General features: G+C 73.1%; 105 protein-coding genes and 2 tRNA genes. 21 read left to right on the top strand and 86 right to left on the bottom strand.

What is annotated here, in order from left to right:
- Positions 1-83: 83 nt before the first annotated feature.
- Positions 84-947, bottom strand: a complete 864-nt coding sequence (gene aztB, locus ACSNOC_RS02160; protein ID WP_436745461.1) for a zinc ABC transporter permease AztB — start codon at positions 945-947, stop codon at positions 84-86.
- Positions 948-1032: 85 nt separating this feature from the next.
- Between aztB and aztA the strand changes: the two genes are divergently transcribed.
- From aztA to ACSNOC_RS02135, 5 genes are all read left to right on the top strand, one after another.
- Complete coding sequence (gene aztA / locus ACSNOC_RS02155) at positions 1033-1779, top strand: zinc ABC transporter ATP-binding protein AztA (RefSeq protein ID WP_436745460.1); 747 nt, start codon at positions 1033-1035, stop codon at positions 1777-1779.
- A 364-nt stretch (positions 1780-2143) separates the two neighbouring features.
- On the top strand, positions 2144-3835 hold the full coding sequence (locus ACSNOC_RS02150) for a PHA/PHB synthase family protein (protein WP_436745459.1): 1692 nt from the start codon (positions 2144-2146) through the stop codon (positions 3833-3835).
- A 222-nt stretch (positions 3836-4057) separates the two neighbouring features.
- Entirely contained in the window at positions 4058-4933 is an 876-nt protein-coding gene (locus tag ACSNOC_RS02145) for an alpha/beta fold hydrolase (RefSeq protein ID WP_436745458.1), read from the top strand.
- A gap of 41 nt (positions 4934-4974) precedes the next feature.
- Positions 4975-6507 carry a GMC oxidoreductase gene (locus tag ACSNOC_RS02140; RefSeq protein ID WP_436745457.1) on the top strand — a complete coding sequence of 511 codons (1533 nt, stop codon included), beginning with the start codon at positions 4975-4977 and terminating at the stop codon, positions 6505-6507.
- Between the two features lie 48 nt (positions 6508-6555).
- Positions 6556-6750, top strand: a complete 195-nt coding sequence (locus ACSNOC_RS02135; RefSeq protein ID WP_436745456.1) for a hypothetical protein — start codon at positions 6556-6558, stop codon at positions 6748-6750.
- 45 nt (positions 6751-6795) lie between these two features.
- Here ACSNOC_RS02135 and ACSNOC_RS02130 read toward each other — a convergent pair whose 3' ends face one another.
- Positions 6796-10506: an ABC transporter ATP-binding protein gene (locus ACSNOC_RS02130; RefSeq protein ID WP_436745455.1), complete on the bottom strand. Its 3711-nt coding sequence runs from the start codon at positions 10504-10506 to the stop codon at positions 6796-6798.
- A 353-nt stretch (positions 10507-10859) separates the two neighbouring features.
- Between ACSNOC_RS02130 and erm the strand changes: the two genes are divergently transcribed.
- A complete protein-coding gene (gene erm, locus ACSNOC_RS02125) occupies positions 10860-11621 on the top strand; it encodes an ErmE/ErmH/ErmO/ErmR family 23S rRNA (adenine(2058)-N(6))-methyltransferase (RefSeq protein ID WP_436745454.1) in 762 nt (253 codons plus the stop codon).
- A gap of 15 nt (positions 11622-11636) precedes the next feature.
- On the opposite strand, the gene ACSNOC_RS02120 is transcribed toward erm, so the two are convergent.
- Positions 11637-12077, bottom strand: coding sequence for a hypothetical protein (locus ACSNOC_RS02120; RefSeq protein WP_436745453.1), 441 nt, complete (start codon positions 12075-12077; stop codon positions 11637-11639).
- Positions 12078-12222: 145 nt separating this feature from the next.
- On the opposite strand from ACSNOC_RS02120, the gene ACSNOC_RS02115 reads away from it, so the two are divergent.
- Both ACSNOC_RS02115 and ACSNOC_RS02110 read left to right on the top strand, forming a co-directional pair.
- Positions 12223-12588, top strand: a complete 366-nt coding sequence (locus ACSNOC_RS02115) for a VOC family protein (protein WP_436745452.1) — start codon at positions 12223-12225, stop codon at positions 12586-12588.
- A gap of 123 nt (positions 12589-12711) precedes the next feature.
- Entirely contained in the window at positions 12712-13497 is a 786-nt protein-coding gene (locus ACSNOC_RS02110; RefSeq protein WP_436745466.1) for a phosphatase, read from the top strand.
- Between the two features lie 28 nt (positions 13498-13525).
- On the opposite strand, the gene tesB is transcribed toward ACSNOC_RS02110, so the two are convergent.
- The 3 genes from tesB to ACSNOC_RS02095 form a co-directional block, all read right to left on the bottom strand.
- A complete protein-coding gene (gene tesB / locus ACSNOC_RS02105; protein WP_436745451.1) occupies positions 13526-14416 on the bottom strand; it encodes an acyl-CoA thioesterase II in 891 nt (296 codons plus the stop codon).
- Positions 14417-14483: 67 nt separating this feature from the next.
- A tRNA-Met gene (locus ACSNOC_RS02100) sits at positions 14484-14557 on the bottom strand.
- 51 nt (positions 14558-14608) lie between these two features.
- Entirely contained in the window at positions 14609-15052 is a 444-nt protein-coding gene (locus ACSNOC_RS02095) for a Fur family transcriptional regulator (protein WP_436745450.1), read from the bottom strand.
- 163 nt (positions 15053-15215) lie between these two features.
- Between ACSNOC_RS02095 and ACSNOC_RS02090 the strand changes: the two genes are divergently transcribed.
- A complete protein-coding gene (locus ACSNOC_RS02090; protein WP_436745465.1) occupies positions 15216-16679 on the top strand; it encodes a catalase in 1464 nt (487 codons plus the stop codon).
- 102 nt (positions 16680-16781) lie between these two features.
- On the opposite strand, the gene ACSNOC_RS02085 is transcribed toward ACSNOC_RS02090, so the two are convergent.
- Together ACSNOC_RS02085 and hisN are read right to left on the bottom strand one after the other, a co-directional pair.
- Positions 16782-17168: a CBS domain-containing protein gene (locus ACSNOC_RS02085; protein WP_436745449.1), complete on the bottom strand. Its 387-nt coding sequence runs from the start codon at positions 17166-17168 to the stop codon at positions 16782-16784.
- Between the two features lie 232 nt (positions 17169-17400).
- Positions 17401-18195: a histidinol-phosphatase gene (gene hisN, locus ACSNOC_RS02080; protein WP_436745448.1), complete on the bottom strand. Its 795-nt coding sequence runs from the start codon at positions 18193-18195 to the stop codon at positions 17401-17403.
- A gap of 122 nt (positions 18196-18317) precedes the next feature.
- On the opposite strand from hisN, the gene ACSNOC_RS02075 reads away from it, so the two are divergent.
- Complete coding sequence (locus tag ACSNOC_RS02075; RefSeq protein ID WP_436745447.1) at positions 18318-18827, top strand: TetR/AcrR family transcriptional regulator; 510 nt, start codon at positions 18318-18320, stop codon at positions 18825-18827.
- 31 nt (positions 18828-18858) lie between these two features.
- Here the strand turns inward: ACSNOC_RS02075 and rsgA are convergent, their stop codons facing one another.
- From rsgA to ACSNOC_RS02055, 4 genes are read right to left on the bottom strand one after another with little or no spacing between them, the layout of a single operon-like run.
- A complete protein-coding gene (gene rsgA / locus ACSNOC_RS02070) occupies positions 18859-19863 on the bottom strand; it encodes a ribosome small subunit-dependent GTPase A (RefSeq protein WP_436745446.1) in 1005 nt (334 codons plus the stop codon).
- A gap of 12 nt (positions 19864-19875) precedes the next feature.
- On the bottom strand, positions 19876-21225 hold the full coding sequence (gene aroA, locus ACSNOC_RS02065; RefSeq protein WP_436745445.1) for a 3-phosphoshikimate 1-carboxyvinyltransferase: 1350 nt from the start codon (positions 21223-21225) through the stop codon (positions 19876-19878).
- Positions 21226-21266: 41 nt separating this feature from the next.
- Positions 21267-21980, bottom strand: coding sequence for a M50 family metallopeptidase (locus tag ACSNOC_RS02060; RefSeq protein ID WP_436745444.1), 714 nt, complete (start codon positions 21978-21980; stop codon positions 21267-21269).
- Positions 21981-22018: 38 nt separating this feature from the next.
- Complete coding sequence (locus ACSNOC_RS02055; RefSeq protein ID WP_436745443.1) at positions 22019-22978, bottom strand: peptidoglycan recognition protein family protein; 960 nt, start codon at positions 22976-22978, stop codon at positions 22019-22021.
- Positions 22979-23219: 241 nt separating this feature from the next.
- Between ACSNOC_RS02055 and ACSNOC_RS02050 the strand changes: the two genes are divergently transcribed.
- Positions 23220-23516, top strand: a complete 297-nt coding sequence (locus ACSNOC_RS02050; protein WP_436745442.1) for a hypothetical protein — start codon at positions 23220-23222, stop codon at positions 23514-23516.
- Between the two features lie 412 nt (positions 23517-23928).
- Here ACSNOC_RS02050 and ACSNOC_RS02045 read toward each other — a convergent pair whose 3' ends face one another.
- Positions 23929-24153 carry a hypothetical protein gene (locus ACSNOC_RS02045; RefSeq protein ID WP_436745441.1) on the bottom strand — a complete coding sequence of 75 codons (225 nt, stop codon included), beginning with the start codon at positions 24151-24153 and terminating at the stop codon, positions 23929-23931.
- A 181-nt stretch (positions 24154-24334) separates the two neighbouring features.
- Between ACSNOC_RS02045 and ACSNOC_RS02040 the strand changes: the two genes are divergently transcribed.
- Entirely contained in the window at positions 24335-24622 is a 288-nt protein-coding gene (locus tag ACSNOC_RS02040; protein ID WP_436745440.1) for a helix-turn-helix domain-containing protein, read from the top strand.
- A gap of 36 nt (positions 24623-24658) precedes the next feature.
- Here the strand turns inward: ACSNOC_RS02040 and ACSNOC_RS02035 are convergent, their stop codons facing one another.
- From ACSNOC_RS02035 to ACSNOC_RS02010, 6 genes are all read right to left on the bottom strand, one after another.
- Positions 24659-25717 (bottom strand): methyltransferase domain-containing protein, encoded by a 1059-nt coding sequence (locus ACSNOC_RS02035; RefSeq protein ID WP_436745439.1) that lies wholly within the window; start codon positions 25715-25717, stop codon positions 24659-24661.
- 68 nt (positions 25718-25785) lie between these two features.
- Entirely contained in the window at positions 25786-26628 is an 843-nt protein-coding gene (locus tag ACSNOC_RS02030; RefSeq protein WP_436745438.1) for a radical SAM/SPASM domain-containing protein, read from the bottom strand.
- A gap of 177 nt (positions 26629-26805) precedes the next feature.
- Positions 26806-27027: a hypothetical protein gene (locus ACSNOC_RS02025; RefSeq protein ID WP_436745437.1), complete on the bottom strand. Its 222-nt coding sequence runs from the start codon at positions 27025-27027 to the stop codon at positions 26806-26808.
- 151 nt (positions 27028-27178) lie between these two features.
- A complete protein-coding gene (locus ACSNOC_RS02020) occupies positions 27179-27463 on the bottom strand; it encodes a hypothetical protein (RefSeq protein ID WP_436745436.1) in 285 nt (94 codons plus the stop codon).
- Positions 27460-28014, bottom strand: coding sequence for a hypothetical protein (locus ACSNOC_RS02015; protein WP_436745435.1), 555 nt, complete (start codon positions 28012-28014; stop codon positions 27460-27462). The genes ACSNOC_RS02020 and ACSNOC_RS02015 overlap by 4 nt, the downstream gene beginning before the upstream one ends.
- 103 nt (positions 28015-28117) lie before the next feature.
- Entirely contained in the window at positions 28118-29320 is a 1203-nt protein-coding gene (locus tag ACSNOC_RS02010; protein ID WP_436745434.1) for a helix-turn-helix domain-containing protein, read from the bottom strand.
- Positions 29321-29705: 385 nt separating this feature from the next.
- Between ACSNOC_RS02010 and ACSNOC_RS02005 the strand changes: the two genes are divergently transcribed.
- A complete protein-coding gene (locus tag ACSNOC_RS02005; RefSeq protein WP_436745433.1) occupies positions 29706-30122 on the top strand; it encodes a hypothetical protein in 417 nt (138 codons plus the stop codon).
- 62 nt (positions 30123-30184) lie between these two features.
- On the opposite strand, the gene ACSNOC_RS02000 is transcribed toward ACSNOC_RS02005, so the two are convergent.
- From ACSNOC_RS02000 to ACSNOC_RS01770, 47 genes are all read right to left on the bottom strand, one after another.
- On the bottom strand, positions 30185-30574 hold the full coding sequence (locus ACSNOC_RS02000; RefSeq protein WP_436745432.1) for a hypothetical protein: 390 nt from the start codon (positions 30572-30574) through the stop codon (positions 30185-30187).
- Complete coding sequence (locus ACSNOC_RS01995; protein WP_436745431.1) at positions 30571-30843, bottom strand: hypothetical protein; 273 nt, start codon at positions 30841-30843, stop codon at positions 30571-30573. Before ACSNOC_RS01995 ends, ACSNOC_RS02000 begins: the two co-directional genes overlap by 4 nt.
- A gap of 3 nt (positions 30844-30846) precedes the next feature.
- A complete protein-coding gene (locus ACSNOC_RS01990; RefSeq protein WP_436745430.1) occupies positions 30847-31854 on the bottom strand; it encodes a LysM peptidoglycan-binding domain-containing protein in 1008 nt (335 codons plus the stop codon).
- Between the two features lie 78 nt (positions 31855-31932).
- Complete coding sequence (locus tag ACSNOC_RS01985; RefSeq protein ID WP_436745429.1) at positions 31933-32193, bottom strand: hypothetical protein; 261 nt, start codon at positions 32191-32193, stop codon at positions 31933-31935.
- A 14-nt stretch (positions 32194-32207) separates the two neighbouring features.
- Positions 32208-32711 (bottom strand): hypothetical protein, encoded by a 504-nt coding sequence (locus ACSNOC_RS01980; RefSeq protein WP_436745428.1) that lies wholly within the window; start codon positions 32709-32711, stop codon positions 32208-32210.
- Between the two features lie 16 nt (positions 32712-32727).
- Positions 32728-35556 (bottom strand): hypothetical protein, encoded by a 2829-nt coding sequence (locus ACSNOC_RS01975; RefSeq protein WP_436745427.1) that lies wholly within the window; start codon positions 35554-35556, stop codon positions 32728-32730.
- 1 nt (position 35557) lies between these two features.
- On the bottom strand, positions 35558-37744 hold the full coding sequence (locus ACSNOC_RS01970) for a phage tail tape measure protein (RefSeq protein ID WP_436745426.1): 2187 nt from the start codon (positions 37742-37744) through the stop codon (positions 35558-35560).
- Positions 37662-38003 carry a phage tail assembly protein T gene (locus ACSNOC_RS01965; RefSeq protein ID WP_436745464.1) on the bottom strand — a complete coding sequence of 114 codons (342 nt, stop codon included), beginning with the start codon at positions 38001-38003 and terminating at the stop codon, positions 37662-37664. The genes ACSNOC_RS01970 and ACSNOC_RS01965 overlap by 83 nt, the downstream gene beginning before the upstream one ends.
- 56 nt (positions 38004-38059) lie before the next feature.
- Complete coding sequence (locus ACSNOC_RS01960) at positions 38060-38461, bottom strand: hypothetical protein (RefSeq protein WP_436745425.1); 402 nt, start codon at positions 38459-38461, stop codon at positions 38060-38062.
- Positions 38462-38493: 32 nt separating this feature from the next.
- Positions 38494-38928: a phage tail tube protein gene (locus tag ACSNOC_RS01955; protein WP_436745424.1), complete on the bottom strand. Its 435-nt coding sequence runs from the start codon at positions 38926-38928 to the stop codon at positions 38494-38496.
- Positions 38929-38959: 31 nt separating this feature from the next.
- Complete coding sequence (locus ACSNOC_RS01950; RefSeq protein ID WP_436745423.1) at positions 38960-39382, bottom strand: DUF3168 domain-containing protein; 423 nt, start codon at positions 39380-39382, stop codon at positions 38960-38962.
- Positions 39379-39765, bottom strand: a complete 387-nt coding sequence (locus ACSNOC_RS01945; RefSeq protein WP_436745422.1) for an HK97-gp10 family putative phage morphogenesis protein — start codon at positions 39763-39765, stop codon at positions 39379-39381. The genes ACSNOC_RS01950 and ACSNOC_RS01945 overlap by 4 nt, the downstream gene beginning before the upstream one ends.
- A 3-nt stretch (positions 39766-39768) precedes the next feature.
- Positions 39769-39957, bottom strand: coding sequence for a hypothetical protein (locus tag ACSNOC_RS01940; RefSeq protein WP_436745421.1), 189 nt, complete (start codon positions 39955-39957; stop codon positions 39769-39771).
- Positions 39954-40289, bottom strand: coding sequence for a hypothetical protein (locus ACSNOC_RS01935; RefSeq protein WP_436745420.1), 336 nt, complete (start codon positions 40287-40289; stop codon positions 39954-39956). The genes ACSNOC_RS01940 and ACSNOC_RS01935 overlap by 4 nt, the downstream gene beginning before the upstream one ends.
- A complete protein-coding gene (locus ACSNOC_RS01930; RefSeq protein WP_436745419.1) occupies positions 40289-40633 on the bottom strand; it encodes a phage head closure protein in 345 nt (114 codons plus the stop codon). The genes ACSNOC_RS01935 and ACSNOC_RS01930 overlap by 1 nt, the downstream gene beginning before the upstream one ends.
- 12 nt (positions 40634-40645) lie before the next feature.
- A complete protein-coding gene (locus tag ACSNOC_RS01925) occupies positions 40646-41200 on the bottom strand; it encodes a hypothetical protein (RefSeq protein ID WP_436745418.1) in 555 nt (184 codons plus the stop codon).
- Between the two features lie 20 nt (positions 41201-41220).
- Complete coding sequence (locus ACSNOC_RS01920; RefSeq protein WP_436745417.1) at positions 41221-41487, bottom strand: hypothetical protein; 267 nt, start codon at positions 41485-41487, stop codon at positions 41221-41223.
- The gene (locus tag ACSNOC_RS01915; protein ID WP_436745416.1) at positions 41487-42716 is read right to left on the bottom strand and encodes a phage major capsid protein; all 1230 of its coding nucleotides are present in this window, start codon (positions 42714-42716) and stop codon (positions 41487-41489) included. The genes ACSNOC_RS01920 and ACSNOC_RS01915 overlap by 1 nt, the downstream gene beginning before the upstream one ends.
- A gap of 57 nt (positions 42717-42773) precedes the next feature.
- Complete coding sequence (locus tag ACSNOC_RS01910) at positions 42774-43511, bottom strand: HK97 family phage prohead protease (RefSeq protein ID WP_436745415.1); 738 nt, start codon at positions 43509-43511, stop codon at positions 42774-42776.
- Between the two features lie 12 nt (positions 43512-43523).
- Positions 43524-45911 carry a phage portal protein gene (locus tag ACSNOC_RS01905; RefSeq protein WP_436745414.1) on the bottom strand — a complete coding sequence of 796 codons (2388 nt, stop codon included), beginning with the start codon at positions 45909-45911 and terminating at the stop codon, positions 43524-43526.
- Between the two features lie 71 nt (positions 45912-45982).
- Positions 45983-46156, bottom strand: a complete 174-nt coding sequence (locus ACSNOC_RS01900; RefSeq protein ID WP_436745413.1) for a hypothetical protein — start codon at positions 46154-46156, stop codon at positions 45983-45985.
- A 25-nt stretch (positions 46157-46181) separates the two neighbouring features.
- On the bottom strand, positions 46182-47978 hold the full coding sequence (locus tag ACSNOC_RS01895) for a terminase large subunit (RefSeq protein ID WP_436745412.1): 1797 nt from the start codon (positions 47976-47978) through the stop codon (positions 46182-46184).
- Positions 47947-48405 (bottom strand): phage terminase small subunit P27 family, encoded by a 459-nt coding sequence (locus tag ACSNOC_RS01890; protein WP_436745463.1) that lies wholly within the window; start codon positions 48403-48405, stop codon positions 47947-47949. Before ACSNOC_RS01890 ends, ACSNOC_RS01895 begins: the two co-directional genes overlap by 32 nt.
- 182 nt (positions 48406-48587) lie before the next feature.
- On the bottom strand, positions 48588-49301 hold the full coding sequence (locus ACSNOC_RS01885) for an AAA family ATPase (RefSeq protein ID WP_436745411.1): 714 nt from the start codon (positions 49299-49301) through the stop codon (positions 48588-48590).
- A 19-nt stretch (positions 49302-49320) separates the two neighbouring features.
- Positions 49321-49737: a hypothetical protein gene (locus tag ACSNOC_RS01880; RefSeq protein WP_436745410.1), complete on the bottom strand. Its 417-nt coding sequence runs from the start codon at positions 49735-49737 to the stop codon at positions 49321-49323.
- Positions 49738-49914: 177 nt separating this feature from the next.
- Positions 49915-50298 carry a hypothetical protein gene (locus ACSNOC_RS01875; protein WP_436745409.1) on the bottom strand — a complete coding sequence of 128 codons (384 nt, stop codon included), beginning with the start codon at positions 50296-50298 and terminating at the stop codon, positions 49915-49917.
- A gap of 20 nt (positions 50299-50318) precedes the next feature.
- Positions 50319-51110: a hypothetical protein gene (locus tag ACSNOC_RS01870; protein ID WP_436745408.1), complete on the bottom strand. Its 792-nt coding sequence runs from the start codon at positions 51108-51110 to the stop codon at positions 50319-50321.
- 105 nt (positions 51111-51215) lie between these two features.
- Positions 51216-51659: a DUF6011 domain-containing protein gene (locus tag ACSNOC_RS01865; protein WP_436745407.1), complete on the bottom strand. Its 444-nt coding sequence runs from the start codon at positions 51657-51659 to the stop codon at positions 51216-51218.
- The gene (locus ACSNOC_RS01860; RefSeq protein ID WP_436745406.1) at positions 51656-52543 is read right to left on the bottom strand and encodes a hypothetical protein; all 888 of its coding nucleotides are present in this window, start codon (positions 52541-52543) and stop codon (positions 51656-51658) included. Before ACSNOC_RS01860 ends, ACSNOC_RS01865 begins: the two co-directional genes overlap by 4 nt.
- A gap of 85 nt (positions 52544-52628) precedes the next feature.
- Entirely contained in the window at positions 52629-53066 is a 438-nt protein-coding gene (locus tag ACSNOC_RS01855) for a hypothetical protein (RefSeq protein WP_436745405.1), read from the bottom strand.
- Position 53067: 1 nt separating this feature from the next.
- Positions 53068-53250, bottom strand: coding sequence for a hypothetical protein (locus ACSNOC_RS01850; RefSeq protein ID WP_436745404.1), 183 nt, complete (start codon positions 53248-53250; stop codon positions 53068-53070).
- Positions 53247-53564, bottom strand: coding sequence for an Acb2/Tad1 domain-containing protein (locus tag ACSNOC_RS01845; protein WP_436745403.1), 318 nt, complete (start codon positions 53562-53564; stop codon positions 53247-53249). The genes ACSNOC_RS01850 and ACSNOC_RS01845 overlap by 4 nt, the downstream gene beginning before the upstream one ends.
- The gene (locus ACSNOC_RS01840) at positions 53564-53806 is read right to left on the bottom strand and encodes a hypothetical protein (protein ID WP_436745402.1); all 243 of its coding nucleotides are present in this window, start codon (positions 53804-53806) and stop codon (positions 53564-53566) included. Before ACSNOC_RS01840 ends, ACSNOC_RS01845 begins: the two co-directional genes overlap by 1 nt.
- Positions 53803-54300: a WhiB family transcriptional regulator gene (locus ACSNOC_RS01835; protein WP_436745401.1), complete on the bottom strand. Its 498-nt coding sequence runs from the start codon at positions 54298-54300 to the stop codon at positions 53803-53805. The genes ACSNOC_RS01840 and ACSNOC_RS01835 overlap by 4 nt, the downstream gene beginning before the upstream one ends.
- Entirely contained in the window at positions 54297-54734 is a 438-nt protein-coding gene (locus ACSNOC_RS01830) for a helix-turn-helix domain-containing protein (protein ID WP_436745400.1), read from the bottom strand. Before ACSNOC_RS01830 ends, ACSNOC_RS01835 begins: the two co-directional genes overlap by 4 nt.
- A 5-nt stretch (positions 54735-54739) precedes the next feature.
- Entirely contained in the window at positions 54740-55447 is a 708-nt protein-coding gene (locus ACSNOC_RS01825) for a hypothetical protein (protein ID WP_436745399.1), read from the bottom strand.
- Positions 55444-55851 carry a hypothetical protein gene (locus tag ACSNOC_RS01820; RefSeq protein ID WP_436745398.1) on the bottom strand — a complete coding sequence of 136 codons (408 nt, stop codon included), beginning with the start codon at positions 55849-55851 and terminating at the stop codon, positions 55444-55446. Before ACSNOC_RS01820 ends, ACSNOC_RS01825 begins: the two co-directional genes overlap by 4 nt.
- A complete protein-coding gene (locus ACSNOC_RS01815; protein ID WP_436745397.1) occupies positions 55848-56282 on the bottom strand; it encodes a hypothetical protein in 435 nt (144 codons plus the stop codon). The genes ACSNOC_RS01820 and ACSNOC_RS01815 overlap by 4 nt, the downstream gene beginning before the upstream one ends.
- A 3-nt stretch (positions 56283-56285) precedes the next feature.
- Positions 56286-56429 (bottom strand): hypothetical protein, encoded by a 144-nt coding sequence (locus ACSNOC_RS01810; protein ID WP_436745396.1) that lies wholly within the window; start codon positions 56427-56429, stop codon positions 56286-56288.
- 79 nt (positions 56430-56508) lie between these two features.
- Complete coding sequence (locus tag ACSNOC_RS01805) at positions 56509-56892, bottom strand: hypothetical protein (RefSeq protein ID WP_436745395.1); 384 nt, start codon at positions 56890-56892, stop codon at positions 56509-56511.
- The gene (locus ACSNOC_RS01800; RefSeq protein ID WP_436745394.1) at positions 56889-57083 is read right to left on the bottom strand and encodes a hypothetical protein; all 195 of its coding nucleotides are present in this window, start codon (positions 57081-57083) and stop codon (positions 56889-56891) included. Before ACSNOC_RS01800 ends, ACSNOC_RS01805 begins: the two co-directional genes overlap by 4 nt.
- Positions 57080-57466 (bottom strand): hypothetical protein, encoded by a 387-nt coding sequence (locus ACSNOC_RS01795; RefSeq protein WP_436745393.1) that lies wholly within the window; start codon positions 57464-57466, stop codon positions 57080-57082. The genes ACSNOC_RS01800 and ACSNOC_RS01795 overlap by 4 nt, the downstream gene beginning before the upstream one ends.
- Positions 57466-57813: a hypothetical protein gene (locus ACSNOC_RS01790; RefSeq protein WP_436745392.1), complete on the bottom strand. Its 348-nt coding sequence runs from the start codon at positions 57811-57813 to the stop codon at positions 57466-57468. Before ACSNOC_RS01790 ends, ACSNOC_RS01795 begins: the two co-directional genes overlap by 1 nt.
- Positions 57810-58391, bottom strand: a complete 582-nt coding sequence (locus tag ACSNOC_RS01785; RefSeq protein WP_436745391.1) for a hypothetical protein — start codon at positions 58389-58391, stop codon at positions 57810-57812. The genes ACSNOC_RS01790 and ACSNOC_RS01785 overlap by 4 nt, the downstream gene beginning before the upstream one ends.
- Positions 58388-58738 (bottom strand): hypothetical protein, encoded by a 351-nt coding sequence (locus tag ACSNOC_RS01780; protein WP_436745390.1) that lies wholly within the window; start codon positions 58736-58738, stop codon positions 58388-58390. The genes ACSNOC_RS01785 and ACSNOC_RS01780 overlap by 4 nt, the downstream gene beginning before the upstream one ends.
- Before the next feature lie 73 nt (positions 58739-58811).
- Positions 58812-59180 (bottom strand): hypothetical protein, encoded by a 369-nt coding sequence (locus ACSNOC_RS01775; protein WP_436745389.1) that lies wholly within the window; start codon positions 59178-59180, stop codon positions 58812-58814.
- Positions 59177-59425 (bottom strand): helix-turn-helix domain-containing protein, encoded by a 249-nt coding sequence (locus tag ACSNOC_RS01770; RefSeq protein ID WP_436745388.1) that lies wholly within the window; start codon positions 59423-59425, stop codon positions 59177-59179. Before ACSNOC_RS01770 ends, ACSNOC_RS01775 begins: the two co-directional genes overlap by 4 nt.
- Positions 59426-59579: 154 nt before the next feature.
- Between ACSNOC_RS01770 and ACSNOC_RS01765 the strand changes: the two genes are divergently transcribed.
- Both ACSNOC_RS01765 and ACSNOC_RS01760 read left to right on the top strand, forming a co-directional pair.
- The gene (locus tag ACSNOC_RS01765) at positions 59580-60002 is read left to right on the top strand and encodes a hypothetical protein (protein WP_436745387.1); all 423 of its coding nucleotides are present in this window, start codon (positions 59580-59582) and stop codon (positions 60000-60002) included.
- 122 nt (positions 60003-60124) lie between these two features.
- Positions 60125-60886, top strand: a complete 762-nt coding sequence (locus tag ACSNOC_RS01760; protein ID WP_436745386.1) for a hypothetical protein — start codon at positions 60125-60127, stop codon at positions 60884-60886.
- A 19-nt stretch (positions 60887-60905) separates the two neighbouring features.
- On the opposite strand, the gene ACSNOC_RS01755 is transcribed toward ACSNOC_RS01760, so the two are convergent.
- The 4 genes from ACSNOC_RS01755 to ACSNOC_RS01740 form a co-directional block, all read right to left on the bottom strand.
- Positions 60906-62147: a tyrosine-type recombinase/integrase gene (locus ACSNOC_RS01755; RefSeq protein WP_436745385.1), complete on the bottom strand. Its 1242-nt coding sequence runs from the start codon at positions 62145-62147 to the stop codon at positions 60906-60908.
- A 108-nt stretch (positions 62148-62255) separates the two neighbouring features.
- Positions 62256-62331 (bottom strand) — tRNA-His (locus ACSNOC_RS01750).
- Between the two features lie 86 nt (positions 62332-62417).
- The gene (gene orn / locus ACSNOC_RS01745; protein ID WP_436745384.1) at positions 62418-63014 is read right to left on the bottom strand and encodes an oligoribonuclease; all 597 of its coding nucleotides are present in this window, start codon (positions 63012-63014) and stop codon (positions 62418-62420) included.
- A gap of 46 nt (positions 63015-63060) precedes the next feature.
- Positions 63061-64167, bottom strand: coding sequence for a GlxA family transcriptional regulator (locus ACSNOC_RS01740; RefSeq protein ID WP_436745383.1), 1107 nt, complete (start codon positions 64165-64167; stop codon positions 63061-63063).
- 745 nt (positions 64168-64912) lie between these two features.
- Here ACSNOC_RS01740 and ACSNOC_RS01735 point away from each other — a divergent pair.
- Positions 64913-65437 (top strand): universal stress protein, encoded by a 525-nt coding sequence (locus tag ACSNOC_RS01735; RefSeq protein WP_436745382.1) that lies wholly within the window; start codon positions 64913-64915, stop codon positions 65435-65437.
- Between the two features lie 269 nt (positions 65438-65706).
- On the opposite strand, the gene glmS is transcribed toward ACSNOC_RS01735, so the two are convergent.
- The 7 genes from glmS to ACSNOC_RS01700 all read right to left on the bottom strand — a co-directional run bounded on the left by glmS (position 65707) and on the right by ACSNOC_RS01700 (position 74112).
- Positions 65707-67527 carry a glutamine--fructose-6-phosphate transaminase (isomerizing) gene (glmS, locus tag ACSNOC_RS01730; protein ID WP_436745381.1) on the bottom strand — a complete coding sequence of 607 codons (1821 nt, stop codon included), beginning with the start codon at positions 67525-67527 and terminating at the stop codon, positions 65707-65709.
- 47 nt (positions 67528-67574) lie between these two features.
- Positions 67575-67850 (bottom strand): hypothetical protein, encoded by a 276-nt coding sequence (locus ACSNOC_RS01725; protein WP_436745380.1) that lies wholly within the window; start codon positions 67848-67850, stop codon positions 67575-67577.
- 77 nt (positions 67851-67927) lie between these two features.
- The gene (locus tag ACSNOC_RS01720; protein WP_436745379.1) at positions 67928-68323 is read right to left on the bottom strand and encodes a hypothetical protein; all 396 of its coding nucleotides are present in this window, start codon (positions 68321-68323) and stop codon (positions 67928-67930) included.
- Positions 68324-68389: 66 nt separating this feature from the next.
- Positions 68390-69541 (bottom strand): acyl-CoA dehydrogenase family protein, encoded by a 1152-nt coding sequence (locus ACSNOC_RS01715; protein ID WP_436745378.1) that lies wholly within the window; start codon positions 69539-69541, stop codon positions 68390-68392.
- A 1-nt stretch (position 69542) separates the two neighbouring features.
- Complete coding sequence (locus ACSNOC_RS01710) at positions 69543-70493, bottom strand: hydroxymethylglutaryl-CoA lyase (RefSeq protein WP_436745377.1); 951 nt, start codon at positions 70491-70493, stop codon at positions 69543-69545.
- Entirely contained in the window at positions 70493-72487 is a 1995-nt protein-coding gene (locus ACSNOC_RS01705) for an acetyl/propionyl/methylcrotonyl-CoA carboxylase subunit alpha (RefSeq protein ID WP_436745376.1), read from the bottom strand. Before ACSNOC_RS01705 ends, ACSNOC_RS01710 begins: the two co-directional genes overlap by 1 nt.
- An 11-nt stretch (positions 72488-72498) precedes the next feature.
- Positions 72499-74112, bottom strand: coding sequence for a carboxyl transferase domain-containing protein (locus ACSNOC_RS01700; protein WP_436745375.1), 1614 nt, complete (start codon positions 74110-74112; stop codon positions 72499-72501).
- A gap of 48 nt (positions 74113-74160) precedes the next feature.
- On the opposite strand from ACSNOC_RS01700, the gene ACSNOC_RS01695 reads away from it, so the two are divergent.
- Entirely contained in the window at positions 74161-74814 is a 654-nt protein-coding gene (locus ACSNOC_RS01695) for an SACE_7040 family transcriptional regulator (RefSeq protein WP_436745374.1), read from the top strand.
- Here ACSNOC_RS01695 and ACSNOC_RS01690 read toward each other — a convergent pair.
- Together ACSNOC_RS01690 and ACSNOC_RS01685 are read right to left on the bottom strand one after the other, a co-directional pair.
- Positions 74804-76438, bottom strand: coding sequence for a tetratricopeptide repeat protein (locus tag ACSNOC_RS01690; protein ID WP_436745373.1), 1635 nt, complete (start codon positions 76436-76438; stop codon positions 74804-74806). The two genes, ACSNOC_RS01695 and ACSNOC_RS01690, sit on opposite strands and share 11 nt — an antisense overlap.
- Positions 76439-76747: 309 nt before the next feature.
- Positions 76748-79699: a UPF0182 family membrane protein gene (locus ACSNOC_RS01685; protein WP_436745462.1), complete on the bottom strand. Its 2952-nt coding sequence runs from the start codon at positions 79697-79699 to the stop codon at positions 76748-76750.
- Between the two features lie 136 nt (positions 79700-79835).
- On the opposite strand from ACSNOC_RS01685, the gene ACSNOC_RS01680 reads away from it, so the two are divergent.
- A complete protein-coding gene (locus tag ACSNOC_RS01680; RefSeq protein WP_436745372.1) occupies positions 79836-80390 on the top strand; it encodes a PPA1309 family protein in 555 nt (184 codons plus the stop codon).
- Between the two features lie 16 nt (positions 80391-80406).
- On the opposite strand, the gene ACSNOC_RS01675 is transcribed toward ACSNOC_RS01680, so the two are convergent.
- The 4 genes from ACSNOC_RS01675 to ACSNOC_RS01660 all read right to left on the bottom strand — a co-directional run bounded on the left by ACSNOC_RS01675 (position 80407) and on the right by ACSNOC_RS01660 (position 83544).
- Entirely contained in the window at positions 80407-81498 is a 1092-nt protein-coding gene (locus ACSNOC_RS01675) for a YlbL family protein (RefSeq protein ID WP_436745371.1), read from the bottom strand.
- Positions 81499-81523: 25 nt separating this feature from the next.
- A complete protein-coding gene (locus tag ACSNOC_RS01670; RefSeq protein ID WP_436745370.1) occupies positions 81524-81697 on the bottom strand; it encodes a hypothetical protein in 174 nt (57 codons plus the stop codon).
- A gap of 234 nt (positions 81698-81931) precedes the next feature.
- Positions 81932-82369: a molybdenum cofactor biosynthesis protein MoaE gene (locus ACSNOC_RS01665; protein ID WP_436745369.1), complete on the bottom strand. Its 438-nt coding sequence runs from the start codon at positions 82367-82369 to the stop codon at positions 81932-81934.
- A 14-nt stretch (positions 82370-82383) separates the two neighbouring features.
- On the bottom strand, positions 82384-83544 hold the full coding sequence (locus ACSNOC_RS01660; RefSeq protein ID WP_436745368.1) for an NAD-dependent epimerase/dehydratase family protein: 1161 nt from the start codon (positions 83542-83544) through the stop codon (positions 82384-82386).
- Positions 83545-83678: 134 nt separating this feature from the next.
- Here ACSNOC_RS01660 and ACSNOC_RS01655 point away from each other — a divergent pair, with 134 nt between their 5' ends.
- Both ACSNOC_RS01655 and ACSNOC_RS01650 read left to right on the top strand, forming a co-directional pair.
- Positions 83679-85121, top strand: coding sequence for a zinc-dependent metalloprotease (locus ACSNOC_RS01655; protein WP_436745367.1), 1443 nt, complete (start codon positions 83679-83681; stop codon positions 85119-85121).
- Positions 85118-85642: an NUDIX hydrolase gene (locus ACSNOC_RS01650; RefSeq protein WP_436745366.1), complete on the top strand. Its 525-nt coding sequence runs from the start codon at positions 85118-85120 to the stop codon at positions 85640-85642. Before ACSNOC_RS01655 ends, ACSNOC_RS01650 begins: the two co-directional genes overlap by 4 nt.
- Positions 85643-85690: 48 nt before the next feature.
- Here ACSNOC_RS01650 and ACSNOC_RS01645 read toward each other — a convergent pair whose 3' ends face one another.
- Genes ACSNOC_RS01645 through ACSNOC_RS01635 form a run of 3 tightly spaced genes read right to left on the bottom strand, consistent with a single transcriptional unit; the run spans position 85691 to position 87749 of the window.
- The gene (locus ACSNOC_RS01645; RefSeq protein WP_436745365.1) at positions 85691-86449 is read right to left on the bottom strand and encodes an AIM24 family protein; all 759 of its coding nucleotides are present in this window, start codon (positions 86447-86449) and stop codon (positions 85691-85693) included.
- Between the two features lie 16 nt (positions 86450-86465).
- Entirely contained in the window at positions 86466-87152 is a 687-nt protein-coding gene (locus ACSNOC_RS01640; RefSeq protein WP_436745364.1) for an AIM24 family protein, read from the bottom strand.
- Between the two features lie 12 nt (positions 87153-87164).
- Complete coding sequence (locus tag ACSNOC_RS01635; RefSeq protein ID WP_436745363.1) at positions 87165-87749, bottom strand: AIM24 family protein; 585 nt, start codon at positions 87747-87749, stop codon at positions 87165-87167.
- On the opposite strand from ACSNOC_RS01635, the gene ACSNOC_RS01630 reads away from it, so the two are divergent.
- On the top strand, positions 87643-87962 hold a 320-nt coding region (locus ACSNOC_RS01630), incomplete at its 3' end, for an LEPR-XLL domain-containing protein (RefSeq protein ID WP_436745362.1). The two genes, ACSNOC_RS01635 and ACSNOC_RS01630, sit on opposite strands and share 107 nt — an antisense overlap.

Genomic DNA, 87962 nt, shown 5'->3' with positions numbered 1-87962 from the left:
GCCACCGCCCCCGCCGCCGCCCTGCTCGCCGGGTGCGGTGGCGGAGACGGCCGAGACGGCGGCGAGGGTTCTCTTTCCGGGTATCACGATGCGGGCCTTTCCACGGCGACGGACGAGGGTGCGGAGGGGAAGGGCCGGCGCAGCAGCCGAGACGCGGCGGCCGAGACGAAGAACAGCCCCACGGCCACGGCGGCGATCGTGGCGCCGGCCGCGGTGCGCGCGTGCCACGAGATCACCAGCCCGGCGACGGTCGCGGCACTGCCGCCCAGCGCGGCGCCCAGCATGATCAGCGGGATCCGCCGCGCCCACAGCGCGGCGGCGGCCGGCGGCGCGATGAGGAGGCCGAACACCAGCAGCGTGCCGACCACATGGAACGAGGCGACCATGGCGAGCGTGACCAGCGCGAGCAGCAGCGCCTGGGCGGCGGCGGGCCGCAGCCCGAGGGTGCGCGCCTTGCGCTCGTCGAAGGCGAGCGCGACGAACGCCCGGTGCCCGGCCGCCGCGAGGGCGGCGGCGAGGAGCAACGCGACGGCGAGGTACCGCAGATCACTCGCGCGCACGGCCAGCACGTCGCCGAACAGCAGGCCCGTCAGGTCGACGGCGAAGGACTGCGACCGCGAGACGATGATCACGCCGGCGGCGAGCATGCCGGCGAACACCAGGCCGATGACGGTGTCCTGGGACACCCGCGACGACCGGCTGAGCGCCGTCACCCCGGCCGCCATGGCACCGGCGCTGAGCGCGGCCCCCAGGAGCGGGCTGCCGCCGAGCAGCGAGGCGAGCGCGACGCCGGGCAGCATCCCGTGCGACATCGCGTCCCCGATGAACGCCATGCCGCGCAGGACGACCCAGGTCCCGGCCAGGGCGCACATCAGGGACACCAGCACCCCGCCCCACAGCGCGCGCTGGACGAACGACACCGCGAAGGGCTCGAACAACCACTCCATGGCCGGTCACACTACAATGAAAATGATTGTCGATTCAATGTAGAGCCAAACCCGGTCAATGCAGGGGAAGTTGGGACCAGACGACATGCCGCCACACAGCCGACCAGCGGAAAGCGCCGCGCCGCCCGCCGAGTTGACGTTCACCGGCCTGTGCGCGGGCTACGGCCGCCACCGGGTCCTGCACGGCCTCACCGGCCGCATCCCCCGGGCCCGCGTCACCGCCCTCGTCGGCCGGAACGGCTCGGGGAAATCGACCCTCCTGGGCGTGCTGGCCGGTACCGTCACCCCGGCCGCCGGCACCGTCACCCGCCGGGACACCGGCCGCCCCGCGTTCGTCGTCCAGCGCAGCGCCGCCTCCGACGCCCTGCCCCTCACCGTCCGGGAGACCGTCGCCATGGGCCGGTGGGCCGCACGCGGCCCCTGGCGCCGCCTGACCCGCGACGACCGGGCGATCGTCGACGCCTGTCTGGACCGGCTCGGCATCGGCCACCTGGCCGACCGGCGGCTCGGCACTCTCTCCGGCGGCCAGCGCCAGCGCGCGCTCGTCGCCCAGGGCCTGGCCCAGCGGTCGGACCTGCTACTCCTCGACGAACCGGCCGCCGGTCTCGACCTCGACGCCGGCCGCCGCATCACGGCCGCCCTCGACGACGCGCGGCACCGGGGCGTCACCGTCGTCCACGCCACCCACGACCTGGCCGAGGCCCTGCGCGCCGACCACTGCCTGCTGCTCGGCGCCGGCCGCCTCCTGGCGTCCGGCCCGCCGCACACCGTGCTCACCCGCGACGCCCTGGAACGGGCCTGGGACCTGCCGCGCCTCCCGCCGGCCCCCTGAGGAGCGGGCAACCGGAATGGAGAAACGTTTCGCGCGGCACATGGCCGCACGAGACCCTCCGCCCATTCCCGCCATCGCGGACAGCCCCCGAGTGTCCGAAATCAGCGTGGTCCCACGAGCCGGGAAGAGCCGTATAGTCGGAAAACCCCGCGGCGAAAGCGGTATCCCTTCCCGGCTTTCCCACGCGCCGGGGGAATCGTAGAAGATTCACCCACCGGAAAGGCGGGAGAGAAACGCGGGACCCACCCACCACCAACCCTCCTCCCCGGTGAAAGCTTTTCCCGGACACCGGCAGCCGGGAAACCGGCTTCACCAGGACCCGACTTTCCCGGCTTCACCGACTTCCCCGACGAAAGGGAGTGCCATGGTCACAGCGGCGGAATCGCCAGCCCCGGACCCCGGAGGGAGAAACCCCCGCGCCCGGCGGACGGAGCCGTCCCGTACCGCCCGCGCCCCCGAGCTGCCGGACGCCGCCCTGGAGTTACGCCTGGCGGCGACGTGGCTGGCGGACTCACTGGCCCCGGTGGCGCGCTGCCTCCCCCACCACTGGCGGAAGGCCGCGCGGGCGGCCCTCGGCCAACCGTGCGGCACCGCCCCGGACGGCGACCGCCGTTTCGGTGACGGCGCCTGGCAGACCCATCCCTACTTCCGCCTCCTCCGCCGCACCCACCAGACGGGCGACCGGTTCCTGCGCGAGCTGGTCGACGCCGCCGAACTGCCCAGGCGCCAGCACCGCCGGGCCCATCTCGCCGTGGATCTCCTCAGCGACGCGCTCGCGCCCGCCAACAGCCCGCTGGGCAACCCCGAGGTGCTCCGGAACGCCGTGCGCAGCCGCGGCGTCAGCCTGCTGAAGGGCGCCCGCAACGCCACCGAGGACCTGCTGCGCAACCACGGCCGCCCCCGCCAGGTGGAGCCGTCCCACTTCGTCCTGGGCCGGGACCTGGCCGCCACACCCGGCCGCGTGGTGCTACGCACCCCGTTGCTGGAGCTGATCCAGTACGCGCCGCAGACCCCCACGGTGCACGCCGTCCCGCTGCTGCTCAGCCCGCCCTGGATCAACAAGTACTACGCCCTGGACCTGGCGCCCGGCCGCAGCCTCCTCGAATGGGCCGTCCGCCACGGCCACACCGTCTTCACCATCAGCTACCGCAACATCGACAGCGGCTTCCACGACGTCAGCCTGGAGGACTACCTGCTCCGGGCACTGCTCACCGCGTGCGACGCCGTGCGCGACATCACCGGCGCCGAGCAGCTCAATCTCATCGGCGCCTGCAACGGGGGCACGCTCACGGTGATGCTGCTGGCCTGGCTGGCCGCGGGCGGCGAACGGCGCGTCCGCAGCGCCACCCTGCTCAACACCTCCATCGACTTCTCCGAGCCGGGCATGCTGGACGCCTTCTGCGACGACCGCACCCTCCGCCACGCCGAAAAGCTGATGGCCCGGCGCGGCTACCTCGACGGACACCAGCTGGCCATGCTCTTCGACCTCCTGCGCGGCAAGGACCTGTTCTGGCGCTACCTCACCCGCGGCTGGCTCATGGGCGAGAGTCCGCCCCCCTTCGACATCCTGACCTGGAACAACGACGTGATGAACGTCGCCGCCGCGACCCAGCGGGACTTCCTGCACGGGCTCTGCCTGGAGAACGGCCTGGTCAAGGGCACCCTGCACACCGGCGGCCGGCCGCTGCGCCTGGACCGGATCCGCGAGGACGTCTTCATGGTCGCCGCCCACAACGACCACCTCGTGCCCTGGGAGACCGCCTACCGCGGCGCCCGGCTCCTCGGCGGGGACGTCCGCTTCGTCCTCACCTCCGGGGGACACGTGGCCGGGCTCATCAACCCGCCGCGCCCGAAGGCGTCCTACTGGACCGCCGCCCCCCTCACCGCGGAGCCCGGGCAGTGGCTGGCCGGCGCCGAGCCGCGGCCCGGCTCCTGGTGGGAGCCATGGGCGGAATGGCTGGCCGAGCGCGCCGGCGCCCGGCAGGCCCCGCCCCCGCTGGGCAGCCCCGCCCATCCGGCCACCGACCCGGCACCGGGCACGTACGTGCGCGGCTGACCGCACCGGTACCGCTGCCGGACGGCGCGCGCCGCGCGCGGCGCCCGGAGGCCGTATCACCCTGCGCACGGCCGGAAGAATTTCCGGTGACGCGTTATTCCATGCGGTAGCCGCCGGGATTTCCGGGCCCTTTTTGAGCCTTTCCCGCACACCCGCTTCCCGCCGGACGTACCTGCCAGTAACGTGACGGGGACGGGGGCCCATCCATGAAGGAGCGAGCCCATGTCTCACGACGGAATGACCGAACGACGGATCATCGTCCAGGGAATTTCCACCCTGTACCTGGAAGCCGGCGAAGGCCCGGTGATCCTTTTGATACACGGCAATGCCACCGGCCCGCAGGACTGGCGGCGGATCATGCGCGAATTGTCCGCCACCCACCGGGTGGTGGCCCCGGCATTACCCGGTTATGGCGGCACCGGTCCGCTGGGGGACGTGCGGCCGAAGCGTCTGGTCTCGTTCCTCACCGCGTTCCTCGACGAGCTGGGCGTGGCCGAGGTCATCGCGGTGGGCCATTCGCTCGGCGGCCTGCTGGCCGGCGAGTTCGCGCTGACGCGCCCGGAGCGCGTGACGCGTCTGGTGCTGGCCGACTCCGCCGGGCTGGGGCGCGCGGTGAGTCCGGTCCTGATCGCCGAGTCACTGCTCCCGCCGCCCGTCGTCACGGCGCTGGTCACGGTGCTGACCCTGCCCGGCGGCGACGTGGCCAGGGTCGTCGGCCTCGCGGCGCAGCTCCGGCAGCCCTGGCGGGTGCCGCTCTCCGTCTGGGTGAGTCAGCTGCGGCTGTCCCACTCACCGAACTTCCTGCGCACCTCGCTGGAGACCGTCCGGGTCGGCGTCGGGCTTCTGGGGCAGCGCTTCGTCCTGACCGACCGGCTCGACGGCATCCGTGTCCCCACCCTGCTCATCTGGGGTCTCACGGACTCCGAATTCCCCGTGTGGCAGGGCTGGCTGGCGGCCCGGAGGCTGCCCTCCGGCCGCCTGGTGGTCATCCCGGGGGCCGGCCACGCCTCCCACCTGGAGTGCCACGAGGAGTTCGTCGACGCCCTCGGCCCCTTCGTCCGGGACCGGATCGCGGCGGGCCCGCCGCCCCCGGACTGATGCCCGGCCGGACCACCCACCACCCCCGCGAAGGAGGACCCATGTCGAACGACACCCCACACCGCCCGGTCCGCGAGGAAAGCCATCCGGTCGTGATCATCGGAGCCGGAGTGGGCGGCAGCATCACCGCCTTCCGGCTCGCCGAGGCCGGGGTGGACAACCTCGTGCTGGAACGGGGCCGCCGCTGGCCCATCACCCCCGACGGCGACACCTTCCCCACCGTGCCCTTACCGGACAAGCGCTTCGTCTGGCTGGACGACAAGCCCCCGACGCCCGTGTGCGACCAGGTGCCCTGGCTGGCGCGGACCAGCGAGGCGATCGCCGCGGCGGCGCTGCCGCGCTCCACCGGGCTGCTGGACGTGCTGCCGCACAAGAACCTCACCGTCGTGTGCGGGGCCGGAGTCGGCGGCGGCACCCTCGTCTACGGCGGGATCCTGCCCCAGCCGCGCCCCGGCCCGTTCCAGCAGGTCTTCCCCGCGGATGTCGACTACGCGGAGATGGACAGCGTCTACTACCCGCGGGCCCGCCGGCGCCTGGGCGCCACCGAGTTCCCCGACGACGTGCTCGCCCATCGCCGTTACCGCTCCAACCGCGTCTGGCGGTCCGCCGTCGAGAGCTCCGGGCTTCCGGTGGAACGGATCGACGCCACCTACGACTTCGACGTCATCCGGGCCGAACTCGACGGCCGCGCCAAGCCGTCGGCCACGGTCGGGCAGTACTTCTTCACCGGATGCGACAGCGGTGCCAAGCTCAGCGTGGACCGCACCTACCTGGCCCGCGCGGAGGCCACCGGGAAGACGGTGGTACGGCCGCTGCACAAGGTCACCGGCATCACCGAGGACCCCGACGGCCGTTACCGGGTCTCCGCCGAGCGGCTGGCCGTCGGCGGGGAAGTCCTGGAGCGGCTCGACGTGCTCTGCGCCCGGCTCGTCCTGGCGGCCGGCGGCGTCCACACGCCCCGGATGCTCGTCACCGCCCGCGACACCGGCGCGCTCCCCCGGCTGAACGAGCACGTGGGGGACCAATGGGGTACCAACGGCGACCAGTTGCCCATCCTCAAGACGATCGCGCTGCCCACCGGCACCCGTCAGGGCGGCCCTCCCGCCTTCCTCACCCGGAACGCCGGCGCCGACGCCCTGGTCACCCACGGAGGTCTGCCCTTCCCCATCGAGACCGGACTGCTGCTGTGCGCGGGCGTGGGCATGCCCGACCACTACGGGAGGTGGACGTACTCCACCGCCACGGAACACGCCCACCTGCGCTGGGCGACCGGCGGCGACGACAGCGCCCGGCGCGCCGTCGCCCGGCTGCTGCACGAGACCGCCCGGCACATCCCCTTCGGCGCCGTCACCCTCAACCCGCTGGCGCCGCACCCCCTGGTGCTGCACCCGCTCGGCGGCGCGGTCATCGGCAAGGCCACCGACGCCTACGGCCGCCTGCACGGCCACGACGGCCTGTACTGCCTGGACTCCGCCCTCATGCCGGGCTCCACCGCCGCCGCCAACCCGGTCCTGACCATCGCTGCCGTCGTGGAGCGCTGCCTGGACCACATCGTCGGCGACTTCACCTCCTGACGACGCCGACGACGCGTCCTTCGGGAACGTCGCGGAAGGGAAACGCCCATGTCCCTCGCTCAGCCGCCGACGCCCCGGGCCCCCGGGCGGGAGCCGCCCGCCGCGCCCATTCCCGCCGGGCCCCTGACCGCGTTGCTCCGCCGCCAGGAGGAGTTCGTCGACGCCCTCGGCATCCGGGCCGGGACCGTGCCCTCGGCCCGCGCCCTCCGGGAGCACGTGCGCGAGCCGCACGACCTCGGGTAGCGGCACCGGCGGCCGGGGCCGGGCCGGCCCCGCCCCGGCCGCCGTTCAGCCGCCCACCGCGGGCGTCGGCTCGCCCACGTAGGTGCGCCACAGCTCCGCGTAGCGCCCGTCCGCCGCCAGCAGTCCGGCGTGGGTGCCGTCCTCCACCACCCGGCCGTGGTCCAGCACCACCACCCGGTCCGCCCGCGCCGCCGTCGTCAGCCGGTGGGCGACGACCAGGGTGGTGCGGCTGCCCGCGAGCCGGTCGGTGGCCCGGTTCACCAGCGCCTCGGTCGCCAGGTCGAGCGCCGCCGTGGCCTCGTCCAGCAGCAGGACGTCCGGCTTCACCAGCTCGGCCCGCGCCAGCGCGATGAGCTGCCGCTGCCCCGCCGACAGGTTCCGCCCGCGCTCGCCGACCTGGTACCGGTATCCGCCCGGGAGCGCCGCGATCATCCGGTGCGCCCCGACCGCCCGCGCCGCGGCGGCGACCTCGGCGTCCGTCGCGTCCGGGCGGCCGTACGCGATCGCGTCCCGGACCGTGCCCCGGAACAGGTACGGCTCCTGCGGCACCACGCCCAGCCGCTGCCGGTACCCGGCCGGATCCAGCTCGCGCAGGTCCGTGCCGTCCACCCGCACCGCGCCCGCCGTCGGGTCGTAGAAGCGGGCGGCCAGCTTCACCAGCGTCGACTTGCCCGCGCCCGTCTCGCCGACGAACGCCACCGTCTGCCCGGCCGGAATCCGCAGCCGGACCCCCGACAGCGCCTCCTCGCCGTCCCCGTAGGAGAAGCTCACGTCGTCGAACTCCACCTCCCCGCGCAGCGACGTGACCGGCACCGGGTCCGCCGCCGTGGGCGTCGTCGTGGGCTCGCGCAGCAGCTCCTGGACGCGGCGCAGCGAGACCACCGCCTGCTGGTAGCCGTCGAAGACCTGCGAGAGCTGCTGCACCGGCGCGAAGAACAGCTCGATGTACAGCAGGTACGCCACCAGCGCGCCCGCCGTCAGCGTCCCGTCCCCCACCCGCCCGGCGCCCACGATCAGCACCCCGGCGGTGGCGAGGGTGGCCAGGAGCTGGACGAACGGGAAGTACACCGAGATCAGCCACTGCCCGTACACCCGCGCCTGCCGGTACCCGTCCGACCGGGCGGTGAAGCGCTCGTACCCGTCCCGCTCCCGCCGGAACGCCTGCACCATCCGCAGCCCGGCCACCGACTCCTGGAGGTCGGCGTTGACGCCGCTGACGCGCTCGCGCGCCAGCTCGTAGGCGCGGGTGCTGTGCCGCCGGAAGTAGACGGTGCCAATCACCAGCGGCACCAGCGTGGCCAGCACGACCAGCGCGAGCTGCCCGTCGATGGCGACGAGCACGCCCATGATCCCGAAGAACGTCAGCACCGCGACCAGCGCCTGCGTCAGCCCGGTCTGGAGGAACGTGGTCAGCGCGTCCACGTCCGTCGTCATCCGGGTCATCACCCGGCCGGTCAGCTCGCGTTCGTAGTAGGCCAGGCCCAGCCGCTGGAGGTGGGCGAAGATCTTCACGCGCAGCGCGTACAGGGCCCGTTCGCCCGTGCGGCCCACGGCCCGGATCGCGCCGAACTGCGCGACCCACTGCGCCAGCACCACGGCCAGCGCCAGCGCCGACGCCGCCCACACGGCGCCCAGCGCCTGCCGCTGCACGCCCTCGTCGATGCCGTGCCGGATCAGGACCGGGAGCAGCAGCGAGGCGACGGCGTCGGCCACCACGAGCAGCAGCGCGAACGCCAGCGGCCGGCCGAGGCCGCCGAGCAGCCGCCGCAGCCCGTAACTGTCCTCGGGTCGGGCGGCCCGTTCCTCGTCCACGTCCGGGGTGTCCTCGGCCGGCGGCAGCGCGGCGACCTGCACCAGCAGCTCGGGCGTGGCGCCGCCCTCCGCCGTCCCGTCCTCCGCCCCGGGACCCCACAGCGCGGCGTCCTCGGTGTCGTTGGTGTCATCGGCGTCCTCGGCGTTGGCGTCGCTGTCGCCGTCGCCCGCGAACACGCCCGCCGGGTCGCGCTCGACGCCGCCCAGCTCCCCCGGATCGGCCAGCAGCCGCCGGTACAGCTCGCAGCGCGCGACCAGCTCCTCGTGCGTGCCGGTGTCCACCAGCCGCCCGGCGTCCAGCACGGCGACGCGGTCCGCGAGCTGGAGCGTGGACTGCCGGTGGGCGATGAGCAGCGTGGTCCGCCCGGCCATCACCGACCGCAGCGCGCCGTGGATCTCGTGCTCGACGCGCGCGTCCACCGCCGAGGTGGCGTCGTCGAGGATCAGCAGGCGCGGGTCGGTGAGGATGGCGCGCGCCAGGGCGATGCGCTGCCGCTGCCCGCCGGAGAGGGTCAGGCCCTGCTCGCCGATCACCGTGTCGTAGCCGTCGGGCAGGTCGTTGATGAACGCGTCCGCCTGCGCCGCCCGCGCGGCGGCCCGGATCTGCTCCTCGGTCGCCTCGGGGTGCCCGTAGGCGAGGTTGGCGCGGATGGTGTCGGAGAAGAGGAAGCTGTCCTCGGGCACCAGCCCGATCGCGGCCCGCAGCGACGCGTACGTCAGCTCCCGCACGTCCTCGCCGCCCACCCGGATCGCGCCGCTGTCCGGGTCGTAGAAGCGCGGCAGCAGCAGCGAGACGGTGGACTTGCCGCTGCCCGACGTGCCGACGACGGCCAGGGTCTCGCCCGGCTCGATGCGCAGCGACAACTCCCGCAGCACCGGCCGTCCCTCGCCGTAGCCGAAGCTGACCCGGTCGAACTCGACGGTGGCCGGCGCGTCGGCGGGCAGCGCGTGCGCGTCCGGCGCCTCCCGTATCTCCGGCTCGGTGTCGATGAGTTCGAGCACGCGCTCCACGCCCGCGCGGGCCTGCTGGCTGACGGTGAGGATGACGGTGAGCATCCGCACCGGGCCGACGAGCTGCGCGAGATAGGTGGAGAACGCCACGAACGTGCCCAGCGTGATCTGGCCGCGCGTCGCCATCCAGCCGCCGAGCGCCAGCATCGCGACCTGCCCGAGGGAGGGCACGGCCTGGAGGGCCGGCGTGTAGCGGGCCGTCAGCCGCACGGTCCGCATGCGGGCGGCGAACAGCCGCCGCCCCGCCGCGCGCAGCTTGCCGGTCTCCTGCTCCTCCTGCCCGAAGCCCTTCACCACCCGCACGCCGGTGATCGCGCCGTCCACGACCCCGGCCACCGCGCCCGCCTCGTTCTGCGCGACCCAGGTGGCGGGGAAGAGCCGGGTGCGGCTGCGGCCGGCCACGAACCACAGGGCGGGCGCCACGGCCAGCGCGACCAGCGTGAGCGCGGGCGAGAGCACCACCATGACGACGAGGGAGACGGCGAAGAGCATCAGGTTGCCGATGGTCATCGGCATCATGAAGAGCAGGCCCTGGATGAGCTGGAGGTCGCTGGTCGCCCGCCCGACGACCTGCCCGGTGCTGAGCTGGTCCTGCCGCCGCCCGTCGAGCCGGGTGATGGTGCGGAACATCTCGGTCCGCAGGTCGTGCTGCACGTCGATGCCGAGCCGGCCGCCGTAGTAGCGGCGGATGAACGTCAGCGCGTACACGACGACGGCCGCGGCGACCAGCAGCCCGATCCACAGCCCGAGGCCGCGCTCCTCACCGACGACGACGTCGTCGATGACCACCTTGATGATCAGCGGCATCAGGGCCATCACGCCCATGCCCAGGAGCGAGGAACCGACCGAGAGGAGCAGGTTGCGGCGGTACCGCCAGCAGTAGGCGGTCAGCCGTCGTATCCATCCACCATCCCGCGCCGTCTGTCCCGCCACAGAACGCCTCCCGCTCCTCGCCGTGCCGCTGCCATCGCTTGCCAACGCACGAGCATGGTCATTTCATCCCACCGCAACACGATGAACAGGGCGGTGCCACCGGGAAAACCGTTTGCGGTCGCGGGGACCAGGGCCTACGGTCACGGCCATGGGAATCCAGGCTCTGATCGACGGTCTGCGCGCCGCCGCGCGGTCCGCCGGCTGGAGCCCGCTCCAGACCCGTCGCCCGCGCCACCGGCGCCCGGCCCTGGTCTGACGCCTCTCATCCCCCGGCCCAGGGCCGTCCGTGTGTCCCACCGACCCGGACAGGCCGCCGATCCCGTGGCCTGTCCTCGCACACGAGGACGACGCCCGTGGCTTCCCGCCGCAAGACTCTCTCCCAGAATTTCCTCCACCACACCGGCGTGCTGCGCCAGATCGTGCGCGCCGCCGCGCTCCGGCCGAGCGACCTGATCGTCGAACCCGGCGCGGGCGAGGGCACCCTCACCCGCGTCCTGGCCCGCGCCACGCGCGAGGTGATCGCCTACGAGCTGGACCCCGACCTGGCCGCCCGGCTCCCGGACCGCCTGAGGTCCGAGCGGAACGTGCGCGTGGTGCGCGGCGACTTCCTCGCCGCCCGCCCGCCGCACACGCCGTTCGCCGTCGTGGGGAACATCCCGTACTCCCGCACGACGGACATCGTCCGCTGGTGCCTGGACGCCCGCCCGCTCACGTCGGCGACGCTGGTCACCCAGCTGGAGTACGCGCGGCGGCGGACCGGCCGGTACGGCACCTGGCCGCTGCTGACGGTCAGGACGTGGCCCGAGTTCGACTGGCGCCTCGGCCCGCGCGTCGACCGCCGCCACTTCACGCCGGTGCCGCGGACGGACTCCGCGGTCCTGCGGATCACCCGCCGCGACGCGCCGCTGCTCCCGCGCCGCGACCTCCCGGCCTACCGGGCGCTGGTGACCGAGGGCTTCACCGGCCTCGGCGGCTCGCTGCGGGCCACCCTGACCCGCCACCACCGCGCGCACCGCGTCCGGGAGGCCCTGGCGGCGGCCCGTGTCCCGGCCGACGCCCCGGTCGGCCTGGTCACCCCGCGCCAGTGGATCGTGCTGTTCACCCGGCTGCGGTGACGGCCGACCCGCCGCTCAGGGCCGCCGCGGCGCGGTGTTGTCGACGCGGACGCCGCCGTTGACCACGACAGCGGCGACCGAGCCCCGGTCGGCGCGGAGGGTCACGTCGCCCCCGACGACCGGCCCGCCCGCCACCGGCTCCCGCAGCAGGTCGCGCAACCGGCCGGCGAGCGCGTCCCGCTCGCGCTCGTCGGCCGCGCTCTCCAGCAGCGCCTCGAACCGCGTCTCCCAGGCCACCTGCTCCCGCACCCGGACCAGGTCACCGCCGGACCCGTCCGCCAGCGCGGCGGCCGTCCGGTCCAGGCGCTCCAGTTCGGCGCGCTCCCGCTCCGCGTTCCCCCGCCCGAACCACCCGGCGACCTTCGCCCGGAACCCGGTCCACGCGTCCGTCCCGGCCGCCTGCACCACGGCCGCCCCGCCCGTCGCCGCCAGTGCCGTCAACGCCTCGGAGAGCATCGCCCACCCACTTCGCTCGTGTCGTCCGCCTGTCCGCCACCCGGGTACACGTCCGGCGCCCGCCCCGGGTTCCGATGAGTTCGCCCGCCCGGCCGGGTCAGCATCCGTGACACGGTCACCCACCGACATGAGAGGACGGACCGGCGTGTTCAAGAACACCAAGGCGTTCAGCGGATTCTCCGTGGACGACATCGCGGCGGCCAGGCGGTTCTACGGCGAGACCCTGGGGATCGACGTCTCCGGGGAGGACGGGATGCTCTTCCTGCACCTCGCCGGGGAGCGGGAGCACCTGATCTACCCCAAGCCGGACCACACCCCGCCCACCTGCACCCTGCTCAACTTCCCGGTCGACGACCTGGAGGCCGCCGTCGACCAGCTCACCGAGCGCGGCGTCGTGCTGGAGCGGTACGAGGGCGCCGACGAGAAGGGCATCCACCGGCCGGAGGGCGGCCCGCCCATCGCCTGGTTCCGCGACCCGGCGGGGAACTACCTGTCCGTCCTCCAGCAGTGAGGCACGGGCCCGCCCGGCGGCCCCCCGCCGCCGGGCGGGCCCGGCTCCGGGGCCGGAGATCACAGCTCGGGCACTTCCCCTCCGTAAAGCGGTCATCGGGGCGATACTGGCCGTATGCCGACGATCGCCGTGCCCTCCCGAACGGAACTGGTCGACCACCTCATACGGACCCGGATCGCGGGCGACGTGGCGACTCCACGCGAGAACAACCTCTCCCACTACCGGGAGCTGGCGAACGGCAACCGGTACTTCTGGCTCGGCCTCGAATTCGGCGACCGCTGGACCGACGAGCAGGACGTGCTGGCCGTGATGGCCGAGCGCTGCGGTGTCGACGAGGACCCCGGGCACCGGCACGGCCAGGACACCATCGACCCGGAGCTGACGGTGGACGGCCTGGAGCGGGCGGCGACGCTGCTGCGCAAGGCGGTCGTCGGCAAGCAGCGGGTGCTGGTGGCCACCGGTCACCCCGGCGGGCTCCTCGACGTGCACGCCCGCACCGCCGCCGCCCTGGAGGCCGCGGGCTGCGAGCTGGTCCAGGTGCCGATCGGGCTGACGGCCGACGAGGGCGTCGTGGCGCAGATGGCGAACGTGGCGATGTACGAGCGGGGCGCGACACTCTGGCACACGCACTCGCCGCAGCCCATGACCGAGATCCTCGACGCCCTGCCCCAGACCGGCGAGCCGATGCCCGACCTGGTGATCGCCGACCACGGCTGGGCGGGCCGCGCGGCCCAGTACGGCATCGACACCATCGGCTACGCCGACTGCAACGACCCGGCGCTCTTCCTCGCCGAGGCCGAGGGGACGCTGTCGGTGTGCGTGCCGCTGGACGACCACGTCACCAACCCGCGGTACTACGAGCCGCTGACCGCCTACCTGCTGGACGCCGCCGGGCTGGCCCAGGGCTGAGGCCCCGGGCCCGCCGCCACGGCGGGGCTCACGGACGCGGGCGCGGCACCCGCATCAAGCCCTCCTGGATCACCGACACCGCCAGCCGCCCGTCCCGCGTGAAGATCCGGCCGCGCGCCAGGCCACGGCCACCCTGGGACGTCGGCGAGTCCGTGTCGTACAGCAGCCACTCGTCCGCCCGGAACGGCCGGTGGAACCACATCGCGTGGTCCAGGCTCGCGCCCACGATGTCGCCGGTCATCCAGCCGCCGCGGCCGTGCGCGACCAGCACCGAGTCCAGCAGCGTCATGTCCGACACGTAGGTGCCCAGGCACAGGTGCGCCACCGGGTCGTCGCGGTCCCCGTCCAGCTTGCCGTTGGCCCGGAACCACACCTGCGACCGTGCCGCGCGCGGCTGCCCCGCCGTGGCGAACGGCGGCTCCGCGACGTACCGCAGGTCGATCGCCCGTCTGGCCTGGAGCAGCAGGTCCACCGCGCGCGGGTCGAAGAAGAGGTCCGCGTACCGCGGCAGCATCTCCTCGGCGGTCGGCAGCGTCTCCGGGTCCGGCGCGTCCGGCATCGGCTCCTGGTGCTCCAGGCCCTCCTCCGCCACCTGGAACGAGGCCGACAGGTGGAAGATCGGCTGCCCGTGCTGCACGGCCACCACCCGGCGGGTGGTGAACGAGCGGCCGTCGCGGATGCGGTCCACGGTGTAGACGATCGGGGAGCCCGGGTCGCCGGGGCGCAGGAAGTAGGAGTGCAGGGAGTGCGGCAGACGGTCCTCGGGCACGGTGCGGCACGCCGCCACGAGGGCCTGGGCGGCGACCTGGCCGCCGAAGACCCGGGGAATGACGGAGGCGTGGCTGTCGCCCCGGAAGATGTCTTCTTCGATCCGTTCCAGGTCCAGCAGGTCGAGCAGATACTGCAGAGTAGCGTCCATACCGGCAATTCTCCCGCACAAACGTGCGGAAGCCCGGATCCTGATCAGGATCCGGGCTTCCGGTCAGTAGCGGGGACAGGATTTGAACCTGCGACCTCTGGGTTATGAGCCCAGCGAGCTACCGAGCTGCTCCACCCCGCGTCGTGATGTCTTTACCTTAGCTCCATCCGGAGGCCGCGTGCAAATCGGTGGTCAGCCGTGCGGCGCGGAGGCCGCGTTCGCGGCGGCGACGCATCCGGGGCAGCGCCCGTAGTACGTGACGACCGCGCCGGAGACCGCGAAGCCGAACCGCTCCCCGGCGGGCAGCGCGGGCAGCGGGTCGGCGCTGGGGCGCACGTCCCGCATCGCGCCGCAGCCGGAGCAGACCAGGTGCTGGTGCGGACGGTGCGCGTTCGGGTCGTAGCGCTTGGCCCGGCCGTCCGTGGTGACCTCCAGGACCTCGCCGAGCGCGACCAGCTCGCCCAGCGTGCTGTAGACGGAGGCGCGGGAGATCTCGGGCAGCTTCCCGGCGGCCCGCCTGTGCACCTCGTCCGCGGTGAAGTGCACATGATCGCCGTCCAGCACCTCGGCGATGACGCGCCGCTGGGCGGTGAGACGCCAGCCGCGCTCCCGGAGTCGCCGCAGCAGGTCACTCATGACTTCCACCCTCACCCTCACGCGTGACATCCCTTGACCCGACCGTGTACGAATCGAGGGAGTGTCTTGACTTGGACATAGTCCAATATAGGATCCGGTGGAGACGACGGCCAAGGGCCCGAGCAGGACGATCGACCTGAACGTGAAAGGCGTGACCGGCACCATGACCGACCAGATCGCAGCGGGACCGCTCACCACGGAGGCCGGCGCCCCCGTCGCGGACAACCAGAACAGCCAGTCCGCGGGTGTCGGCGGCCCCGTGCTGATCCAGGACCAGCTCCTCGTCGAGAAGCTGGCCCACTTCAACCGCGAGCGGATCCCGGAGCGTATCGTCCACGCCCGCGGCGCCGGCGCGTACGGCACGTTCACCGTCACCGCCGATGTGACCCCGTGGACGCGGGCCGCGTTCCTGTCCCGGATCGGCAAGCAGACCGAGGTCTTCGTCCGCTTCTCGACCGTCGCCGGGAGCCTGGGGTCGGCCGACGCCGTGCGCGACCCGCGCGGCTTCGCGATCAAGTTCTACACCGAAGAGGGCAACTACGACCTGGTCGGCAACAACACGCCGGTCTTCTTCATCAAGGACGCGATCAAGTTCCCGGACTTCATCCACACCCAGAAGCGCGACCCGTACACAGGCTCGCAGGAGCCGGACAACGTCTGGGACTTCTGGGGCCTGTCGCCGGAGTCCACGCACCAGGTGACCTGGCTGTTCGGCGACCGCGGCATCCCCGCCTCCTACCGCCACATGAACGGGTACGGCTCGCACACCTTCCAGTGGAGCAACGAGGCGGGCGAGGCGTTCTGGGTCAAGTACCACTTCAAGACCGACCAGGGCATCAAGAACCTCACCACCGAGGAGGCCAACGTCCTGGCCGGCACCGACCCGGACAGCCACCAGCGGGACCTGCGCGTCTCCATCGAGAACGGCGACTTCCCGTCCTGGACCGTGCAGGTCCAGATCATGCCCGTCGCCGAGGCCGCGACCTACCGGTTCAACCCGTTCGACCTGACCAAGGTCTGGCCGCACGCGGACTACCCGCCGATCACCATCGGCACGCTGGAGCTGAACCGGAACCCGCGGAACGTGTTCGCCGAGGTCGAGCAGTCGATCTTCTCCCCGCACCACTTCGTGCCGGGCATCGGCCCCTCGCCCGACAAGATGCTCCAGGGCCGCCTGTTCGCCTACGGCGACGCCCACCGGTACCGCGTCGGCATCAACGCCGACCACCTCCCGGTGAACCGGCCGCACGCCACCCAGGCCCGCACCACCCACCGCGACGGCTTCGCCTACGACGGCCGGCACGGCGGCGCGAAGAACTACGAGCCGAACAGCTTCGGCGGCCCGGTCCAGACCGACCGCCCGCTGTGGGAGCCCGTCCCCGTCTCCGGGTACACCGGCGACCACGTGGCCCCCTCGCACGCCGAGGACGACGACTTCGTCCAGGCGGGGAATCTGTACCGGCTCATGGCGGACGACGAGAAGGACCGTCTGATCGAGAACCTCGCGGGATTCATCGCGAAGGTCTCCCGTGACGACATCGCCGAGCGGGCCGTGGAGAACTTCCGCAAGGCGGACGAGGACTACGGCAAGCGGCTCGCCTCCGCGGTCCAGGCCCTCCGCGGCTGACGACCGGGACGTCCCGACGTCCCGGCACCGCCGCTTGCCGTGATACCCCGGAGCGGCCGGACGCCCAGAGGCTCCGGCCGCTCCGGACTGTGTCCGGCCGGGTCAGGCCCTGCCGACCACCGGGGTCCAGCAGTTGATGATGTCGCGCACCGAGACGATGCCGATCGGTTCGTTGGCGTCGAGGACGATCAGGTGCCGGAAGCCGCCCTGCGCCATCGCGGACGCCGCCTCGGCGAGCGTCCACTGCGGCGCGGCGAAGACGACGTCGGTCGTGGTGTGGGCGCCCGCCCGTTCGCGGTCGGGATCCTGGCCCCGGCCGACCGAGGCCAGGATGTCCCGTTCGGTGATGATGCCCACGCCCGAGGTCTCGGGGTCGAGCACGACCGCGGCGCCGACCCGGCGGGCCGACATCAGGCGGGCCGCCTGACGGAGCGTGTGATGGGGACCGATGGTGAGGACGACGGTGCTCATCGCGTCGCGGACCAGCATGGGATGAGCCACCTCCTGCCATGAGAGGGGGTGAGGGTTGGGGTGCTGTGCGCAAGCGGGAAAAGCGGGCAGCCTCGCGAGGCAATTCACAAGGCCACAAGTGGGGGGGTTCTCATGCTCACACGCCGCCCTCGCCCCAACAAGGGTGCGTACCCCGGAAACCACGCCCCGGCCAGATCGGGCCCGGCCCTTCCCGCCGGACCAGCGCGCGGCGGGAAGGGCCGGACACGGCCTAGGCGCCCAGATATCCCAGCAGTTCCTCGTGCAGCAGCCCGTTCGACGCCGCCGCGTCCGCGCCGAGCGGCGCGTCCCGCCCGTCCAGCCCGGTGAACCGGCCGCCCGCCTCCCGCACCACGATCGCGTTCGCCGCCATGTCCCACAGCGACAGCTCCGGCTCGGCGCAGAGGTCCACGGCCCCCTCGGCGACCATCATGTAGGACCAGAAGTCGCCGTACGCCCGCGTCCGCCAGCACGCCCGGGTCAGTTCCATGAACCCGCCCAGCCGGTCGCGCTCCTCCCAGCCCGACAGCGACGAGTACGAGAACGACGCGTCCGCCAGCCGGGACACCCGCGACACCCGCAGCCGGGTCGCCGACGTCAGGCTCCGGCCCGTGTACGCCCCGCCGCCCAGCGCGGCCCACCAGCGCCGCTGGAGCGCCGGCGCCGACACCACCCCGACCACCGGCCGGTCGCCCTCCTCACCGCGCTCCATCAGCGCGATCAGCGTCGCCCACACCGGCACGCCGCGCACATAGTTCTTGGTGCCGTCGATCGGGTCCACGACCCAGCGGCGGGCGCCCTGCCCCTCGCTGCCGAACTCCTCGCCCAGCACCGCGTCCCGGGGCCGGGCGCGCGCCAGGACGCCCCGGATCAGCTCCTCGGCCGCCCGGTCCGCCTCGCTGACCGGCGTCATGTCCGGCTTCGTCTCGACCTTCAGATCAAGGGACTTGAACCGCTCCATCGTCGCGGCGTCGGCGGCGTCGGCCAGGACGTGCGCGAGGCGCAGATCATCGTGGTAATCGGACATGCCCCACAGTATGCGGCCATCGGGCGCCCGGCCCGGCGCCGGACGTCTTGACACCTCCCGCCCCTCCCGTCAATTCTGTCCCGGACCAGCCGGAGCCGCCTTCGGAAGGCGAGGAGGCGACGTTGCCCACCGCGCGTGAGTCCCTGTTGCGAGCCGCCCGCGACGCCCTCGAACGGCGTCCCTGGCCCCTGGTCAGGATGGTCGAGATCGCCGCCGCCGCCGGGGTGTCCCGGCAGACCCTCTACAACGAGTTCGGGGACAAGGCCGGCCTCGGCGCGGCCCTGGCGGAGCGTCAGCTCACCCTGTTCCTCGACGGGTTCCGCGCGTACTGCGCCGACACCGGCCGCACGCCCGACGAGATCCTCGCCGGGACGACCGACTGGATCCTCGGCGCCGCGCACGCCGACGTCCTGGTCCGCGGCTCCCTCGTCGGCTGCCCCGGCGCCGGGCTGCCGCGGCCCGTCCGGCGGCCCGGCGAGCTGGTCGCCGAGCTGTGCGACCGGGCGGTGCGCGCCCTGGCGCGCCGTACGCCACCGGCCGAGGCGGCCGGGCTCCCCGGCCGCTGCGAGACGGCGATCCGCCTCGCGGTCTCCCACCTCGTCGCCCCGGTCCCCGTGTCCCGGGACCGCTGAGCGGCGCGGCGGGGCCCGGCGCGGAGCGGGGTCAGTCGCCCTCGCGGCGCTCGCGGGTGGCCAGCAGGCGGCGCAGCGAGTACAGCCGCGCCGGCTCCGCGTGCCCCGCGGCGACCCAGGCGTCCAGCGCGCAGTCCTTCTCGTCGTGGCTGCACGCGCGCGGGCACTCCGCCGTGCCGGGCACCAGATCCGGGAAAGCGTGGATGACCCGCGACGGGTCCACGTGGTGCAGGCCGAACGACCGCACGCCCGGGGTGTCGATCACCCAGCCCGAGGTGCCCGGCAGCGGCAGCGCGAGCGCCGAGACGGTGGTGTGCCGGCCCCGGCCGGTCACCGCGTTGACCTCGCCGGTGGCCCGCTGCCGCTCCGGCACCAGCGCGTTGACCAGCGTCGTCTTGCCGACCCCGCTGTGCCCGACGAACGCGGTGATCCGGCCGGCCAGCAGCTCCCGCACCCGGCCCACGGCCTCCTCGTCGAACTCCTCGCGGCTGGTCACCACGTGCCGGACGCCGAGCGGCGCGTACGTCTCCAGCAGCGGCCCGGCCGGGGCCAGGTCCGCCTTGGTGAGGATCAGCAGCGGGTCGAGCCCCGCGTCGAAGGCCGCGACCAGGCAGCGGTCGATCAGCCGCGGCCTGGGCTCGGGGTCGGCCAGGGCGGTGACGATGGCGAGCTGGTCGGCGTTGGCGACGACCACCCGCTCGAACGGATCGTCGTCGTCCGCCGTGCGGCGCAGCGTGGACCGGCGCTGCTCCACCCGCACGATCCGCGCCAGGGTGTCCTTGGCGCCCGACAGGTCCCCGACGACGGCCACCCGGTCCCCGACCACGACGCCCTTGCGGCCCAGCTCGCGCGCCTTCATCGCGGTGACCGTGCGGTCCTCCACCAGGCAGGTGACCCGGCCCCGGTCCACGGTGAGGACGAAGCCCTCGGCGGCGTCCTCGTGGGCCGGGCGCCGGCTGGTGCGCGGCCGGGTGCCCCGGCGGCTGGGGCGGACCCGGACGTCGTCCTCGTCGGTGTGCTTGCCGTAGCGGCGCATGGCGGTCGCGCCCTAGTCGCTCTCTCCCGAGAGCATCCGGTGCCACAGATCCGGGAAGTCGGGCATCGTCTTGCCGGTGGTGGCGATATTCTCGATCTCGATGTCCTTCACCAGCAGGCCGAGGATCGCGCCCGCGGTGGCGAGCCGGTGGTCCTCGTAGGTGTGGAAGACGCCGCTGTGCAGCGGGCGCGGCCGGATGCGCAGGCCGTCGGAGGTCTCGGTGACGTCACCGCCGAGCGAGTTGATCTCCTTGGTGAGCGCGGCGAGCCGGTCCGTCTCGTGCAGGCGCAGGTGCGCGACGCCGCGCAGCACGGACTCCGACTCGGCCAGCGCCGCCACGGCCGCGATGCCCGGGGTCAGCTCCCCGACCTCGCTCAGGTCGGCGTCGATGCCCCGCACCCGCCCGGTGCCGCTGAACGTCAGGCCCCGGTCGTCCAGGGTGCACCGGCCGCCCATGTCGGTGAAGATCCGGCGCAGCGCGTCGCCGGGCTGCGTGGTCTGCCGGGGCCAGTCGGGGATGGTCACCGTGCCGCCGGTGACCAGGGCGGCGGCCAGGAACGGCTGCGCGTTGGACAGGTCGGGCTCGACCACCACGTCGCGGCCGAGCAGCGCGCCCGCGGTCACCCGCCACACGTTGGGCTCGCCGCCGGAGTCGGGCGAGTCCACCTGGGCGCCCGCCTTGCGCAGCATGTCCACGGTCATCCGGATGTGCGGCATGGACGGCAGGGTGCGGCCGGTGTGGCGGACCTCGATGCCCTGGTTGAACCGGGGCGCGGACAGCAGCAGGGCGCTGATGAACTGGGAGGACGTCGAGGCGTCGACCTCCACGTAGCCGCCGTCGAGGGACCCGGCGCCGTGCACGGTCAGCGGCAGCGCGCCGCGCCCGTCGTCCTCGACGCGGGCGCCGAGGGCGCGCAGCGCGTCGATGAGGCCGCCCAGCGGGCGCTCGTGGGAGCGGGGGTCGCCGTCGAAGCGGACCGGCCCCTCGGCCAGCGCGGCGAGCGGCGGCAGGAAGCGCATCACGGTGCCCGCGTTGCCCACGTCGATGGTGGCGGGCGCCTGCGGCGCGCCGGGGATCACCCGCCACGACTCGCCGCGGCCCTGGGGCAGTCCGGAGACCGCGGAGCTGGACGAGACGGTCTCCTCGATGCCGATGCCGAGCGAGCGCAGGGCGTCGGCCATCAGGAGGGTGTCCCGCGAGCGCAGCGGGCGGCGCAGCCAGCCGGGGTCGGCGGCGAGGGCGGCCAGGATCAGGGCGCGGTTGGTGACCGACTTGGATCCGGGCACCGTGACGGTCGCATCGACCGCGCCGGAGGCGAGCGGCGCGGGCCAGAGCGCGAGGGTTTCGCTGTGGTCGGTCATAAACACTCACTCTAGTGCGCGACGCACCGTGACGACCCGGCTCACAGGCCGAGCAGCCATCGGCCGCCGCCGATCAGGGAGGTCAGGGTGACGGCGTGGAAGAAGACGAGCCACATCAGGGCGGGTACGTGCGTGAGCCGGGCCAGTTGGTCGGCGTCGGAGTCCCGGGCCGCGCCGTGGCGGCGCTTGGCCTGGAGCTCGAACACCGGCCGGACCCCGCCCAGGAGCAGGAACCAGACCACGACGTAGGCGAACGCCGCCCGCACGTCCGGCCCGGTGAGCCAGGACACCAGCAGGAACGCGGCCCCGGTGAGGACCACGGTCAGCATGCCGTACGCGTTGCGGACCATCACGAGCAGCGCGAGCAGGAGGCCGGTCGCCCCCCACAGCAGGGCGGTGACGCGGCCCCCCGCGAGCAGGGCCGCGCCGCCGAGCCCGAGCAGCGAGGGCGCGGTGTACCCGGCGGCGGCGGTGAGGATCATGCCGAACCCCGCGGGCTTGCCACGGGAGACGGTGAGACCGGAGGTGTCGGAGTGCAGGCGTATGCCCTCCAGCCGCCGGCCGGTCAGCAGGGCCATCAGCCCGTGGCCGCCCTCGTGCGCGATCGTGATCGTGTTCCGGGACAGGCGCCAGACACCGAACGGCGCGACCGCCGCGAAGGCGAGGGCGGCGGTCACGAGGATCAGCCAGAGGTCGGGCTCGGACTGGGTGCCGGTGACCCGGCTCCACAGCTCGTCGATGTCAGCGATGTCCATAGCGGGCCGATTTTAGGGGTCCGCGGACAGGCGTGGGGTCACTTCCCCGATTGTGCGATCGCCTGCTCTATGCGGGCCACCAGGGCGTCGGCGTCCACGTCGTCGTTCCCGGCCGCCAGGGTGCCGGCCAGTTCGGCCACGGCGGCGCGCAGCGCGGTCACCTCCGAGACCAGCGCGGTGAGGTAGCCCCAGGCGTCCTTGGCGGCGCCCTCCGCCTTGAACTGCCAGGTGTGGTGCGGCGACGACGCGTCGTCCCACATCTGGCGGGCGTCCCTGCTGTCCAGCCGGGTGTCCTTGTACAGGGCCACCTGCCGGGCCGCCGCCTTCGCGATCTTCTCGATGTCCTCGTCGGACACGGCCATGTCGTCCTCCTCCGGATTCCAGTCGGCGGCGTGCCTGAGCCGTTCCGCGACGCGCTTGCGCACGTCGCCCATGGTGATGCCGGGGCCGCGCGGGTCGATCTTCCCCGGCTGCCACTCCGCGTGGCCGATGACCGAGGTGTCGCCGCCCTTGCCCCAGCCGTGCGCCCGGCACAGGGCGGCGGAGGCGCGGACCACGGCCTCGACCTGCTCGGCGGGCCAGGGGTCCTTGTTGTCACCGAGATTGACGCACTCGAACCCGTAGAAGTGGATGTTGCCGTCGGTGTCGGTCTCGTTGTCGGCGGGCAGGGACGTCTCGGCGATGACTGCGGCGAGCACGTCGCCGTCCCCGGACCCGGCGTGGTTGGCGCGGCCGTGGCCGACCAGGTGGACGGTGCCGTCCTTGGCGATCACACCGTGGCACAGCGGCCCCGGCAGGTCCGAGCGACCCGCGTAGCACAGCTCGACCGTGGCATCGGTCCCGGTGGTGACGGTGTGATGGATCATCACCCCGTGCACCGGCCCCCAAGCCCCCTTGTGGTTCCGGTTGTTCGTACGCCACGACTTGTACTCGACGACCTTGACACCCTCGTTCTTCAGGGCCTTCAACAGCGTGTCGGCGGAGAGTGGAGAAGCCATAGCAATGCCCCTTCGCTCCGGGACGGGGCGCCCCGGACGCTGTAATCAGATTGCCACGGGGAGTGGCACTGCGTGCCCGACGTGACACGAATAACCGGATTGTGATGGGGTCGTCCGGGCCGGTCAGCGCCGCGGCGCGCGAACCGGCGTGATCCACGGGTTGCGCCCGCGCCTGGTGGGCAGCAAGGGGACAGGGCCGGTGCCCGGCCCGCGACCGCCCTCGTTCCCCAGGAGGCTTCCCATGTCCGTCCTGATCATCGGCCGCAGCCGGCGCATCGTGGACAAGGCCACCGCCGCGCTGCGGCGCCACGGCTTCGAGGCGGCGGGCGTCACCGCCGACGCCGACGCGGCCCGCCTGCTGACGGCCGGCGGCGTCACGGCCCTCGTGATCGGCGGCGGCGTCGGCCCGGCGAGCCGCGACCACCTGACCGGCCTGGCCCGCACCGCGGACACGGCCGTCATCCACGGCCGCCTCGGCCTGGGCGGCGTCCGGCGGTATGTGCGCCGGCACGTGATCCCCGCACTGCGCCGGACATGACGAGGGCCCGGCCGCGCTTCCGCGGGCCGGGCCCTGACCGTCTGGGGTGAGTGACGGGACTCGAACCCGAACCGTTAACCACCTGTGACCTGCGACGATGCCACACAAGCGGACAAACTACCCATCTGCGTGACGCTCGATGACGCTCCCCGTAGCCATCGGGCGCTGGATGGGCCGCCCGTTTGGTCACGGCCAAACGCTGTCGGTGCCGCCTCCCGAGCCCCTGTAGGGGGTGAGTGCAAATGGTTCTTCCCGAGCAACAGACGGCCCCGGCCACCGATCGCGGTGGCCGGGGCCGTCCTTACCAGGCAGTGGGTTTGCGGTCTCCGCCCGGCGCTGCGCACGCTCAGGGCTCACGTCACCGGACACGCGCAGGGCTCAGCGGCGGTAGTTCGCCGACGCGGGGCCCGCGTCACCGGCCGGGCCGGACCGAGGGCATGCCGCGCAGGATGCCGATCTCGGTGCGCGGTCGCAGGATCAGGAGCATGCCGTCGAGGTGCAGGCGCGTGCCCTCGGGCACGTGGTCCATCCCCCGCACGGGGTAGTAGTCGCCGTCGATGCTGATGACGTCTCCGATCCTGATCGTCTCGCCGGTCACGGTGATCGACTCGGGACCTCGTTGTCTTCGCCCGCTCACCGCCACTCCTCTCTTTCGTCGTGCTGCTCGCACTGTGCTGCTGCGGGAGCGGCACAGTCACCCGCGTGGCCCCACGGAAGCCCCTCCGTGCTCAGCAAGAGCACGAGGCGGGGCCGAGGGGGCGGGAAACATACCACCGCGCGGTATGGCCTGATAGGGGCTTTCCCGGTGGCGTGTCAGGGTGCCGATCGCCCCCGTCCCCCCGCACCTCCTCGCACTCCGTGCGGACATCGGCCGACGCGTGCGCGCGGCCCGGGAGCGGGCGCGGCTCACGCAGCCCCAGCTCGGGGAGCGGATGGGCGTGGACTGGAAGTCCATCTCCAGATTGGAGAACGGGCTCGTGAGCCCGAGGGTGGATCGGTTGCTGGAGATCGCTCTGGTCCTGGGTGTGCCTCCGGCTTCGCTGATGCCTGGTGGGCCCCGGCTGCCGCCCGAGGGGACAGCAGCCGGGGCCCGCGATCCGCAGTAGGTCGCTCTCCTCCTTCACGGACCCCCATGGGGGCGCTCACAGCCGGATGTGCCACTTCCCTCGGGCGAGGACGGCGCGTCCGTCGGGCTTGATGAGCACGCGGGCGCCGCGAACGGGTAGTTCGCCGTTGCTGAGCCAGTAGGAGCGGATCGCGTCCAGCTCGTTCCACAGGCGGCGGGGACCACCCTGGTGCACGGCCGGCGGGTCGTCGCCGGTGGCGGTGGCGCGGGCCCAGGATCCGTCCGGGTGGGCCATGAGGGCGACGCGCTGCTCGCCGTCCTCCTGGTACTGGTGCTCGATTCCAGGGACGGTGAGGCCGAGCATTGAGGACAGGTCCCATGCGTTCGCGACGTCGACCACCGGGTACGGGCCGACCGTCACCTCGTCGCCTTCCTGATCGCGGGCCAGGGCGAGCAGTTCCCCGACGCCGGGCGGGTAGTCGCCGGGGCTGGGGCGGGCGTGCATGAAGCCCGCGCGGTCCCATTCCACGCGTCCTTCGGCGCCGCCGTCCGCCCTCTTCTCGGCGGTGACGATCAGGGATGTGCCGGAGATCGTGGTGACCAGTCGGCCGCCGGTGCGCAGCGCGGCCAGCCAGCTCACCGGGATGGGCCGGACCGCGACGGTGGCGACGATGCGGTCGTAGCTTCCGGGCAGCGCGCCGGTCGCGTCGCCACAGAAGATGCCGGGACGCAGCCCCATGCCGGCCAGGCGTTCGCGGGCGACGCCGACCAGGTACGGGTCGATGTCCACGCTCGTCACCCGCTTCTCCCCCAGGCGGTGGGTCGCGAGCGCGGTGCCGTACCCGGACCCGGTGCCCACGTCGAGCAGCTCGTCGCCGTGGTCGAGCTGGGCGTACCGGAGCATGCGCAGGGTGAGGCTCGGCAGGGTCGCCGAGGAGGTCGGCAGGCCGACCGGCCGGTCGCCGGGCGTGGCGTGGTCGGCATGCTGGCCGACGACGCTGGTGATCAGCGATCTGTCGGCGTAGGCCGTCGCGGCCCACCGGGCTTCGTCCTCGGCACCGTCGATGAGGGTCCAGCCGTCCGGGCCGCGTTCCCACCAGCGGGGCACGAGCTGATGGCGGGGCGTCTCGGCCAAGGGTCGGCGCCAGCGTGATCCGCCGCTGGTCAGTCTCACCGCGAGGGCGGCGGCGTGAGGATGCCAGGTCACGCGAGGGCTCCCAGAGGTGGGGCAGGTGCGAAGTCGTAGGCAGGGGCGCAGGCTTCGGTGTTCGCCGGATCGCAGTCGTTGCTGTCGTCCGGCGTGCAAGCCGCCTCGGCCACCGGCACCATAGCGGCCGTCGCGGCCCACCGGGTGCCGCCGATGATGTCACGCAGCCGCGTCTGCCGGACGTTCCCGCTGGGGAAGTCGCGGGACAGGATGCAGCCGTACACGTCGCCGTCGGGGCCGACGGCGGCGCGCTGGTGGAAGCAGCGCCCGCACAACTCCGAGAGGGACGCCGGGCTCCCGCCGGCGGCGCGGCCGACGCGTCGAGTCCGGTCGATGCGGATGTTCGTGATCCCGAGCCCGCGCAACTGGGTGACGGCTTCCGCCACGCGCTGCCCCGGAATGACCTCGACCACCCCGACGCGCAGCGGGATACCGCGCTGGACCGCGGCCTTGATGTTGGCGAGGGTGCTGGCATGGCTGCCCCGGCCGCGCGTGATCTGCTGGTGCTCGTCGGGGTCGTCCGAGTAGTAGCTGGTGGCCAGCCGGACGCCGGGGCGCTCCAGCCGCGCCCACAGCGACGGGCGGACATGCGTGAGATTGCTGTAGACCTCGGCCTGGAGACCGATACCGGCGGCGCGGTCCATCAGCGCGGGAAGGTGCGGCGACAGGGTCGGCTCGCCGCCGATGAACTGCACCTCCGGAATGCCGAGCGTGCGAACGTCATCGAGGACGTGCAGCCAGTCCAGGAGGCTCATCGTCCCGGCCGGGGCCTGCGGACTGGAGCCGGTACAGCAGTGAGTGCAGTTCAGGTTGCAGGTACCGGTGATCTCCAGCTCCACGGAGCTGATAGTGGCTAAGGGTGTCAGGTGCACGGGGGTCCTCGTCTCTCGTCTGCATGGGTGAGGAGGGGCCCCGGCCGTCTGACTCGTGACGGCCGGGGCCGGGCTCCAGCGGTTGGCAGCCACCACCGGAGCCGGGGAAGCGGCGCCCGGGCTCGCCTCCGCGCGCCGCTTCGTCTACTCGCCCTCGGAGGACTTCCTCGGGCGCTCGTGCCGGTGACGCCAGGCGATCTCGTCGTCTTGCAGGTTGTCCCAGTCCGGCCGCTGGGCGATGAACTGGGATCCCAGCACCTCGCCTGTGCGAGACGGGGACGAGTCGCCGTACTTGGCTTGGTCGCGGGCGAGGACGCTCCTCGCCTTGCGGACCGTCGGCGTCTCCGTCTTCTTCTTCCCGAACATGCGTTCCTTTCTTCGGGGTGGTCATTTCGTCTGTGGGTGCCCGCCCCGGCAGGGTGGGTGTGCCGGGGCGGGCGGGGACTGCGCCGGCCCGGGCCGAGGGCAGGGCACCCAGGGGCTGAGGAGGGTGCCCATGCCGGGCGGGCGCAGGGGATCAGGGCGCGGCCGGCCGGTTGCCGAGCGGCCGGACGCGCGGCGGGCCGCCCGGCGGCCAGTGCTGGCCACGCTCCCGGCGCGGGGGCACGCACCGTGGCGCGCACGCCGCCAGGTCGTGAACGGCGCCGTCCTGGTCCGTCACCGGGCCGAGGAGCCGGAGCCCGGACCAGTCCCAGGTCCAGGCGGGCAGCAGGTCCGCGCCGCACAGCGCACAGTTGTGGGCCTGGAGCTGCTGCTCGTCCAGCGTGGTCGGCGCGGGTATCTCGACCGTCGCGGCGCTCACCGGCCGTCCTCCGGTCGGTGGCAGCGGCAGCAGCAGGGTTCCTCGACCACCGTGGTCGTCGGCGGCGTCGCGGGCACCTCGCCCTTGGTGCACGCGTCATGGTCAGCCCACAGGCACTCCGGACTGGTGTACGTCGACAGGATCCTGGGGTCGGGCCGTCCGCCCGTCACGACGACGAGGTGCTCGTAGAGCGCCCTGTGGCACGTCAGCGGGTCCGGGCCCGGCCGGATGGCCCACCGAAGTGTCGCCGTGTCGAGCGGTTCGAGGGGCGGCACCAGGAGGGTGTGGCCGTGGCCGAGGACGGTGACGCCGGGGAGGTCCCAGCCTGCGGCCGTCCCGGCGTGCACCAGCCAGGTGACGCGGTCGTTCTCGGGGTCCTCGATGACGGCACCGGAGGCGGCACCGAGTGCGCCAATCACGCGGTATCCGTCGATGTAATTGATGGTGACGGCGTCCCAGTAGCGGCCACAGGGCCGGGGCCGGGCGAGGTAGCCGACGGGGACCCAGACCGGGACGGGCTGGGGTGGAAGCGCTGCTTGTACGGTCGTCATCACCGACACTCCTGCGGTAGACGCTGTGTGACGCGTCGATGACCGTAGGGCGTGCCGGGCGAGAGAGGGGGGACAGGTTGTCCCCCCTCTCCTCTCGTCCCCCTTACGCGGCTTCGGCGGCGATGCCGATGGCCTCCGCCAGGGCAGCGGCCTCTGGGCGCAGTGCCCGGGGGGCAGTCCGCCACAGCTCCGCCGCCACTGTCCGAGCTGACGGGGTGTAAGCGACGGTTTCCGCCCCGATCCCGTGGGCGAGCTGCATCACGTGCAGGGCGGCGGTGCGTTCCCCGCGCTGGATGTGGCCGCGCGCTACCTCGACCCACAGCCGGGCCCGCCGCTCCAAGGACGGCATCGTGTCCGGGGCGATGTCGTCGGCCAGCGAAAGCGCCTGGCTCGATGCCTTCAGATCGGTCGCCACACTGACCGCGTGGAACGCGACGTTCGCGCGGCTGAAGACGGTGGAGGCGTGGACATAGTGCGGCGGTAGGGACTTTGCCGCACGATCGCCGGTGTCCCAGTGCCGCCACGCGTCGCCCTCGCGACCTTCACGGGCGGCGGTGACGGCCGCGTTCAGGTGCAGCGCCCCGTAAATACCGCGCCAGTCCTCTGGCGCAGTCGTAAGGTGCGGCCGGAGCAACTCTGCCGCGTCCGTCACCGTCTCCAGCGCCTGCTCCGGGTAGGCCGTCTCGCGCAGGATGTTGCCGAGGTTCCACGCCGCCGCGGCGATGGAGGCGGGCGCGTCCGCATCCTGTGCGGCCATCAGCGCGCGGTCGGCCACGACCCACGCCAGCTCGGCAGGGGCGACGTAGGCCGTCGCCTGCCCGGTGAGCCGGTAGACGTCAGACAGAACGACGAGGGCGGACCGGCGCTCGGCACCGTCCAGCGCCTTGACGGCGGCCTCCGCGTCCCGGATCAGTCCAGGGAGCAATGAGCCCACTTCGGTGCGGTTGTGGCGGGAGCCGTGCCACAGGCGCCAGGTCTGGTCGACGCGGCCCCGCAGGACCGCGACATCGACCGGGCCGTCCGCCGGCCGGATCAGGTTGCGCCGCATCACGGCGTCCCAGATGTCGGGCAGTGTGGGGTGATGCAGGCGGCCGAGAGGGACGGGCGCGGCCTCTCCGCCGGTGATCAGGGAGAGGTCGGAGACCTGGAGCGCTGCGGCCAGGCGCAGGAGCTGGGTGTGGGAGCGCAGCTCCCGGTACCCCTTCTCGATCTTCTTCAGCCAGTCAGGGCCGTAGCCACACAGGCCCGCCAAAACCTTGCGTGTCATGCCCCGCGATTCGCGGAGCACCTGGATTCGTTCGCCCATCGAGAGGCCGTTTAGGTTGTCAGGAGTGTGTGGCATGCTGAACTCCGTTCCGACTGAACTAGGCACTCAGGACGGTACTCCCGGCCAACGGCTGGAGAACAGCGAACGGCCCCGCCGGAGTTACCGGCGGGGCCGTAGTGCTGACGGGCACGGGCACGCGGCGCCCCGTCTCCCGGCACGGGGAGGAGACGGAGGGCTTGGCCGGGATCCGGCCCGCGGGGGGCGTGAGGCCGCCGTGCCGGAGACCATACGCCCGACCCGTACCGAGAGCACCCGCCGTGCACAAAAAGGCGTCCCTTGCGACGTCGGCCAACGTGCGCGTTCCAAGGGCGCGGGCAGGGAGCAGGCCCCTTCCTGCCTTTCGAGTGGAGAGGACCGATGACCCATGACTGAGGACATCCTGTCGGCTGCAGCTCTGCGAGCCCCGGACGGGACTACCTGGTACCCGTACACCACCGGCCCGACGGCGGTGCTGCGGGCGGTGGTCCAGGACCCCGACACCGGCGAGTGGGACGAGCCCCGGACCGTCCGGGAGCGGACGGTGCCCGAGGAGGAGCTGGCCGACTACGAGGTGATCCCTCGGGAGCCGCTGCGCGATCCACGTATCACACGGCTCGCCGGGCTGGTCGGCCGCCTGCTGGCCGACTACGAGGAGGCGACCGGCCGCCCGGCCGCCGCCGCGGACGAGGTACGGGAAGCGCTCGCCGCTGTGGCAGCCATCCCCGACGAGGCGGTGCGGCGCCGGGTCGGCGCTGCCCGGCAGGCCGCCCACACCGCGTACTCCAGGCGCCGCCGCCGCTGACCGCACACGACGAAGGCCCCCGCACACCGCCCTCTTGGGCTGGTGTGCGGGGGCATGGTGGTTCACTCGGTGTCCGGGGAGACGTCCGACGCGATCTGCGCGGTCCGGGCGTCCACCCGCGCCGTGCGGGCGTCGACGCGGTTGACCGCGTCCCGCAAGCTGCTGCCCCCATTGGGGTGCAGCTCGTGCTCGATCGCGGCGGCCTGGCTCTCCACCCGCGCGACACGGTCGAGAAGCTGACACATCCGTTCCTCGATCCCGGCGATGCGCTCCAATACTCCGGGCCGCGCCGGTACCCCGGGGCGCTCGGGGCTGCCGCGCCAGTCATCCACCACCTCGTCCACGCGAGCGATGAGCCGGGCGAGCCCTCTCCCCGCTCGCCAGAGGAGGGTGGAGACCCCCGCAAGGCCGAGGACGGCTCCGGCCCAGACCCCGACCCGGTCTGGGGTCACCTGTCCTCCGCCGGGTAGTTGGGTTTACCGAGTCCGGCCGGGGGCGGCGGCTCCGGCGGGGCGGTGGACAGGCCGAGCCGGTCGAGGGCGGCCTGTACGTCCGGGAGCTGCATCACGCGCGTGACGCCGGCCGCGACCGCGAGGCCGCCGGCCACCCATGGCATGGTGTCCGGCACGCCGGACGCGGCGACGATGCCCGGGAGCATCACCGCGACGGAGACAGTCCACTGGATCGCCGAGCGGATCACGGTCTGGGTACTGGTCTGCATGGGTCAGTCCTTCACGGTGAAGCCGCGGCGCTGGCCGAGGCGGGTGAGCGAGGTCTTGCCGGGCACGCCGTCAGCGGCCGAGCCGGTGTAGCCCAGGCGGCGCTGCCACTGGGCGTAGGCCCGGATGGTGGCGGTGCCGAAGTGGCCGTCGGCGTAGGAGCGGGACAGCAGGCCCTCGGCGACCAGGGCGAGTTCCACGACCTGGGCGCCGCTGTACGACACGGGGGTGCCGCGCCGGTCCGGGTCGCTGCGGGCCGCCTCGCGGAGGCGGGAGAGGTCGACCACCGGCTCGGGCGGCGGGGTCGAGGGGGCGGTCTTGCCGCCGGCCGGGATCGCCAGGCGCTGCCCGGGGTGGATGACGTAGGGGGCGGGGATGCCGTTGGCGCGGGCAATGTCCTGCCAGATGACGCCCTTGTAGCGGGCGGCGATCGCGGAGAGAGTGTCGCCGTCCCGGACGGTGTACGTTCCGCCGGGCTTCTCGGTGCCACCGGCTGCCGCGGCGATGCTGGGGAACACCTCCTTCACGAACTGCTCGACCCGGGCCGCGCCGGGGCAGGCGGTGCCGGAGGTGGACCACTCGCGGTGCAGCCGGTGGTAGCCGAACCCCGCGTCGGAGGGCGTGCGGCAGATGCGCAGTGGCACGTTGTGGACCTGGTGGACCCACACGCCGAGCGCGACCAGTTCCTCGACCTGAGCGTCCGTCCACGGGTCGCTCGCCTTGGTGTTGCTGGCGGTCTCCACGCTGATGGCGCCCGTGCCGTCCGGCCGCCGGTTGGCGGAGGCGTTGGCGTCGGCCCGGGTCGTCGTGCTCAGGTACTGGGCCAGGTCGCCGCCGTAGCCGAGGCCGAAGTGGGATTCGAGCGACGTGGAGTTGGCCCAGTATTCGTACAGGCGCCGCGGCTCCCACGGCGCGACGATGCTGTGGACGATGAGCTGGGTGGGCTGGATATGCGGCTGACTGCCGCTCTCCGGCTTCAACTCGATGCGGGTGGCGCCCGGGTACCAGGGCATGGCGGCCTCCTTCGGGCAGCGATAAGCCCCCGGGCCAGGTGGCGCCGGGGGCGGTGGATGGTCGGGCTGGGTGGTCGGTCACTCTTCCTCGGCCGGTGGCCACGGCGTTCCCGAGATGGCGCCTTGGTAGGTCCGCGAGGCGTAGACCGCGCGGTTGGGGTAGGCGGCTTCGAGGTAGCCGCGCATCGCGTCGGCGGCGACGCGTGCGAGGGCGTCGCGCAGGTCGCCGCCGGCGGATCCGGTGCCGACGGGGAACACATAGGTCTGTTCGAGGTCGGGGTTGCCCTCGCTGAGCTGGAACGTGTACGCGACGCTGGTGGCGCCGTCGGGAGCGGCCATGAAGGGTGTCCTCTCTACACGGGGGTGACGCGCCGGTATTCCACGAAGGACAGGGCGCGGATGATGGTCGCGGTTGCGTTCGAATTCGCCTGGGCGTACATCAGGGTGCAGTTCCCGGCCGTCGCGCCGGTGACGACGCGGATGTCCTCCCAGTAGGAGGCGAAGGTGAGGCCACCGCCGGCGAGTTGTTCGGTGCCGGTGTCGCGGGCGCGCATCACGACCGTGCCGCTGGCCGCGTTCTGGCCGTCGGCCACGCCCAGGACGTGGCGGGTCATGGCGGCGCCGGTGGGTGCGGTCCAGGCGAAGCGCGCGCCGCCGGTCTGGCTGGAGTTGTAGGCGACGCGGACCCGGAAGTCGTACTGGGCGCTGGCGGCGACGGGCACGACGAGGCCGGTGGTGACGAGCGTGGTGGAGCTGGTGACGCCGGCGGTGTCGGCCGACAGCTCAACGCGGCGGCCGAGCGCGAGGGCCAGCTCCGCGTCGAGGATCGGGTCTCCGGGGCGGTAGGGCCAGGGCACGGGCGGCTCCTTCCTGCTACAGGCCGATGACGGGTGTGGGCGGGGCGAGCCGTACCTGTGCCCCGGCCGGGTGGGACTTGACGATGCCGTTGACGGACCGCTGCGCGACGGTGAACGTCTGCGGCGAACTGCTGCCGGTGATGCCGGAGATGGTCATCCGCTCGCCGCCGATCTCGATGTCCAGCGGGTAGTGCGTCGGGGTGGTGGTCCAGGTCAGGCCGCCCGCCGCGGTGTTGGTCGCCACGGACAGCGACATGTCGTCGGTGTCGATGCCCGTGGCGAGGGTGGACAGCGCGGTGTCGACCCGGTGGGGCGGGGTGTCGGCGGTGAGGATGTCCGGCCGGGTGGTGGCGACCGCCCACGGGCCTGCGGGCAGGCAGTTGGCGGTGATGGTCCACCGCACGGCGTCCAGCGTCTCGGTGTAGGAGGCGACTTCCAGCAGGTACGGGCCCGGCGGGCGGCCTTCCGGGGGGTTGAGGATCTGGATGACCGCGCCGACGTCCAGGCCGTCGAGGATCTCCTGACGCAGGGACGCCGCGCGGGGGTTGGCGAGGTTGATGGTGACCTGCGGCCACCTCGCGTCGTCCCATGCCCGCTGATGCAGCCGCCAGTACGCGCGGCCGTCGAGCTGCTCGTCACCGGCGAGGTTCAGCTCGATGTCCTCATCGATCAGGCCCATGCCGTCGGGGGGTTCGGCGGTGGACAGTCGGCCGGTGGTGCGCTCGGCCGGAGCGCTGGCGCTGCCGCCGGGGCGGCGGACCACGATGCTGTTGCGCACGCCGGCGTCGTCGTCGCGCGGCGTGAACGGCGGCCACACCTCCCCGGCGCTGTAGTCGAGGATGACGGCGGGGCGCGGGTTGTAGCGGCCACGGCGGCGGATGTAGTGCAGCGCTCCGAGACTGCCGCGCAGCTCGTACAGCAGGCCGCCGTCGGCGTCGGCCGCTTCGCGCAGCAGGTCCGGTGCCGTGATGGTGCGCTGCGGGCCGAGCGGTTCGGAGTCGCCGGCGATCCCGGGAGCGGTGACCTTCCACCGCAGCTCGGCCGCCAGGCGCCGCATCCGCGCCACCGTCTCCTCGCCGGAGTATCCGTCGTCGGCGCCGTCGTAGATCGTGACCCCGGGCGACGTGGTGCCGGTGCCGCCGACATCCCACACGGCCAGGTGCCCGATCGCGGCGCCCTGGAAGTCGGTGCCCCACACGCCGCGCACCTGGACGACGCGGCCGACGGTGCTGCCGGACCAGACGGTACCGGCGTAGTTGTAGGTGCCGGCGCCGACGTCCCGCCAGGCGGCCCGCACGAAGCACGACCCGCCGGACTGGTAGGAGAACAGGGCCAGCCTGTTCCAGCCGCCGGTGAACGACGCGATCGCGGCCGGGTCAGTGAACAGCGCGAACGCCACCACATTGTCATCGATGTCGAGGGCCTGGACTCGGATACCGGCCGTGGAGATGCGCACGCGCACGGCCGTGACGCCGCCGGACGCTCCGGCCAGGTACAACCTGAGCATGGTGCGCTCGGTGGCGGGCATCGTGTCGAGGCGGTAGACCATCTCCGCGTGCCAGCCGCCCGCCGCCGCACCGGGCACCGCCCCGACCAGATCCGTCGTCGCGCCGCCGTCGGCCAGCGTCGGCAGTGGCGCCGAGCTGGGCAGGGAGGAGTCGGCGGCGAACCGGACGTTGGTCAGGGTCAGTGGCTGGCCGCCGGGCAGGCCGGACGCCGCGCTGGTCGCGGCGCTGCCGTCCTCCATCGGCCAGTACGCCAGCGGGGCCGGGTCGGCGCTGGGGATGCGGCGCCGCAGTGTGCTTTCGAGGGGTTTCTGGCCGGTGGAGCGGCGGCGCAGCGGCCCGGCCGCCGTCACGTTCACCCACGCGTCGTTCCCGCTGGTGTCCCACTGGTCGGGCCACGTGACGACCTCGTCCAGAGCGCGGGGGTACCAGTCGGTGATGGTCGAGCCGCCGGCCAGCGTCCATGACCGGCCCACGCTGTCCGTCCAGGCCGTCGTCCCCGCAGGCAGCACGGTGGCGTCGAACTCGGCCACGACCGGCCCGCCGATGCCGTTGCGCAGCTCGGCCCCGTAGTAGCGGCCGTGCCCGGTCACAAACGCCAGGGAGGCCAGTGAGCCGACCTCCAGCGGCGCTGTCGTGCCGGCCTTGATGCTGGTGGTTCCGGCGCCGGTGACGGCCTGGCCCAGCGGCTCCCACGTGTCGTCCAGGGACGCGGCGTGGTAGAAGGCCACGACGTGGCCGCCCGCGCCGTTGTTGACGTCCAGGGTGGCCCTGAGCGCGAAACGCTCCTCCGGCCGGTAGGGCAGGGGCGCGGTGGCGGACACCTCGCGGAACCCGGCCAGGGTGCCGTCCGTGGACCAGGACAGGCTGGGCACACCGCGGTTGTCCAGCAGCAGCCGCCAGGAGCGCTGGTCCCCGCTGGTGACGTACCGTCCGGCCAGCTCGGTGACCGCATGCTGGTAGGCGGCGTCCAGAGCCGGGATGGAGTACAGGGCCAGCTCCAGCCGCACGTCCAGATCCGCCGTGACATCCATCGCGGTGGTGGCCGCGACGGTGGCCCGGCCGCCGGCCACGGTGGGCCGCATGAACCGGTCCGGGCCGCGCACCCACACCCCCATCGGGGTGTAGCGGCCGATCGACCCGAACAAGTCCGACTCGGGGTTCCTGACGCTGTACCTGCCGCCGCGGTTGTTGAGCGTGGCCGTGAGTTCTCCCGGGTCGACCTGCGCGGCCTCGTCCGGCCGGCCCCTCTTGATCACGGCCCCGCCGCTCTCGCGCAGGTCGGAGGTGATGTCCTCCCACCCGGTCGGCAGCAGGATCTGCGCCAGCAGCTCCGGCACGTCACACCTCCGCAAAAAGCAGCTCGGGGCCGCCGCGCCCGCGAGCGGCCCGGCGGATCAGTTCGGCAATCCCGCCGTCGCCCTCCACACGGAGCACGGCCTCCACGCGGTGTGCGCCGGCGTTCCGCACGGCGGGCTGCACGGAGCGGAGCATGCTGTCGAGCCGTGACAGCGGCAGCACGGCCTCCTGCTCGGGGCCCTCGCCGATCACGGCGAGCGTGGGGCCGGTGGTGATGCCGCCGTCCGCGAGGTAGGGCACGTTGGGGGTGGAGATGGTGCCGCCGCCGATGCTCCCCAACGGCCCGAGGTCCACGGACGGCAGCGTGAAGCTGAGGCCGTTCCAGCCGGAGATGATGCCGTTGATGCCGTTTCGGAACCCCTCCCGGATGGGGTCGGCGATGTCCGAGCCGAGGCCGGAGAACCAGTCGGCGATGTCGCCGGGGAGCGCTCTGAGCCGGTTGAACGAGTTCTTCACCCGGTCGATCCCTGCGTCGACCTTGTCTTCGATCCAGTCGACCCCGGCGCCGAACGTGCCCTTGATCGAGTCCCAGTGGGTGATGATCAAGCCCGGCAGGGACCAGTTGACGATCAGGTTGCGCAGGAAGTTGAACCCGGCCTGGAGCTTGCCCCAGATCCAGTCCCACGCGGCGCCCACAGCGTCCATCGCGCCGTGCCAGATGTCCTGGAAAACGGTGGTCTGGGTGGCGATCATGACGATCGCGGCGACCAGGGCGACGACGCCGAGGATGATCCACGTGATCGGGGAGGCCAACAGCGCGGAGTTCATCGCCCACTGGGCGATCGCGGCGATGCCGAGGCCGGCGGCCAGGGCGAGCACGACCGGGATGGCGACCTGCATGACGGCCTGGTTCTCGGCCATGAACGTGCTGACGGCGGTCAGCGCAGGCAGCAGCGCGGACCCGAGCGTCATTTGCAGCGAGCGCATCGCGGCGTCCATCTGCTGCGCCGGGGTCGCCTGCATGGTGGTGGCGACCTCTGCCGCCGCTCCTCCGAAGTCGCCCAGGGCCGCCGTCGCGCTGCTGGGGTCGATCGCCAGCAGTGTGCGCTGCATCGCCGCGCCTTCCTCACCGAAGAGGCCGGCCACGATCGCGTCCTGCTTGATGGGATCTTCCAGTGCCCGGATCGAGTCCAGGAGCTGGTCCAGCGCGGCGTTCGCGGCGGGTCCGCCGGAGGTCAGATCGGTGGCCATCTGCTGGGCGTTCAGCCCCAGCTCATCGAACGTGGCGGCGAGGTCGTCGCCCCCGGCGCTGACGTTGCCCACCAGCTCCTCGAACAGGCCCGTCACGGACTCGGCCGACTCGGCCCCGGCGTTGAGGCCCTGGACGATGACGCCGGTGGCCTGCGCCCCGGTGAACCCGAAGCTGGAGAGGTTGTCGGCGCCTCCGATGATGGTGTCCAGGAAGTCCCCGCCCGCGTCGGCTCCCCGGGAGAAGCCGGCGGCGATGATGTCCATCGCTGTCTGGGCGTCCGGAGCCATGCCGGTGCGCATGAGCTGTCCGGCGGCGCGCGTGGCCTGCCCGACGTCCTGCCCGAACGCGTCCGCGAGGCCCAGGGCCTGTTGGGTCAGGCTCTCCAGCTCCGCTGTCCCCGCGGAGTCCAGGTCGGCAAGGTTGGACGCGACACCGGCAACGGCCACGCCGACGTCATCGACGGATTCGCCAAAGCCCTGGGCGAAGACGGCGCCTGCCAGTGTGCCGACCTGCTCGGCCTGGGCGGGGGTGAGGCCGAGCTGCGCGTCCAGCCGTGCCGTGACGGTGCTGATGTCCATGGCGGACTGCATTCCGGCGAGGAAAGCGGCACCTGCCGCGGCGCCGACGGCGGCGGCCTGGATACTGCCCAGGCCCTGCTCGACGTTGTCGGCGGCCTGGGCCGCGCCATCGGCCGCCCCCTCCGCAAGGCCGTCGCCGAGGGCGTCGCCGGCAGCGTCCCCGGCGGCCGTGGCCTCGTCGGTGGCGTCCAGCAGGTTGGCCAGTTCGCCGTCGAGGTCGCCCGGGGTCAGGGCGGACGCGAGGGCGTTGAGGTAGTCGCCGCCGACATCGGCGCCGGCGCCTGCGGCGTCGACGTCGTTCAGGCCCTGTTCGACGTCATCGGTCAGTCCCGCGACGCCGCGCGTGAGGTCGTCCGCGTCCAGTCCGATCGCGACGAGCAGCTCGTCCAGTACCGCCATCGTCCGCCTCCGTTCCCTGGTCGCCGTCGCTGCCTCCCAGGGCGGCGTTGATGCTGCGGACTGCGGCGAGCATGTCCATGGGGTTCATGCGGCGGCGGACGGTGTCCCACTTTGGGATGAAGTCCTGGGGTCGCCGCAGGCGCCTGCGGCGACCGGCGCCGGAGTTGGCGATGACGGCGGCCAGGATCCCGTGCAGCAGGTCGCCACGCTCAGGACCGAGCGGGCCGGTGACCCGCTCATATGCCATCCACTCCGTCAGCTCCGCGCTGGAGATGCTGGCCAGCAGCTCGCGGCGGGTGCGGCCCAGCGCGAGCGCTAGCCGGAAGGTGAATCGGAGCTGTTCGTCGCTTCGGATTTTCCCGCGGCCTCGTCGGCGGCCTCCTTGCCGATGCCGGACAGCCTGCGGGCCTCGGCGAACAGCCGGTCAAGGACGGCGCCGGACTTCTCGTTGAGCGCGGTGATCTCCTTGTCGGTGAACATCCGCTCGCCGTTCTCGTCCACGATGCTGCGGGCCAGCAGTCCGGCGCGGGCGCCCTTGGTGATGCGGCGCTGCACCGACCCGTTGGGGCCGAGCTGGATCAAGGACGCCTCCCAGGCGTCGCGTTCCTGCCCGCTCAGGGCGGCCAGCCGCACCGTGCCGCCCCACTCGGGGACGGGGACGTCAAGGGTATCGCGGTCGTCGGCCGCGATGATCTGTGTCTTGTTCAGCAGCGCCACGGCGCTTCTCCGTTCTGGGATCGGGGTGCCGGTCAGGCGCCGGTCGCGGTGAGGACGGGCTTGCCGGAGACCTTCACGGTGACGTCGCGCTCCATCTTGTCGTCCGACGGGAAGGCGTCGGAGAGTGCGGTGATCAGGGCGGTGAACTCCCAGGTGTGCTCGTCGGCGGTGCCCGGGAGGATGACGATCTGGTAGTCTCGCAGGTCGTCCTCCTCGAAATCGGCGTCCAAAGCGGAGATCGACGTGTTGGCGGGGTCGTAGTTGATCGTCAAGGACACCTCCCCGCCGTCCTTCAGGCCCTTGATGAACTCGCGGTACTTGTCCGGGGAGTCGTGCGCGGTGACCTCGATCGCCTCGCGCTCGCGGTCCGGGCCGGAGATGTCGGTGACGTTGGCGATGGTCTGGAAGCTCCCCGTGCCGGTGGTGTCCCGGCGGAACTGGGTGCCGTGCGCGTCCTGGCCAGCCATGGCGTACTCCTTCCGCCCGGCCGCTGCCGGGTCAGATGTCTCGTTCGGTGGTGATGCGGAACCGGACCGGGACGTGGCGGATCATGCCACTGGGGTCCGGGTCGGTGAGGGTCTGAGAGAACTCGTAGCGGGTGGAGAGGTGGTGCCAGCCCGAGATGGTCAGCGGCTGGTGATCCAGCAGCTCCACCACGCGCCCGGCGATCGCCAGGGCCTGCGCGAACCCCCGGTACCTGCTCCACACGTGCAGGGTGTGGGTGGTCTGGCGCCCCCATGTGCTGTGGCTGTTGTCCGGTGCCTCGGTGGCCTCGCCGAGGTGGACGAACGGGTAGGGCCGGTCTTCGGGGACGTAGTCCAGCACTCCGCCTGGCGCCAGGTCGGCCAGGACCTGGTCGCCGGACAGCCGGGCGTAGAGCGCGCTCTGGACAGCGAGCAGTGGCGTCGTCGGGACCGTCATCGCAGAGCCTTCCTGACCTCGTCCCGCACCCGGACGACGAGCTGGGCGCGCTGCTCCTCCAGGGAGGGGCCGAGCGCGGGCTGAGCGGGCATCGAGGAGGTGCCGAACTCGGTGAACAACGCGTACAGGTCCTGGCGGTCGAACCAGCCGACCTCGGCGCGCAGCCCGTCGTAGCGGATGCCGACCGAGTCCCGCAGGTTCCCGGTGTCCACGCGGACCCGCTGCGCTGTGCCGTCCCTGGTCGCCTCGGCCGTGCCCTTCAACGCGTGCAGGAGCGCGGCCAGGACCTCCTCGGGCAGCTCCTCCAGGCGGCGCAGCAGGTCCTCCGCGCCGCGCACGCGGACGGTGATCCCGCCGCGGCGCCGCCCGCGCCGTCTGGCCACCGGTTACCTCTTCCGGTGCAGATCGCGGCGGAGGGCGGCCAGGTCGGTCGCGATGGACAGCAGCGCCCACCCGATAGCGGCCAGCGGGCCGCCCCCGCCGTCGTTCTCGCGCAGCAGCATGTACGCCCAGGAGCGGTACTCCCCAGGCTCTCCCTCCTCCGGCGGGCGCGGCGCCTCCTCGGCGGCCGTCATGAGCCCACCTGGTAGGCGGCGACCGTCACCGTGGTCACGGCCGAGTAGGTGATGCTCGCGCGGCTGTTGGCGCCGGCGAACACCGCCGCGAGGGGGATGGCTCCGGCGGCCCCGGCGGGAACGGTCAGGACCGCGTCCGCCACGGCCAGGCCGTCGACCTCCCCTGGGGTGGCGAGTGTCGCCGTGATGCTCGCCCCCGAGCCGTTCTTGACGTACAGGAAGCATCCGGCGCCGGTGGGGGCGGTGTCGCCGCCGCCGGAAGCGGCCACGGCCCCGGCGTCGAGCGAGACGCCGCCGTCGACCGGCATCTTGATCAGGTTCAGGGCAGCCATTAGGGCGTGCCTCCTTCGGTCTGGATCAGGGCGCCGTGCGCCTTGCGGTAGATCGGTGCGGACGGGCGGACGACGGCCAGGACGCGCCACTTCTCGCCGGTGTCGGGATCGCGCAGCTCGTCGCCGCGTCGGACATCGGCGTCGGGCAGCAGATAGATGTCGTGGTCGTGCTCGGACCGGGCCTGGGCCGCGACCATCTGCTCCGAGTCGGACGGCTGGTCGACCTTCGCCCAGACGGTGCCGGGCTGCTGGACGAGGGTGGTGGTGTAGCCGCCGGCACCGTCCGGGGCCGTGACCGGTCGCCACACCTGAAGTTCGCGGTTGAGCAGGTGCCCGACGTCCATGGCCGGCCTCCTCTACTTGCTGTTCGGGCTGCGCCGGTACGGGTCGAGGAGCTGCTGTTCGTACTCGGTGAGCGCGTCGCCGGTGACCGGCCGCCCGTCGGAGCCCCGGGCGTAGGTGACCGACCGGTCGCCCAGGGACTCCGAGGCGTACAGGCCGGACGGGGACAGCCAGGCGCGTCCGGCGACCTGCTTGCACACCCGCTTCACCGCGGCCGGGATCGGCGTCCAGCCGTGGTCGTAGACGGCCGTCACCTCGGCGTCCAGCGGCCAGCGGCCGTGGAAGCGGGTGAGGATGCCGTGCCGGTTCCACCGGTAGGCGTCCGTCTCCAGCTCCTCGCCGTCCACCGCCACGGAGGCAACGCCGGTGACCGGCATCTGCGGCAGCAGCAGCACGTGCCGCCCGTTGCCGACCAGCTCGGCGACGCCGCCGGTCACCGCGTCGATTGTCTGCCCGAGGTCGGCGCGGATGGTGTCCTCGGCCTCGGCGATGGTCACGGTGGCGGCGTCGGTGTCGATGCTGGGCAGCCGCAGGTGCGCGCGCAGTTCCTCGGGCGTGACCCAGGCCATGGCTCACCACCCCTTTCCGGTCAGGTGCCGTCCGGGGCCTCGTCATCCGCGCCGTCCTTGTCCTTCGCGCGGCCACCGGTGCGCGGTGCCCGGCGGGTCGCGGTCCGCTTCCGCGCCGGGCGGGGCGCGGGCGCCTCGTCCTGGTCCTGCTCGGTCGCGGGCTCGGCGTGGCCAGCCGCGAGCCACGCGCGGGCCAGGTCCTCGTCCAGGTCGGCGACCTGGCCGTGGCCGTAGCGGTTGCCGTGGCCGTCGGCGACGCTCGTGACGGCGGTGATCCGGATCCTCATTACGCCGCCGCCGTGACCAGGATCCGCAGGGCCTGCGGGCGGACGACGTCGCCGCCGACCCGCTTGCGGATCTTCCAGCCGATGAAGCCGTCCTCGGCGTAGAGCTGATCCAGGACCTTCACGGTCATGCCCTGCCGGTCGTAGACGCGGTAGCCGGCGTTGAAGTCCCCGAACGCCGCGATCCGCGCCCCGGCGGCGATAGCGGCGATGTCCTCCTGGTTCTCCAGCGCGTACCCGAGGAAGGTGTTCGGCCGCCCCGCCTGCACGGACTGCTGCCAGTAGTACTGGCCGTTGGCGTCCTTGATGGTGGAGATGAACAGCTCCGTACCGCTGGCCATGGCGAAGCGGCCGTTGCGGCGGTACTGCGGTGGGACGGCGTAGATCAGCCGCTTGAGGTCGTCCAGCAGCTCGACGCCTTCCCCGGCGCCGGAGTAGTCGGTGTCCGTGCCGGTGATGGTCGGGACATCGCCGCCGGCCGTCATGAACCCGACGGGCATCTTGTTGGCGTGGCCGGTTCCGACGGTGAACGCGGTGTCCTCGGCCTCCGCGCACGCCCGCGCGAAGGAGTCGCGGATGAACGCGTCCAGGTTGACATCGGCGTCGTCCAGCTCGTCCTCACCCACCTTGGCGAGGCCGTACAGGTCCTCGACGTAGGTGTATTCCTCGGTCGGGGTGGAGGGCATGGAGTCCGTGAGGGTCTGCTCGCTGGTCTCCAGCTTGCCCCAGCCCACCGACACCTCGTTCAGCGACCGCCTGCGGACCCTGTTGGTGGTGAGGGTCCGCTGGGAGGCCATGGCCCGCACGACAGTCAGGTCTGGCACGGAGCGGATGATCTCCGCTTCCAGGTCCTCGGGGACCAGGATCTCCCCGGCGGTGTTCTCCACCAGGGCCCGCTCCTCGGGGGTCAGCCGGGCCAGGCCGACGCGCAGGCCGCGGAAGAACGCGCGGCGTCCGGCGGCGCGCTGCTCCTCGTCGGTGCCCCGGCCGCCGTCGTCCGGCCGCCCGGCGCCGCGCCGGATCGGCTCGGCCAGCTCCGCCAGCCGCCGCTCCTCGCGCTCCTGGCGCTCGATCCGCTCGGTGAGGCCGGTGAACTCTTCCTCGTGCCGGTCGTAGGCGGTGCGCTCCTCGCCGGTCAGGCCGCGGTTCTCGGCCTCGGCGCGCTCGGTGATGGCCCGCAGCGCCTCCACGACGCCGGCCCGCTGCTGCCGCAGCTCCACGCTCGTAGGCATGGTGACTCCTCGGTGATAGGTGGTCCCGGGCCGGTCGGCCGGGAAGATCAGGGCACGTCAGAGGCGTGCGAGCAGGTCCAGCTCGCGCAGCCTGTGCCGGGCCCGCTCCAGCGGATAGCCGGTCTCCGGCGCGGACCGGTCGGCGGCCTCCAGCAGCGCGTCCAGGGCATCCCTCGCGTCCTGGACGAGCTGCCGGTTCGCGGCGGACAGCACTTTCCCGGCGCGCAGTTCGGCCAGGGCCCGGGTCACGGCCTCGGGCTCCACGGCCGACGGCGTGCGCCCGGCGCGGCGCGCGGCCTCCGCGCGCAGCTCGGCGGAGGTGGCGGCGAACGCCGGGTAGGTCACGGCGGAGACGTCTCCGCCGTCCAGGTCGATCCCGAACACCTCGTGCGTGTTGCCCGACCAGCCATCCGCGGTGACCCAGAACCCAAAGCTCATCTGGTTCAGGTCGCCGCGCTCCAGCAGGACAGCCAGGTCCCGGGCGTAGGAGACGTCCGCCATGTCGGCGTCGACCATGACGCCGGCGTCGTCCTCGGACAGCGTCGCCGTCCCGGCCGCCGTCCGCGCGAGCAGCAGGTTCGGATCGTGGTTGATCAGGAACCTGACGTCCGGGTTCGCCGCGAGGGTTCGGGTCGCGGCGCCGGGCATGATCCGCTCGCGCCAGCCGCCCATGTCCTCGGACAGCGAGTCGTAGATGATGGCCCGGCCGCGGAACCGCAGCCTGCCGCCGTCCTCGTCGGCGGCGCGGACCTGGAGGTCGGTGAGCGGGAAGGCCCGCATCTCCCGAGTGCGCATCGGCGCCCCCTTCTACAGGTTGAATTGCATGCGGCAGGTGCAGCCCGCGATCTCGTCCACGCCCAGGCGGTGGTCGTGCGGCCACCGGCCGCGCCGCCCGCCCACCTCGAAGTCCTCGCGGATCCCGACGGTCTGGCCGTCCGCCCGCCGGTGACTGGGGCGGGGGTTCGCATCCCACACCCGCCACGTCTTCGTCCGCGCCCCGGCCTGCTTGGCGCCCTCGTGCGCCGCGAAGTTCGCCGTCGTGGACACCCTCGCCTGGGCGAGCTGCTGCGCGCGGGCCCGCGTCATCTGCCCGAACATGTCCCTCACCTGCTCGCGCACCTCGTCGGGCGCCTGCGCCAGGCCGATGGTCGTGCGCAGTTTCTCGACGGTGGTCGAGTTGACGTTCGCCGCCGTGGACGCGGCACCCGCCGCCAGGTAGGCGGTCGTCTCCTCCGCCACAAACGCCCCGCCCAACTCGGCGGCCGTGGCCGCGCCGACCTGCCCGGCCAGCGTCAGCGCCAGCCGCAGCAGGATCTCCGCCAGGTCCTCGTTCGCCGCCGCCACGTCCAGCAGCTCCTCCACCGGCGCGTCCGGGCGGACCTGGAGAGCGGCCAGGACCTCCTCGCCCTGCTCGGCGAAGAACGCGGAGATGGCCTCGTAGTGGCGGGTCACCCAGGCCGCCAGCGTCTCCACCGACGGGGACTCGGTCTCCTCCGCGCGGCGGTTCGGCGGCCGTCGCACGCTCCGGGTGCCGCTGAGCGGGTATTCGGTCCGCTCGGTGCCGACGGCCAGCGTCAGCGTGGGGAAACCGGCCTGGGCAGGCGCCGGAGGGGCAGGCGCCTCCTCCGCCTCGGGCAGGTAGGTCAAGGTCATGTGCGGCGTGAACCCATGGCTGTTCGCGACCGGCACGCCAGCGCCTTCCAGGGCCTCGACCAGCCTGTGGCGCAGCTCGGCCAGCCGTGGCACGCCGACTGTGGCGAAGTACGGAACCATGCCGTCCTCACCGGGCGGGAAGTGCCCCAGGCCGCCCACCGTGCCGTCGAGCTGGCCGTGCTGGGCGGCGACCCCGGCCACCACGACGGAGGCGGTGGCCAGTTGCTCCTCCGACAGGCCCTCTCCGAGGTAGGCCAGGGTGACGTGCAGATCCTCCGGCGGGAGCCCCCCGGGCACCGCCAGCTCCCGGGCGACAGCCGCTGGCGGGAACAACGCCACCATCGCCGCGTCCTGCGGGACATCGCCAGCCACCCGCCGTTGCAGGCCAGGGAGAACGCGCTGCGCCGGCGGCGCCGCCGTCCCGGCCGGCACCATGTTCAGCGGGACCATGTACTGGTCACCGCCCTCCACCGGGGCCTCGTCCTCGCGGGCCCGGATGTCGTTGACGGACATCCATCCCCACTGGCGGGCCTGGGCGTAGGCGCTGAACCGCTGGGCGGTGTCACCCCTGAGCAAGGCGTCGGGGTTGAACTTCACATACAGGTCGGGAGCGCCCAGCAGACGGCGGGCCGTCCGCTCCAACCGGGTGAGCCACGGCATGAGGCTGTAGATGACGTAACCGAGCGACTGTTGCTCGATGCCCGATCCCCACGAGGTGGAGCGTTCCACGTCGCCGATCATGTGGGGCGGGACGCCGAAGATGCCGGCAATCTCCGACCGGGTGAGCTTGTAGACCTCCAGGAACGCGGCGTCGGCAGGAGAGAGAGTGACGCGCTCCAGGCGCGCGCCGCCTTCCAGGATGCCCAGGCGGTGGGAGTTGTCGAACCCTTCGTGAAGGTCCTTCCATTGCCGATCGAGGCGGTTCCACTGGTCGTCGTCCAGCTTGCCCGGCACGCTGATCGTGACGCCCGGCGAGGCGTCGCGGTCGAAGAACCCGGCGATGTAGGAGGCGGCAGCCCAGTTGATCCCGACCGCTTGCCGTGCCATTCCGATAGGTGACAGCCCTTCCACCCCGCCCACCCCGAAGCTGCGGAAGTGCAGCAGGTTCTCGGGGCGGACCAAGCCGTCCGGCTCGGTGACCGGCGCCCACTCGTCGTCGGACAGCGTCACTGCGTAGATGAGCGTGCCGTCGTCCTGGCGGCGGATCTCCACGCTCGTCCAGGCGACCGGCCACAGCCCGATCGGCCGGCCGCCGCGGTCCCGTTCCACGTACACCGCGGCGTTGCCCCGCATCAGCATCCAGCCCAGGACCTGTGCCCACATCTCCCCGGCCGGCAGCGACGGGTTGGCCTGGTAGGTCAGCAACGGTACCGCGGGGTGCTCCTCGAACGGGGTCCGCGTGGTGCCAGAACGCCGGTACGTTCCCACCGGCAGCATGCTCCCTGTCTCGGCGAGCACCCGCACGCAGGAGAACACGGCGCCGATCTGAATGGCGCGCTCAGGCGTCACCGTGACGCCGGCCGAGGTCCGCGTCCCGCCCACTGGCGGAAGGCTCCTGCCGCGCTCGGTCTGGCCGTCTCCCTTCCGCCCGATCAGGCGGCGCAGCAACGGCATCAGCCCGACCCCTTCCCGCTCATGTTGCCGACCACGACCAACCCGGCGCCGACCACGACCAGCGCCAGCCCGGCGCCCAGCGCACCGGCGACGGCCGCGCCGATCACCACCGCGCCCATCCCGGCCGCGCCCATCCCGGCCAGCTCACACACCCACTGCACCCGCTCGCCCATGCCTGTCTCCCTGATCTCCGGGCCGTCAGGCCGTGATGACGCGGATGCCCGGCGCGGGCTTCTCCTCGGGCGCCTCCCACGACAGGTGCTGCGCCAGAGCGTTCAACCCGCTGGCGACGCCGTCGATCCGCTTGCTGGAGGTCTGCCGGTCGGGCTTGACCGGCTTCACGTAGCCGTCCGCGTTCTGCTTGATCCCGACGCAGTCCACGTGCCACCGCAGGATCGGATGCCCCCCGTGGGACACCCGGCGGGAGAGCACCAGCCGCTCCAGCTCCTTGCACGGCTCGTTCAGCCCCGCGTAGCCCTGGGAGACCTGCTCCATCGGCTGACCGGCGTCCGCCAGCTCCTTCACGGTCTCCGTCGCGTTCCACCGGTCGTAGCCGATAGCCCGGATGTCGAACCGCGGCGCGAGGTGATCGGTGATCAGCTCGCGCACCGCCCGGTAGTCCACGACGTTGCCCTCCGTCAGCCGGAGCGCTGGCCCCTCGTGCGCAGCCGTCTTCGCCCACCGGTCCAAAGGCACCTTCGTGCGCCGCTCCAGCTCCTTCAGGTTGTCCTCCGGCAGCCAGAACCAGGGCACCCACAGGTGCGGCTCGGCCGGGTCGTCCGTGACCGGCGGGAACCACAACGAGAACGACGTCATGTCCGTCGTGGAGCTGAGGTCCAGGCCGCCGTAGCACGGCCGGCCCTCCAAGTCCGCCAGCTCCACCGCCACAGGGACGTTGCTGCGCGGCGCCCGCGCCGAGGCGTCCCAGTCCTCCATGCGCAGCCACCTGGTGGTCTGCTTGGTCCGCACGTTCAGGTGCAGCCGCAGGTACCGGTTGAGCTGTGAGGGCGACCGGGCGGCCTGTGCGGCCTTCCCCGCCAGGTAGTCCGCCAGGACCGTGACGTTGTAGCCGGGGTTGGCCTGCTTCAGCGTCTCCTCGGCGAACGGGTCGAAGTCCTCGGCCTCGGCGTCGGCACCGAAGACGACGCCCAGGACGGTCGGGTCCTCGGCGTGCCCGCCGGCGAGCGCCTCGATCTCCTCGCGCTTCGTCGCGTAGATGCTGCCGGTCTCCGCGCCGTCATCCGCCGTGGTGATGAATACGATCAGCGGCTGCGCCCGCGAACCGGTGCCGGTCTCCAGGGCGTCGACCACGTCCGGGTTCTTGTGGACGTGGACCTCATCGATCACGCCGCCGTGGACGTTCAGGCCGTGCGCCCGCAGGCCCTCGGACGACAGCGCGCGGAAGATGGCGTGCGTCGTCGGGTGCTCGAGGAGCTTGCGCTGGATGCCGCGGCGGCCGAGCTTCCGCGTGAGCTGCCTGGAGCCGCGCGCCATGTTCGCCGCCGCGCGGAACACGATGTTGGCTTGGTCGCGGTCGCCGGCCGCCGCGTAGACCTCGGCGCCAGGCTCACGGTCGGCCGCGAACAGGTACAGCGCCAGCCCGGAGCACAGGGTCGACTTCCCGTTCTTGCGCGGGATCTCGAGCCACACGGTCCGGATGACCCGGTACCCGTCCGCCCGCTTCAGCCCGAACGCCGGGGCCACCAGGTAGCGGACCTGCCAGTCCATCAGCCGGAACGGCCGCCCGGCGTGCCGCCCGATCAACTGCCGCAGCAGCAGGAAGAACCGCAGCACCCGCTCCACGGCCGCGACATCGAACCAGGTGCCCGGCTCGGCCGGGAGCGGCGTGGACAGCAGCGGCCGACGGCCCTGCGCCATCCACTCCGTACCGTCAACCAGGCCCTCGGCGACCCACCCGGCCACCGCTTGATCGATCTCGGCCGTCAGCGCGGCCCGCCTCGCCCTAGTCGAGGATGCCGTCACCTTCGTCGTCATCGTCGGCCTCCGGCTTCACCGCGCGCAGGCGCGCGGCCGGTGTCAGGTACAGCTCCCGCGCCAGGGCCGACACCGTGTTCGCTGCCTCCCGCCACACCTGCCAGCCCGGGTGCTTCGCCGGGCCGTTCCCCGCCCGCCGCTCCGCCACCAGCTCCTCGCCGCTCAGCAGCGCCTCAGCCGCCACGAACTTGGACCAGGCCGCGCAGTACGTCGCCAGCGCGCCCCGGTCAACCTTGGCCAGTACGCCGAGCCGATCCAGTTCGGGCACCACGCGGCGCCACTCCGCTTTCGCCTCACGGTCCAGCCAGGCTGGCGCCGAGGGAGCGCCAGGGGTAGCGGTTACCCGGTTCGGCGCCGGCCGCCCGCCCGGGTTGCCTCGCAGCGCGCGGACGTTGTCCGGCTGCGCGATCGGTCCACGAGCACCCATGATCACCTCCAGGGGCAGCAGCAGACAGTGACCGGCGGTCACGGAATCCTCAGAAAAGGGCCTGAAACTCGCGGTCGAGCGCGCGACACCCCCGCCTGCGCTCGGGACCCACCCCACCGGGAAGATCCGACTCCCCCCTCCCTCTACGCTGCGTGAGCGGAGCCCGGGGGGCTGGTGGGGCGTCAGGCGTCGTACTGGTCGGCCCTGTAGGTCCGCCACCACGCCTCGATCGCCTCCAGGGTACCGGCCGGCCGCCGGGCGCGGCGAGCCCTGCGCGCACACTCCTCCTCCTCGACCGCGAGGATCACCACCGAAGCGCCGGGGGCGAGGCGTTCGCGGTCGGCAGCGCGCGGCGCGGTCGCGATGATCCACGCCCGCTCGATGTCGTGCCGCCTCTCCAGGCGGGCGACCACCGCGTCCCGCGCCTCGGCGATGAACGGCCGCAGGGCAGGGGGGTGGGCGTGCGGGCCGGGCGAGCCGAGCGCGACGGCGAGGGCGTCCCAGTCCACGACCAGGTCGCCGGGCTCGGCGCGCTCGGCCACATAGGTCGTCTTGCCGGAGCAGGGCGGGCCGCACACCAGCGTCACCACGGCCGGGGCGGAGCGGGCCTTGCCTGAGCCTGCGAACCCGGTCTCGCGCGCCGTCTTGGCGTCATGGCAGGGCTTGCACATGGCCTGGAGGTTGCCGCGGTCGAACGCCAGCTCCTCGCGCCCGCGGTGGGGCCGGATGTGGTCCACGACGGCGGGCGGGGCGCCGCACCCGGCGCGGCACAGCGGCTCCTCGGACAGGACCTGATCGCGCAGGACGGGCCAGCGCGGGTCGTCGTAGACCCAGCGCCACGCCGCACGGGCTCGTTCCGCCGCACGCTGCCGAGGGGTGCGGGGGCGGGAGGACATCGGCACCTCCCATCGGCTGTTACTCAGTGGCGGGGCAGGTGGCGCCGGCCACGGGCTCGAACTCGGTCTCGCCCTCTGCTAGACCCGTTGCGGCGGCGCCCGTGCCGCCCAGGGCGTAGCGGCCATTGGCCAGGCGGTTGTCCTGGGCGTCGGTGCTGCCGGTTGCGCAGTTGATGCTCACGAAGTACCCGGCCTCCGTGTCGAGGTCGGCGATGACTGCCTCGAAGACCGATTCGAGGCCATCGGCGGTGTCGACCTGGACGTCGAGGTAGGTCTGGGTGCCGCGGTTGTCCTGGCTGGTGATCGTGTACGCGGGCGTAACGTGATCGGTGGTCTCGTCAGTCTCGGTGGCGTCGTCGCTGTCGCTGCTGCATGCGGTAGCAGTGAGGGCGAGGGCCAGGGCGACAATCGCGACGGCGGTGCGGGTGCGTGTCATGCGCGTCAGCATGTCGGCTGCGCGCCGGGCCTGTCGGCGGTGTGATGGGTTCGTGACCGGCCGACATGCGTCGGGCCCCGCTGGTCGGCGGGGCCCTGACTGTGGCTTCTGTGTCCGGGCACGCCGGACTTGCGGCCCAGTGTGCGGCATACTCGGCGGTGGCGCAACTGCGGAGCGTCAGGGGCTGAGCTGGTCGAGGTGAGTCTGGGCTGTCGCCCGATCTTCGACGCTGAAGCAATCCGGGTTTTGGATGACGACGTTGAACGCTGTGGAGAAGCGGGTTCGAGCATCCGCGCGGTCGGCGTCTTCCTCCTCCGAGATGTGCCAACCGTCGTTGTCTTCCAGACTGTCGAGCAGCCGGGAGCCCGCCTCGTAGTTCTCTGTGTACACGTCTTGGACGTCGGCACACGTCGTGCTGTCGCCAGGGGCGGTGGTGCGGCCGACGGCGAACCCGGCTCCGGCGACCAGGGCCAAGGCGGCGGCGAAGAGTGTCCAGTCGAGGGCACGGCGGCTGAGTCGCCTACGTGGGCCGCTGGTTCTGGGGGGTTCCTCGTCGGTCATGAGGTCATCCTCTCGCGAACTCACTTTGCCTGGCGGGCGGTTGCCGGAGTCCAGGTCCGCTCACATCGGGCGCAGACGACCGCGGGGTCGGTGCCGTCGCCGCCGGTGATGAGGAGGGCGCCGCCGCATCCGTCGTGCGTCCGCCCGGTCTTGGTGGTAAGGCGGGCGGTGCGGAGGAGGCGGGTGGTGGTGAGGGCGCAGGCAGCGGCGATGTCGGCGATGTGGCGATGCTGCTGATCGTGCAGAGGGCGGAACGGGCCGTCCATGGGGGCAAGGCGGGTGAGGAGCCATCCGGCGGCGCCGACCGCCGTGTTGGCCGGGTGGCCGATGCGCCACCGGCGGGGGTCGGCGGCGTCCTGGGCAGCGAGGGCGACGGCCTGGCGGTGGAGGTCGTCGGTCCACCCCGGCCGGGTGCTGACGGTGACCGGGGGGCGCTGCACCTGGCTGGCGACGTGGTCGGCCAACTCCGTCAGGGCGTCGGTGATCTCGCGCATCGCATCGAGAACTTCGGGACGGATGGGGAGGCGCTGGACGTCACCGCGGCGGCCGTCGCCGGTCTCGTCCGGCTCACGGAGGCGCTGGATGCCCATGGTCGGCGGCCAGTCCGGGTTCTCCCGCAGGGCGACGGCCTCGGTGAGGTCGTCCCAGTGGCGCACGATGGTGGTGAGGTTGTCTGCGGCCTGGCCGGCGTGGAGGTAGGCGGTGAATCCGTTGACGACCACGAGGTCGTCGGGGGTCATCTGGGCTCGGGGGTCGAGGCCGCAGCGCATCGGCGCACGGTCGGCGTCGGCTCGGCTGTGCTGCTCGGTCATGGCCTGATGATCCTCACGGGGTGTGACACCCAGAAGTTCGTCGGGAATGCGAACGGGCGCGGCCGGTGAACAGCGCACCGGGCGTCTGGGGTGCGGTGGGGTCGGTCATGCTTCGGTCTCCTGCTGGGCGTGGTGGGCGGCGATCCGTGGTGTGGTGACCTGGGCGAGGACGGCCGGGTCGAGCTGGCCGGAGCGGCGGCAGTCCGGGCCCACGCCGAGCAGCTTGGAGGTGGCGTCGTTGAGGACTCGGCCGCAGACGAAGCAGCGGACGGCGAGGTCGGCAAAGCGCTTCTGGGCGCCAGCAGGGTCGGCGGCGAGGGCCTTGCGGACGCGGCCGAGCCAGTCGGCGTAGCTCTTGGCCCAGGCGCGGCGCCAGGTGTCGGCGGCATCCGGGTCGGCCGGGCGGTCGCGCTTCAGGAGCGGGGGCGGTCCGTGGTGGGCTCCGGTGGGCCAGGGCGCCAGGCGGGGGCCGGTCGCGCGCCAGTAGGTCATCAGGTCGGGGCGGTCGGGGTCGGGCACGGCGTAGTAGCCGGGCGGCAGGGTGGTCATGCGGTCCTCGGGTTTCGTCGGCGTCGGGGGGCGCGGTTGCGCCGGGCACAGGCTCCGCAGGCGGTGCGGCCGGAGAGGGTGACGAGGTTGCCGCCGCAGTCGGGACAGCGGGCCACGGCGCCGAGGACGGCGATGGCGGGCGGTGCGGCGGGGGGTGGCGCCGGGCAGAGCGTCGGCGGGGCACCGGTGGGTGGTTGAGGTTCTACAGACACCTCGTCGTGGGGTTGCTCATGGGTAGTACCTGGGATGTACCGGGGTCGGTCCCCCGAACTGGTCGGGGGTCGGTCCCCCGAACTCGGTCGGGGGTCGGTCCCCCGAACCGAATCCGTATCGTGGTCGGGAAGTTCGGGGGTCGGTCCCCCCAACTGGTTCGGGGGTCGGTCCCCCGAACTCGTCTCGTCGGGGGCCGTGTTCGGTTCGGGGGTCGGTCCCCCGTTCTTCTTCTCCGTGTCGCGCCACGGGGGTGGCGCGGGCTCTGGACGTCGGCGCCTGGAGCAGCGCAGCATGAGCGCGGCCCCGCCCCAGTCGGGGAACGGGCTGAGGACGAGGGCGTAGAGGGTGGAGCGCCCCCGGCCCTGGCCGCCCTCGACGCGGACGACTCCGGCGGCCTCGGCGCCCTCCAGGTAGCGTCTGGCGTCCTTCTCGTCCACGCATGCGGCGGCGGCGATCGCGCTGAGCTTGATGGGCTTGCCGTCACCGGAGAAGCGCAGGCGGCCGGACGCGTCGGCGGCGCCTCCGATGGCCTGCAACACCTTCAGGAAGCCGTCGCGCAGTTCGCGGTGCTTGCGCAGGTCGCGGGACCAGCGCCAGAACAGCGCGGTTCGCCAGGAGTGCGGGACGCTGCCGGGCGTGGGCTGGCCGGTGTCGTCCTCGGAGTCGGTCACGGGATGCTCTCTCGCCATCGTGCGGGTGCTGGAGGGGCCGGATGCGGGGGCGGCCGGGCTCGGGGCCGGGCCGCCCCCGGACGGGTCACACCGGGTACTCGGTTCGGGCGCGGGCGGCGCGCTCGCGCTCGTGCTCGCGGTACTCGGCCTCGGTGGGGTGGCCGGCCATCTCGGTGGCGAGGACGGACGTCACGCTCGTCGGGCCGGGGCCGACCTCATCGAACGTGCCGTCCATCCGGCGGCGGCGGAACATCGCACGCCTGGCCTCTCGCAGCGCGCGCTCTTCGTCGGGGCCGCGAGCGACCTCGGCGCCGGTCACGCGCAGCCGGACCCGGGGCGTCTTGTCCTCGCCCTCGGCGTAGCCCGTGTACTCGCGGCTCGACAGCTCCACGACGGCCACGACGATGGCGCCTGGGGTCTCCCACAGGTGTCGCCGCTGCTCGGGCGACAGCGCCACTTCCAGCAGCGCAGCGGCGCCGTCGAGCTTGATCTCGACCGGGTCGTTTTTGCCGAGTCTCGGCATGTCATTCCTCCAGGTGGATTGGTCGGGGCAGGGTGTCGAGGGCGTCGCCGAGCTGGTCTGCGAGCGCGCGGCGGCGGGCGGCCAGTTCGGGCGCGTTGCCCTCGCAGGCGTCGGCCGAGGACAACAGGGCGTCGATCACCTCGGCGGCGTCGTCGGTGCCGCCGGGCAGGACGAGGGCGATCACAGCGGGTCCGGTCTGACGGCGGCCTCGGCCGCCGCGCGGTCGTAGTCGTGCGCGGGGACCGGCTCGGCGGCCCGGGCGGCAATGCGCTCGGTGGGGGTGGTCAGCCGCCGGTCGATGCCGTGGTGGGCGAAGCTGACGGCCGTCTCAATCGCCTCGACGGCGATGGACTGCTCGCGACTGCCGGGGACCAGCTCGTGTACGAGGAGCGCCAGCTCGGCGGCCTTGGCGCAGATGCGGGCCTTCAGCGCGGCGCGCTCCGGGTCGGTCGCGGGCGGGGTGAAGCGTCGGGCTATCTCAGCGGTAGTGATGGCCATCAGACAGCGTCCTTCCTTGCATGGTCGGTGAGGTGGTGGGTGGCGTTGCAGACGGCGGCGTGCGCACCGCGCGCGGTGGCGGCGAACCGGGTCACGGCCGGGCCGCCGCTGGCCGATTCGGTGTGTCCGCAGCGGGCGCACCAGAAGTCGGCGGCCGGGATGCGGACTTCAGCGCCACGCCTGGTGAGCTGGCCGAGGTCGATCCATAGCCAGCCGACAACGGCGCGGCGGTCGGCCGTCACGTCGGATCTCCCCGGGCCGCGTCCCGGCGGACGCGGTGGAGGTCGTCACGCTGCTCCGGCGTCAGGCCGCCGAAGATGCCGTAGCGGTGTCCCGGCGCGCGGACTTCGGCGCGCATCGCCAGGTCGAGGCACGCGGCGCGCAGGGGGCACCGCGCGCAGCGGGCCAGGGCGCGCCGCTCGGTGCGCGGGTCGTACCAGTCGTCCGTGTCTCGGCCGAGGCAGGCGGCGTCTGCCCACGCCTGCGCGCTGCGGAGCACGGGCCCGGTCGGTGGCGCAGGGGGCGGCGCGGTATCGGCGACGGGGGCTCGCCGTGTGGAGCGCCTCGCGGCGGGGAGGCGCCCCTGCCGCCGCAGGGCGGCGACATCGGCGGTGATGGTCGCGAGGCTGACGCCGAAGCGGGCGGCGATGGTGGCCTGGTACACCCCTTCGCGGGTGGCTCGGAGAACTTCAGCGCGCCGCGCGGCGATGTGGGCCTGGGTGCGGGACACGGTCATGCCCTGCTCCCCGAGGTCTGGCGGGCACGGGCCAGCGTGCGCCACACCGTGCGCTCGGCACAGCCGAGACGGGTGGCGATCTGGCGGCCGGTCAGGTCGGCGGCGCGCAGGGCGGCGACGGCGGCGGCGCGCTCGGCGGGGAGCAGCGAGGCCGGTGGGTCTCCAGCGATGGCGCGGTCCACGGCGATGGGGTCGGGCTCGACCGCCGGGCGGGGGCGGTGCTCGCTGCGGCACGTGACGCAGTACCGGCGCCCGGCGGCGTCGGTGATGACCGTGTGGCCGGGGTGCTGCCGGGCGTACTCCTCGGCGTAGTACCGCTGGCTGCGGAGCGCGGCGCACTGGCGGCACATGCGGCCGTTCCTGCCGGTGGAGACGGTGCCGTCGCCGGACAGGTCGTGTCCGCGTCGGCAGCGGGTCAGAGGCTGGCGTGACATCGGGGTCACCTCCGTGTGGTGCGGTCGTGCTGGTCGTGCGGGTGGTGGGCCTCCGCGAGGTCGCGGAGGAGATCGCCGAGCGCGGCGACGAGGACGTGCTGCTCGGCGGGGGCGCCGGGGCCGAGTCCGGCCAGGGCCCGGACGGTCATGCGCAGGGCGGCGATCAGGTAGAGCCGGTCCGGCGCGCGCAGCTCGGCGGCGGTCACGGCGCGGGCCGCAGCGACCAGCGCGCCGACCGCCGGGTGCGGCGCGCTCTCCTCGGCCTGTGCCATCGACACGGCCGGACCTGGAACGGGCGGCGCGGTATCCAGTGCGGCCCCGGGCGGCGCGGACCGATCACCGGCGCGCGCGGGGGCCGGACGGGAGGGAGCGAGCCACACCGTCATGGCGCGGGCGGCGCGGCGCACCGTGCGGCCGAGGCGGCGGCGCGGCGCGGCCGTGGCGCGCTCCGGCCCGGGTGCGCCGGGCGTCTGGCCTGCGGATATGCCGGGCTGTGCCGGGGGCGCCTCGTCCCGCGCCACCGGCTCGGGCGGCTGCGCGGCGCGCTCCGGCTCGGCGGGCGGGGCGGCCTCCTCGGCCGCGAGCCATTCCAGGTCGCGGCGCACCGTGCCCTGTCCCACGCCGAGCCGTTGCGCGATGGCGCGTCCGCTCAGGCCCTCGGCGGCCAGGCGGCGCACCTCGGCGCGGCGCGCGGCGACATCGTTGCGGCTCACCGGTTCACCTCGAAGAGGCCGAGCTGAGCACCGCGTGCCCGCTGCCGGGCGTGGTGCTCGCGCAGCAGGACGCGGCGCTCCTCGCGGCAGCACACACAGTGGTCCCACATGTCCACCGGTTCGCCGGCCGGGTGCAGGAAGCCCCACTCCTCCCACCATTCCTCGCCCGAGGTGGTGATGCCGGTCAGGATCGTGGCGCCCACCGTGGCGACGGCCCAGCCGCGGAACCCCGTCTGCCGGGGGCCGGGCGGGTTGCCGCCGTAGCCGTGACGCTGGACGGCATCCCCGGGCTGGTACGGGGAGTGCGGCGGGATCGCGCGCCCGGCGGTGGTGGCGAACGCCTCGCGCAGCTCCACTGGGATGTGGTTGGGCACCGGGTGCCGCGGGGCAGGCGGGGCGCTCACCGGGACACCTCGCCTTGGAGCAGCGCCCACTCCTCCGCCGTGGCGGCGCGGACGACGAGGACGAGCTGCCCGTCCTTGACCACGGGGCCGAGGCGCATATCCGGCCCGAGGACCCGGGTGTGGTCGTCGTCGTCCAGAAGCCCGGCGTCCACCAGGCCGTCCACGGCGGCCTTGAACGACGGGTACCAGTTCGCCGGGTCCGCGCGGCGGCGCGTCGGCGGGTGGAGGACGCCGAGGATGTGCGCCCGCTCGAAGAGAGCGTTGGGCTTGGCCGCGGCGAGCGCGGCCATGAGCGCCGGGTTCTCGCTGACGGTGGCGAACGCGGCGTCGCGCAGCGCCCGCGTGATCCTCGCCTTCGGCTTGTGGTGCAACCTCTGGTTGGCGTTGAGGAGCGGCAGACCGGCGGGCAGCGTGATGCGGTAGGAAGTCATCGCTCACGCACCCCTCTGCGGAGGGCGCACGGCCGCCCCGGCCTGCCGGGCAGCGGCCCAGCGGCCCACCGAGTAGGCGATGCCGAGGGCGATCGAGAGGGCGCTCCAGAGGCCGAGGACGGTGGCCAGGAGCCGGATGAAGGGCATGGTGTGCTCCGGATCGGAGAGGAGGCACCGCCGGGGCCGGAGAGGGAGGTCACGGCCCCGGCGGGCGCTCAGAGGGGGATCAGAAGGGGGGTTCGTCGGAGTAGCCGCCGGGCCAGTCGGCGCGGAGCCGACGCTCAACGAGACGGCGGGGAAGCGGCAGCAGCAGCCAGCGGCATTCGGGGTCCCAGCAGCCGCACCACACCACCTCGGTGTCGGCGTACTCGCCGGACGCGTCGGCGACGTCCTCGTCCCACCCGCCGCGCCCGTGGCAGTCCGGGCAGTCGGGACGGGCGGTGTCAGTCACGACGAGGCCGTGCCGGGGCCAGTCGGTCAGCTCCAGCCGGAGCCGCGCCCACCTCACGGTCGGGGAGCGACGGCGGCCGGCGGGGAGCAGCAGCGCGACGGCGGCGCGGGCGGCGAGGACGGCGAGCACGGCGCCGAGCGTGATGAGGGCGGTCGTCATGTCGGCCTCGTCTCGCGGCACACGGTGCTGTGCCAGTCACGGCCGTCCTCGGCCGTCCATCCCAAGTCGGCGGCCTGCTCGCGCAGGGCCTCGATCGACGGCACGTCACCGTCGCCGCCGAACTCCTCGGGGCAGACATCGCCGCCCGGGGCGCCGTCGCACAGCAGGAGATGGATCGTGAGCGCGGTCACGGGGTCCTCACCGCCTCGGCCTCGTCGTCGGGCACGGGCAGGCCGAGGCACTTCAGCTCGGCGGGGCTGTAGCCCATGCCGGACAGGAGCTGGTCGCCGAGGTGCCGGGTCACGGCGAGCTGCGCGTCCAGGTCGGCGCGCAGCCGCTGCGCGCGGCGCCGAGCGGAGCGCCAGGCGAGCCGGTAGCGGCGCCCCTGCGAGCGGGTGGCGAGCGCGGCGAGGCGCAACGCCTCGTACCGCTGCACGTGGTCCGCGAACTGCCGGGCATGCACGCTGCGGGCCTCGTTGAGAGCGTCCCACGCGGCGGCGGCCCCTCCCCGCTCGGTGACCCGAGCCAGTCGGATCTCCAGCTCGGCGATGCGCCGGGCCTTCCATCCCCACATCAGCCCTCACCTCCAGCGCGCCGGGCCGCCATGTAGGCAGGGACGGTGTGGTCGAGGAGGTAGTCCACGAGGACGTCGCGCCGGAGGCCGGACTCGCCGGGCGGTCGGCCGAGCGTGGCGGCCCACTGGACCTCACGGCCGTGAGCGGCGATCTCGGCCAGCATCCCGCCCACCTGGCCGGGGTCGCGGTCGTACAGGTCGGCCAGCCCGCGAACCACGGTCTCGGGCTCGGGCACGGGCGGGGCGGCCATGGCGTGATGGTCGCGGTACTCGGCCGCGCGCAGCGCGAGGTGCAGGCCCGCCACGAGGGCGAGGGCGAGGACCGCGAAGGTCAGGGCGGCGGTCATTCGTCCGCCCCTTCGTCGTAGGTGTCGCGCACGGTCACCGGGCGGACCACGTAGCCGGTGGGGCACACGTCCTCGGGGTCGTCGTCGGTCCAGGTGCACAGGTCGTCGGCCGCGTCGGGGCCGCCGTGCTCGGGGACCCACGTCAGGTGCGCGCTGGGGGTCTCCCGCAGGGCGACGGCCGTGCAGTGCTGGCGGGCGGCGGCGCGGGTGGTGTAGGTGCCGAGCGTGATCCCGGACTCCGGATGCTCGGCCCGGTAGACGACCAGCTCGGTCGCGTTGCTGTCCGTGGCAGTGGTGATCAGGCCCCGGATCCGGGCCGCGCACCGGGCGGTGATGGTGCGCGCCACGGTGCTGCCGTCCTCGGCGCCGACCGCGATCACGGTGGCCTCGGCCTCGGCGAGCCCCTGGTCGCGGGCGGCGTCGGCGAGCGCGCGGGCGCGGTCGGGATCGAACAGCAGCCCGGCGGACTCCAGGGCCTCGCCGGGGTGCTGGCCCCGGGTGAGCGCGGCGCCGATGACGGCCAGCGCGGTCCGTGCGGCGCGCGAGAGGCCCGGCGTGATGGTGGTCTCGGTGCTCATGCCGACACCCCCTGAGCGGCCGACGAGACAGCGGCCGGGAAGTGGACGGACAGGGCCACGGTGGTGCCCGCGTACTGGCCGGACGCCTCCAACCACGGCTGCTCGCTGCCGCGCAGCGTCACGACGTCCGGGGAGATGCCCAGCTCCTCGCGCCACATCTCGAACGCGGCCAGGGTCGGGAGCTGCAACGCCAGTTCCCGGACCAAGCCGTGGATGGTGATGTAGGGGGCGGGCATGTCGCCCTTGCCGTACTTGGCGTGCAGCAGGTCGAGGGCCCGCAGCTCGGGCGTCATCTGGCTGAACACCGGGCCGTCGCCGGTCGGGGCTATCTGGGTAGGCTCGGACACGGCCTACTCCTTCCTCTGTGTGGGTGGGTCGGCCCCGGGGGCGCCGGGTAGGGTCCGGCGGCCCCCGAGGGGGTCAGTAGGCGCGGCGTCGGCCGCGCGGGATGGGCACAAGCCCGGACAGCGGGTGAGCCCCGGCCGCCGTGCTCGCGGAGGTCGGCCCGGCCGACGAGGCGGTCACCGGGCGGTGGTGGAAGACCTCGGCCGCGTTGCGGGCCCGGTCCTCGGCCGTGAACCAGATGCAGCGCCCCGCCTTGTGGTGATGGAGCCGCTTGATGTGCCGCCGCAGCCAGGACTCCTCGATGCCCAGCTCCGCCGCGTACTGCGCGTACGTCATGCGGTCCCGGTCCCGGCCGCCGGTGGTGGTCAGCTCGGCCACCTGGGCGCGCAGCGCGGCCAGCTCGGCCGCCAGCTCGGCGAGGTCCGGCAGCGTCCGCGTGCTCACGGAGCACCCACCGACTGCTTGCGCTGGAGGACCACGACCGGGCAGTTCAGCGCCTCGGCCAGCGCCCGGAGCCTCTGCGGCGTAGCGTTCCGCGTCCCGCTCTCGATCTCGGAGATCAGGGACACGGAGACACCCATCCGGTCGGCCAGCGCGGTCATCGTGAGTCCGGCGGCCTGCCGGGCGTACGTGACGGCCTCGGGCTCGTGGTCGAGTGGGGCCTTGGGAGGTCTTCGGGCTGCTGCCATACCCAGGACTGTAATGCGAAGGGGTGCGAAGGGCAAGACCCCTACGCACCCCTTCGCATCAGCGAGTGAAAATCAGACGGGACCTGTGCCGATTTCAGGGCGTGTTGACGGGCCAGTTACCCGCTCGGTGCGAAGGGGTGCGAAGATGCGGGCCATGTCATCGAGCGAGCGACCAGACCCGACACCCTGGGGCGCCCTGATCGCAGCCGCGCGTGAACGCCGCCGCCTCTCCGTCCGCAAGGCAGCCAAGCTGGCGGAGCACGTGAGCGAGGGACGCTGGCGCCAGATCGAGGCCGGCCACCAGGTGGTCACCCGCGGCGTGTACGCACCAGTCCGCGGCGGCCCCGAGACCGTGGCGCGGATGGCACACACCGTGGGGGTGACCCCCAGGCAACTGGACGAGGCCGGACGCGCGGACGCCGCGGGGGAACTGCGCCGCCTCATGGAGGAAAACCTGGGCCTGGATCTGGCGGCCTACGGCACAGCCGCAGAGCGCGTGCTTGAAGTCTTGGCCGATGTCCCGCCCGAGCATCAGGCCGAGGTCGTCAAGTACGTCCTGAAGTCGCTCGAACCGTGAAAACCGATCAGTAGGTCACATTAGGGTTGCAGGTAGCCATCCAACCTGTGAAAAAGTTGCGCACAGACGGAGCGTGAGGTTCCCCGCACGGGGACAGAACCACGCACAAAAGGCGCACATTCATGACCCTCCCTCACGCCGTCATAGTGGCCGGCATCACCCTGCTCCTCGTCCAGTTCGTCCGGAGAATGCACGGACGGTGCATCACCACCACACGGGTCGGTCGGGCCACGATCCAAGCGGTCCGCGTCCTCGGCGGCCAGGAAGCCCCGGTCGATCACTCGCGATGCACACGCCTCTCCCTGTGGGCCCACCGCCACCGCGTCGCCAGCCTCACGCTGGCCGTCACCGTGGTCACGGCCATCCTGACCATCGCCATCACCGCGCCGATCTGGGCGGCCAGCCATCCGGCCGGCACCCGTCCCCTTGCCGAGAGCGGCCCGCAGGCACCCATGACGGCAGCCGAGCCGCGTGCAGACGCCCCGGACGCCGCTCCCCCGGCCGTCCTGCCGGATGCGCCCGCACGCGGCCCGGCCGTTGTCCCGGAGGAGGACGACGCGCCCGCTGCCGAGGCCGAGGCGCCCGTTCGCGGCGCCGGGGCCGCCACCGACGCCGACGAGCTGCCCGCGCCCGCCGACGACGCCACGGCGCCCCCCGGCGACGCCGCACCGGCCGAGCCCGCGCCGACCCCGGCAGAGCCGTCCGACGACGGTCAGGCCGAGCCCGCGCCCGCTCCGGCCGACGACACGACCAGCCCGGCCGACACCGACAGCCGCGAGCCCGCCGAAGAGGCGCCCAGCGGCGGCGAGGCGGCGCCGGACGTGCCAGCCCCGGCCGAGGAGCCGACCGGCGAAGAGACGCCCGCCGAGCCGATCACCCAGTAGCCGCTGTCCTGCCGCGCCATCAGCCGGTACCGCGAACCAGGTGAAGACCAACCGCGGCCGGGGGCGCCATGGCGGCCGTGAGGGCGGCGGTGATCTCCTCGTCCATCTGCCTCAGCAGATGCCCGTAGCGGTCCACCGTGGTCTGGATGGACTCGTGGCCGAGCCGGGCCTGGATGGCCGGAAGCGGGATGTGGCCCGCGATCAGCCACGCGACATGCGTGTGCCGGAGGTCGTGGATCCTCGGCCGCCGCGGCAGGCCCTTCGCCACAGCAGCATCCACGGCCGGCTTCCACTTCCGGTGGTAGTAGTTCGAGTGCCGCCAGCGGTTCCCCCAGGACGTCGTGAACAGCAGCGCCTCGGGGCGCTTGGCGGTCGCCAGGCGCCGGACCGTGTCCATCTGCGCGCCGGTGAGCGCCAGCGTCCGGCGGGCCTTTCGGGTCTTGGGCGGGCCGAGGAAGAACGTGTTGTCCTCGGCCCGCTTCCAGGCGCGCTGAACGCTCACGGAGCCGTCCCGCCAGTTGATGTCGCCGACCTGCAGGGCCGTCGCCTCACCCCATCGCATGCCTGTGCCGACGAGCCAGTCGGCCAGATCGAGCGCCCACGGGTCGGTGAACTCGGTGCGGAGCCGCTGGTACTCGTCCGGCTCCAGGAACACCATCTCTTCGGTGCCATCGTCGGTGCGCGGAAGGTACGAGCCGTCCAGCGGGTTATCGTCCCGCAGGCCGGCCTCCTTTCCGGCCTGGACGATGCACCACAACAGGCCGTGCCGGTTGTGGATGCTCTTGGGCCGCGCCTTGCGGCGAACCCACCGCTCCGGATCGTCCGGGTCCTTCTCCCCCAACTGCTCGGCCCGCACCCAGCGCTGCACGTCCCCCTTGCTCAGGTTCCCGATGGTGGCCGGCAAGACAGCGCCGTCCAGCCGCGTGTGGACGACGAGGGAGAGATGGCGATCCACTTCGCGCCGGTAGTCGCGCCGCGTGCGCTCGTCGATACCCGTGATGTCGTCCACGTACCTGTGGGCCCACTGGAGGAGCGGGACGTCATCCGGTGTCGTCTCCGGCTCCACGAAACCGCGGCCAGGCACCCAGCCGACCGGCCACTGCTGCCCGTGGGCGTCCACCAGCTTCTTGAACTGCATGGCTTGGTCCTCGTCGGAGAACCGCTCGAACTGTTCGTCGCCACCACGTCGGCCGCCGAGGATCCAGCGCACCTGGAAGGTGCAGGTCCCGTCCTTGCGTTCCCGTTTTCTGATGCTCGCCATGACGGGGAGTATGGGCGGAATGTGTGACACCGGTTTGGCCGTCGTTTGGTCAGCCTCCGGCCATGACGAAGGCCCGGCCGCGTTTCCGCAGGCCGGGCCTTGATCTTTTGGGGTGAGTGACGGGACTCGAACCCGCGGCCACCTGGACCACAACCAGGTGCTCTACCAGCTGAGCTACACCCACCATGACCACGCGGTGCGGGAAGGCCTTTCCGCACCGGTCGGGTTATGAGTGTACAGGGTCCCCGGCCCTGCCAGCGCCGTGAATTCTCAGCGCACCACGTGCTGGGCCGCGATCCGCTTGGCGGCCTCCGAGTCGGGGCCGGGCTGGGGGACGAAGATCGCCTCCCGGTAGTACCGGAGCTCGGCGATGGACTCCTTGATGTCGGCGAGCGCCCGGTGATTCCCGCTCTTCTCCGGGCTGTTGAAGTAGACCCGCGGGTACCAGCGGCGGACCAGTTCCTTCACCGACGAGACGTCGATCACGCGGTAGTGCAGATGCGACTCCAGCCGCGGCATGTCCCGGGCGAGGAAGCCGCGGTCGGTCCCGATCGAGTTCCCGCACAGGGGGGTCTTCCCCGACTCCGGCGCGTGCTCGCGCACGTAGTCCAGGACCAGCCGCTCGGCGTCGGCGAGCGTCGTGCCGGACGGGAGCTCGTCCAGCAGCCCCGACGCGGTGTGCATGGCGCGCACCACCTCCGGCATGGACGCCAGCGCCTCCTCCGGGGGGCGGATCACCACGTCCACCCCCTCGCCGAGCACGTTCAGCTCGGAGTCGGTCACCAGGGCGGCCACCTCGATGAGCGCGTCGTCGGCCAGCGAGAGCCCGGTCATCTCGCAGTCGATCCACACCATGCGATCGTTCATGCGAACAACCTTACGTCGCGGAACGCGACCGGCCCGCGAGCGTCGCTCACACCGCCGGCCTGCCGCGCTGGCCGGGCAGGCGGGGCGAGAAGCCGTCGCCGACCGGCTTGGCGCGCTCAGCCGTGTCCTGCTGGCGCGCCCGGTACGCGGCCCGGTAGGCGGCCGGCGAGGCGCCGAGCTGCCGCCGGAAGTGACCGCGCAGCGCCACCGGCGACCGGAAGCCGCAGCGGCCCGCGACCTCGTCCACCGAGTAGTCCGACACCTCCAGCAGCCGCTGCGCCTGGAGCACGCGCTGGGTGATCAGCCACTGCAGAGGGGCGCTCCCGGTCAGGGCCCGGAACCTGCGGTCGAAGGTGCGGCGGCTCATGTACGCCCGCGCGGCCAGGGTCTCGACGTCGAACTGTTCGTGCAGGTGCTCCAGCGCCCAGGCGACGACCTCGGCCAGCGGATCGGCTCCGATGTCCTCGGGTAAAGACCTGTCGAGATGCCGGTGCGGGGCCGCTTCGGTGCCGGCGCCCCTGCGGGGCGGCAGCACCAGGCGGCGGGCCAGCGCCGCGGCGGCCTCCGGTCCGTGGTCGGTGCGGACGATGTGCAGGCAGAGATCGATCCCGGCGGCGGTGCCGGCCGAGGTGAGGATGTCGCCGTCGTCCACGTACAGCTCCCTGGGGTCCACGTGGACCGACGGGTAGCGCTTGGCGAGCGTCGGGGCGTACATCCAGTGGGTCGTCGCCGGACGGCCGTCGAGCAGCCCGGCGGCGCCCAGCGCGAAGGCGCCCGTGCACAGCCCGACGATCCTGGCCCCCTCGGAGTGCGCGCGGCGCAGCGCGGCGAGCGCGGGGGCCGGCGGCGGGCCGGTGATGGACCGCCACGCCGGGACGATGACGGTGCCCGCCCTGGCCACGGCGCTGAGGCCGTAGGGGGCGCGCAGTTCCAGACCGCCCGTGGTGCGCAGCGGTCCCTCCTCCCCCGCGCAGGCAAGCAGCCGGTAACGCGGCACCCCGGCATCCTGGCGATCGACGCCGAAGACGGACAGCGGGATGGAGCTTTCGAACATGGGACTGCCGCTGAACAGCACCACCGCGACGACTTCGCGGCGGCGGCGGGCAGCCAGCTTGACGGCGGGCTCGGGGCCGTGCGTTGGGTCCTGGTTCATGCTCCTCAGTTCCCTCGGTCGTCGCATCCTCTCGGTCCTGCCACGTTTCCCCCGACGTCATTGCCAAGATCGAATCTACTGTGTCGGTTGAGGTTGGCGGGACAAGTTCACCACTCGGCGCTAAGTCGACATGACAACGTGGCGTGAAGCATTCGATCAGGAAGCGTTACACGTACGAGCAGTTGGGGGAAGTGGGCCTCACCTCGGCACTCGTCCCGGATGGCGCCCGGAACCGGGCCCGGCACACCGCCCGGGCCTGCGAAAGGTGTTGGCGAGGTGGGTGGGCAAGGTGGTTCAGGTGTGGGGAAGTTGGCTGAAAATAAAAGCCGTCAGCACGACTGTCCCACCGCGACGGGGGCGTACGCCGGGGGCGGGCGGGGGCGGACGGCACTGTAGTTTCCCGGCCACCCTCAGCGAGCCGCCGCTGCTCGGCGCGGGGGCGTGCGCCCCGCCCCCGGGCCCCGGCGCGCGGCGGCCGGGGGGCCGGTCACGCTCCGGAGCCGGCCGCGTCGCGGGGTGTCCGAAAGCATTGCGCGGCCCGGCGCCGGTAGGGCATGCTGCACGGTCACGGCGCCGACGCAGGGTTTCAGGGGTGGCACGCACCGTCCCTGGGAACCGGCCACCCGACGCCGTACCCTGGAGGTGGAACCACCGGAAGGGCGAAGGATCTTCTCCGCTTCTCCGTGAGCACCTCCATCACGACACACTCACGAGGTTTCCTCACTGACCCACCGCTGAGGCTCCGATGGCTGGACACGAGTTTCCCGAACCAGCGGATCGCAGGCGACTCGTCGACCCCACGTCCCCGCCGCCCGACCCGGCCGAGGACGCGGGCGTCTCGTGCGACCCCGCCTTCCAGCACGGCGTCGTCGTCGGCTTCGACGGCTCGACGTCGAGTGAGCGGGCCCTGGCGTACGCCGTGGGGATGGCCCGGCGGTCGGGCTCCGGGCTGATCATCGTGCACGTCGCCAACCGGCTGCCGACCACGGTCTGGGCCGGCTGCGAGCCGCCCGCCCTGGTCGACGTCCCCGATCACAGCACCGAGGTCCTGGGGCTGGAGCTGTCCTGCGCCGAGCACCTGTCGGACGTGCCGTGGGTGCTGCTGGAGCGCGGCGGCGACATCTGTCACGAGCTGGAGGAGGTCGGCCGCGAGTACGCGGCGGACGCCATCGTCGTGGGCACCACGCACGGGCTGCTGGGCCGCCTCTTCGGCTCCGTCTCCGGCCGGCTGGCGCGCCGGGCCCAGCGGCCGGTGATCGTCATCCCCTAGCCCGGCGCGCCCGCTCACCGGGGATTCACCAAATTCATCCGCCCCGGCGGGTGGATTGTGCGTTTGTGATGGGCATAAAGGTGACGTCGACCACGGTCGACCGAGCTTGAGCCGCTCGGCGGGAGGTGACGGACCCGCCGACGGCTTCTCCCCGCCGGCGTAATGGGCGACGCCGGCGCGCATGGCGGCCCCCGGGGGTGCGTATGGTGGCACGCACCCCGGGGGCCGCCGCGTGACGTCTCAGGCCCTGTGACGTCTCACGCCACGGGTCACTCCACGGTGACGGACTTCGCCAGGTTGCGCGGCTTGTCGATGTCCCGGCCGAGGGCCAGCGCCGTGTGGTACGCGAGCAGCTGGAGCGGGATGCCCATCAGCACCGGGTCCAGCTCGGGCTCGTTGCGCGGCACCACGATGGTGTCGTCGGCCTTCGGCTGCTCCTCGTGCGCCACGGCCAGGATGCGGCCGTCGCGGGCCTTGATCTCCTCCAGCGTGGCGCGGTTCTTGTCCAGCAGCTCGTCGGTCGGGATGATCGCCACCGTCGGCACGGCGGGCTCGATCAGCGCCAGCGGGCCGTGCTTGAGCTCGGACGCCGGATACGCCTCGGCGTGGATGTAGGAGACCTCCTTCAGCTTCAGGGACGCCTCCTTGGCCACCGGGAAGCCGCGCACCCGGCCGACGAACATCATGCTCTTCGACTCGGCGAACTCGGCCGCGATCTTGGCGATGCGTTCCTCGTCCCGGAGGATCTCCGCGATCTGCTCGGGCAGCTTCCGCAGGCCGTCGATGATCCGCTTGCCGTCCGCCACCGACAGGTCGCGGATGCGGCCGAGGTGGAGGGCGAGCAGCGCGAAGGCGACGGCGGTGTTGGTGAAGCACTTGGTGGACACCACGCACACCTCGGGCCCGGCGTGGACGTAGACGCCGCCGTCCGTCTCGCGGGCGATCGCGGAGCCGACCACGTTGACCACGCCCAGCACCATGGCGCCCTTGCGCTTGAGCTCCTGGACGGCGGCCAGGGTGTCGTACGTCTCGCCGGACTGGCTCACCGCGATGTAGAGCGTCTCGGGGTCCACCACGGCGTTCCGGTAGCGGAACTCGCTGGCCGGCTCGGCGTCGGCCGGGATGCGGGCCAGCTCCTCGATGAGCTGGGCGCCGATCAGGCCCGCGTGGTAGGCCGAGCCGCAGCCGAGAATCTTCACCCGGCGGACGCCGCGCGCGGCGCGGGCGTCGAGGTTGAGGCCGCCGAGCCGGACCGTGGCGAACCGGTCGTCGATCCGGCCGCGCAGCACCCGGTCGACGGCGTCGGGCTGCTCCGCGATCTCCTTGTGCATGTACGTGTCGTGGCCGCCCATGTCGTAGCTCTCGGCCTCCCACTCCACGGTGGTGGGGGAGGCGGCGGTACGGCTGCCGTCGGTGGTGTACGTGCGGTAGTCGTCGGCCTTGATGGTGGCCATCTCGCCGTCGTCCAGGGTGATCACCTGGCGGGTGTGGCTGATGAGCGCGGCCACGTCGGAGGCGACGAACATCTCCTTCTCGCCGATGCCCAGCACGACGGGCGAGCCGTTGCGGGCGACCACGATGCGGTCGGGGAAGTCGGCGTGCAGCACGGCGATGCCGTAGGTGCCCTCGATGTAGCGCAGCGCCTCGCGGACCTTCTCCTCCAGCGTCTGCGCCTGGGCCCGGCCGATCAGGTGGGCCAGGACCTCGGTGTCGGTGTCGGAGGCCAGCTCCACGCCGTCGGCGGTGAGCTTGGCGCGCAGCTCGGCGGAGTTGTCGATGATGCCGTTGTGCACGACGGCGACCTTGCCGGAGCCGTCGAGGTGCGGGTGGGCGTTGTCGTCGTTGGGCGCGCCGTGGGTGGCCCAGCGGGTGTGCGCGATGCCGCACGTGCCGGAGAACCGGGCCGGTACCTTGCCCTCCAGCTCCCGCACGCGTCCGGCGTTCTTGACGGTCTTCAGACCGCCGCCCCTGCCGCTGCTGTGGATGGCGATGCCGGCCGAGTCGTAGCCCCGGTACTCCAGCCGCTGGAGCCCCTCCAGAAGGAGGGGGGCCACATCTCGTTTGCCGATATATCCGACGATCCCGCACATAGGCGTTCCTCCTGCTGCTGGTCTCTTGGGTCCCGCTCTCGGCGCGCTCAGCCGTACACGATCCGCCTGAGCTGCCGCAGCGACAGCCCGGGCGGGGCCACCGCGCGACGCGGCAGCTCCTCCGCGATCCGCTCGAAGATCGCCTCGTTGGTCAGCCCCCGGGCCCGCAGCTCCCGGTGCCGCCTCCGGACGAACTCCTCGGTGGTCTCGTCGAAGTACGCGAGAACGTCGAGGACCACCCGTGCGGCCTCGCCCCGCGCCAGCGGGGTGCTGCGGACCAGGTGATCCACGAGGTCGTCGTGGAGCGTACGGCGTTCGAGCACTCCTCGATACTGCGGAGCCGGGATGCTTTTCGCAACAATCCTGCCCGATATCGGGCACAGGCGTGTCGCCGGGCCTCTCAGAGGATGTCGATCGCCGGGTTGCCCGGCCGCAGCCACTGGGTGGCGCCGAGGAGGTCCGTGACGCGCTCGGCCTCGACCGCCCCGAGCGTGCTGACAGTGCTGCCCAGTTCTCCGGCGATGTGCCGGCACTCGCGCGAGAGGGTCGAGCCCTGTTCGGCGAAGCGGACGGACGCGTGGGAGAGGGCGTCGCCGCTGCCGAGGCCCGCGTCGTTCAGCGCGTTCACCACGGCGCCCATCTCCAGGGCGGGCCGGCCGGCCGTCTCCGCCACCCGCGCGAGGCGCGCGGCGTCGTCCCCGATCGGCCTCAGCTCACCCTCCCGGACCACGAGGTCCGGGGCGGGAGCGGAGCCGCCGCCCGTGCCGTCCCGCCGCTCCCCCGCGTCTGATGTCACGTCAGCCTCCCGTCGGTCGCCGCCACGGTAACAGAGCGCGGTCCGCCGCTCACGGCGGAGCCGCGGTCACCCCACGCCCAGCTCGCGCGCGATCAGCATGCGCTGGACCTCGCTCGTGCCCTCCCCGATCTCCAGGATCTTCGCGTCGCGCCACATCCGCGCCACCGGGAACTCGTTCATGAAGCCGTAGCCGCCGTGGATCTGGGTGGCCTCGCGGGCGTTCGTCACGGCCACGTCCGAGGAGTGGAGCTTCGCGATGGCCGCCGCCTTCTTGAAGGGCTCGCCGGCCATCAGGCGGGAGGCCGCGTCGCGCCAGGCGGCGCGGGACGTGTGGACGCGGGCCTCCATGTCGGCCAGCTTGAACTGGATGGCCTGGTTGGCGGCGATCGGGCGGCCGAAGGCCGTGCGGGTGCGGGCGTAGGCGAGGGACTCGTCCACGCAGCCCTGGGCGAGGCCCGTGGAGAGTGCCGAGATCGCGATGCGGCCCTCGTCGAGGATGCGCAGGAACTGGGCGTAGCCGCGGCCCTCCTCGCCCAGCAGGTTGGCGGCGGGGACGCGGACGTCGGCGAGGGACAGCTCGTGGGTGTCCGAGGCGTTCCAGCCGACCTTGGAGTAGGGCGGCGCGACCGTGAGGCCGGGGGTGCCGGCCGGGACGATGATCGTGGAGATCAGCGGCGAGGAGTCCGGCCCGCGGCCGGTGACGGCGGTGACCGTGATCAGGCCGGTGATGTCGGTGCCGGAGTTGGTGATGAAGCTCTTGGTGCCGTTGATGACCCACGTGTCGCCGTCCCGCACGGCCGTGGTGGCGGTGCCGCTCGCGTCCGAGCCGCAGCCGGGCTCGGTCAGGCCGAACGCGCCCAGCATCTCGCCCGCGCACAGGCGCGGCAGCCACTGCCGCTTCTGCTCCTCGGTGCCGAAGCGGTGGATCGGCATGGCGCCCAGCGAGACGGCCGCCTCCAGGGTGATGGCGACCGAGGAGTCGACGCGGGCCAGCTCCTCCAGGGCCAGGCACAGCGCGAGGTAGTCGCCGCCCATGCCGCCGTACTCCTCGGGGAACGGGAGGCCGAAGAGACCCATCCTGCCCATCTCCCGGACGATCTCGTACGGGAACGTGTGGCGCTCGTAGTGCTCGGCGATCCGGGGGGCCACGACGTCGTGCGCGAACGCCTCGACGGTCCGGCGGAGTTCCTCGTGCTCGGGCGACAGGCGGTGGTCCACGTCATTCCTCCGGTGGGGAGAGTGCGCGCACGGTGCGGGACGGGCTGGGCCGGCCGAGGTGACCGGCCAGCCAGCGACTGGTGGCGGCGAGCCGGCGCAGGTCGACGCCGGTCTCGATGCCGAGGCCGTCGAGCATCCACAGCAGGTCCTCCGTGGCGAGGTTGCCGGTGGCGCTCTTGGCGAACGGGCAGCCGCCGAGCCCGCCGGCCGAGGCGTCGACAGTGGTGACGCCGTGCTGGAGGGCGGCCAGGGTGTTGGCGAGCGCCTGCCCGTAGGTGTCGTGGAAGTGGACGGCGAGCCGGCCGGTGGGGATGCCCGCCTCGTTGAGGGCGGTGAGCAGCGCGGTGACGCGGCCAGGAGTGGCGACGCCGATGGTGTCGCCGAGGCTCAGCTCCGCGCAGCCGAGGTCGAACAGGCGGCGGGCCACGCGGACCACCTGGTCGACGGGGACCTCGCCCTCCCAGGGGTCGCCGAAGCACATCGACAGATAGCCGCGCACCGGCACCCCGGCGTCGACGGCCCGCGCGACCACGGGGGTGAACATGACGAGCGACTCGTCCACCGTGCGGTTGAGGTTGGCCCGGGAGAACGACTCGGTGGCGCTGGCGAAGACGGCGACCTCGCGGGCGCCGAGGGCCAGGGCGCGGTCCAGGCCGCGCTCGTTGGGGACCAGGACCGGCAGCCGGACGCCGCCGAGGTCGCGCAGGAGCGGGAACAGCTCCTCGGCGTCGGCCAGTTGGGGCACCCACCGGGGGTGGACGAAGCTGGTGGCCTCGATGGTGGTGAGCCCGGCGTCGGCCAGCCGGTGGATGAACTCGGCCTTGACGGCGACCGGGACGACGGCGGGCTCGTTCTGCAGGCCGTCCCGCGGGCCGACCTCGTGGACGCGGACCCGGGGCGGGTACCCGGGCGGATACGGGCGCGGGCCCGGGGGCGTGCCGGGATCGGTCATCACGTCTCCTCGGGGGTGACCCGGGCCAGGACCTGGTCGATGGCGACCGCGGTGCCGACGGCCACGTCGAGGCCGGTGACGGTCCCGTCGTGCGGGGCGGCGATGACGTGCTCCATCTTCATCGCCTCGACCACCAGCACGGTCTGGCCGGCCGTCACCTTCTCGCCCACCGCCGCCTTGACGACGGTGACGGTACCGGGCATCGGGGCCGTCAGCGTGTCGGCACCCGCCGCCCGGTCGCCGCCCGCGGCGGCCACCGGGTCGTGGCCGTGCACGTGCCAGGCGTCGCCGTCCCGGCCGAGCCAGTGACCGGCGGCGGTGGCGGCGTGGGCGAAGCCGTGCGCGGCGCCGGCGAACTCGACGCGCACCAGGTCCCCGCCGGGGCCGCCGAGCAACCGGGCCGGAACGGGCGGCCCGTCGCCGACGCGGACCTCCCCGGGCCGCACCCGGACCGTGACCGGCTCCCGGCCGGGCACCCGCAGCCGGTGCGCGGTCCAGGCGGGCTCGCCGCCCAGCCGCCAGCCCGACGGCACGGCGAACGGGTCGGTCCAGCCCCCGGCACCGGGGCGCGGCTCCAGGGCGGCGTGCCGCAGCAGCGCCGCCGCCGCGTACACCTCGTCCGGCACCCCGGTGGGGACCAGCGAGGCGGCGGCGGCGTCGATGAGGCCGGTGTCCATGTCGCCCGAGAGGACGTCGGGGTGGGCGAGCAGGCGGCGCAGGAAGCCGGTGTTGGTGTCGACGCCGAGGACGGTGGTGCGGGCGAGCGCGGCGCGCAGGCGGCGCAGGGCGGTGGCGCGGTCGGGGCCGTGCGCGACGACCTTGGCGAGCATCGGGTCGTAGGCGGTGGACACCTCGGCCCCGGGGGCCAGGCCCGAGTCGACGCGGACGCCCTCGCCGGCGGGCTCGCGCAGCAGCAGGACCGGTCCGGCCGAGGGCAGGAAGTCGATCCGGCCGCCGCCGTCCGCGACGCGGGCGGTCTCGGCGCAGATCCTGGCCTCGACGGCGTGCCCGGTGGTGACGATGTCGTCCTGGGCGAACGGCAGCGGCTCGCCCGCCGCGATGCGGAGCTGCCACTCGACCAGGTCGAGCCCGGTGATCAGCTCGGTGACCGGGTGTTCGACCTGGAGCCGGGTGTTCATCTCCATGAACCAGTGGGTGGCGGGGTCGGCGCCCGGCACGATGAACTCCACGGTGCCCGCGCCCCGGTAGCCGCAGGCCCGGGCCGCGCGCACGGCGGCGGCGCCCATCGCGGCCCGGGTGGCGGCGTCGAGCAGCGGGCTCGGGGCCTCCTCGACGACCTTCTGGTGCCGCCGCTGGAGGGAGCACTCGCGCTCCCCGAGGTGGACGACGGTGCCGTGGCCGTCGGCCAGGATCTGGATCTCGATGTGCCGGGGCCGGTCGATCCACCGCTCGACCAGCAGCGTGTCGTCGCCGAAGGAGGCCAGGGCCTCGCGGCGGGCGCCGGCGATCTGCTCCTCCAGCCCGGCCGCGTCCCGGACCAGCCGCATGCCCTTGCCGCCGCCGCCCGCCGAGGGCTTGAGCAGCACGGGCATGCCCATGGCGCGGGCGGCGTCCGCCAGGCCGTCCCCGTGCGCCCCCGGCACCACGGGGACGCCCGCGGCGCGGACGGTCTCCTTGGCGCGGATCTTGTCGCCCATCACCTCGATCGCCCCGGCGGGCGGTCCGATGAACGTCAGTCCGGCGTCGGTGACGGCGCGGGCGAACGCGGCGTTCTCGGCGAGGAAGCCGTAGCCGGGGTGCACGGCCCCGGCGCCGGTCCTGGCCGCCGCCGCCAGCAGCCGGGCGGTCGACAGGTAGCTCTCGGCGGCCGGGGCCGGGCCGATGCGCACGGCGGTGTCGGCCTCGGCCACATGCGCCGCGCCGGCGTCGGCGTCGCTGTAGACCGCGACCGAGGCGATGCCGAGGCGGCGCAGGGTGCGGATGACGCGGACGGCGATCTCGCCGCGGTTGGCGATGAGCACCTTCTCGAACAAGGTCCCCTCCCTCACATCCGGAAGACGCCGTGACTCGTGGCGGGCAGCGGCGCGTTGGCGCAGGCGGTCAGGGCGAGGCCGAGCACGGCGCGGGTCTCCAGCGGGTCGATCACGCCGTCGTCCCAGAGGCGGGCCGTCGCGTAGTAGGCGCTGCCCTGCTCCTCGTACCGGGCGCGGATCGGCGCCTTGAACGCCTCCTCGTCCTGCGCGCTCCACTCCTCGCCCTCGGCGAGCTGGTCGCGCTTGACGGTGGCGAGGACGGCGGCGGCCTGCTCGCCGCCCATCACGGAGATCTTGGCGTTGGGCCACATCCACAGGAACCGCGGCGAGTACGCCCGGCCGCACATCGAGTAGTTGCCCGCGCCGTAGGAGCCGCCGACGACGACCGTCAGCTTGGGCACGCGGGCGCAGGCCACGGCCGTCACCATCTTGGCGCCGTGCTTGGCGATGCCGCCCGCCTCGTAGGCGCGGCCGACCATGAACCCCGAGATGTTCTGCAGGAAGAGCAGCGGGATGCCGCGCTGGTCGCACAGCTCGACGAAGTGCGCGCCCTTCTGGGCGGATTCGGAGAACAGGATGCCGTTGTTCGCCACGATCCCGACCGGGTGACCGTGCAGGCGGGCGAAGCCGGTGACCAGGGTGGTGCCGAACTCGGCCTTGAACTCCTGGAAGCGGGAGCCGTCCACCAGCCGGGCGATCACCTCGCGCACGTCGTACGCGGTCCGCGGGTCGGCCGGGACCACGCCGTACAGCCCGGCCGGGTCGACCGCGGGCTCCTCGGCCGGGCGCACGGTCCACGGCAGCGGCCCGCGCGCGGGCAGGGTGGCGACGATGGAGCGGACGATGCGCAGGGCGTGCGCGTCGTCCTCGGCGAGGTGGTCGGTGACGCCGGAGACCCGGGCGTGCACCTCGCCGCCGCCCAGCTCCTCGGCGGTGACCACCTCCCCGGTGGCGGCCTTCACCAGCGGCGGGCCGCCGAGGAAGATGGTGCCCTGGCCGCGCACGATGACCGCCTCGTCGCTCATCGCCGGCACGTACGCGCCGCCCGCCGTGCAGGAGCCGAGGACGGCGGCGATCTGCGGAATGCCCGCGGCGGACATCCGGGCCTGGTTGTAGAAGATGCGCCCGAAGTGCTCGCGGTCGGGGAAGACCTCGTCCTGGAGCGGGAGGAACGCGCCGCCCGAGTCGACCAGGTAGAGGCAGGGCAGCCGGTTCTCCAGGGCGACTTCCTGGGCGCGCAGATGCTTCTTGACGGTCATCGGGTAATACGTGCCGCCCTTGACGGTCGCGTCGTTCGCCACGATCACCGTCTCGCGCCCGCTCACCCGGCCGATCCCGGCGATGACCCCGGCGGCCGGGGCCTGGCCGTCATACATCCCGTGGGCGGCGAGCGGCGCCAGCTCCAGGAACGGGGAGCCGGGGTCGAGGAGGGCGTCCACCCGGTCGCGCGGCAGCAGCTTGCCGCGCGCGGTGTGCCGGGCGCGGGCGCGCTCGCCGCCGCCGAGGCGGGCGGCGGCGAGCTTCTCGCGCAGCCGGGCGGCCAGCTCGCGGTGCGCGGCCTCGTTGGCCCGGAAGGTGTCGGACGCCGGATCGGCGGTGCTGGTCAGCGTCGGTGCCTGCCCCATGCCCCACAGGTTAACGCTCGCTAACCGCCGTGTCTACAATGGGGTCTCATGACCACCACCTCGGCCGCCGGCCCCGCCTCGCCCCGCCGGGAGCAGATCCTCCGCGAGGCATCCCGGCTCTTCGCCGAACGCGGCTTCCACGGCGTCGGCGTGGACGAGATAGGCGCCGCGGTCGGGATCAGCGGCCCGGCGCTCTACCGGCACTTCACCGGCAAGGACGCGATGCTGACCGAGCTGCTCGTCGGGATCAGCAGCCGGCTCCTGGACGGCGGGCGCCGCCGCGTCGAGGAGGCCGCGGCGGCCGGGCTGCCCGCCGGGGCCGCGTTGGACTCCCTGATCGGCGGGCACATCGACTTCGCGCTGGACGACCGCGCGCTGATCACGCTGCACGACCGGGAGCTCGACCGGCTGCCCGAGGCCGAGCGGAAGCGGGTGCGGCAGCTCCAGCGGCAGTACGTGGAGCTGTGGGTGGCGGCGGTGCGGAGGGTGCACACCGGGCTGCCCGAGGACCAGGCGCGCACGTGCGTGCACGCGGTCTTCGGCCTGCTGAACTCCACGCCGCACCTCTTCCGGCCCAGCTCGCTCCCCGACCGGGCCGCGACGGCCGCGCTGCTGCACCGCATGGCCCGCGGCGCCTTCGCCGCGGCGGCCGGCCCGGCGGACGAGCCGGACCGGCCGGGGGACCCCGGCCCTAGGCCGTGAGCTCCTGGCGCAGCGCGTCGCGGAGCCGGGCCGCGCGCTCGGTGACCTCCGTCGGGCCCAGCTCCATCGCCCGGGTGCACCACGTGCCGCCGCCCGCCAGGTCGCCCCGGCGCGAGGCCAGCAGCGCCAGCCGCAGCGCCGCCCGGCCGTGACCGGCCTCGGCCGCCCGGGTCCACCACAGCGCCGCCTCCGGCTCGCTGCCCTCGCGCGCCAGCAGCAGCCCGAGGTTGAACGCCCCGTTGCTGCTGCCCGCCTCGGCCGCCGCCCGGTACCAGTGCGCCGCCTCGACGACGTCGCCGCGCGCCGCCGCGCACATGCCCAGGCGGACCTGGGCGCGCCGGTGCCCCTGGCCGGCCGCGCGGGCGTACCACTCCTCGTGCTCCGCCTCCGCGCCGCCGCGCCGCTCCAGCAGCACGGCCAGCCGGAACGCGCCCTCCACGCTGCCGCCCTCGGCGGCCCGCCGCAGCCACTCCTCGGCCCGCGCCTGCTCCGCCCCGGACCCGCCGGTCCGCAGCAGGCCGACCGCGATCTGCAGCGCGGCCTCCGCGTGCCCGGCGGCGGCGGCCTGCTCGTACCAGTGCCGCGCCTGCTTCTCCTCACCGCGCCCGGCGTGCAGGATGCCCAGGTTGAACGCCGCGTCCACGCTGCCCGCCTCGGCGGCCTTCAGGAACCACGGCTCGGCCCCCGACGCGTCGCCGCGCTGGAGCAGCAGGACGGCCAGCGCGTTGGCCGCCTCCCGGTGCCCGGCGTACGCCGCGTGCCGGTACCACTGCTCGGCCTGCGCCATGCGGCCCTGCGCGGAGCAGAGCAGCGCGAGGTTGAACGCGCCGTTGACGTCGCCCGCGTCCACCGCCGCGCGGTACCAGCGCTGCGCCTCCTGCCGCTCGCCGCGCTGCGCGTGCAGCGCGCCGAGCGCGTTGGCCGCCGGGCCGTCGCCGTCCCGGGCCGCCCGGCGCCACCACCGCTCGGCACCGGCCTCGTCGCCCGCGTCGCGCAGCAGGAAGCCGAGCGCGCTGGCGGCACGCGCCTCGCCCGCCTCGGCGGCGTCCAGGTACCAGCGGCCCGCCTCGGTCGTCTCGCCGCGCTCCTCCAGCAGCGCGCCCAGCCGCAGCGCGGCGCGCCGGTGGCCGCGGGCCGCCGCCTGGTGGAACCACGGCTCGGCCGCGGCGACGTCCTGCTCGGCGGTCAGGCAGCCGTACCGGTACGCCGCCTCGCGGTGACCGCGCTCGGCCGCCGCGCGGAACCACGCCGCGGCGCCGGGGGCGCCGCGGTGGTCGAGCAGGTCGGCGAGGGCGTAGGCGCCGGAGGGGTGGCCCGACTCGGCGGCCTGCCGCAGCCAGTACTCGGCGGCGACCTCGTCACCGCGCTCGCGGTGATGCCGGCCCAGGGCGTGCGCCGCGGCGGCGGAACCCGCGACCGCGGCGATCCGCCACCACTCGGCGGCCTCGTCGATCCGGCCCGACTGGTGGAGGAGAACGCCCAGGTTGTTGGCGGCCGACCGCTCACCGTCGGCCGCGGCGGCGCGCAGCGGCGCCTCGGCACGGTCCAAGTCGCCAAGACGCAGCAGCCGCGCACCCTCCCGCGCGGCCGCATGGCTGCTCTCGAACCTTGCCATGTCCCCCATAAGGTCCATAGTGGCACCACCTGAAACCTGCGTACACCTGGTATACCGCAGCCCGTGAAGTAACTTCAGCGGTTTGTCGACTTCCCGATATGGATACATCCAAACACAGTTCCGGCGGCCGTCGACCGGCTTCCGGCCGGATCCGGGAAGCGCCCTGACGCGGCGTCGCATCACAGCAGGTCAGCGCCCACTTCTGCGCAAATGCCGAACAGATGCCCAAGGTTGACGAAATGGGACGAGGGGTCCGCGAGTCACCCGGACTCGCGGACCCCTCGTCATCACCGTGCTGACGGACGGGGCTTGGGGACGCTAGGCGCCGCCGTCACCTCCGTCGCCACCGTCGCCACCGTCACCGCCATCGCCGCCGTCCCCGCCGTCCTCCAGCTCGGACAGCCGGTTGAGCGCCTCCTCCAGCCGCGCCTGGGCGTCGCCGTACGCCTGCCAGTCGCCCTCGGCGAGGGCGTCCTGACCGTCCTGCCACGCCTCCTGCGCGTCGCGCACGGCCGCTTCGAGCGTGGCGTCGCCCGCCGGTGGCGGTTCCTCGCCCTCGTCCGGCGGCGGCGGGTCCTCCTCGCCCGTGTCCTCGCCGGACTCGGGCACCTCGAAGACCGCGTCGAGGGCCTCGTCGAGCGACTCCTCGAAGACGATCGTCTCGCCGTAGGCGACGAGCACCCGTTGCAGCAGCGGATAGTCCTGGCCGGCGCCGCGGACGTAGACCGGCTCGACGTACAGCAGGCCGCCCTCCAGCGGGACCGTCAGCAGGTTGCCGTACTCGACCTCGGAGTCCCCGCGTCTCAGCAGGTTGATCGACTCGGCGATGTCGGGATCGGAGTTGAACCGGCTCTGCACCTGCTGGGGACCCCACACCGTCGTGGTGGACGGCAGGGTGAGGATCCGCATCGTGCCGTAGTCCTCGCTTCTGGCGTCCGCCTCGACCGCCATGTACGCGGACAGCGTGTCCCGGCCGAGCGGCGTGAACGTCGTCGTCAGCGAGAAGACCTGCTCCTCCTGATCCGGCATCTTCATGCTGAGGTAGTACGGCGGGACGGTCTGGCCCTGGTGGGTCGGGTCGTCCGGCACCTCCCAGCGCTCCGAACCGCTGTAGAACTGCGCCGCGTTGTCCACGTGGTACCGCTGGAGCAGATCACGCTGGACCTTGAACAGGTCCTGCGGGTACCGCAGATGGTCCATCAGCTCGTCGCTGATCTGGTCCTTGTCCTGGACCACGTCCGGGAAGGCCGACCGCCAGGTCTGCAGCACCGGGTCTTCCTCGTCCCACTCGTACAGCACGATCTCGCCCGAGTAGGCGTCGACGGTGGCCTTCACCGAGTTCCGGATGTAGTTGACCCGGTTCTCCTGGGCGATGACCTCGCCCTGGGTCTCCGTCAGGGACGTCTCGGTGACGTCGCCCAGCGTGGTCCGCGCCGAGTACGGATAGCCGTTGGTCGTGGTGTAGGCGTCCACGATCCACAGGATCCTGCCGTCCACCACCGCCGGATACGGGTCGCCGTCGATGGTCAGCCAGGGGGCCACCGCCTCGACGCGCTCCTTGGGCGTGCGGTTGTACAGGATGCGCGAGTCGCCGCCGATCGCCCCGGAGTAGAGGATCTGCGGCTCGCCCATCGTCAGCGCGTAGGCGGCGCGGTTGAACCAGTTCCCCAGGCTGACCCCGGAGTCGCCCTGGTAGCTGTACTCGACCTCGCCGTCCTCGCCCGCGTAGTCGATCTCCTGCTGCGGGCCGCCGACGATCGAGTACTGCGTGGTGTACTCGCCGAAGTAGATCCGCGGCTCGTACTCGCCCAGCTCGCCCGTGGGCGGCAGGTCCCGCTCGGTGAAGAGCGGCTGGCCGTCCTCCACCTCGGTGCCGCTGGCGGCGACCATGCCGAAGCCGTGCGTGTAGCGGAAGTGCTCGTTGATCCAGTTCCGCTCGGGGATCTGGTTGACGTTCATCTCCCGGAGGCCGACCACGGTGTCCTGGTCGCCGTTCTCCGTCGGGTACCGGTCGACGTCCAGCGCGGCGGGGAACTGGTAGTACCCGCGCACCTGCTGGATCTGCTGGAACGCGGGCGAGACGACGCTCGGGTCCAGCAGCCGGATGCTGGCCGTGGTGGACACGGCGTCGCGCAGGGTTTCCGGCTCCGCCTCGCTGGTGCCGGAATAGTCCTCGATCTGGGCGTCCGCGATGTCGTACGCCTCTTTCGTGGCCTCCATGTGCTTCTGGATGTACTCGGTCTCCTTGGCCTGCTCGTTCGGCCGGACCTGGAACTGCTGCACCAGCGCCGGGTAGACGCCGCCGATGAGCACCGCCGAGAGCACCATGAGGCCGAGCCCGATCACCGGGAGCTGCCAGCCGCGCCGCCAGAGCGTGGCGAAGAACAGCACGGCGCAGATCGCCGCGATGATCGTCAGGATCGTCTTGGCCGGCAGATAGGCGTTCGCGTCGACGTACCGCAGGCCGGTCCAGCCCTCGGCGTTGCGGAAGTCGCCGCTCTTGAGCGCCAGACCGTACCGGTCGAACCAGTACGCCACGGCCTTCAGCGCCACGAACAGGCCGAGCAGCACCGACAGATGCCCGGTGGCCGACTGCGTGATGCGGCTGCCGGGCGTGGTCAGCCGGATGCCGCCGTACAGGTAGTGCGTCAGCGCGGCGGCCAGCGTGGACAGGACGACGACGGCGAAGCCGAAGCCGAGCAGGAAGCGGTAGAACGGATAGTCGAACGAGAAGAACCCGACGTCCATCCCGAACTGCGGGTCCTCCACCCCGAACGACGTCCCGTTCACCCACGCCAGCCACGTGCGCCACTGGCCGGCGGCCGATCCGCCCGCGATCAGGCCGATCAGGAGCGAGATGCCCAGCAGCACCCACCGCTTGTACGGCGCGATGCTCATCCGGTACCGGTCGAGATTCTGCTGCTCCATCGACATGGCGCTCAGCGGCGGGCGCAGCCGGTGGGCCAGCCAGATGTTGAACCCGATGGCGAACGTCATCACGGCGCCGAACACGGCGAACATCGTCGCGCGCGTCACCAGCTCCGTCCGGTACACGCTCGTGTAATCGACCGAGCGATACCAGAGCCAGTCCGTCCAGAAACCGGCGAACATCGCGAAGAGAATGGCCAGTCCGGCCAGAATCGCCGCCGTGATCAACAGGGACTTGGCACCTCTCGGCGGGCGTCCGACACTGAACCGCGGCCCGCCCGGACCTCTGGGACCTCTTGGCCCGTTCGGACCATGGGGGCGGCCCGAGCCCCGGTCCGGCATCTGGAAAGCCAACGCGCGCACCTCAACGATTCGGCAGTGTTCGAAGGCAAGCAGGCCAGGAATCGGCCCACTCGCCTAACTTACTCAAGCTTTACTCGGTTCCCGTTTTCGGGGTATGAGACGGCACGATATGCCCATGGACAACACTCCCGACGTACCCGACCTCGCGCGGACGGCCGCCGCGCCACTGACCAGGGCCGTGCTCGACATCGACGAATACGCCGCCGGGCTGGGCTGGGACCGCCCGGCGCAGCTCTTCGCCCTGGTCGACACGGCGCGGCTGCGCGCCGAGGAGCCGGGCCTGGCCGAGCAGCTCGACATCCAGGGCGACAGCGGCCTGACCCCCGTGGAGCAGGACGAGCTGCCCGACGGACTGCCCCTCGACGAGTTCCTCGCGACGATCGCCTGGCCGGACGCGGTGGCGGGCTGCGCCCTGACCGTGGAGCGCGTGATACTGCCGCCGTCGGCCGAGGCCGCCATCCCCGAGGGCCTGCCCGGGCCCGAGCTGGCCACGTGGGTCGCGGAGCACCCGGAGCGGCAGGAGGTGCGGATGACCGTGGCGGTGCTGCGGGACGGTCAGCGCGAGTCGGCCATCCGGCTGCGGGAGAAGGACGCGGCGACCGAGGTGCTGACCGGCGCCGGGCTCGTGCCCGGCCTGGCCGACGCGCTCGCCGCGACGTTCGAGGGGTAGCCGCCCGGCCGCGCGGTCACTCCGTCTCGCACAGCGTCAGCTCGTCCAGGTTCTCCGCGCGGATGTCGGCGAGCGCGGCCAGGGCGTCGTCCAGCGAGCCGACCCGGACCAGGGTCAGCCCGTCGGGCACGCTCTCGGCCGCCGTCGCGCAGTTCTCCTCGGGCGTCAGGAAGAACTCCGCGCCGGCCTCCCTGGCCGCGATCGTCTTCATCGTCACGCCGCCGATGGGACCGACCGCCCCGTCGGCGTCGATGGTGCCGGTGCCCGCCACGAAGGCGCCGCCGGTCAGGTCCTCCGGCCCCAGCTTGTCCACCAGCCCCAGAGCGAACATCAGACCGGCGCTCGGGCCGCCGACGTCGGCCAGCTCGATGTCTATCCGGAACGGGAACGTGTGGCTGACCCCGGCCTGTATCCCGACGATGGCCCGCTGGTCGTCGGGCGCCTCGGCCGTGGTGATGACGACGTCCTCGGTGTCCGACGGCAGGTCCTCGCCCGCCTCCTGCGCCGCCTGCACCTGCTCGGCGGGGACGATCGTGAAGACGGTCTCCTCGCCCGGCTCGTGCTCGGTCACCAGCTCGGCGACCTGGCCGGGCTCGGAGACCTTCGTGCCGTCCACGGCGACGATCGCGTCGCCGGCGTGCAGCCGGCCCTCGGCCGGGCTGTCCTTGACCACGGCGGCGACGATCGTCTGCTCCCCGACCTCGTACTCCAGCTCGCGCAGGGCGGCGACCTTGGCGGTCTCCTGCGACCGGCTGAACTCCTCGGCGTTCTGCTGCCGCACCTCGTCGGCCGAGACGTTCTCCGGGTACAGCGTCTCGTGCGGCACCACGGCGTGGTCGTCGGACAGCCAGCCGGCGACGGCCTCCAGCAGGTTCATCCGGTAACTCACCCCGGTGACGCGCACGGTCGTCATGTTGAGGTGCCCGGACGTCTCATAGGTCTGCGCGCCCTCGATGTTCAGCACGGGCTCGCCGTCGTGCTCCCCCAGCGTGTTCACCGTGGGGCCGGGAGACATCTCCGCGTACGGCACCTCGATGAGAACTCCGGCGCAGAGCAGACCTATGAGCAGCAGAGTCGACGTCAGCAGCGTCGCGGTCCGGCGTGGCATGCCTTGACAGTACGTGACCGCACTGTCAGCCGTCCGCCGGGGCCCGCTCCATCGCGGCCCGGAACGCCTCGTACCCACGCACGCCCGCGGCGTCCGCGACCCCACCCCCATGGGAGCCGCGTCGGGTGGCCCACATGCTCCACACCCCGGCCACCACAGCCCCGGCGACGGGGATCAACAGCCATACGAGAACCGACATGACCTACCTCCCACCTCGGCGACGTACTCCAACGCTCCGCCGGTGCAACGCACCGCGCAACCGGAGTAGTGCCCGTCCGGACGAACTTTTTCCTGCGGATACCACGATCGGCGGCGACCAATCAGCGAACAGCGAGACCCGCCGCCCCCACGTCGGAGGCCGGGCCCGTCAGCAAGCGCCCACCCTCCCCCAGACTCCGTCCGGGGGCACCCCCACCTCGGGTGTCTGAGGCCGTCAGCAAGCCCCCACCCATTCGGTGGTGCCGTCGGCGAAGGTTTGGTGTTTCCAGATCGGGACCTGGTGTTTCAGGTCGTCGATCAGGCGGCGGGTGGCTTCGAAGGCTTCGCCCCGGTGGGCGCAGGAGACCGCGACCACCACCGCCAGGTCGCCGATGGCCAGCTCCCCGACGCGGTGCACGGCGGCCAGCGCGATCACCGGGAAGTCCTTCGCGACCGCCTCGGCCACCCGCCGCAGCTCGGCCTCCGCACCGGGGTGCGCCGAATAGGCCAGCGCGGTGACGGCCGCGCCGTCCGCGTGCCCGTCGTGGTCCCGGACGGTGCCGACGAACAGCGCCGTGCCGCCCGCCGACGCGTCGCCCACGGCCGCGAAGACCTCGTCCACCGAGAGCGGCGTGTCGCGGATCGCCAGGAGCCGGATGGGATCGGTCGTCATGCGCCCATCCTCCCTCATCGCCGCCGCGTCCGGCGGGCACGGCGGACCAGCGCGGCGGTGCCGACGAGGGCGACGGTCGCGCCCGCCGCGCCCAGGGTCGTGGCCGCGTCCTTGCGGCCGAGGCGGCGACCGGCGACGGTGTGCCGCCCGGCGACCTCGGCGAGCAGCTCGGCCAGCACCTCCTCGTTGCTCCAGCGCGGTCGCCAGCCCGCCTCGTACAGCTTGCTGCCGCTGACGACCCACGGGTGCATCGTGTACGCGAGGTCGCCCGCCGGGGACGGGGTGAGGCCGAGCCGGTGCAGCCGGGTCGCGGCGCCCAGCGCGACGGAGGACGGCAGCTCCATGCGGCGGATGCCGGACAGTTCCTCGACCTCCTCCTGCTCCAGCCAGCCGTCGCAGCCCACGGCCAGCTCGCCCTCGACGAGTTCCAGCGCGGCGAACTCCAGGGCGCTGACCAGGTCTTCGACGTGGCAGAACTGCCACCGCGGCCGGGAACCGGCGACCACCAGCAGCCGCGGCGACTCGAAGTACCGGGTGAGCGCGGTGTCGGTGCCGCCGACCAGGATGGCCGGGCGCAGCACCGTGACGTTCAGGCCCGGGTGGACGCGCGGCGCGCGGCGGGCGAGGCGTTCGATCTCCAGCAGGTCGCCCATGCACGTGGCGTCGGCGGTGGCGCGCAGCTCGGCGTCCTCGGCGAGCGGCACGGCGTTGTCCGGCAGCGCGCCGTAGACCATGGCGGAGGTGCACAGCACGACCCGGCGGACGCCCGCCGCGGCGGCGGCGGTCAGGACGGTCTGGGCGCCGCGCACGTTGTACGCGGTGCGGGCCGCGGGGTCGGCCTCCAGGTCCAGGTCGAGCGCCAGGTGGACCACGACGTCGACCGGTCCGGCCGTCTCGCGGTCGCGGCCGTCGAGCGCGGTGGCGTCGCGGGCGGCACCCGCGGTGCGGAGCAGATCGGCGATGGCCGGGTCGCGGACGTCGAGCGTGTGCCACTCGGCGCCCTTGACGTCGCCGAGGCGCTCGTCGAGGGCGAGGACCCGTTTGACGTCGGCGGCGGCAAGCAGCCGCTCGATGAGCAGTGCTCCGACGCCCGACGCCGCTCCGGTGACCGCGACGGTCAGCGGGGCGCCGGGGCCGTTTCGCGCTGCGCGAACGGCTGGCTCCGGGGAACTCACAAGACCTCTCCAGCGGTTGTTTCGGTACGACGTGCGCAGGCCCATCCTGCCTGAGAGGTGTCTAGGCTGGAGGCACAGACCAGCGATTCGCAGGCACGTTGGTTCCGTCCGACGACACACACCCGAGGATTCCCGTGAGTGACTTCCCATTCGGATTCGGCATCCCGGAGGAGCCGGACGACGGCGAATCCGGCGAGAAGAGGGACGGCGGTCAGGGCCCGGTGGACAACCCGCTGGCCGCCATGTTCGGCTTCGGCGCGGGCGGCCCCGGCGGGATGAACCCGAAGGATCTGGGCGCCGCGTTCCAGCAGCTCGGGCAGATGCTGTCGTACGAGGGCGGCCCGGTGAACTGGGACCTGGCCAGGACGGTGGCCCGGCAGACGGTCGCGCAGGGCGCGCAGGACGGTTCGCGGGACGCCAGCGTGGGGGCGCACGACCGCTCGCAGGTCGAGGAGGCCGTCCGGCTGGCCGACCTGTGGCTGGACGGTGTGACCTCCCTGCCGTCGGGCGCGGGCACGGCGGTGGCGTGGAGCCGCGCCGAGTGGGTGGAGGCGACGCTGCCGGTGTGGCGCGAGCTGGTCGACCCGGTGGCCGAGCGGGTCGGGGCGGCGATGGGGAACGTGCTGCCCGAGGAGATGCAGGCCATGGCCGGGCCGCTGCTGGGCATGATGCGCTCGATGGGCGGCGCCATGTTCGGCACGCAGATCGGGCAGGCCGTGGGCGTGCTCGCGGGCGAGGTCGTGGGCTCGACGGACGTGGGGCTGCCGCTGGGCCCGGCGGGCAAGGCGGCGCTGCTGCCGCAGAACGTGACGGCGTTCGGCGCGGGCCTGGGCATCCCGCAGGAGGAGGTGCGGCTGTACTTGGCACTGCGCGAGGCCGCGCACCAGCGGCTGTTCGCGCACGTGCCGTGGCTGCGGTCGCATCTGTTCGGCGCGGTCGACGGGTACGCGCGGGGCATCCAGGTGGACACCGCGAAGCTGGAGGACCTGGTCGGACAGCTCGACCCGACACGGCCCGAGGAGTTGCAGGAGAAGCTCCAGCAGGGGCTGTTCCAGCCGGAGGACACGCCGCAGCAGAAGGCGGCGCTGGCCCGGCTGGAGACGGCGCTGGCGCTGGTGGAGGGCTGGGTGGACGCGGTGGTGCACGCCGCGGCCGAGCCGCACCTGCCGTCGGCCTCCGCGCTGCGGGAGACGCTGCGGCGGCGCCGGGCGACGGGCGGGCCCGCCGAGCAGACGTTCGCCACGCTGATCGGGCTGGAGCTGCGGCCCCGGCGACTGCGGGACGCGGCGCGGCTGTGGGCGTCGCTGACGGACGCGCGCGGCACGCAGGGGCGGGACGCGCTGTGGGCGCACCCGGACATGCTGCCGACCGCGGACGACCTGGACGACCCGGACGGCTTCGTCCACCGCGAGCAGCTCGACTTCTCGGAGCTGGACCGGATGCTCGACGGCGACGAGCGGGACGGGAAGCGCGACCCGGAGAGCGAGAAGGACCAGGAGGAGGACCGGAAGAAGGACGACAAGGACGACAAGGACGAGGACGGGCCCGGCGCCGAGGGCGGCCGGGACGGCACGTGAGCCTGCACGGGGACGCGGCGCGGGTGCTGCGGGAGTGGACGGCGCCCGACGCCGCGCAGGACGAGCTGCGGCGGGCGTACGAGGCCCATCTCGCCGCGTACCCGGACGGAATGTGGAAGGCGTGCGCGGCCGGGCACATCACGGCCAGCGCGATCGTGGTGGACCCGGTGGGCGGCCGGGTGCTGCTGACCCTGCACGCGAAGCTGGGCAAGTGGCTCCAGACCGGCGGGCACTGCGAGCCCCCGGACACGTCGCTGGCCGGGGCGGCGCTGCGCGAGGCCACCGAGGAGTCGGGCATCGAGGGGCTGCGGCTGCTGCCGCGGCCCGTGGCGCTGGACCGGCACCGCACGCCGTGCGCGACGCATCTGGACGTCCAGTACGCCGCGCTGGCGCCGCCCGGCGCGACGGAGGCGATCAGCGACGAGTCGCTCGACCTGCGCTGGTTCGCCTTCGACGAGGTGGCGGACGTGGCGGACCCGTCGGTGGTCCGCCTCCTGACCCGCACCCGCGCGCTGCTCTGAGCCGCGCGCCGCGGGCTCGCGGACGCGCCCGCCGCGTCCGCGCCCGCGTTACCTCGGGCCCCAGGCGCCGCCCTGGCCGAGGCCGGGCGCGCCCTGCCCGGGGCGGAGCTGCGCGCGCAGCAGGTCGCCCGCGGCGGTCAGGGTGGGCGGCAGCATCTCGCTGGGCTGCACGACGACGTGCCCGTCGCCCATGAAGCTCAGCTCCCAGCCCTCGCCCGTGTTGCCGCGGCGGCGCCAGATCGGCTTGCTGCTGGTCTGGGCCTGCATCTGCACCCGGAGCGAGGAGGACCAGGCCACCACGGCGTCCGCGTCCGCGTTGCAGTACCGGTCGGGGGTGACCCGCATCGCCAGCGGGCGCCCGGAGGTGGTGATGGCGACCTTGCCCTGTCCGCTGATGTTGAGGTTGTACGCGCCCACGCCGGGGATGCCGTACTGGCTCTCGACGGAGACGACGTCCCAGTGCAGGTGGGCGTCGAGGGCGAGGACATAGGAGCTGTCCACGGTCAGGCCCTCGTGGTCGACGTCGAGGACGTGCACGTTCTGCGCGAGGTTGGCGAAGTAGATCGAGCCCTGGCCGAAGCAGCGCATCAGCGGCAGCACCTCGCCGGCCATGCGCTGGCGGCGGCGCTGCCCGGGCGGCTGGTACTCGCCGTCGAACTCGACCATGCCCTCGAAGGCGACCATGCTGCCCGCCCGGGCGACCACGTCCTCGCCGCGGCTGAGATTCACCCGCAGCATGTGCTCGCCCTGGGGGGCGAACCGGTCCTGGGACTGGTTCACGGTGTTGTTGAAGATGGGACTCTGCATGCCCGGCACTCCCCCGTCAGTTCTGCTGGCCCTGAGTGAGCCGGTCGGTGCTGTCCTCGCTCGGCTGCACGATCACAAAACCCTGGCCCGAGAAGGCCAGTTGGAACGCCTCGCCGCTGCCGCGGCCGACCAGCGAGGACGCCTTGAAGCTGCGCTTGCCCTCGACGCGCAGGCCGGTGGACCAGGCGACCAGGGCGTCCGGGTCGACGCAGGTCTCACCGGACTGCGCGCAGTCCACGACGATGGGCATCCCGCGGCTGGTGATGGCGACCCAGCCGGTGCCGGAGATCCCGAGGTTGAACAGGCCCTGCCCGGCGAACTTGGCTATGCCCTTCACCCGCTGCACGCCCCATTCGAGGTGGGCGTCGAAGGCGAGGACGTTGGTGGCGTTGACCGAGATGTTCTCGTTGGCCAGGGGGAGGCACACCACGTCGGCGCCGTAGTCGGCGAGGTAGAGCAGGCCGTCGCCGTGGCAGCGCATCAGCGGGACGCTCTCGCCGGTCATGCGGCCGGCGAAGGCCTGCCGCAGCGCCGACGGGTTCGACTCGTACTGGACGTAGCCCTCGTAGGCGATCATCGAACCGGCCCTGGCGAACAGGTCGTTGCCGGTCTGCATGGTGACCCTGGCCATGGCCGGGCCGTGGTTCTCCATGCGGGCGGTGGGGGCGGCCGGGGCGTACCCGGCGATCATGCGCTGATCCATCACGGGCTCCCGTCAGATCTCGTAGGGCTGGACGATCGCGAAGTTCCCCGGGGCGCCGCGGAACTGGAGCTGGGTGGTCTCGCCGGTGTGGCCCGGATAGGCGTGCCGGCGCAGCCGCACCTGGTTGGCGACGAGCACCTGGGCCGCGGAGGACCAGGCGATCACGGCGTTGGCGTCGGCGAAGGTCATGGGAGTGACCGGCAGGACGAGCGGCTCGCCCCTGGTGGTGAGCACCAGGGTGCCGTGGCCGCGGAACTCCATGGCGAACAGCACCCCGCCCGGCAGGCCGTGGCCCTCGATGCGGCGCACGTCGAACTCCAGGGACTCGTCGAAGGCGAGCACGCGCTGGGCGGAGACGCACAGGGCGTCGCCCTGGAGCTCGACGGGGTGGAGGCGGGTGGCCTGCTCCGCCAGGTAGACCTGGCCGCTGCCGGTGCAGCGCATGAGGGAGGGCAGGCCCTCGCCGGTGAGCTTGCTCTTGACCCGGTTCATGAGGCCGGCGCCCTTGAAGCCGAAGTCCACATCGCCCTGGTACAGAACCATGCTGCCCTGGCGGGCGAGGACCGGTCGGCCGTCGAGGCCGAGGTCGGCCCGCACGAGCTGCGGGTTCTGCAGGCTCCAGCGCTGCCGCTCGGCGGAGCCCCGGTACTTGCTGAGCACGGCGCCCATGCCGCCGGCGGGGGCGGCGGGCTGCTGGAGTCCTGGCTGCGGCGGCGCGCCGGGCCCGGGCACGGGGGCGCCGGGCGGGAACGCCTGCTGCGGCGGGACGGGCGGCTGCCCGTACGGCGCGGGGGCGGGCGCCGTACGGGC

The organism is Streptomyces sp. URMC 129 (assembly GCF_051386415.1).
GTDB lineage: Bacteria > Actinomycetota > Actinomycetes > Streptomycetales > Streptomycetaceae > Streptomyces.
This window is presented reverse-complemented; position numbering and strand designations above follow the sequence as displayed.

Coding starts and splice junctions, on each gene's coding strand:
- aztB (WP_436745461.1), bottom strand. CDS start 947: ATGGAGTGGTTGTTCGAGCCCTTCGCGGTGTCGTTCGTCCAGCGCGCG.
- aztA (WP_436745460.1), top strand. CDS start 1,033: ATGCCGCCACACAGCCGACCAGCGGAAAGCGCCGCGCCGCCCGCCGAG.
- ACSNOC_RS02150 (WP_436745459.1), top strand. CDS start 2,144: ATGGTCACAGCGGCGGAATCGCCAGCCCCGGACCCCGGAGGGAGAAAC.
- ACSNOC_RS02145 (WP_436745458.1), top strand. CDS start 4,058: ATGTCTCACGACGGAATGACCGAACGACGGATCATCGTCCAGGGAATT.
- ACSNOC_RS02140 (WP_436745457.1), top strand. CDS start 4,975: ATGTCGAACGACACCCCACACCGCCCGGTCCGCGAGGAAAGCCATCCG.
- ACSNOC_RS02135 (WP_436745456.1), top strand. CDS start 6,556: ATGTCCCTCGCTCAGCCGCCGACGCCCCGGGCCCCCGGGCGGGAGCCG.
- ACSNOC_RS02120 (WP_436745453.1), bottom strand. CDS start 12,077: ATGCTCTCCGAGGCGTTGACGGCACTGGCGGCGACGGGCGGGGCGGCC.
- tesB (WP_436745451.1), bottom strand. CDS start 14,416: ATGGACGCTACTCTGCAGTATCTGCTCGACCTGCTGGACCTGGAACGG.
- ACSNOC_RS02095 (WP_436745450.1), bottom strand. CDS start 15,052: ATGAGTGACCTGCTGCGGCGACTCCGGGAGCGCGGCTGGCGTCTCACC.
- ACSNOC_RS02090 (WP_436745465.1), top strand. CDS start 15,216: ATGACCGACCAGATCGCAGCGGGACCGCTCACCACGGAGGCCGGCGCC.
- ACSNOC_RS02085 (WP_436745449.1), bottom strand. CDS start 17,168: ATGCTGGTCCGCGACGCGATGAGCACCGTCGTCCTCACCATCGGTCCC.
- hisN (WP_436745448.1), bottom strand. CDS start 18,195: ATGTCCGATTACCACGATGATCTGCGCCTCGCGCACGTCCTGGCCGAC.
- rsgA (WP_436745446.1), bottom strand. CDS start 19,863: ATGCGCCGCTACGGCAAGCACACCGACGAGGACGACGTCCGGGTCCGC.
- aroA (WP_436745445.1), bottom strand. CDS start 21,225: ATGACCGACCACAGCGAAACCCTCGCGCTCTGGCCCGCGCCGCTCGCC.
- ACSNOC_RS02060 (WP_436745444.1), bottom strand. CDS start 21,980: ATGGACATCGCTGACATCGACGAGCTGTGGAGCCGGGTCACCGGCACC.
- ACSNOC_RS02055 (WP_436745443.1), bottom strand. CDS start 22,978: ATGGCTTCTCCACTCTCCGCCGACACGCTGTTGAAGGCCCTGAAGAAC.
- ACSNOC_RS02050 (WP_436745442.1), top strand. CDS start 23,220: ATGTCCGTCCTGATCATCGGCCGCAGCCGGCGCATCGTGGACAAGGCC.
- ACSNOC_RS02025 (WP_436745437.1), bottom strand. CDS start 27,027: ATGTTCGGGAAGAAGAAGACGGAGACGCCGACGGTCCGCAAGGCGAGG.
- ACSNOC_RS02015 (WP_436745435.1), bottom strand. CDS start 28,014: ATGACGACCGTACAAGCAGCGCTTCCACCCCAGCCCGTCCCGGTCTGG.
- ACSNOC_RS02010 (WP_436745434.1), bottom strand. CDS start 29,320: ATGGGCGAACGAATCCAGGTGCTCCGCGAATCGCGGGGCATGACACGC.
- ACSNOC_RS02005 (WP_436745433.1), top strand. CDS start 29,706: ATGACTGAGGACATCCTGTCGGCTGCAGCTCTGCGAGCCCCGGACGGG.
- ACSNOC_RS01995 (WP_436745431.1), bottom strand. CDS start 30,843: ATGCAGACCAGTACCCAGACCGTGATCCGCTCGGCGATCCAGTGGACT.
- ACSNOC_RS01990 (WP_436745430.1), bottom strand. CDS start 31,854: ATGCCCTGGTACCCGGGCGCCACCCGCATCGAGTTGAAGCCGGAGAGC.
- ACSNOC_RS01985 (WP_436745429.1), bottom strand. CDS start 32,193: ATGGCCGCTCCCGACGGCGCCACCAGCGTCGCGTACACGTTCCAGCTC.
- ACSNOC_RS01970 (WP_436745426.1), bottom strand. CDS start 37,744: ATGGCGGTACTGGACGAGCTGCTCGTCGCGATCGGACTGGACGCGGAC.
- ACSNOC_RS01955 (WP_436745424.1), bottom strand. CDS start 38,928: ATGGCTGGCCAGGACGCGCACGGCACCCAGTTCCGCCGGGACACCACC.
- ACSNOC_RS01950 (WP_436745423.1), bottom strand. CDS start 39,382: ATGACGGTCCCGACGACGCCACTGCTCGCTGTCCAGAGCGCGCTCTAC.
- ACSNOC_RS01940 (WP_436745421.1), bottom strand. CDS start 39,957: ATGACGGCCGCCGAGGAGGCGCCGCGCCCGCCGGAGGAGGGAGAGCCT.
- ACSNOC_RS01935 (WP_436745420.1), bottom strand. CDS start 40,289: ATGGCTGCCCTGAACCTGATCAAGATGCCGGTCGACGGCGGCGTCTCG.
- ACSNOC_RS01930 (WP_436745419.1), bottom strand. CDS start 40,633: ATGGACGTCGGGCACCTGCTCAACCGCGAACTTCAGGTGTGGCGACCG.
- ACSNOC_RS01925 (WP_436745418.1), bottom strand. CDS start 41,200: ATGGCCTGGGTCACGCCCGAGGAACTGCGCGCGCACCTGCGGCTGCCC.
- ACSNOC_RS01920 (WP_436745417.1), bottom strand. CDS start 41,487: ATGAGGATCCGGATCACCGCCGTCACGAGCGTCGCCGACGGCCACGGC.
- ACSNOC_RS01915 (WP_436745416.1), bottom strand. CDS start 42,716: ATGCCTACGAGCGTGGAGCTGCGGCAGCAGCGGGCCGGCGTCGTGGAG.
- ACSNOC_RS01910 (WP_436745415.1), bottom strand. CDS start 43,511: ATGCGCACTCGGGAGATGCGGGCCTTCCCGCTCACCGACCTCCAGGTC.
- ACSNOC_RS01900 (WP_436745413.1), bottom strand. CDS start 46,156: ATGGGCGAGCGGGTGCAGTGGGTGTGTGAGCTGGCCGGGATGGGCGCG.
- ACSNOC_RS01895 (WP_436745412.1), bottom strand. CDS start 47,978: ATGACGACGAAGGTGACGGCATCCTCGACTAGGGCGAGGCGGGCCGCG.
- ACSNOC_RS01890 (WP_436745463.1), bottom strand. CDS start 48,405: ATGGGTGCTCGTGGACCGATCGCGCAGCCGGACAACGTCCGCGCGCTG.
- ACSNOC_RS01885 (WP_436745411.1), bottom strand. CDS start 49,301: ATGTCCTCCCGCCCCCGCACCCCTCGGCAGCGTGCGGCGGAACGAGCC.
- ACSNOC_RS01880 (WP_436745410.1), bottom strand. CDS start 49,737: ATGACACGCACCCGCACCGCCGTCGCGATTGTCGCCCTGGCCCTCGCC.
- ACSNOC_RS01875 (WP_436745409.1), bottom strand. CDS start 50,298: ATGACCGACGAGGAACCCCCCAGAACCAGCGGCCCACGTAGGCGACTC.
- ACSNOC_RS01870 (WP_436745408.1), bottom strand. CDS start 51,110: ATGACCGAGCAGCACAGCCGAGCCGACGCCGACCGTGCGCCGATGCGC.
- ACSNOC_RS01865 (WP_436745407.1), bottom strand. CDS start 51,659: ATGACCACCCTGCCGCCCGGCTACTACGCCGTGCCCGACCCCGACCGC.
- ACSNOC_RS01855 (WP_436745405.1), bottom strand. CDS start 53,066: ATGCCGAGACTCGGCAAAAACGACCCGGTCGAGATCAAGCTCGACGGC.
- ACSNOC_RS01845 (WP_436745403.1), bottom strand. CDS start 53,564: ATGGCCATCACTACCGCTGAGATAGCCCGACGCTTCACCCCGCCCGCG.
- ACSNOC_RS01835 (WP_436745401.1), bottom strand. CDS start 54,300: ATGACCGTGTCCCGCACCCAGGCCCACATCGCCGCGCGGCGCGCTGAA.
- ACSNOC_RS01830 (WP_436745400.1), bottom strand. CDS start 54,734: ATGTCACGCCAGCCTCTGACCCGCTGCCGACGCGGACACGACCTGTCC.
- ACSNOC_RS01815 (WP_436745397.1), bottom strand. CDS start 56,282: ATGACTTCCTACCGCATCACGCTGCCCGCCGGTCTGCCGCTCCTCAAC.
- ACSNOC_RS01810 (WP_436745396.1), bottom strand. CDS start 56,429: ATGCCCTTCATCCGGCTCCTGGCCACCGTCCTCGGCCTCTGGAGCGCC.
- ACSNOC_RS01805 (WP_436745395.1), bottom strand. CDS start 56,892: ATGACGACCGCCCTCATCACGCTCGGCGCCGTGCTCGCCGTCCTCGCC.
- ACSNOC_RS01795 (WP_436745393.1), bottom strand. CDS start 57,466: ATGTGGGGATGGAAGGCCCGGCGCATCGCCGAGCTGGAGATCCGACTG.
- ACSNOC_RS01790 (WP_436745392.1), bottom strand. CDS start 57,813: ATGACCGCCGCCCTGACCTTCGCGGTCCTCGCCCTCGCCCTCGTGGCG.
- ACSNOC_RS01785 (WP_436745391.1), bottom strand. CDS start 58,391: ATGAGCACCGAGACCACCATCACGCCGGGCCTCTCGCGCGCCGCACGG.
- ACSNOC_RS01770 (WP_436745388.1), bottom strand. CDS start 59,425: ATGGCAGCAGCCCGAAGACCTCCCAAGGCCCCACTCGACCACGAGCCC.
- ACSNOC_RS01765 (WP_436745387.1), top strand. CDS start 59,580: ATGTCATCGAGCGAGCGACCAGACCCGACACCCTGGGGCGCCCTGATC.
- ACSNOC_RS01760 (WP_436745386.1), top strand. CDS start 60,125: ATGACCCTCCCTCACGCCGTCATAGTGGCCGGCATCACCCTGCTCCTC.
- ACSNOC_RS01755 (WP_436745385.1), bottom strand. CDS start 62,147: ATGGCGAGCATCAGAAAACGGGAACGCAAGGACGGGACCTGCACCTTC.
- orn (WP_436745384.1), bottom strand. CDS start 63,014: ATGAACGATCGCATGGTGTGGATCGACTGCGAGATGACCGGGCTCTCG.
- ACSNOC_RS01740 (WP_436745383.1), bottom strand. CDS start 64,167: ATGAACCAGGACCCAACGCACGGCCCCGAGCCCGCCGTCAAGCTGGCT.
- ACSNOC_RS01735 (WP_436745382.1), top strand. CDS start 64,913: ATGGCTGGACACGAGTTTCCCGAACCAGCGGATCGCAGGCGACTCGTC.
- glmS (WP_436745381.1), bottom strand. CDS start 67,527: ATGTGCGGGATCGTCGGATATATCGGCAAACGAGATGTGGCCCCCCTC.
- ACSNOC_RS01710 (WP_436745377.1), bottom strand. CDS start 70,493: ATGACCGATCCCGGCACGCCCCCGGGCCCGCGCCCGTATCCGCCCGGG.
- ACSNOC_RS01700 (WP_436745375.1), bottom strand. CDS start 74,112: ATGGGGCAGGCACCGACGCTGACCAGCACCGCCGATCCGGCGTCCGAC.
- ACSNOC_RS01695 (WP_436745374.1), top strand. CDS start 74,161: ATGACCACCACCTCGGCCGCCGGCCCCGCCTCGCCCCGCCGGGAGCAG.
- ACSNOC_RS01690 (WP_436745373.1), bottom strand. CDS start 76,438: ATGGGGGACATGGCAAGGTTCGAGAGCAGCCATGCGGCCGCGCGGGAG.
- ACSNOC_RS01685 (WP_436745462.1), bottom strand. CDS start 79,699: ATGCCGGACCGGGGCTCGGGCCGCCCCCATGGTCCGAACGGGCCAAGA.
- ACSNOC_RS01680 (WP_436745372.1), top strand. CDS start 79,836: ATGGACAACACTCCCGACGTACCCGACCTCGCGCGGACGGCCGCCGCG.
- ACSNOC_RS01675 (WP_436745371.1), bottom strand. CDS start 81,498: ATGCCACGCCGGACCGCGACGCTGCTGACGTCGACTCTGCTGCTCATA.
- ACSNOC_RS01670 (WP_436745370.1), bottom strand. CDS start 81,697: ATGTCGGTTCTCGTATGGCTGTTGATCCCCGTCGCCGGGGCTGTGGTG.
- ACSNOC_RS01665 (WP_436745369.1), bottom strand. CDS start 82,369: ATGACGACCGATCCCATCCGGCTCCTGGCGATCCGCGACACGCCGCTC.
- ACSNOC_RS01645 (WP_436745365.1), bottom strand. CDS start 86,449: ATGCAGAGTCCCATCTTCAACAACACCGTGAACCAGTCCCAGGACCGG.
- ACSNOC_RS01640 (WP_436745364.1), bottom strand. CDS start 87,152: ATGGATCAGCGCATGATCGCCGGGTACGCCCCGGCCGCCCCCACCGCC.